Here is a 115343-nt window from a genome sequence, read left to right as displayed (position 1 = left end):
TCGGCCGCCTTCGCAGCCGGCTGCTCGGCCGGCTTCGGCGGCTCGACCGCCTTGACCTGCGCGCGGCGCGGCGTGTTCATCATTTCGCGGATCGCGCGCGCTTCGGCCTCGGCAGCTTCGCGGCGCTTGCGAATCTCTTCCTGCTCGGCGCGCGCCTTGTCGGCCGCTTCGCGCGCAGCGTCCTCGGCCTTCTTCGCCGCTTCGCGCTGTGCAGCGCGCTCGGCAGCCGCGCGCGCTTCGTCCTGAGCGGTCTGCTCGCTCTGCTCGCTCTGCGCGCGCTGCGCTTCCTCGCGAGCCGCCGCGGCCTGCTGCGCGGCTTCCGCCTGCGCTGCCGCCGCGCGCTTCGCCGCAGCCTCTTCTTCCGCGCGGCGGCGCTCAGCCTCGGCCGCTTCCTCGCGCGCGCGGCGCTCGGCTTCCTCGCGCTCGAGACGCTCCTGGCGCTCGCGCAGTTCCTGCGCCTGCTTCGTGAGCAGTTCGGCCTCGCGGCGCGCTTCTTCCTCGCGGCGCTTCAGCTCGGCTTCCGCCTGCTCGTCGGTCTGCGCCTGAGCCTGGTCGGCGCCCGTCTCGCTCACGTCGTCGCGCTTGACGAACGTGCGCTTCTTGCGCACCTCGACCTGAATGGTGCGAGCCTTACCCGTTGCGTCGGCCTGCTTGATCTCCGACGTGTGCCGGCGAGTCAGCGTGATCTTGCGCTTGTCGCCATCGGACGCACCGTGCGACTTGCGCAAATGATCGAGCAGACGCGCCTTGTCCGTCTCCGACAGCGCATCGTCCTCGCTCGCTTTCTGGACGCCCGCTGCCTGCAGTTGTTCGAGCAGCACACCAGCAGGCATTTTCAGTTCCGCGGCAAATTGGGCTACGTTGTTACTCGCCATTCATTCCTCTTAGTGCAAGGACCGATTCCTTGCGGTTAGCATCGGGTCAGGCCTTCCGGCCGCCAGCAAATCAGTGCGCCATGGTCATTTCTCACTGGAACCAGTGTTCACGCGCCTTCATGATCAGCGCCTTCGCGGCTTCCTCTTCCATGCCGGTCATGTCGACCAGCTCGTCCACGGCGAGCTCCGCGAGATCGTCGCGCGTCTGCACGCCCTGCTCGGCCAGCTTCGTGAGCAGTTCGGCCGTGACGCCGTCGAGGCTCTTCAGATCGAGGGCGGCCGTCTCGACCTTCTCCTCGTTCGCGATCGCCATCGTGAGCAGCGCGTCGCGCGAGCGGTTGCGCAGCTCGTGGACGGTATCCTCGTCGAATGCCTCGATTTCGAGCATTTCGTTGAGCGGCACGTAGGCGATCTCTTCGAGGCTCGTGAAGCCTTCGTCGATCAGGATGTCCGCGACTTCCTCGTCGACGTCGAGGCGCGCCATGAACAGGCCGCGCAGCGCGTCGCGCTCTTCATTCTGCTTCTGGGCGGATTCGTCCGGCGTCATGATGTTGATCTGCCAGCCGGTCAGTTCGCTGGCAAGACGCACGTTCTGGCCGCTGCGGCCGATCGCGACAGCCAGTTCGTTCTCGTCGACGACGACGTCCATCGAATGCTTTTCTTCATCGACGACGATCGACTGGACGGCCGCCGGCGCGAGCGCGCCGATCACGAACTGGGCAGGATCCTCCGACCATAGCACGATGTCGATGTTTTCGCCACCGAGCTCGTTGCGCACGGCCTGCACGCGCGAGCCGCGGATGCCGACGCACGTGCCGATCGGATCGATCCGCTTGTCGTACGCGACGACGCCGATCTTCGCGCGCACGCCCGGATCGCGGGCCGCCGCCTTGATCTCGAGAAGCCCCTGCTCGATTTCCGGCACTTCCATCTCGAAGAGCTTCATCAGGAATTCGGGCGCGGTGCGCGACAGCTCGATCTGCGGGCCGCGGGCGGTGCGGTCGACCTTCGCGATGTACGCGCGCACGCGGTCACCCACGCGCAGGTTTTCCTTCGGAATGAGCTGGTCGCGGCGCAACAGCGCCTCGACGCGGCCCGACTCGACGATGAAGTTGCCCTTGTCGAGGCGCTTCACCGTGCCCGTCATGATCTTCTCGCCGCGCTCGAGGTAGTCGTTCAGGATCTGCTCGCGCTCCGCGTCGCGCACCTTCTGCAGGATCACCTGCTTCGCGGCCTGCGCGCCGATCCGGCCGAACTCGATCGACGGCACCGGCTCCTCGATGTAGTCGCCCACCTCGACTTCGGGCTTCTGCTCGCGCGCCTCGAACAGCAGGATCTCGCGATCCGGCTCCTGCAGGCCCGCCTCGTCTGGCACGACGAGCCAGCGACGGAACGTCTCGTGTTCACCGCTCTCGCGATCGATATGCACGCGGATCTCGGCGCCTTCGTCGAACAGTTTCTTGGAAGCCGACGCGAGGGCCGCTTCGAGCGCGCCCAGCACGACGTCCTTGTCGACGTTCTTCTCGCGCGCCAGCGCATCCACCAACATCAACACTTCGCGACTCATTGTTTGCGGCTCCTAAAGTCAACGTGCGGAATCAGGCGGGCTTTGTCGATGTCCGCCAGCGTGAAATCCAGCATGGCCGCCTCGCCCTTCTTCCTCTCAAATTCCAAACCGATCGTCTCGCCGTTCGGCGCGTGCAGAATGCCCCGGTACGTCTTGCGCCCGTCCAACGGCTTTTTCAAGGTGATGACGGCCTCGCTGCCCGCGAAACGCGTGAAGTCAGCCAGCTTCTTCAACGGCCGGTCGAGCCCCGGTGACGAGACCTCGAGCCGTTCGTAATCGATGTTTTCGACCGTCAGTACGTGCTGGAGCTGACGCGTGACCTTTTCGCAATCGTCGATCGTAATGCCGGCGGGCTGATCGATGTAGACGCAGACCATGCCGCGCCCGGTGCGCTCGAGATCGACGAGCTCGTAGCCGAGCCCCGTGACCGTAGTTTCTATCAGTTCCGTCAGTTGCACAGTGTCCTCTCAGGTGTCCGCGCCCGCCCCTCGCGATTCACCCGCTGAACGCGCGCCTTAGCCGGCGCAGGAAGCGCTACCCGAGATGCCCAACCGTTTCGGCAAAAAAAAATGGGCGCAACGCCCATCTTGTTACCGGTGGTCGCACCTGAGCTACACATCGAATCCGTACGCCCAGCGACTCCGCGATTATAGCGATTTTTGGCCCGAACGCAAAGCTCGGCCCCGCAAAATCAGCCGAAAACGGCGATTTTGCGGGGCACTCGCAACGCGCGCCGCGGTTGCGAATGCCGTTCTCACCCGCTCAGCGGCTGCGCGAACGATTGCGCTGCTGCGGCGTACGCTGGCCGCCGCGTGCGCCGCCTTCGGCGCGATTGCCGTTCGGGTTGCGGCCGCCCTTGCCGGCGCCGCGCTTGTTGGCGCCCGCGCCGCCGTAGGACGCGCGGTTGCCGTCGACGTCGCGGCCGCCCTGGCGCGGCGCGCCGCCGCCGTAGCCCGGCAGGCCCGCGTAGCCGCCCAGCCCCGCGCCGAAGCCGCCGCCCGCCGGGCCGCGGCGGCCGCGCCGCGGCTGGTCGAGCTGGCCGTGAGTCGTCAGCACGGGTTCGCGATTGATGAAGCCCATCGACGTCTGCATCGGATCGGGCTGGCGGCGCTCGGTCGCGCCGCCGCGCTTGCCCTTCTCCTCGGTCGGCGCTTTCAGGCCGACCGTCGACATCAGGCGCCGCACCTGCGCCTCGTCGAGCTCCTCCCAGCGGCCGCGCTTCAGCCCGCGCGGCAGCGGAATCGGGCCGTGGCGCGTGCGGATCAGGCGGCTCACCATCAAGCCGACCGCCTCGAACATCCGCCGCACCTCGCGGTTGCGGCCTTCGGCGAGCGCGACGTGATACCAGTGATTCGTGCCTTCGCCGCCGCCGTCGCGGATGCGCAGGAAGTTCGCCGGGCCGTCGTCGAGCTCGACGCCGTGCAGCAGCTTCTGGCGCGACGCCTCGGACAGCTCGCCGACGACGCGCACCGCATACTCGCGCTCGACGCTGTAGCGCGGGTGCATGAAGCGGTTCGCGAGGTCGCCCGACGTCGTCAGCATCAGCAGGCCCTCGGTATTGAAGTCGAGGCGGCCGACCGCGAGCCATTTCGCGGTCTTCATCGGCGGCAGCCGGTCGAACACCGACGGGCGGCCCTCCGGATCCGCGTGGCTCACGATCTCGCCCGTCGGCTTGTGGTACAGCAGCACGCGCGGCGGCTTGTTCGGCAGCTTGCGCTTGACCGGCTTGCCGTTGATCCGGACCTGATCGGTCGGCATGATCCGCTGGCCGATGTGCGCCGGCTCGCCATTCACCGACACGCGGCCGGCGACGATGAGCTCTTCCATCTCGCGGCGCGAGCCCATGCCGGCTTCCGCGAGCACCTTGTGCAGCTTCGGCGCGTCGTCTTCCGGCGACAGCACGCGCTTCGGCTGATTCTGGCGGCCCCGGCGCAGCATCGGCGCGCGCACGCCACCGCCCGACGCGTTGTTGTCGGCGTCGAACGCGGGTGAAATCACGTAGGCAAATACATCGTCCTGGGCCGCCTCGGCGGACGACGGGGCCGGCGCAGCCGGCGCGCCCCGCTTCGCCTGGCCGCCTTGCCGCGCCGCGCCTTCGCGCTTGCCTGCCGCCTTGCGCGGCGCCTTCGCCGCGGCGTCCTTGCTGCGCGGCGCGCGAGCCGGTGCTTTCGCTGCGTCGGCGCCCGCGCCCGCACCGGCGTCGGCCGCCGGTGCCGCTTCAGCGCTTTCCGCCGCGTCGGTATTCTTCGACTTCGCGGCCGCGCGGCGGCGCGCGATCAAGCTGCGCGGCCCGCGCCGCAAGCCGCGGCGCGGGCGGTCTTCGCCGCCCCCGTCCGCAGCGGACTGCTCGGGTGCGCCGTCGGCGCGCGCCGTCGCAACGGCATGCGCAGATTCGGACGAATCGATGTCGTGGGTATCAGTCAAAACAACCTCAAAATGTCAGGTCTCGCGCCCGTCGCGGGCACGGCTGGGGTTCGGCCGCCCGTCTCAGGCGCGACGCTTCGCAGGCTCTTCTTCTTCGTCCTGCTGCGCGCGCTCGGGGACCGCCTCGCTTGCACTGCGCACGGCGTCGGCGAGACTGTTGGACGTGTCGTCCAACGCCTCCTCCGCGTGCGCCCGGACCGGCTCGGCATCGTGCGGGATGCCGCCGATCGCGCCGTGGTCTTCCTTCGTCGCTCGGCCCGCCGCCGGGTCGGCGGCCGCCTCGCGGGTTGCTGCGTGTGCCGCGTCGGCAGGCTCCGCGCCCGGCCGCGCGACGGGGTTTGCGCTTTCGTTCGCCCGTGCGGGCGATTCGGCGCGCTCGCCGCCGCCGGCGGCAACGCCGGCCGCTTCTTCGGCATGCGGCGCCATGACGGCGTCCGCTGCATCCTGTGCGACCGCGTGCTCGTGCGACGCAGTCGTGTCGGCTTCTTCACTGCCCGCCGACGCCGGCTCGGTCATTCCGCCCGATTCGATCTCGCGAGCGGCGTGGCCGGCCGCCTGCCCGGATGCGCTGTCGCCGCACGGCGCATCGACGTCCGCATCGGCGCCGGCTCGGTCGTCATTATCGGCCGGATCGACGATCCGTGCTGCCGAACCGCCCATCCCTCCGGATCGCGCAGCGCCCGCGCTCGTCGATGCGGCATCCGCTTGCGCCGGCTCATCGCCGGCCCGCGTCGCGCCTTCGCGCGGCGAAACCGTCGGATCGGCTGCCAGCCCAGCGAGCTCGCCCGCTTCCGCGCCGGGCACGTCGGCAAGCACCTCGCCGACGCCGCGCACATCATCGGGAAAGTCGATCGCCTGCTGCGCGAGGAGGCTCGCCTCCAGATGCGCGGCCGGCTCCTCGAGCGCCGGCAGATCGTCGAGCGCCTTCAGGCCGAGGTCGTCGAGAAACTGCTTCGTCGTTGCATAGAGCGCCGGACGGCCCGGCACGTCGCGATGACCGATCACCTCGATCCAGCCGCGGTCCTCGAGCTGCTTGACGACCTGCGTGTTCACCGTGACGCCGCGAATTTCCTCGATGTCGCCGCGCGTGACCGGCTGCCGGTACGCAATGATCGCAAGCGTCTCCAGCACGGCCCGCGAATATTTCGGCGGCTTCTCCGGATGCAGCCGGTCGAGATACGCGCGCATCGCCGGCTTGCTCTGGAAGCGCCAGCCCGAAGCGAGCGCGACGAGTTCGACCCCACGTCCGGTCCATTCCCGTTTCAGATCTTCGAGCAGTGTTCGGACTGTGTCCGCCGACACGCCGTCGGCAAAGAGCTTGCGCAAATCGCCGAGTTTCAGCGGCTCCTGCGCGCAGATCAAAGCAGTCTCGAGGACGATTTTCGCCTCTTGGGTATTCATGCAGCTAGGTCAGACCCTGTGGTCAAACGAACCGGATCAATCGAACAGACGAAAGGAACGGAAGACGCGCTCGCCCGATTCTGATCGGTCATATTGATGGGAGCACGAACCGGGGGCGGCGAACCAACTCTCAAGCCCAACCCGAACCGGACGGAACAGCGCGGAACCATGCCGGAACCGCGTGACTGAGCGCCATCTTACGCAAAATTAACCGGTGCGTAAAGACAAAGAACGTACGGCAAAAGACATATCCCCGGCGCGCAGCCGGCCACGAAAACGGCCTCCGGCGCCGCCTTTGCCGCGCCCGCGAATCGCCGCTCCACGCCGGCAAACGGCGATCCGCCCCGAAACCGGGCGCCCCGCGCGAACGACGCGTCGAGACGCCGGAAAGTCTGTGTACGACACATCGTCAGCCCAGATCCTCGACACGCGCCGGCATTTCCTTCACGAGCCCCCAGACCGCGTCCGCCGCCGGCGACAGCGAGCGGTCGCGCCGCCGAACGAGCTCGACGGTGCGCTCGGCGCGAGGCGTCAGCGGCCGCGCGACGAGCGACGAGCCGGCCGGCAGCGGCAGCGACAGCCACGGCAGCACGCTCACGCCGACGCCCGCCTCGATGAGGCCGAACACCGTCGCCGAATGGCCGAGCTCCTGCACGACGCTCGCTGCGACCCGATGCGCCGCGAGCGCCGCGTCGATCAGTGGCCGGCTGCCCGATGCGTAGTCGAGCAATACGAGCCGCTCGCCCGCGAGAGCCGTCCACGGCACGCGATCGCGCGCGGCGAGCGGATGATCGGCGCGCGCGACGAGGCAAAACGAATCGGTCATCAACGGCTCGCTGATCAAATCGTTCGTCGCGAGCGGCCCGATCACGACGCCGAAATCGACCTCGCCCGATTTCACCTTGCGCAGCACGTCGCTCTGCACGTCGTCGCGCAGACCGAGCGTGACGAACGGAAAGCGTCGCTCGCACGCGGCGACGATGCGCGGCATCAGCCGGCACGCTATCGTCGGGCTTGCCGCGACGATCACGCGCCCGCGACGCTGCTCGCCGATCTCGCGGATCTCGCGCAGCGTATCGTCGAGATCGCCAAGCAGACGCGACACGCTCGCGATCAGATTGGCGCCGACGTCGGTCAGTTGCACGTCGCGCGTGGTTCGGTCGATCAGCTTGAGTCCGATCTCGCCTTCCAGCTCGCGCACCGAGCGGCTCACGGCCGACTGCGTGAGACCGATCTCGTCGCCCGCCCGGCTGAAGCTCTTGAGCCGCGCGACCTCGATGAACACGCGCAACTGCCTGAGCGTGATATTCATGGGATTCCCTCATCAATCGGACGCATCGATGCGCGATTGTATTGCGTCCTGACTATCTCGTGCCGTGTGTCGGTGCGGTGCAGCACTCGGCTGAAACGCACGTCTCACGGGCCGGACTGCACAAGATTGGTGATTGTCCTTATTTGCTCGACGGTCATTTTGGCGTCTTATACGCCCCTAGCTGACGCGGCTGTCAGCTAGCTGCCAGGCGGCTTTGGGACGGTCGTCGCCAACATGGCACGCTTCCTGCGTTAGCAGGCGCACAGGGCTGCGGGCGTTCGGACTTCTCGCGGCGGATCGCGCAACATCCGCCGCCTCATGGAGCCGATGCCCTCACCCGGCACTCGCTGGACGAGTGCTCGACGAGTGCGCGGCGCAGGGCGGCGCACCGGAGTTAGCTTCGCTGAGGTGAGGACATGATGCTGTTCGACGATTTGAGAGACAACGAATGGGCGCTGCTCGAGGGACTGTTCTGCTCCGAGCCCGCACGCAGTGAGCGCCGCGGTCGTCCCCGCGTGGAAGCCCGCTCGGTGGTGAACGCCGTTCTCTGGGTGCTGTCGACGGGCGAAGGCTGGTCGAAGCTGCCCGGCCGCTATCCGTCGCCGCCGACTTGCCGTCGACGCTTCGACGAATGGCAGGCCGACGGCACGCTCGCCGAAGTGGTGAAGCGCCTCGGGACGAGCGGCCGCCAGATCTCGCTGCGCGGACGCATCGGCGCAAGCGCGGTCAAGCCGCCCGCGCCGCCGAGCCGCGATCGACTGCGCGGCGCCTTCTGGACCAATCCGGAATCCTGGCGCGCTCCCGTCAAGATGGCATGAATTCTATTTCTGGGCGGCACTGGCCGCCCAGAATCGTTTTCGGCGCCCCTTCGGCACACGGCCGCCTGTTCGCTCGGACTCCTGACGACGCGATCCTGCGAAACATCTATTTACTAATATTTACAGCGCGCCTTCGCTCCCCCGCTTAACTTAGCGATATATGAACGAGCCGTTCGACGGCTTGAAAGGGAGCTTCCAACGATGAAACCCATGTCACTGCTCACGGCATGCGGCGTTGTCGTTTCGCTGGCGCTCGCCGCTCCTTCACGCGCCGACTCATTTCCACCCAGACAACACGGTCAGCAGGAGCAAGTCACCCGCTCGCAGGCCCGTGCGGCCGTGCCAAGTGCGCGACCCAATGCGCCGCGCGGCGATCTGCGCGGTGACATCGCGAGCAACGCACGCGCGCACAACGACGCGCAACGCCCGCCCAACGATTCGAACCATCACTGACGCCGCGCCAGGAAAAATCCGCGCGCCCGGGAACTGCGCGACGCACGCCGAGTCAGATGGTTGCCATGAGCACAGCGTGGCAGCAGCAATGTACCCGGTACCGCCCGTATCCTCGCGATACGGGCTTTTTTTCGCGCGAAAGAGGCGGTGCGCGGCAGTGCTATAAGCGGCTTTCGAGAATCGACACGGCGCTCGCTTCGCTGAGCGCGTAGTCTTCGATTCGGCGAGCCTCCCAATCGGGCTGCCTCTCGTCTCGTTCGAGCCGAGCAAATTCGACTCGCCCGTTATCCGTCAAAACGGCAATATCGACGGGCGCGTGGAAACCGGGCGCGGGCGCGACAGTCTTCTGCCGAACCGTATCCATCAAGCCGAGCGCACGCAGGTATTCGAATACACCCGGACGCCTCGCCCACGGAACCTGACGGTACTGGACGCGCCTGAGCGCGTCGAGCACTGCTTCGTTGGAATACGTGGCCATCTCGATTCTTTCTTAAAGTGCGGCGACATTGCAAAGCAGCCCCGCCGAGCGAGGTCTCCGCCCACCGGCGCCGCCACGCAGCTCAAGAGGGGTCCTTATAATCCCTCCACCCCATCCGACCCGATCCCTGGCGCTTCGTTCGCGCCTTACGGGGACAGATCAACAATCGCTCCCGCAAAAAGCTACCTTACCCCAATCAAATTGATTCTGTTTAACTCATTTGGACTTCTCTTCGTCGTTTTCCTGCTCTGCCGCAAACGGCGCGCCGCGTTCGCGATACTCGCGGCCGGCGCCGCACTCTTGTGGCTGATCGCTTCCGGCTGGCTCGCCGCGCCGCTCGTCGCGCTCGCGGAAGCCGGCGTGCGGCCGGTCGCGCATCCGGTGATGACGGGCGACACGACGATCGTGATGCTCGGCGCGGGCATCAGGCGCCGCGACGGCGCCGCAGTGCCGCCGCGCGACGCACTCGCCCGCATCGACAAGACCGCCGAACTCTATTCGGCATGCCAACGAACGGCGAAGCGCTGCACGGTCGTCGTGTCGGGCGGCGATCCGCAGATGCGCGGCATCACCGAAGCGGACACGTATGCGCCCTATCTACTCGCGCGCGGCGTTGCGCACGCCGACCTGATCCGCGAGAGAAGCAGCCACACGACCTATGAAAACGCGCGCTTCACCGTTCCCATATTACGCGCCCAACATTACGATGATCTGATTCTCGTCACTTCGTCATATCAGATGAAACGCGCGCTCCTCGATTTCGAGCGGTTCGGGATCGTGCCGCAACCCGTCTACGCAAACCGCAGGGACGCGCGGCTCGGCTGGCTGCCGCGCGCGGCCAACCTCGTCAACGCCGAGTTGGCGCTGCACGAGATCGTCGGTGTCGCGCAATTTCATGTGTACCGCCGCCTCGGCTGGTTTTAGCGGCGCACGCCACTTTGTCCGCGCCGGATCGTCGCGGCCTCGGTGCCGCCGATGCTCGCCGCAACCGCGCGAATGGCGCAGCGATGACGGATTGCGCCACTGTTGCGCTCGATCCACGCGACGCAGCGCCAAGACGCAATCGAATGCACTGATCCGTCACTTTTGATAAACTCGGCTCACTCGATTGCAGACGCCAGACAAATCGGCAACACTCGGGTCCATCACCACTTAGCGGAGGTAAGCAATGAAGAAGATGACCATGGCTATCCTGGTTTCGATGTCGGCTCTGGCTGGCGCGGCCCATGCGCAAGAGAGCACGGAAATCAAGACGATCATCGATCCGGCGAAGATCGCTGAAATCGAGCAACGCGCGCAAGCGCTGCAACAACAGCAGGCAGCCGAACCGGCCGCCGAGGCGAAGCCGATGCACGAGCACAAGCATCACGCGAAGAAGGCTCACAAGGGCGCGAAGAAAGCAGCCAAGGCGGCTCCGGCAGACGCCGCCAGCCAATAAAGCACGGCACGTCCCGCTTGCGCGAATGCCGAATCCGGCCTGCCGGGTTCGGCTTTTTCATTGGCGCGCCCGAATGAGCACGCAGCGCATTGTGCTAAAGTCGCGCACCGACTTTTCCAACCGTGCGCACTCCGGTGCGGAGGACTGAATGAGCAACATCCAACTGGACATCGAATGGACCGAAGCCGCGACGCGCAAGATCAAGCAATTGATGCCGCGCGGCTCCGATGACGCGTTCCTCGCGCTGCCGCCGATCGAATGCCTGCCGATGGAAGGCGACGTGCTTTTCCTCGGCCCGCAAGGCAAACAGCAGCCGTTCATCGTCGCGGAGCGGCAATACCACCACGATGGCGACGCCGACTGGACGATCATCCTGATCCTCGACGTTCCGAACGCATCGCACTGACCGTCGTTGCACTTACTGGGCTGGGCCGGGCCGCGCACGGCCCCTCGCTTCGCTACGCGATCTTCGACGCGACGCGAATTTCCGAATGCTCGATCCAATCCGCTGCGGCGCGCTTGTACGCGTCGATATGCGCGGAGCGCGCATGGGCGGCAAGCGCGGCTTCGCTGGCCCACCGCTCGATGAAAATGAAACGGCGCGGCTCCTGTAAGTCGCGATGCAGATCGTATTGCAGCGCGCCCTCTTCGTTGCGCGTCGGCCCGACAATCCCCTCGAGTTGTTCCAACAGTTCCGCTTCTGCGCCAGGCTTGGCGACGATGAGCGCGACCACGGCGACTTCGGACATGCAGATCTCCTTTGCTTCGTGACAAAGGGGTCAGCATACGCGAATCGAAGCAAGCAGGCTTTCGCGTTTCGACGCTCACCCGCCTCAAAAAAATAGCCCGCGCTTCACGGGAAGCGCGGGCAAAACCGTCGCCCTACGAGGATAGGCGACGGGGCCACCGAGACCCGCGCGAACGCGCGGGTCATCGTCCAGTACGGCAGCTTCGCCGGCAACGGCGACTGCCCGAAACGTCGATATCCACACTAGGCGGGAGGCACGCGTAATCGAACCTGGCTGTTTTTGGGCGTCCTCCCTGATTGCTTGTTGACGATAGAAGGAGCAGCTTCCGTGCCAGCCAGAAGTGAATTATCAAGCGATTGATTTTTAACGATTAATTCTCAAATGGCGGGCAGAAATGCGCATTCATTCCAGTCGTTACGAGGTGACGTTACGTAACACGACGGGCGTGTGACGGGCGCACGCGCGTGCGCCCGGGCCGGCATTGACGTCCGACGCAGATAAAAAAAGCCCGCCGAAAGGCGGGCTTCGCTGGTTCGGCGGCGAAGTGCCGCGCGCAGCAACCTCAGCGCAACTGATTGACGAGAAGCGACATGATCTGCCGCGCGGGCGCCGACGCATCGACGTTGCCCTTGTCGTCGACGACCGCGATGCGCGTCTCGCCTTCCGTCACCGCCTTCACGTTGACGACGTATTGCTTCGCCTTCTTTTCCTTCTTGCCGTGGAAAAGCTGGCTCCAGAAGCCCTGCTCCTCGACGCTCAGGTCCTTCGGATCGACGTAGCGGACGTAGTACAGCCCCTTCGTGCGATCGCGATCGTCGACCGTGAAGTTCGCGCGATCGAGCGCCAGGCCGACATGCAGCCACGAACGATCGTACGGCTCGGCAAGCGTCACTTCAGGCGGCACGTCCGGCACGGCCGCTTCGCTCGGAGTGCTCGACGTCGACGCGCTCGCGACGTTCTTCGCAGCGATCGCCGCGGCCGCCTCCTTGCTCTTGCTGCTCGACGCCTTCGCGCGCGACGGCGCCGCATCGTCGACGATCGGCACGCCGCCCGCCTTCACGCGCGCGTCGTTCTGTGCGATCACGGCCATCAGGCGCTTCAGGTATTCGGTTTCGAGACCGGGATCGTTCGGCTTCGGCTCCCACTTGCTCGAATCGTTGTTCGCGCCCGTCAGCGCCTCGCGCATCCCCTTCTGACTGATGAACACGTACGTGCCGCCGTTCGGCGCGGTGTCGAGGCGCGTGCGGTACTTGTTGCGCTCCGCCGTCACGTACGAGTTGCCCATCGCCTTCGAGATCACCCCGCGAATCAGGCCATCGTTGATCTGCGGATGGGTTTCGTTCCAGTCGGTTTCCATCACGCCCTTGTCACGCTGCTCGACGACGAGCAGGAAGCCCTGCTCCTGCCAGAAGCGGCGCACCTGGGGCCAGATTTGCGCAGGCGCCTTGTCGTCGATCACGAGCCAGCTCTCGGTGCCGTCGCGCTGAATGCGCATGCCCGGCACGGCGGGCGCGACCGCATCGGTGGGCGGCGCGGCCTGCTGCACCTGCTGCAGGCTGGAAAGCGACGTCGCACCGCCCTGCGGCGGCAGCGAACGTTGATCCGGCGTCTCGTCGAGCATGTTGGGCGGCACCGCGAGCGACACCCCCTTCGATTTCGAATCGCTCTTGTAGTCGATTTTCGTAGGCGACGGCGAACTGCAGCCGGCCACGAACGCGCCGGTTGCAAGCAGTGCTGCGAACCGCTTGGTAAGACGAAGATCAGTCATGTTCTGGGAATCCTTCCACTAGACTAGGTCACGGCGACTTTTCCGTGAGTCAACTTTCTATTTTACCGGTCCGGCGGCAGACCGTGCAAAAAGCGCACAGTCTCATTCGCGCTCATTTGCCCGCCCGCATTCCCGTTTGTTCGCGCGCGGGCCGCGCTCGCCCGAAACGTCAGCGCGATGCCCCGCGCCCCCGCGCCGCCGACTAGGGATAACGAGCATCCGCTTCCCTCGATTTCGGGCGCGGCACGCACCGGGACTCACTATCATTGATTGAACAGTGACCCCACCCGTATCCACCTGCGGAGGGCAGTCGCATGAACGACAAGAAATCATTCCCCCTGACACGGCGCCGCCCGGCGCACGCCCTTCTCGTTGCCGCCGCCGTCACCCTCGCCCCCGTTACCGCACACTCGCAGCTCGGCGGCACCGTCACGAATTCGCCGGCACGCGCGCTCGCGCAAACGTCGGCCACGCTGCTCGACGGCGCCGTCACGATGCGAAGCTATATCGATGCGGGCGGCACGACGATTCGCGAATACGCGACACGCGCCGGACTCGTCTTCGCTTACACGTGGGACGGCCCGACATCGCCCAACCTGCGGCAGTTGCTCGGCGAACGCTTCTCGACCTACCAGAGCCACGCTGTCTCGACGGACGCGCGCACCCGCGCGGGACTCCATGCCGGACGCGTCGCGCAATCCGACTTCGTCGTCGAGGCCGGCGGTCGCATGCGCGCGTATGTCGGCCGCGCATGGCTGCCCGGCGCGGTGCCGTCCGGCGTGTCGATCGACGACTTGCGGTAAGGAGGCGGCCATGACCCTCAAGATCGCGTGGTGTGTCGCCGCGCTCGCCGCGACGCTCGCCGCATGCGGCGGCGGCTCGACGACATCGAACTCGAACGGCACTGGCGTCACACCGTCCAATGCGGCGAACGTGCAGTCCGTTACGGTATCCGAGGGCATCACCGGCGCCGCGAACATGCTCATGACGACCGTCACTGTCTGCGCCCCGAATACGAGCCAATGCCAGACGATCGACAACGTGCAGGTCGATACCGGCTCGGACGGCTTGCGCATCCTCGCGGCCGCGCTGCCGTCGAGCGTCGCGCTGCCCGTCGTGCCGGCCGCGAATGCGCCGATCACGGGCGCCTGCGCGATATTCGGCACGGGCTTCACATGGGGCGCGGTGCGTCGCGCCGACGTGAAGATCGCAGGCGAAGTGGCGGCGAACATCCCGATCCAGGTGATCGCCGATCCCAGCACGCCGAGCGCGCCCGCCGGCTGCACGCAGAGCGCCGGGCCGATGCAAACGCAAGGGGCGCTGCGCGCGAACGGCATTCTCGGCATCGGCCTCTTCGTCACCGACTGCGGCGCCGCGTGCGCGAACAACGCGCTGCCCGGCTGGTATTACGGATGCACGGCGGGCGGGGCGTGCGCGAGCACGTCGCAGCCGATCGCGCAACAGATCGCGAATCCGGTCGGCGCATTCTCGAGCGACAACAACGGCGCGGCAATCATGCTGCCCGCGATTCCGGCAACGGGTTCTGCGACGGTCAACGGCTCGCTGGTCTTCGGCATCGGCACACAGGCGAACAACGGGCTCGGCGCCGCGACGCCGCTCGCAACGATCGCATCGGGCGCCTACGTGACGAGCGTGCTCAACGGCAACACCAACGCGCGCACGTTCTTCGACAGCGGCTCGAACGGAATCTTCTTCGCGGATGCGTCGCTGCCGCAGTGCGGCTCGTGGTTCTGCCCGGCGAGCACACAGACGTTCGGCCTCTCGCTGAGCAGCGGCGACGGCGCATCGACAAAAGCGACGACGTTCCAGGTCGCGAGTTCGCAAGTGCTGTTCTCGACGTTCAACTTCGCATTCAACGACCTTGCCGGCCCGATCGGCAACGTCGTCGATCTCGGACTGCCGTTCTTCTATGGACGCAGCGTCTATACCGCGATCGAAGGAAGAGCGACGCCGCTGGGGCCGGGACCATACTATGCGTACTAAACGAACGAGCGGAATGTGTGATGACCCGGTGAAGGCGGCAGCGCAAAGCTCGGCGGCACGCGAAGTGTTGACTCGTGTTGATCTGCGTTGACTGATTCGCGTTGATCCGCGTTTCGACGGTGTCGATCCGCGGCGGACAGCGTCCCGCCGAAACGAGCGGCGCATGAGCGCCGAACAGAATTTGCATCGGGGCAGTTCTATTTACGAAAAGTGTCTGTTATAATTTCACGCTTTCGGGGCGTAGCGCAGCCTGGTAGCGTACCTGCATGGGGTGCAGGTGGTCGGAGGTTCAAATCCTCTCGCCCCGACCAGATCAAAACCCGCATGGCGTGAGGCTGTGCGGGTTTTTTAACTGGCGCTCATTTTTTGGGCAAATTGGACACCATATTAGACACTGTCCAATATTTGACTCCGGACGCACGCGGAATTCGGCGTAACGTCAGCATATGCATTCTTCCCCGCATGCTGAAAAAGAAAAGCCCCGCGAGTGCGAAAACTCGTGGGGCCTATTCGGCGATCCCATCCAAAAATTGACCTTCGCGCGCCCTGCACGCCTTCCACCTATTTCTGTCGGCCGCCGCCGTCGCCGCGCTCCTTCAGGCGCTTCTTCAACTTCCCGTTCTGCATGGCGAGTAACGCGGGGCGCGATCAGCGCCGCAACAGGGAAGAACCACTCTCCCGAATAATGCAGAAGCGCCCATGCAACGGCCACCACCCCAACGGCGAAGGCGACCAGGGCCAACCCGTCCGCGATCCGACATGCCGCCGTCCTCCCCGCGACTTTCGCGCAGAAAGCGTACGCACGCTGCCGGCCCGGACTGAAAGACTTCAGGGCATCGCTGAATCGTGAGGCAAACACTCGAGAGCAACGAAATTCGGTTGGCATCGCCCACTGGCGAACCGGCTTCGCTAAGGCAACGGGTAGCTGCAACTGGTCGAAGCGTCGAGCACGACCGTCAGGCTCCGAATGACTGCACCGGCGTAGAACGCGGCATCGCATGCGGAAACGACGGCGTGCATCTCAATCCCGGTCGTCGCGCCGGTCAACTAGACGACGGTCGCGTTCGTGCCCCGTGACCTCGGCGTGCCGAGGCAGAAGGACAGAGAACTGGCATACGACGCGATCTTTCAGCCACGACGTGGCCCTCCGGCGGCCGCCCCATGCAGCACACGGCGTCCACATGAATCGCCTCCGATATCGACGAGCACCGCGCCAGGACGAAACCATCCGCCAATTTTCCGCCTCCCGGCTCGCCGCGCCCCGTCATACAGGCGTTTGATTCGTATCATCGACATCGCGACATCCGCACTGCGATATGCGTTCTCGCACCGCAGCACGATGTGCCGACGTTTGGTGCCGTCCCTCTAGCGCGGCTATGCCACACTGCCCCCAAACATCGGCGCCAGCCGACGCGCGCGCTCGCGCGCCAGTCACGACAAAGATAGGGAGACATCAACGATGTGGACACCGGTCCAGCGCGTCCATTGCACGCCATCTCATCGCGCGCCCGGCGCATGGCGCGCCATGCGCACGGCCGTTTCGGCTTCGCGCTGGTTCTTGCGCTCGTGCGCGGGAATGGCGGTCACGCTCGCCGTTCTGAGCGCGGGATGCGCGGAATCGACACCCAAATCCGACACCGGCGGCGGCGCATCGACGACGATCGAGCGCACGAAAGCCGAGCGCCTCGCGCGCGAACAGCAGATCGCGCGGACCGTGCCGACGCTCGCGTCGATCAAGGTCGACCAGCCGCGCCCGCTCACGCTGCGCGATTCCGGCCAGAGCGGCACGCTCGCGTTCCTGCGTGAAGTCGATTTCCGCATCGTCGGCGATCTCGGTTTCCTCGTCCACGAGCTGTCGGCGACGCTCGTGCCGACGCATCCCGGCGCCCCCGCCGTGTTCGACGACCCGACGAGCTTCGACATCGCCGTGCACCACGGCACCGTGACGCTCGACAACACGAAGCTCAACGCGCTGTTCGGCGGCTATATCTTCGGCTATCGCAACGCGCCACTGCGCAACGTGCGCGTGACGGCGGGCGACGGCGTCCTCGACATCCGCGGCGAGATGCAGCGCGACGGCTGGGTGCCGTTCTCGCTGAGGGGCAAGCTGGAGATCCGCGGCGGCTCGACGCTCGTGTTCCGCCCGACCGACGTGCACGTATCGGGCATCGACGCGGGCCCCGTGATGCGGGCTGCGAAGGTGCAGGTGTCGGATCTGCTGAAGATCGACACGCCGATCGTGCGGCTGAACGGCAACGATCTCGTGCTCAACGTCGACAAGCTGCTGCCGCCGCCCCATCTGAAGATCAGCATCGTCTCGCTGAAGCTGACGCCCGTCGGGCTCGATCTCGTGCTCGACGACGGCACGAAGGCGGGCTTCACGATGCCGGAGAGCGCGCCGAAGCATGCGATGTATCTGCGCGGCGGCGACGTGAAATTCATGCGGACGATGCCGATGAACGCGGACATCGTGATCTATCCGCCGCGCGAGGCGTCCCCGGACGACGCGTTCATATTCGACATGTATCACTATCGCGATCAGCTCGTCGCCGGCTATTTCAACTTCGAGCCGAGCGGCGCGCTGTCGATCCTGATGCCGTCGTATCGGCAGGTCGCCCGCCCCGTCGCGGCGAGCGTCGGCAGCGCATCCGCGCGCTTGAACGACAGCCTGATCGACGCGCAGCAGTCGAGCCTCAACGAAGCGCGCCGCCAGTGGGAGGCGTTCGCGATCGTGCCGAACAGCGGCACGCCGCAGTCGAACTTCCGCAAGGTGGCCGCCAAGCGTGGCGGCGACGTATCGGCGTTCGGCCCGCGCCATATTTCGAACGGCACGACGACGATCCACCTGCACAACGCGGACTTCTACATCGCGGGCAACATCGGCTTTCGCGTCGACGATCTCGTCGTCCAGCTCGTCTCGAAGCGCGCGGGCGAGCCCGTCGATCTCGACGATCCGAACCAGTACGACATCCGCATCCTGAGCGGCTCGGTGCTCGCGCCCTGGAGCGCGATGTCCGACCTCTTCAATCGCCATCTGCTCGACTATTCGCCGCGCTCGCTGAACGATCTGAAGCTGAGCCCCGACGGCAACGCGCTGCGCGTGCAGGGCGGCATCAAGCTGTGGAACCAGGTGCCGCCCGGCGTCTGGCTGCCGGCCGACATGAAGGGTTCGCTCACGCTGCTGGACGACCGCCATCTCGCGTTCACGCCGACGCAGGTATCGGTGCTCGGCATACCGCAGGCGAAGCTGCTGCGCGCGCTCGGCATCGAGCTGTCGTCGCTCGCGCCGCTCAAGCGCCGCGGCGCCGAGCTGCGCGGCGATTCGCTCGTGCTCGACCAGCACACAGTGTTCCCGCCGCCTGTGCTGATCGGCCGCATGTCGCAGGCGACGGTCGAACCGGACGGTCTGCGCCTGACGTTCCGTCCCGCGCCGAATTCGCCCGCGCCGCGGCCGCCCGCGAACCTCCCGGACAGCTACCTGTGGCTCGAAGGCGGCGACACGAAGATGTTCAACGTACTCGTGCTGAACATGCGCATTCTCGTTCTGGACACGGCGAAGCAACGGGTGCGCTTCGACCTCTACGACTACCGCGACGTGGTCTCGCGCGGCTCGGTGCGGATGGTGCATGACGGCACGCTGTACGTCGACGTCGGCAAGAAGGACCCGCTCGTGCCGTGATCCTCGCCGCGCGCGCACGGCCGCGCCGCGGCGAAGGGCGGAGCAGTCCGAAAAAGCCCGGGCGAACCAAGGGTTCGCCCGGCTTTGTCCACGCTTTTCAGCCTGCCTGCCAGTCGAACAGCACTCGGCCCGGCCCGGCGCTCAGCCGCGCTTGAGTCCGTCGATCACGTCGATCAGCGCCTGGCGCAATTGCGCGACATCGACCGTCTCGCGTGCGGCGGGCTCGGCCGCTTGCTGCTCGAGCTCGTGGGGCTCGGGAGGCGCGCTCCGCTCGCTGCCGACTGCGTCGAGCCGGTTGCGGGCGCCGTTGATCGTGAACCCCTGCTCGTACAGCAGCTCGCGGATCCGCCGGATCAGCAGCACCTCGTGGTGCTGATAGTAGCGGCGGTTCCCCCGCCGCTTCACCGGGCGCAACTGCGTGAACTCCTGCTCCCAATACCGCAGCACGTGAGGTTTCACGCCACACAGTTCGCTCACTTCCCCGATCGTGAAATAGCGCTTCGCGGGAATCGGGGGCAACACGACTTTCTCAACCGTCGACGCCATCGTCAGTTAACCGTCGGTAAGGGGCGCGGGCGCTGCGCGCAGAAGCGAAGCGCCGGCTTAACGCACGAGATCCTGCTCGGCGCCGTTTTCGACGAGCGCCTTCAGCTTCTGGCTCGCATGGAACGTCACGACACGGCGCGCGGCGATCGGAATCGCCTCGCCCGTCTTCGGATTGCGCCCCGGCCGCTGCGGCTTGTCGCGTAGCTGGAAATTGCCGAAGCCCGAGAGCTTCACGCTCTCGCCGTTTTCGAGCGCGTCCCGGATCACCTCGAAAAACGCCTCGACCATGTCCTTCGCCTCGCGCTTGTTGAGGCCGACACTGTCGAACAGCAGTTCGGCCAATTCGGCCTTCGTGAGCGTCGGCGTATCGCCGGCGGGCGACGACGCCGGAACGTCGCGGGACATGGCGCTGCGCTGCGCCGTCAGAAGGGCTTCAAATTCACTCGAGTTCATGTCGTTCATATCTGCAAAACCAGCGCGTCAAACTTGGACAAAAACACTGACAAAAGCGGCGGCTTCCACCGCTTTTGCGCCCTATCCGCGCAAACGCGCGCCATAGACTCGAGCCATGCGGTCCACGAGGGTCTGAATCGCCTGATCGACCGTCTCGTCCTGCAAGGTTCCGGCCGCATCCTGCAGCGTGACGCGGAACGCAAGGCTTTTCTCGTGGGCTGACAACCCACTGGAAGTATTTGATTTTGCACGAAATTCGTCGAAGAGCGCAACTTTCTGGACGAATTTGCACGCGTCCTCGGCGAGCGCCTTCTTCATTTCGTCGAAAAGCGCCTGCACTTCGACCTTCTGATCGACGACAACCGCGATGTCGCGACGCACCGGCGGGAACTTCGACACCTCCGACGGCGCAGGCAGCGCGCGCGCGACGAGCGCATCCGCGTCGATCTCGAACATCACGGGCGCGTGCGGCAGTTCGTACTGCTGCATCAGGCGCGGATGCAGCTCGCCGATCCAGCCGACCGCGCGGCCGTCGACCTCGATCTGCGCACTGCGGCCCGGGTGCAGCGCCGGATGCTCGGCCTTCACGAAGCGCGCGACGACGGGCGCGAGCAGCGCCTCGAGGTCGCCCTTCACGTCGAAATAATCGACCTGGCGCGTCGCCGCCGCCCATTGCTCGTCGACGGCGGGCCCGTACGCGAGCGCGCCGACGCGCTTCGGCTGCGCATAGCCCTCGACCGCGAGCTCGCCCGCCTTCACCGCCGGGTCGGCGATGAACACGCGCCCCGTCTCGAATACGCGCACGCGATCGGCGCGGCGGTTCAGGTTATGGCGCAGCACGCCGACGAGGCTGCCGAACAGCGTCGTGCGCATCACCGACAACTGGCTCGCGATCGGGTTCAGCAGGCGCACCGGGTTGTCGTTGCCGGCGAAATCGCGCTCCCACTCGGCATCGACGAAGCTGAAGTTGACCGTTTCCGCGTAGTCGCGCGCGGCGAGCGCGTGACGAATCGCGTGAATCGAGCGGCGCGTCTCGTCGGTCGCGCGCATCTCGCTTTTCGCAACGGGCGGACGCGCGGGAATCTTCTCGAAGCCGTGAATCCGCGCGACTTCCTCGATCAGATCCTCTTCGATCTCGATGTCGAAGCGATGCGGCGGCGGCGTCACGCGGAACACGTCGCCGTCGCGCTCGAACGCGAGGCCGAGCCGCGTGAAGATCTGCGCGACTTCGTCCTCGCCGATCTCGACACCGATGATCCGGTTCGCGCGCGACACGCGCATCGTGACCGCCGCGCGCTGCGGCAGGTTCACGACCTGATCGTCGACGGGGCCCGCCTCGCCGCCGCAGATGTCGAGGATCAACTGCGTGATCCGCTCGACGTGCTCGACCGTCGTCGAATAATCGACGCCGCGCTCGAAGCGATGCGCCGCGTCGGTCGAGAAGTTGTACTGGCGCGCGCGGCCGCGGATGCTGTCCGGCCACCAGAACGCCGCTTCGAGATAGATGTTGGTCGTGTCGAGGGTCACGGCCGTGCTGTCGCCGCCCATGATGCCCGCGAGACTCTCGACCTGGGCATCGTCGGAAATCACGCCCACCGTCTCGTCGAGCTCGACCGTGTTGCCGTTCAGGAGCTTGAGCGACTCGCCGCGCTTGCCCCAGCGCACGTCGATGCCGCCGTGGATCTTGTCGAGATCGAACACGTGCGACGGGCGGCCCAGCTCGAACATCACGTAGTTCGAGATGTCGACGAGCGCCGATACGCTGCGCTGGCCCGCGCGCTCGAGGCGCTCGACCATCCATCGCGGCGTCTTCGCGCGCGCGTTCACGCCGCGAATCACGCGGCCGGAAAAGCGCCCGCACAGATCGGGCTCGGAAATCCTCACGGGCAGCGTCTCCGTCAGCTCGGCAAGGACCGGCCGGATGTCGGGCGCGACAAGCGGCGCGCCCGTGATCGCGGCCGTCTCGCGCGCGATGCCGAACACGGACAGGCAATCGGCCTTGTTCGGCGTCAGCTTGATTTCGAAGACCGTGTCGTCGAGATTCAGCGCGTCACGGATGTCCTGGCCGACGGGCGTGTCTTCCGGCAGGATCATGAGGCCGCTGTGATCTTCGGAAAGCTTCAGCTCGCGCGCCGAGCAGAGCATCCCCTGGCTCTCGACGCCACGCAGCTTCGACAGCTTGATCGCGAACGGCGCGCCGCCTTCTTCGGCGGGCGGCAGCTTCGCGCCGACGAGCGCGACCGGCACCTTGATGCCCGGCGCGACATTCGGCGCGCCACAGACGATCTGCAGCGTCGCGCCGGTGCCGGCGTCGACCTGGCAGACGTTGAGCTTGTCGGCATCCGGATGCTTGACCACCTCGAGCACGCGGCCGACGACGATCTTCTCGGTCGGCGGCGCGGCCGGGCGCAGCGACTCGACCTCGAGCCCCGCCATCGTCAGCGCGTGCGACAGCTCGTCCGTCGTCAGTTGCGGATCGACAAAGGTTCTCAACCAGGATTCAGGGAATTGCATGGATATCCACGTTCGAAACAGGTTAGATCGAGGCCCGGCGCGCCGCCTCGACAGGCCGGCCGGGCGCGGAGCGAGACGGTCGCGCCGTTACGCGAACTGCCGCAGGAAGCGCAGGTCGTTCTCGAAGAACAGACGCAGGTCCTGCACGCCGTAGCGCAGCATCGTCAGCCGCTCGAGGCCGCTGCCGAACGCGAAGCCGATATAGCGCTCGGGATCGAGCCCCATGTTGCGGACCACGGTCGGGTGCACCTGGCCGGAGCCGGAAATCTCGAGCCACTTGCCGGCGTTCTTGCCGTGCTCGAACATCATGTCGATTTCCGCCGACGGCTCGGTGAACGGGAAATACGACGGACGGAAGCGCACGAGGATGTCGTCGCGCTCGAAGAATTTCTTCAGGAAATCGGTATAGACGCCCTTCAGATCCGCGAAGCTCACGTTCTCGTCGATCCACAGGCCTTCGACCTGGTTGAACATCGGCGAGTGCGTCGCGTCGCTGTCGACGCGGTACGTGCGGCCGGGGGCGATCACCTTGATGGGCGGCCGGTTCATCCGCGCGTAGCGGACCTGCATCGGGCTCGTATGCGTGCGCAGCAACAGCGGACGGCCGTCCGCGTCCTTGCCGTCGACGTAGAACGTGTCCTGCATCGAGCGCGCCGGATGGTTCTCCGGGCTGTTCAATGCGGTGAAGTTGTACCAGTCGGTTTCGATCTCCGGGCCGTCGGCCACGTCGAAGCCGATCGAGCGGAAAATCTGTTCGACGCGCTCCCACGTGCGCATCACGGGATGGAGGCTGCCCGTCCCCGCTCCGCGGCCGGGCAGCGTGACGTCGATCGCCTCGGCGGCGAGACGCTGGTTCAGGAGCGCGTCGGCGAGCGCCTGACGGCGCGCGTTGAGCGCGGCTTCGACCTGCTGCTTCGCGACATTGATGCGCGCGCCTTCCATCTTGCGCGCTTCGGGATCGAGCTTGCCGAGGCCCTTCAGCAGCTCGGTCAGTGCGCCCGACTTGCCGAGAAACCGCGCCTTCTCGTTCTCGAGCGTGGTGATATCCGCAGCCCCTTCGAACGACTGCTGCGCGTCGGCGACAATCTGGTCCAGATCCATTGATCCCATCACTTCCAACGTCAGTTGTGCATGTCGAGCGAAACGCCCGACCCAACAAAAAAGGGGCTCGGAAGAGCCCCGTTTTCGCTGCAGCGGCCGCGACTACCGGAACATCGCTGCAGCTCACCACGCAGTGCTAATTTCGCAATTAGGCTGCAACGGCGGCCTTCACCTGCTTCACGATCGCGGCAAAGGCTGCCTTGTCGAACACCGCCATGTCGGCCAGCACCTTGCGGTCGAGTTCGATCGACGCCTTCTTCAGGCCGTTGATGAACACGCTGTAGGTCATGTCGTGCTGACGCACGGCCGCGTTGATACGCGTGATCCACAATGCGCGGAACACACGCTTCTTGTTGCGGCGGTCGCGGTACGCATACTGACCGGCGCGCATCACCGCCTGCTTGGCGATGCGGTAGACGTTATTGCGACGGCCGCGATAACCCTTGGCCAGGTTGATGATCTTCTTGTGACGGGCCCGTGCGGTTACCCCACGTTTGACTCGAGGCATGTTTCTCTCCTGTGAGTATCGGTTGAGGGGTTACGCGAACGGGAGCATCGCGCGGACGGAGTTCAGATCGGAATCATGAACTGCCGTGGCGCCGCGCAGGTGACGCTTGTTCTTCGTGGTTTTCTTGGTCAGGATGTGGCGCTTGAAGGCTTGACCGCGCTTGACGGTGCCGCCCGGACGCACCACGAAGCGCTTCGCAGCGCTCTTCTTGGTCTTCATCTTAGGCATGACGAACAACTCCAGTTTATTTGATGGAGGTGGGTGTGCGGTTGGCTTGCGCCCTCAACCCGCCCTTCGGAACCCAGTCCACTTGTGTACGGCGCGTGCGCTCGCGCGACCGCCGCTGTTTCGGGCGCGCCGCCCTGACCGGGCGACGCGCCGAACCACTTCATCGAACCGCCGCGCTCGCGCGGCACGCTCGTTACTTCTTTTTCTTCGGCGAGAGCACCATGATCATCTGGCGCCCTTCCATCTTCGGCATCTGCTCGACCTGACCGACTTCGTCGAGATCGCCGCGCAGACGCTCGAGCATCCGCATGCCGATTTCCTGGTGAGCCATTTCACGGCCGCGGAAACGCAACGTGATCTTCGTCTTGTCGCCTTCCTCGAGGAAGCGCATCAGATTGCGAAGCTTGACGTTGTAATCGCCGTCATCGGTCCCCGGGCGGAATTTCACTTCCTTGACCTGGATGACCTTTTGCTTGAGCTTCGCCTCGTGCTGCTTCTTGGCTTCCTGGTATTTGAACTTGCCGTAATCCATCAGACGGCAAACCGGCGGAGACGCCTGCGGCGCGATTTCCACCAGGTCAACATCCAGTTCTTCCGATTTACGGAAAGCCTCGGCGAGTTTCACGATGCCGATGGGCTCACCATCGACCCCGACCAGACGCACTTCCGGCGCAGTGATTTCACCGTTGATGCGATGCGACGACTTATCAGTAGCGATGTTACGTTTCCTCTAAAAATTAAAAAAACGAGCCGCGCTGCCAGGGCGGTTACTTGAACGCCTGGATGTCCTCACGCAGACGCTCAACGAAGGCTTCGACGGGCATGACACCCAGATCGACGCCGCCACGGGCACGCACGGCTACCGTTTGTGCTTCACGCTCCTTGTCGCCTACGACGAGCAGGTAGGGAACTTTTTCGAGCGTGTGCTCGCGTATTTTATAGCTAATTTTCTCGTTGCGCAAATCGGCCGATACTCTAAGCCCTTGTTTTTGCAACGATTGAGCAACAGTCTGAGCATATTCAGCCTGACTTTCGGCGATATTCAGCACAACCGCGTGCGCCGGCGCGAGCCAGACCGGCATTGCACCAGCGTGGTGCTCGATCAGAATCCCGAGGAAACGCTCCATCGAACCGACGATCGCCCGGTGAAGCATCACCGGCCGGCGGCGGCTGTTGTCCTCGGCGACGTACTCGGCGCCGAGCCGCTCCGGCAGCATCATGTCGAGCTGCAGCGTGCCGCACTGCCACGAGCGGCCGAGCGCATCCTTGATGTGGTACTCGATCTTCGGACCGTAGAACGCACCCTCACCCGGCAACTCCTCCCACTCGAGGCCGCATGCCTTCAACGCGTTGCGCAGCCCTTCCTCCGCGTGATCCCACGTCTCGTCCGAACCCATCCGCTGCTCGGGACGCAGCGACAGCTTGATGTCGATGCGATCGAAGCCGAAATCCGCGTAGACGCTCATCGCGAGCTTGTTGAACGCGATCGCCTCGGAGTTGATCTGGTCTTCCGTGCAGAAGATGTGCGCGTCGTCCTGCACGAAGCCGCGCACGCGCATCAGCCCGTGCAGCGCACCCGACGCCTCGTTGCGGTGGCACGAGCCGAATTCGGCGTACCGCAGCGGCAGGTCGCGATACGAGCGCAGCCCGTGCTTGAACACCTGCACATGGCCCGGACAGTTCATCGGCTTGATCGCGTAATCGCGCTTCTCCGATTCCGTCGTGAACATGTTCTCGCGATAGTTCTGCCAGTGACCGGACGCTTCCCACAGCGAACGATCCATGATCATCGGCGTCTTGATCTCGAGATAGCCGGCCGCATCGAGACGTCGGCGCATGTACTGCTCGACCTGCTGCCAGAGCGTCCAGCCCTTCGGATGCCAGAACACCATGCCGGGCGACTCTTCCTGAAGGTGGAACAGGTCGAGCTGCTTGCCGAGCTTGCGGTGATCGCGCTTCTCCGCCTCTTCGAGCATGTGCAGATACGCGTCCTGGTCTTCCTTCTTCGTCCAGGCGGTGCCATAGATCCGCTGCAGTTGCTCGTTCTTCGAGTCGCCGCGCCAGTACGCACCCGCGACCTTCATCAGCTTGAAGACCTTCAGCTTGCCCGTCGACGGCACGTGCGGGCCGCGGCACAGATCGGTGAAGCCGCCGTGCGAATACAGCTTGATCTCGTCGCTCACGGGAATCGATTCGATGATCTCCGCCTTGTACTTCTCGCCGATGCTGCGGAAGTACGACACAGCCTCGTCGCGCGACACGACGCGGCGCGTGACGGGCTCGTCCCGCTTCGCGAGCTCCTGCATGCGCTTTTCGATCTGCTCCAGATCCTCGGGCGTAAACGGGCGATGGTAGGAGAAATCGTAATAGAAGCCGTTGTCGATCACAGGCCCGATCGTCACCTGCGCGTCCGGATGCAGTTCCTTCACGGCGTAGGCGAGCAGGTGGGCGGTCGAGTGGCGAATGATGTCGAGACCGTCGGCGTCCTTGTCGGTGACGATCGCAAGCGACGCATCGCGATCGATCAGCGCGGACGTATCGACGAGTTCGCCGTCGAGCTTGCCGCCGAGCGCAGCCTTCGCAAGACCAGGGCCGATCGACGCCGCCACTTCGGCGACCGTCACCGGATGCTCGTATTGGCGAACCGAGCCGTCGGGCAAGCGTATCGAAACCATATAGCAATCTCCGTGATGCCGTCAGTGACCGGCAGACTATCAACGCGCGAACGCGGCAATGAAAACGCGCGACAAAAAAAATGCGGCCCCGCTTTCGAGGGGCCGCATTCCGATACTCCAAAACCACAAGGCGAAAACGTTCCTCGACTAGCGTCGCTCCGAATAGGTTTCGGTCAACGTTCGCGGTGTCATAACCGTATTCGCCTTTTGCGTAGAAATTTTCTACTGCCGCCGATGCCCGGCGAACCAGGCATTCAGCCGAATGTCGTTGGTAGGCTCGATTGGATTCGAACCAACGACCCCCACCATGTCAAGGTGGTGCTCTAACCAACTGAGCTACGAGCCTGAAGAAGCTGAAATTATATGGAGCTCTTTTCGTCTTGGCAAGTGTTTTCGTGCATATTGTTCGGGGAAGTTCGCAAGCCGTTGCCGCATCGCCGCCCGCGGGCGGCGCTCACGCCTTGCGGGCCGCCCGGACGACGCCCTGAACCTCGCCGAGCAGCGTGCACGCGCGCTGCACCTGCGACGCGCTCGACACCTCGACCGTGAATTGCATGAAGGCCGCGTTGCGGCGACTTTGCGTCTTCACGCCGATCACATTCATCTTCTCGCGCGCGAATACTTCGGAGATGTCGCGCAACAGCCCCTGCCTGTCGGACGCCTCGATCATCAGATCGACCGGATAGACGGACGCGCCCCGCCCGCCCAGCACGTCGGCGGACCAGGTGGTTTGCAGCACGCGCTCGGGCGCGCGCTCGGCCATCCGGCGGAATGTCGCGCAATCGCTGCGGTGGATCGACATCCCCTTGCCGCGCGTGACGAAGCCGCTGATCGGATCGGGCGGCGCCGGGCGGCAGCAGCGGGCGAGTTGCGTGAGGAGCGCGTCGACGCCGACGACGAGCACACCCGTCGACGCGCCGCGCGCGACGTTCGCGCCGCTCGCGCGCTTCTCGAAGTTCGCGGGCGCCTCCGGTTCGGGCTCGGGCGCCGGCGCGTCGGATAACGCCTGCTCGACGTTGCGCAGGCTGAACTCTTCCTTGCCGACGACCGAAAACAGATCGTCCGGCGACTTGAAGCCGAGCTTCGCCGCGAGGTGCTCGAGATTCACCGACGTCTTGCCTTCGCGCTGCAGCGTCTTTTCGACGAGCGCGCGGCCGTGCGCGACGTTCTCCTGCTGATCGATCGCGTTGAACCACGCGCGCACCTTCTGGCGCGCGCGCGAGCTGCGCAGATAGCCGAGCTGCGGATTGAGCCAGTCGCGCGACGGGCCGCCCTCCTTCACCGCGACGATCTCGACCGTCTGACCGTTCGCGAGCGGCGTGTTGAGCGGCACCATCGCGCCGTCGACGCGCGCCCCCCGGCAGCGATGGCCGAGTTCGCTGTGCAGGTGGTACGCGAAATCGACTGGCGTCGCGCCCTGCGGCAGCGCGATCACGCGCGCCTGCGGCGTCAGCACGTAGATGTGATCGTCGTCGAGCGTCGTCTCGCGCAATTGCGCCCACGCTTCATGGCCGCTCACGTCCGAGCCGCCGCTGTCCGCGATCTCGTCCTTCCACGCGAGCAACTGACGCAGCCACGCGATCTTCTCGTCGTATTTCTCGCTCGCGGCGAACTGGCCGCCGTAGCCGCGCGCGCCCGCCTCCTTGTACCGCCAGTGCGCGGCGACGCCGTATTCGGCGAAGCGGTGCATTTCCTGCGTGCGGATCTGCACTTCGAACGCGCGGCCGTCGTCGCCGATCACGACCGTATGCAGCGACTTGTAGCCGTTCGGCTTCGGCCGCGAGATGTAATCGTCGAATTCCTTCGGTACCGGCTGCCATAGGTGGTGAACGATGCCGAGCACCGTGTAGCAATCCCTGATGTCCGGCACGATCACGCGAAACGCGCGCACGTCGTAGAGCTCGGAAAAGTCGAGCTCCTTGCCGCGCATCTTGCGCCAGATGCTGTAGATGTGCTTCGGCCGGCCGCTCACTTCGGCCGGGATGTGCACGGCCGCCAGCTCGCGTTGCAGCCGCTCGATCGCGCCGGCGACGTAAGCCTCGCGCTCGACGCGCTTCTCGTCGAGCAGCTTCGCGATGCGCTTGTAGGTGACGGGATCCTCGAAGCGGAACGCGAGATCCTCGAGTTCCCACTTCAATTGCCAGATGCCGAGCCGGTTCGCGAGCGGCGCGTAGATTTCGAGCGTCTCGCGCGCGACGTCGGGCGGCGGCTCGATTTTCGCGGCCGCATAGTAGCGCAACGATTGCAGCCGCGACGCAAGCCTGATCAGCACGACGCGGATGTCCTGCGCGAACGCGAGCAGCATCTTGCGCAGCGCCTCGATCTGCGCGCGCCGCTCCGCCTGCGCGTCGCGGCTCGCATCGGCGGGCGCGCTCTGCGCGGCGCGCAGGCTCACGGTGCCGAGACGCAGCAGCTTGCGCACGTCGGTGACGAGGCGCGCGACCTCGTCGCCGAAGCGCCCGGCGATCTGCTTTTCGGGGTCGCTCAGATACGGCGCGAGTGCGAACAGCGCCGCCGCCTGCGTCGCGGGCGGATCGACGTTCAGCCGCTGCATGATCGCCGACGTGCCCGTCGCATGATCGGCGAGCAATTCTCCCGACGACAAGCGCGCGTCGCCCGCGTGCTCGCGCACGAACGCGAGAACGTCGTCGAGCGACGGCGCCGCGGCGGTAGCGGAGGATGCGGAACCGGCTGTCATCGTCGAGTATTGCAAGCTGCCTGAAAAAACGTGTCGTGCGTCGGCTCAGTTGCGTTGCGCGGCGACCACCACCACTTCGACGAGGCAAGCGGGATTCGCGAGCTTCGCCTCAACAGTCGCGCGCGGCGGCGTAGCGCCCTGTGCGACCCATGCGTCCCACACTTCGTTCATGCCCGGGAAGTTCGCCATGTCGGAGATGAATATCTGCACCGACAGCAGATGCGACTTGTCGCTGCCCGCCTCGCCGAGCAGGCGGTCGATGTGGGCGAGCACTTCGCGCGTCTGGCCCTTGATGTCCTGCGCCGTGTCCTCGGCGATCTGGCCCGCGAGGTAGACGGTGCCGTTGTGAATCGCGATTTCGGAAAGGCGGGGACCGACGTGGTGACGAGTAACTGCCATGAGAATTCCCGGTTGAATGGTTGATCGATGGGCGGCGCCGCACGCGGCGAACGCACGGTGCCGAACCGCGTATTATGACGCGAGCGGCGCATCCCTGACGAAAAATTGGCGAGCGATCGCGATCTGCTCGACGCTCACGAACGCGGGCGCGTGGCCGGCTTCGGGGATCTCGACGCTCGACACCGCCCGCCCGCGCGCCTTCATCGCATCGAGCGTTTCGCGCGACAGCAGGTCCGACTGCGCGCCGCGCACGACAAGCAACGGCCCCGCGAACGCCTCGAGCGCATGCCAAAGCCACGCCTCGCCCTGCGCGTTCGTCTCCGGCGTGGCCGCCTTGAACGGCTCCGCGATCCGCGGGTCGTAGCGTGCGCGCCACGAGCCGTCCGCATCCTGCACGAGGAGCGGCCGGTTCAACGCGCGCCACTCGTCCGGCGTGAGCGGGCCGAACGACAGCGACAGCGACGTCAGGTAATCGACGCCCTCCTGCTCGGTCGCGAAGCGCTTGTCGAGCCCGACGTACTCGCTGATGCGCTCGAGCGCGGCGGGCTCGATGCGCGGCCCGACGTCGTTGACGAGCATCCTGCCGATCGGCGTGCCCGGCAGCCCGCCGAACGCGAGGCCGATCAGGCCGCCCATCGACGTGCCGAACCAGTCGACGCGCTCGACGTCAAGACGCGCAATCAGCGTGACGACGTCGGAAACGTATTGCGGCACCCCGTAGAACTTCGGATCCGGCAGCCAGTCCGACCGGCCGCGCCCGGCCACGTCGGGGCAGACGACGCGATAGACGTCGGACAGCGCGGCCGCGAGACGGTCGAAATCGCGGCCCGAGCGCGTCAAGCCATGCACGCAGACGAGCACGCGCGGATTCGCGGGATCGCCCCATTCGGTGTACGCGACGTGATGCAGGCCCAGCGGACTCGCGCATTGCACGCGACGCTCGCGCGGGGAGACGGAAGTGGCAAGGTTCGATGACATCGGCGCTCCTGACGAACGATCGATCGGCACGGTCGAGCGCTCGGCGCTCCGGTTGCGACGAAGCGCCGAACAGATGAAGCGATTGTAAACCGCTTCGTTGCAGGCGGCCGGTCGGCCAAACGGACGGTCGAGCGACGCAAGACGGCCCGTGCGACCTATGTCAAGACAGAAACGGTCGATCGATCCGTTCCGGCAATCGCACGCCAGGAAAGCCTGATTCGCACCAGATCGATCGGCGTTGCGTGCGTTCGACGAATCGCCGCCCTTTCCGCTCGCGCGACGCATCTCACCCCGATGCCCGACGCAACCAATCAAAACGCCCCGCGTCTTCGCAAACGCGGGGCATTCTCTTTCACTGCCGCATGCGCATCGCGCGCGGAACCCACATCGGATTCCCCCAGCCGACGAAGCGCGGCAGCCGTGCGCCCCGCCGCCCGCGCGCCTTCGCGCCGCGTTACACGACCGCGCTCACGTCGAGCGGCGCGCCCGTCTTCGCCTTGATCTCGTCGACGGTGACGCCATCGGCAAGCTCGAGCACCTTCAGGCCTTCCGGCGTCACTTCGATCACGCCGAGATCGGTGATGATCAGGTCGACGACGCCGACGCCCGTCAGCGGCAGCGCGCATTCTTCGAGGATCTTGTGCTGATCGCCCTTCGCGACGTGCTCCATCAGCACGACGACGCGCTTCACGCCCGCGACGAGATCCATCGCGCCGCCCATCCCCTTGATCATCTTGCCGGGGATCATCCAGTTCGCGAGGTCGCCGTTCTTGCTAACCTGCATCGCGCCGAGGATCGCGAGGTTGATGTGCCCGCCGCGGATCATCGCGAACGAATCGGCCGACGAGAAGATCGACGAGCCCGGCAGCGTCGTCACAGTTTGCTTGCCGGCGTTGATGAGATCCGCGTCGACTTCGTCCTCGGTCGGCGACGGGCCAATCCCGAGCAGGCCGTTCTCCGATTGCAGCCACACTTCGATGCCCTCCGGCACGTGATTCGCGACGAGCGTCGGCAGCCCGATGCCGAGGTTCACATAGAAGCCATCCTGCAATTCCTTCGCCGCGCGCGCGGCCATCTGGTCACGATTCCAAGCCATCTCAGTCTCCTTTCGCGCGCACGACGCGTTGTTCGATGCGTTTCTCCGGCGTCGCATTGAGCACGAGCCGCTGCACGAAGATGCCGGGCGTGTGGATCGCATCCGGATCGAGCTCGCCGTTCTCGACGATCTCCTCGACCTCGGCGACCGTGATCCGGCCCGCCATCGCGCACATCGGATTGAAGTTGCGCGCGGTGCGGCGGTAGATCAGGTTGCCGGACTTGTCGGCCTTCCACGCCTTCACGAGCGCGACGTCGGCCGTGAGCGACGGCTCGAGCACGTAATGCTTGCCGTCGAACTCGCGCGTCTCCTTGCCTTCGGCGATCACGGTGCCGTAGCCCGTCTGCGTGAAGAACGCCGGAATGCCCGCGCCGCCCGCGCGCAGCTTTTCGGCGAGCGTGCCTTGCGGCGTGAACTCGAGCTCAAGCTCGCCCGACAGATACTGGCGCTCGAACTCCTTGTTCTCGCCGACGTACGACGAAATCATCTTCTTGATCTGCCGGGATTCGAGCAGAAGGCCGAGGCCGAAGCCGTCGACGCCCGCGTTGTTGCTGATGCAGGTGATGTCCTTCACGCCCGAGTCGCGCAGCGCCGCGATGAGCGCTTCCGGAATGCCGCACAGGCCGAAGCCGCCGACCGCGAAGGTCTGTCCGTCATGGACGACGCCCTCGAGCGCGGCAGCCGCGCTTGGGTAGACTTTGTTCATCTGAATGTCCCTTCCTCAATGGAAACCGGCTCGACGGTCCGCGCGGCTCGCGCGCGCGACGAACCCGTCGCACCATTCTAAGCACGCGCCGCGAATGCTGCCGCGACGCCGCACTTTTTTCTATTGTCCGTTCGCGGCATGAGCCGCGACACGTGTGAAAGGGTACGATGCGCGCCGGATGCGGCACAATACGCAAAACTACATAAGCATTCGCCGCCGCTTGCGCGGCGCCCGATCACCGCCCGCCAGCATCCATGCCCGCCATCGACTACAAGACCGCCTTCCATCTCGCGCCGATCGGCCTCGTGCTGTCGCGCGACCGCGTCATCGAGGATTGCAACGACGAACTCGCCGCGATCTTCCGCTGCGCGCGCATCGATCTGATCGGCCGGTCTTTCGAGGTGCTCTATCCGTCGTCGGACGAATTCGAGAGGATCGGCGAGCGGATCTCGCCCGTGATGATCGCGCACGGCAGCTATGCGGACGACCGCATCATGAAGCGCGCGGGCGGCGAGCTGTTCTGGTGCCACGTGACGGGCCGCGCGCTCGACCGCACGGCACCGCTCGCGGCGGGCGTGTGGACGTTCGAGGACCTGAGCGCGACGCGGCGCGTCGCGGTCGAGCTGACGCCGCGCGAGCGCGAAATCGCCGCGCAGCTCGTGACGGGCAAGACGAGCAAGCAGATCGGCCGCGTGCTCGACATCAGCTCGCGCACGGTCGATATCTACCGCGCGCGACTGATGCGCAAATACGGGACGGGCAACACGGCCGAACTGCTGCAGCGCCTGCTCGGGCAGTGAAAACGCACATCGCGGCGGCAGCAGGGAAACCGGGCACGACAATGAACCGGGCGCTTGCCGCCCAAGCCGAATCATTGCCGCCCAAAACTCAACAAATTCCATTTCCCGATATCGATTAGATCGAATTTCAGCCCTACACTTTTTCGGGAAAATTATTTACCCTTGAGCAACACCATCCAACTCAATTCAGGAAATCGGCAATATCGCGCAAAAAGCAGTACATTCGCATTTTACCAAGCAATAAAACTCACCTCCGCAACGAGAATATCGGCATCTCGTCCGGACGCCCCCATGTCGCCCTGATCGAATCGGGATGATCGTGCGATTTCGCGCCGCGCCTCGATCGATCGACGCCGTATCGCGACAGCTTCATGAAACCGACTACGAGAACGCAGCCGTTTCCGGCACATGCATCAGGAATCCGAAAGATCTGACGGCGGGCCGTCGCGCAGCCCGCCCCGCGCCGGCAGCGCCGTCAGCCTGTCAAATCGCCCATTCAATCCATCAGGCCAAGTTGAATCATGATTAACGCAAGAGCAGGATTTTTATTTTTCATTTTCATGATCGGCCTGACCGGATGCCGGCCGACATTCGCTCAAACCAATACGCCGGTTACCGGCATCGATCTGGGCGGAGAAATCATCGAAATCATCAAGCAGAATCCGCAAAATCCGACACAAGCGATCAACAACTACATGTCGGGCGTCGCCGCGATGAACGTGCGCTGGGTGCGCATTCATCTCGACTGGTCGGCCATCCAGCCGGCGTCGACGTGGATCTTCACGAGCGACCCCAATCCCGGCCAGAGCAGCGGCCTCACCTGGGGCGCGACGGACATCGTCGTTCGGGCGGCCAGAAATTATGGAATACGAATTCTCGGCGTGATCACGTCGACGCCGCGCTGGGCGGTCAATTCGCAATGCCCGAGCAACTACCGGCAATCGAATGGCGACGCCTACACGCTGTGCGCGCCGAATCTCACGTCATACACGAACTTCGCGCGAGCCGCCGCCAAGCATTACGGCAACGACAGCTACGGCGGGAAAATCGACGCGTGGGAAATCTGGAACGAGCCGAATTGCGGCCCGAACTTCATGCCTCACGATCCGGTCCTTTATACGCGGCTCCTGAAGAGCGCCTATCCGGCGATCAAGCAGGCCAATCCGTCGGCGCTCGTCTATGCGGGCGGCAGTTCGGGGTGCTTCACGTCCCCGAACAATGGAACCGGCGCGCTCCCGACGACCGGCGTGGCCGGCCTCGTGAATTCGACGGACGCCCGATACCCCGCGCCCACGCAATGGGAGCCGCGCGACTGGCTGGCCGTGATGTACGCGAACGGCGCACGGGGGTATTTCGACGGCCTCGCGCACCACCCCCACTGCCACAGCGACGACTGGCAACTGCCAGGCGACCAATGCCCGAGCACGACAGTCAACACCGCATACCCGGATTACTCGAATCCGTTCAACATCATGTGGCACACGTTTGCGTCGCCTTCGTACGGCTGGCCGTCCCCGACCGGCAAGACATTCGCCAGCTACACGGGAACGAGCCTGCGCGACCAGATGAACGCGAACGGCGACGGAGGAAAGCCGATCGTGATCACCGAGTTCGGCGTCGCGACGACCACGTCGGACGGCGCAACCGATTTCACTGGCCAGTTGGGCGGCAGCGCGCAGCAGTACGCGAACGCCAATTTTCAGACGATCGCGCCAGCGTACCTGACGCAGGCGAATCAGGAACGTGAGTACAAGGCGCTGATCGCATGGATCGCCAACCAGCCCTATGGCCAATACGGACCGGTTTACGCGTACTGTTACTCGGACATGGCGCTGGCGTCGCCGTATAGCGCGAACATCTACGAGCCGTACTTCGGCCTGGTGACGATCACCGCGTCGACGGGATCCTCCGGCACGGTGGGCGCGCCCAAGATCGCCGGCACGTATCAGGCCCCGTCGGGGCAGTACTACCCGGCCTGGCCCAACTTCGGCGTGGCCGCCGCCGCGGCGGCCAATCAGACGCCAGGCTATGCGCCCGTCGGCCCCGGCTGGTGACGCATCGGGCAAGCAGCCGGGAAGCACCGCAGCCGTTGCGTCGAACAACGCGGGGACTTTCTTGACGGAAACAGCCCGACTGTGGCGGCTCAGTCGCAAGAGGAGCCGATTCGGCGCGGGATGCCCGCGGCGAATCCAGAGCTTGCCCTGAGCCACACCCCTGCAAATTCAAAATCCGGCAACGGTTTCGCTCAGCGAATCAAAACTTGCGTCGCAAGCAGCGATGAAGTCACTTGTCGTGAACAAAACACTGACTACCCGACATCGCGATGCCCGGCGAGCGCATCAAAAATAATTCATCGAGTTTTCAGCCAATTTCCAACCTGTTTACCTACTATGCTGCTTGTATAAATGGAATCAAACGAGACATACCAAGGCTGCCCTAAAGCAACAAACCTCGATCGAGAAACCGATTCCAGTCAGGCGGAATAAACATCACGCGCATCTCCGCCGTCACTGGAAGAGTGGAAGATGGCCACGCACGCACCGCACATGCAACGCGCACGCGCGCATTCGATCGCCCTGCGGAACGGGTTCATGCGGCTGCCGGGTTGCCGGACATAACCACATTGTCATGGCGGCGCCCGCCGTGACTGAACGACTTTCAGCACCCTTTGAAAGCAGGAACATGTTCTCGACCCGCGAATTCCGCCACATCAAGATTACAGGCCGTTGATATTCGGCTCCTTGTTCATCGGACATTACAAAGGAGGCCAAATCGCCAATCATTTAATAAGAACCATGCTTCCGGTTTCAAGAAAATCCTTTCCATCCATTGAAAAGGTGAAACAAAATGGCAAAATTAGCAACTTCAAATCAATTCGGCATTCCCAATCAGACTGACGTATTTTCCGTCGACGGCGGCGGCTCGCTGCGCGTTTCCTGGGTAGTCAGCGCCGGAGCCTGGAACGGCCCCGCTCAGATCAGCCCGGCCGCGCTCTTTCCTCCCCGCGCGGCCGTTGCGGCGTCGAACCAATTCGGCATCCCGAATCAGACCGACGTGTTTGCCGTCGGCAGCAACGGCGCGTTGAACGTTGCTTGGGTCGTCAGCGCCGATCGCTGGAACGGACCGACCCCGATCAGCGCGGCGGGCCTGTTCCCTGCGGGTGCGGCGGTCGCGACGTCGAACCAGTTCGGCATCCCGAACCAGACCGACGTGTTTGCCGTCAGCAACAGCGGCGCCTTGAATGTTGCGTGGGTCGTCAGCGCCGATCGTTGGAACGGACCGATTCCGATCAGCGCGACGGGCCTTTTCCCTGCGGGCGCGCCGATTGCCACATCGAACCAGTTCGGCATCCCGAATCAGACCGACGTGTTTGTCGTCGGCAACGACGGCGCGTTGAACGTCGCGTGGGTCGTCAGCGCCGGCAGTTGGAACGGCCCGACTCCGATCAGCGCGGCCGGCCTGTTCCCTCCAGGTGCGGCGATTGCCACGTCGAACCAGTTCGGCATCCCGAATCAGACCGACGTGTTTGTCGTTGGCAACGATGGCGCGTTGAACGTCGCGTGGGTCGTCAGCGCGGATCGCTGGAACGGACCGGTTCCGATCAGCCCCCCTGGGCTCTTCCCTCCCGGCGCAGCAATCGCCACGTCGAACCAGTTCGGCATTCCGAATCAGACCGACGTGTTTGCCGTCGGCCGCGACGGCGCCCTGCGCGTAGCGTGGGTGGTCAGCGCCGGCAATTGGAATGGACCCGCGTCGATCAGCTCGACCAACCTTTTCCCTCCCGGCGCGGCGGTCGCAGCGTCGAACCAATTCGGCATTCCGAATCAGACCGATGTGTTTGTCGTCGACAGCGACGGCATTCTGCACGTTGCCTGGGTGGTCGGCGCCGGCAACTGGAACGGGCCGATTTCAATTGGATGATGACCGCATCCGGGCCGGGTTCTCGCAAGATGAGACGCGTCCAGGAACGGCCGACCGATGCGACTTCGGTCGGCCATACGAAGGCGCAGAGAAAAACGGCCTGAATACTTGATCAATTTCTCAAGACGAAATCCGGCAATGCAGTGTCCGTCAAGCACTGCATTGCCTACTTCCGCAAAAAACCATCAGTCTGCGCAAAAAGGGATGGAATCAGGGACGTCCGTGACGCGTGTCGCCACTTAATCGATCTTCGCTTGCAGCGCGCTTTCGATCGTGCTCCGAAGCAGGTCCGGCAGCGGCGCCGACTTGCCGAGCGCGTAGTCGACCCACACGCAGCGCGCGGCGCCGCGCGCGTACACGTGCTCGGGGTCGTCCGAGCGGGTCAGCTCGAACGCCGTGTCGAAGCTGCTGCGGCCCGGCTTCGCGGCCGACAGACGCGCGATCACGTCGCCCGGATAGTGCAACTGGCGCAGGAATTCCATCGACGCGTTGACGACGACGGGCCCCTGCCCCTCGCCGTTGCCGCCCGCGATGCCGAGCTTGCCGAACCACGTGACGCGCGCTTCCTCCATGTAGCGGAAGTAGACGGTGTTGTTCACGTGGCCGAACGCATCCATGTCGCCCCAGCGGATCGGCATCGACATTTCGAAAACAGGGGTGTAATCGTTCATCGCACTCATCTTTTCTGCAAGGTGAAACCGTTCGGCGCGGCCGCTCACGCGAGGCCGAGGCCGTCGTCGGCCGACACGATCGAGCCGTTGATGAACTGCGACTCGTCGGCGGCAAGGAGCAGCAGCAGCCCGTCGAGATCCTGCGGCTTGCCGACGCGCCGGCGCGGCAACATCGCCTGCAGCTTCTGGCCCTGCTCGGTTTCCCATAGATAGTGATTGATCTCGGTATCGATGTAGCCGGGGCAGATCGCATTGACATTGATGCCGTGGCGGCCCCATTCGAGCGCCATCGCCCGCGTCATGTGGACGACGGCCGCCTTGCTCATCGCGTAGAGGCCGATCTGCGAGAACGGCCGCAGCCCGGCGACCGACGCGATGTTGATGATCCGGCAGGCCGGCTTCGCGTTGCCGTTGCCCGCGCGCATCATCATCCGCTTCGCGACTTCCTGCGCGACGAAGAACGCGCCGCGCGTGTTCGTATCGAATACGTATTCGAAATCGGCGGGCGTCACGTCGACGAGCTTCTGCATCGTCGACACGCCCGAATTGTTGACCAGGATGTCGATCGTGCCCGCTTCCGTTTCCGCGTGCGCGACGGCCGCCTTGATGCTCTGATAATCGGTGACGTCGAGCGACACCACGTGCGCGGCGCCGCCCGCCGCCTCGATTTCCGCGCGCAGCTCCTTCAGGCGCTCGACGCGCCGGCTCGCGAGCACGACCTTCGCGCCCGCCTGCGACAGCACCTGCGCGAAGCGCTGCCCGAGACCGCTCGACGCGCCCGTGACGAACGCGACCTTGCCCTCCAGATTGATCGAACGGCCCATGCCGACTCCTCTTTATTCCGATGGCAACATGCCGCACCAGTATGAACCGTTCCCGCGTGCGACCCAATCCCAAAAATAGAACGATCGTGCTAATCTAGGGTCCCGCAGTTGCGGCAAGCGTTTTATTTCGCCGACAATACGGTCCCGAATATAAGCATTCTAATGGTTAGAGGAGCGTCCATGACCCCCGCAAGCCTCATCGAGCAATACGGCCCGCGCGAATCGATGGAATACGATGTCGTGATCGTCGGCGGCGGCCCTGCAGGCCTGTCGGCGGCCATCCGGCTCAAGCAGCTCGCCGCCGAGAAAGGCACGGAAATCGGCGTCTGCGTGCTCGAGAAGGGCTCGGAGATCGGCGCGCACATCCTGTCGGGCGCCGTGATGGACCCGCGCGCGATCACCGAACTGTTCCCCGACTGGAAGGAAAAGGGAGCGCCGCTTACCGTCGGCGTCACCGAAGACCGCTTCCTGTTCCTGACCGAGAAGAGCGCGTTCCAGGTGCCGAACTGGGCGCTGCCGGACAACTTCAAGAACCACGGCAACTACGTGATCAGCCTCGGCAACGTCACGCGCTGGCTCGGCCAGCAGGCGGAAGCCCTGGGCGTCGAGATCTTCCCCGGCTTCCCGGCCGCCGAAATCCTCTACAACGACGACGGCTCGGTCAAGGGCGTCGCGACGGGCAACATGGGCATCGGCCGCGACGGCGAGCCGACCGAGAACTTTCAGCTCGGCATGGAGTTGCACGCGAAGTACACGCTCTTCTGCGAAGGCGCGCGCGGCCACCTCGGCCGCCAGTTGATGGACAAGTTCAAGCTCGCTGCGAACAGCGATCCGCAGACGTACGGGATCGGCATCAAGGAGCTGTGGGAGATCGATCCCGTCAAGCACAAGCCGGGCCTCGTGATCCACACGGCCGGCTGGCCGCTGTCGTCGGACACGTACGGCGGCTCGTTCCTGTATCACATGGACAACAACCAGGTCGTCGTCGGCTTCGTCGTCGGCCTCGCGTACTCGAACCCGTACCTGTCGCCGTTCGAGGAGTTCCAGCGCTACAAGACGCATCCGGCGATCCGGCCGTTCCTCGAAGGCGGCAAGCGCGTGTCGTACGGCGCGCGCGCGATCGCGGCGGGCGGCCTGCTGTCGCTGCCGAAGACCGTGTTCCCGGGCGGCGCGCTCGTCGGCGACGACGCGGGCTTCCTGAATGCGTCGCGGATCAAAGGCAGCCATGCGGCGATCAAGACCGGCATGCTCGCCGCCGAAGCCGCGTTCGACGCGGTGCAGGCGGGCCGCCAGGCCGACGAGCTGACCGCGTACCCGGACGCGTTCAAGACGTCGTGGCTGCACACCGAGCTCTACCGCGCGCGCAACTTCAAGCAGTGGATGAGCAAGGGGCTGTATCTCGGCACGCTGATGGTCGGCGTCGAGCAGAAGCTGATGAACGGCAACGTGCCGTGGACGCTGCATCATCAGCACGGCGACCACGAGATGCTGAAGCCCGCGTCACAGTGCCAGCCCATCGACTATCCGAAGCCGGACGGCAAGCTGACGTTCGACCGTCTGTCGTCGGTGTTCATCTCGAACACGAACCACGAGGAGAACCAGCCCGCGCACCTGACGCTGAAGGACGCGAGCGTGCCGGTGAACGTCAATCTGCGCACGTATGCGGGGCCGGAAGCGCGCTTCTGCCCAGCCGCCGTCTACGAGTTCGTGAAGAACGACGACGGCAGCGACCGCCTCGTGATCAACGCGCAGAACTGCGTGCACTGCAAGACCTGCGACATCAAGGACCCGACCCAGAACATCGTGTGGGTCACGCCGGAAGGCGGCGGCGGGCCGAACTATCCGAACATGTGACCGGGCATCCGCGCATCGCGCGGACCGGTCGCGCCGCGCGACGCACTGCCGCGCGACAAAGCGAAACGGGCGCCTCGGCGCCCGTTTCCGTTTCGATCCCGTTTCGATTTCGGCGCGTCGCGCCCGCCTGAGTATCGGCCGCGCGACGCCCTCAGGCAGGGCTCATTCCGCTCCCGGCGCGCGCGCGGCGATCTTCGGCGTCGCGGTCGACACGTCGCCGCACTGCGCGCGATGCCGCAACGCGTGATCGATCAGGACGAGCGCGAGCATCGATTCGGCGATCGGCGTCGCGCGAATCCCGACGCATGGGTCGTGACGGCCGAACGTTTCGACGACGGCGGGCGCGCCCGCCGTCGTGATCGAGCGGCGCGGAGTGCGGATGCTCGACGTCGGCTTGATCGCGATCGACACCATGATGTCCTGCCCCGTCGAGATGCCGCCGAGCACGCCGCCCGCGTGGTTGCCGACGAAGCCGTCCGGCGTCAGCTCGTCGCCGTGCACCGAACCGCGCTGCGCGACGCTGGCGAAGCCCGCGCCGATCTCGACGCCCTTCACCGCGTTGATCCCCATCATCGCGTGCGCGATGTCCGCATCGAGACGGTCGAAGAGCGGCTCGCCCCAGCCGACCGGCACGCCCGACGCGACGACGTCGATCCGCGCGCCGATCGAATCGCCGTCCTTGCGCAGCGCGTCCATGTAGCCCTCGAGCTGCGGCACGATGTCGGCGTTCGGCGCGAAGAACGGGTTCTCGCGCACGTGCGACCAGTCGACGAACGGAATTTCGATTTCGCCGAGCGCGCTCATGTAGCCGCGCACCTCGACGCCGAAGCGCTCGCGCAGCCACTTCTTCGCGATCGCGCCGGCGCCCACGACGGGCGCCGTCAGCCGCGCCGACGACCGGCCGCCGCCGCGATAGTCGCGCACGCCGTACTTCTGCCAGTACGTGTAGTCGGCGTGGCCCGGACGGAAGGTTTCGGCAATGTTGCCGTAGTCCTTGCTGCGCTGATCGGTGTTGCGGATCAGGAGCGCGATCGGCGCGCCCGTCGTCACGCCCTCGAACACGCCGGACAGGATCTCGACCTGGTCGGGCTCCTGACGCTGCGTGACGTGGCGCGACGTGCCGGGCTTGCGGCGGTCGAGCTCGAGCTGGACGTCCGCCTCCGTGAGCGCCATGCCCGGCGGGCAGCCGTCGATCACGCAGCCGATCGCGGGGCCGTGCGATTCGCCGAAGGTCGTGACAGTGAAAAGCGTGCCGAGGGTGTTGCCGGACATAGGGCCGTCCAAAAGAGAAGTCAGTCGGGGGAAACCGATATTATGCCAGCCCGTTTCGGGCGATGCGGCGATGCGGCGCGCGAGACGATCGGCGCAGATCCAGCTCGCCGGCAAGCGGGCCGCCCCATGCTCCGTCCGATGCCGCAGGGTCGGAGCGCGCCACTCTGCCCGAGCCGCCTACTTGCGCGCGCCGCGCAGCTCGGTGACGACGGCCTGCAGCGCCTCCGGCGTCGCCGCCACGGCCGGGATCGGCTCGCCGACCGCGAGCGTCAGGCGGCTCATCACGCCGCGCTTCACGGGGCGCGGCCAGCGCGCATCCTCGTGCCGTGAGAACACGCTGCCCCACAGTCCGCGCAGCGCCATCGGCACGACGGGCACGCTTGCGCGCGTGAGGATCTCGGTGACGCCGTGATGGAACGTGTTGACGTCGCCCGTCTTCGTCAGCTTGCCTTCCGGGAAGATGCAGACGAGCTCGCCTTCGCGCAGCGCGGCCTCGCACGCGTCGTACGCGCGCGCGAGCATCTCGGGATCTTCGTGGCGCGGCGCGATCGGGATCGCCTTCGCGTGGCGGAACGCCCAGCTCGCGAAGCGCGTGTTGAAGATCCGATGATCCATCACGAAGCGGATCGGCCGCGGGCTCGCCGCCGCGAGCACGAGCGCATCGACATAGCTCACGTGGTTGCAGACGAGGAGCGCCGCGCCCTCGTCCGGAATCCGCTCCGCGTGCACGAGGCGGACCCGGTAGAGCGTGTGCACGAGCGCCCATGCGATGAAGCGCAGCAGGAACTCGGGCACGAGCGAGTAGATGTACGTCGCGACGACGGCGTTCAGCAGCGCCGTCACGAGGAAGATCCCCGGAATGCTGACGCCCGTCTTCGTGAGCAGCATCGCCATCAGCGCCGACACGATCATGAAGAGCGCGTTCAGGATGTTGTTCGCGGCGATGATCCGCGCGCGGTGCGTGGGCGCGCTGCGGCTCTGGATCAGGGCGTAGAGCGGCACGCTGTAGAAGCCGCCGAACATCGCGAGCAGGAACAGGTCGGCAAGGATCCGCCAGTGCGCCGCATGGCCGAGGAATTCGCCGACCGTCAGCAGATGCGTCTGCGCGGGCAGCGCGTGGCTCGCGAAGTACAGCTCGATCGCGAATGCGCTGATGCCGAGCGAGCCGAGCGGCACGAGCCCGATCTCGACGCGCCGCCGCGACAGCCGCTCGCACAGCAGCGACCCGAGGCCGATGCCGAACGAGAACGTCGCGAGCAGCACGGTAACGACGTCCGGATTCGCCGACAGCACGTCCTTCGCGAAACCGAAGAACGACGTGAGGAACGTCGCGCCGACGAACCACAGCCACGAAATGCCGAGGAGGCTCAGGAACACCGTCCGGTTCTCGCGCGCGAGCTTCAGGTTGCGCCGCGTCTCGGAAAACGGATTCCAGTTGATCGCGAGATTCGGCTGCGGCGCGGGCGTCGCCGGCACGCCCGCCGCGGCGACGCGCCCGACGAGCGCGATGCCGACGCAGCAGACGGCGAGCAGCAGCTCGCCGCGCCCCGAGATGCCCGCCGCCGCGCCACCGACGATCGTGCCGATCAGGATCGCGACGAACGTGCCCATCTCGACGAGCCCGTTGCCGCCGACGAGCTCATGGTCGTTCAGATGCTGCGGCAGGTACGAATACTTGACGGGCCCGAAGAGGGTCGAGTGCATGCCCATCATGAACGTGCACAGATAGAGCAGCGGCGCGCCGTGCGTGACGAAGCCCGCCGCGCCGACCGCCATCAGCGCGATCTCGAAGCTCTTCACGAAGCGCGTGAGGCGCGCCTTGTCGTACTTGTCGGCGATCTGTCCGGCCGTCGCCGAGAACAGCACGAATGGCAGGATGAAGATCGCCGAGATCAGGAACGCCGCCGTCTTCGGATCGACGCCGCTGAATTTCGCCGTCTGGTAGGTGACGAGAGACGTGAAGCCGATCTTGAAGACGTTGTCGTTCAGCGCGCCCATGAACTGCGTCGCGAAGAACGGCGCGAAGCGGCGCTCGCGCAGCAGATCGAACTGCGACGGATGGGCGTGGCGCTTCTCGCGCCGCGAGGTCGACGTAATGGATGGGTCGCTCATGCGTGAGTGCGCCCGCGTGTCGCGTCGGCACGATCGCGCACGCAGGCGAAGGAAGAGTTGACGGAGAGCGCCGGGGCGGACGCGGCACGCCCGGCGGCGTGCGCGCAGCCGCGCGCGGGCTCAGCTTGCGAGCGGCTTGCGTTCTTCGCTGTCGGGTTCCGGCCAGTCTCGGATGTACGCCTTCAGCATCCGGTTCTCGAAGCTTTGCGCCTCGACGACCGTCTTCGCGACGTCGTAGAACGAAATGACGCCCATCAGCACCTTCTTGTCGAGCACCGGCATGTAGCGCGCGTGCCGCTCGAGCATCATCCGGCGCACTTCGTCGATGTCGGTCTCCGGCGTGCACGTGAGCGGCTCATCCATCACGGTGCGCACGAGCACATCGCCGATGCTGCCGCCGTTCGCCGTCAGGCGCAGGATGATCTCGCGGAACGTCAGGATCCCGACGAGATCGCCGTACTCCATCACGACGAGCGAGCCGATGTCGTGTTCCGCCATCGTGTCGACCGCACTGCGCAGTGGCGTATCGGGCGTCACGGTGAACAGCGTATTGCCTTTGACTTTCAGAATATCGCTGACGCGCATCGTTGTCCCCTATTGCAACCTGTGCATAATCGGCTTTCGATCCTAACGGAAAGCCCCGCAAAAGGAAAGCGCGCGGCGGCCTGCGGTGACGGCGGCTGCCGCGGTTGCGGCGGGCGGCGGCCCGCCGCACAATGAAGGGCGTGACGCGCCGCGCGGCCGCCGCCGGCGCCAAGGAGACTGTCATGGCACATTCCGCGCACACCGAGCATTTCGCGAGCTTCGCCGAGTTCTACCCATTCTATCTGGAAGAGCACCGCAACCTCGTGTCGCGGCGGCTGCATTTCGTCGGCTCGCTCGGCGTGATCGGCTGCATCGCGATGGCGCTCGCCACCGGCCTCTGGTGGTGGCTGCCCGCCGCCGTCGCCTGCGGCTACGGCTTCGCGTGGACCGGGCACTTCTTCTTCGAGAAGAACCGGCCCGCAACGTTCCGGCACCCGATCTACAGCCTGATGGGCGACTGGGTGATGTTCAAGGACATCTGCACCGGCAAGATTTCGATCTGACCCGCTCGGGCGGGGCGCAGAATGAGCGCCGCAGGCAAGGCCCGCGCCCCTCTCGCGCGTAACGCCGTGACGGCACGGCCCTCGTCCGCCTCGGCCTCGCGTCACGCGGTGCGCGGCGGCAGCGCGGACGTCGAACGCGCCGCGTCCTGCGCGCCGCGCGACGTGCGCTTCCTGCCGCGCGCGATCAGCTCCGCGAGCGACAGATCGAGCTTCTCGCTCACGAACGCGTCGAGGAGCGCCGCGCAGTCGACCTCGGTCTTGCCGCGCTGCGCCTGGTAGACGAGCTCCGAGCGGTCGATCACGAGCACGTCGAACAGATTCGCGACCGTCAGGCGCTCCGGGTTCGCTAGCATCACGTAGCGCGGCGCGGCGTCGCTGCCGCTTTGCAGCCGCGCGACCCATTCGCGCTCCTCGAGCGTCGACAGGAGCCGCTGCGCGGTCTCCATGTCGCAGCGCGCCATCAGCGCGAGCCGCGCGGCCGTATGGCCCGGCTTGCCCGCCTGCTGCGCGTCGGCGAGCCGCGCGAGCAGTTCGAGCGAATCGAGCAGGTCGCTGCCCGGATAGTGGATCCTGTGGAACTGCCCGACCCGGATCGCCGGCAGCGCCGACGCGATCATCGCGCCCGCGAGCGTGACGAACCAGCTCAAATACAGCCACAGCAGGAACATCGGCACGGTCGCGAACGCGCCGTACACCGCCGTATAGGTCGGAATGCGCCGCACGTAATAGCCAAAGCCGCGCTTTGCGAGCTCGAACGCGACCGCCGCGCACACGCCGCCCACCACCGCGTCGCGCCACGCAACCGTGCAGTTCGGCAGATACACGTAGAGCAGCGTGAACGCGAGCACTGTGAGCGGCAGCGATGCGGCCGCGAGCAGCCATTCGAAGATCGGCGGCATGCTCGTCGACCCGGTGAACGCGAGCGATTTCGTGAACAGATATGACGAAATCGACAGGCTCACGCCGAACAGCAGCGGCCCGAGCGTGATGAGCGCCCAGTACGCGAGCACGCGCTGCGCGAACGGGCGCGGCTTGCGCACGCGCCAGATCAGGTTGAACGCGGATTCGATCGTCATCATCATCATCACCGCGGTGACGACGAGCACGATGAGGCCCGCCGTGGTCAGTCCCTTCGCCTTCGACGCGAACTGGTTCAGGTACTTGAAGATCTGGCTGTTGAACTGCGCGGGCATCAGGTGATCGGCGAGAAAACCCTGCAGCGAGTTCTGGAACGAAGCGAACATCGGGAACGCGGTGAAAAGCGCGAAGGCGACCGTCACGAGCGGCACGAGCGCGAGCATCGTCGTGAACGTGAGGCTGCCCGCGACCTGCGGGATGCGGTCTTCCGCGCTGCGCTTCGCGGCGAAGCGCGCGAGGCGCTTGATGGTGTCGAGATCGACGCTCAACTTCGGCAACGGCTTTCTCCTTTTGCTGCGCGCGCCGCGCGCGCGTCGCGGCGCGACGGGCCGAGCCGCGACGCTTCGCGGCGGCTTCAGCCCCTATAATAGCCGCTCACTCAAGAAGCCTATGAAAGACATCCTCGTGCTCTACTACAGCCGCCACGGCGCGACGCGCGAACTCGCGCTCGCGATCGCGGCGGGCGTCGACAGCGTGCCCGGCATGCAGGCGCGCATCCGCACGGTGCCGCCCGTGTCCACCGTCTGCGAGGCGACGCAGCCCGACATCCCCGACGACGGCCCGCCGTACGCGGAGCCGCGCGACCTCGACGAATGCGCGGGGCTCGCGCTCGGCTCGCCCACCCGCTTCGGCAACATGGCCGCGCCGCTCAAGTACTTCCTCGACGGCACGACGCCGCAATGGCTGTCGGGTGCGCTCGCCGGCAAGCCCGCGTGCGTGTTCACGTCGACGGGCAGCCTGCACGGCGGCCAGGAGTCGACGTTGCTGTCGATGATGCTGCCGCTGCTGCACCACGGCATGCTGATCGTCGGCATTCCTTATACCGAGACCGCGCTGTCCGTCACGCAGACGGGCGGCACGCCATACGGCGCGTCGCACTTCGCGCGCACGGCCGACGCCGCGCACGAGCGCATTTCCGCCGACGAGAAGATGCTCGCGCACGCGCTCGGCGCGCGGCTCGCGCACACCGCGTCGCTGCTCGGCGCCGCATCCGCATGAGCGCACCCGTTGCCGCGAAGCCGCTCGCCGCGCGCGCGGCCGCGCTTTGCCTCGTCGCGCTGATCGCGCTGTGCGCCGCTTGGGAGACCTGGCTCGCGCCGCTGCGGCCGGGCGGCTCCGCGCTGATCCTGAAGGCCGTGCCGCTCGCGCTCGCGCTGCCCGGCGTATGGCGGCGCAGCGTGTACACGCTGCAGTGGGCGTCGATGCTGATTTTGATTTATCTTGCAGAAGGCATCGTGCGCGGCATGACGGACGGCGGGCCGTCCGCGCGGCTCGGCTGGATCGAGGCCGCGCTCGCGCTCGGCTTCTTCTGCGCCGCGCTCGCCTATGTCGCGCCGTACAAGCGCGCCGCGAAACAAGCGGCGAAACAAGCGGCGAAGCAGGCGACAAAGCACCCGCAAGACCGCGCGAGCGCATCCGAGCGCTCCCGCTCCTGATTATTTCGATTGCCTGACCTCCGAACGAACGCCATGACCTCCTCTTCCGCTTTCGTCGACGCGTGCCGCCAAGCGATCGGCGCCGACCACGTGCTGACCGATCCCCACGATACCGCCCCGTTCCTGACCGACTGGCGCCGCCGCTACCAGGGCGCCGCGTGCGCCGTGCTCAGGCCCGCGAACACCGAAGAGGTCGCGGTGCTCGTGAAGCTCGCGCTCGAGCATCGCGTCGCGCTCGTGCCGCAAGGCGGCAACACGGGCCTCGCGGGCGGCGCGACGCCCGACGCGAGCGGCGCGCAGGCGGTGCTGAGCCTCGCGCGCCTGAACCGCGTGCGCGCGCTCGATCCGCACAACAACACGATCACCGTCGAGGCGGGCGTGATCCTCGCCGATGTGCAGGCGCGCGCGCTGGAAGCCGACCGGCTCTTCCCGCTCAGCCTCGCCGCCGAAGGCAGTTGCACGATCGGCGGCAATCTCGCGACGAACGCTGGCGGCACCGCGGTGCTGCGCTACGGCAATGCGCGCGAGCTGTGTCTCGGGCTCGAGGTCGTCACGCCGCAAGGCGAGATCTGGGACGGCCTGCGCGGGCTGCGCAAGGACAACACCGGCTACGACCTGCGCGACCTCTTCATCGGCGCCGAAGGCACGCTCGGCATCATCACGGCCGCGGTCATGAAGCTGCATCCGCGTCCCGCCGCGAAGGTCACGGCGCTCGCCGCGCTCGAATCGCCGCACGCGGCGCTCGATTTCCTCGCGCTCGCGCAGCGCGCGGCCGGCCCGCTGCTGACCGGCTTCGAGCTGATGTCGGATTTCTGCATGAAGCTCGTCGGCAAGCACTATCCGCAATTGCGCTACCCGTTCGACGCCGCGCACGCGCAGACCGTGCTGCTCGAATTGTCGGACAACGAAAGCGAGGCGCACGCGCGCGCGCTCTTCGAAAAGATGATGGAGGAAGCGTTCGAGGCGGGGCTCGTCGTCGATGCGGTCGTCGCCGGGAACCTCGCGCAGTCGCGCGCGTTCTGGGAGCTGCGCGAGCACATCCCGCTCGCGCAGGCGGACGAAGGGCTCAACATCAAGCACGACATCGCGGTGCCGATCTCGTCGATCGCGCACTTCATCGACGAGACCGACGCGGCGATCCAGGCGGCCGCGCCCGGCGCGCGGATGGTGACGTTCGGGCATCTCGGCGACGGCAACCTGCACTACAACGTGCAGATGCCCGAAGGCGGCGATCCGAAGGCGTTCCTCGCCGCGCACCAGGCGCCCATCAACCGGATCGTCTACGACAGCGTCCACAAGCATCGCGGCACGATCAGCGCCGAGCACGGCATCGGCCAGTTGAAAATCGACGATGCGCAGCGCTACAAGGCCGCCGTCGAAATCGGGCTGATGCGCGCGCTGAAGACGGCGCTCGATCCGCTCAACCTGATGAACCCCGGCAAGGTGCTGCACTGACGCCGATGACCGAGACATGAAGGAGGAGGAGCCGCCCGTGAGGATTCGCGTGCTGTCCGACCTGCATCTCGAATGCAACGAGCCCGATGCGATCCCGCACGCGCAGGCGGATCTCGTCGTGCTCGCGGGCGACATCCACAATCATGCGGAGGGCTTGCGCTGGGCGGCGCAGACGTTCGATCCGGCCGTGCCCGTCGTCTACGTGCCCGGCAATCACGAGTACTACGACGGCGAGTTCGGCGCGCTCGAAGCCGCGATGCGCGACGCCGCCGCCGCGCTCGACCACGTCCATTACCTGAACAACGACGTCTACGTCGATCCGGCCGGGCGTTTTCGCGTGCTCGGCACGACGCTCTGGAGCGACTTCGAGCTGTTCGGCAGCGACGCGGCGGCGCTCTCGCATTCGATCGCCGCGTGCGAGCGCGTGATGCTCGATTTCAAGGGCTTGATCCAGGTGGACTGGCCGGGCGACGCCGGCGGCGAATCGACGGAAGAACCGGCGGCCGACGCGAACGCGCCCGCCGCCACGGCGTCCGGCCCGGGTCCGCGCAACTTCGCGCCGCGCGACGCGCTCGCGCTGCATCGCACCGCCCGCGCCTGGCTCGAGCGCGAGCTCGCGAAACCGTGGCCGGGCGCGACGATCGTCGTCACGCACCACGCGCCGCTTCGCGCGAGCCTCGCCGCGCGCTACGCCGACGATCTCGCGTCGGCCGGCTTCATCAGCGACCTGAGCGCGCTCGTGCGGCCGCCCGTCTCGCTCTGGATTCACGGGCACACGCACACGTCGTTCGACTACGCGACGGCGGAAGGCACGCGCGTCGTCTGCAATCCGCACGGCTACATTCGGCGGCGCACCGGCGAGCGGGAAAATCCGTCGTTCGAATGGGGCAAGGTCGTCACGCTCGCGTGACGCGAGCGCGCGACGAAGCGAGTGGAGCGGAGTACCGCGTCCGCAGCGTTCAGAGCACGGTGCGGCGGCCGTCCCGATGCGGCCGGTGCGTGCGCACGCGCACCGGCACCGGCGCGCGGCGCTGTTGCGCGTCGATCGCGCGCAGCAGCTCGCGCGACGCGGCGATTCCGATTGCGCCGAACAGCGCGAGCGCGCCGAAACCCAGCAGCAGAGGCGTATTCATCGATTGCTCCCCGATCCGTCGATTGCATCAAGCGATTGCATGGGAAGACAGTAGCAAACCCGGCACGGCCTGAGCGTAAGAAAGTGTTGCGATAGCGTCAAAATGCGTCAATTCCGTCGCTCGCCGCGCGCGCATCAGGTCTGCACGGTGAAGCGCTCGAGCGCCGCTTCGTCGGCTTCGAGGATCGACGGCAGCTCGTCGCGCAGGAAATCCACCCATGTGCGGATCTTCGCGTCGAGATACTGGCGCGACGCATAGAGCGCGTAGATGTTCATCACGTGCGACCGGTATTCGGGCATCACGCGCACGAAGTCGCCGTTGCGCAGCCCGGCGATCGCCGAATAGAGCGGCAGCACGCCGATCCCCATTCCCTCGCGGATGCCGGCCGCGAGCGCTTCCGCGACGTTCACGCGAAACGGCGGCGGCGCGAGCGTCACGCTCTCCTCGCCGTGCGGCCCCATCAGCTTCCATTCGTCCCAGTACAGGCCCGGCGCGACCATCCCGAGGCACACGTGGCTCGCGAGATCCTGCGGCCGCTGCGGCGCGCCGTGCGCCTCGATGTAGCCGCGCGACGCGCAGACGACGCTGAACGTCTCGCCGAGCCGCTGCGACACGAGCCCCGAATCGGGCAGCTCGCGGCCGACGACGAGCGACACGTCGAAGCCTTCGTCGAGCAGGTCCGGCAGCCGCTGCGCGAGCGTCAGGTCGACCTGGACTTCCGGATAGCGTTTCCGGTAGCGCGACACTGCGGGCACCGTGTAGTGCTGGCCGAGGCTCGTCATGCAGTGCACCTTCAGCTTGCCGGACGGGCGCGCGTGCGCGTCGCTCGCCTCGGCCTCCGCCTGCTCGACGTACGCGAGGATCTGCTCGCAGCGCTGCAGATAGCGCTCGCCCGCCTCCGTGAGCGCGATGCGCCGCGTCGTCCGGTTCAAAAGGCGCGTGCGCAGATGCGCCTCGAGATCGGACACCGCGCGCGACGCATACGCGGTCGTCGAATTGAGCTGCTGCGCCGCCGCCGTGAAGCTGCCCGCATCGACCACGCGGGCGAACACACGCATGTTTTGGAGCGTATCCATGCTGTTTCCCTATTGAATCCGGGAGGATTGTTGCACAAATATCCAACAATATTATCTCAATTCCCGTAAGAATGCGTTGCACCATTGTCGGTTTATTTGGCAATTCGCAAAAAAATATAATCGCATTCGACTCATCTTTATCCGAAAGGGAGAAAATCGTGCAGTCTCCGGCAACAAGAGGGACGTTTGCACTCGCGGTTCTTGCAATCTCATCAATAATGGCCGGATGCGCAAGCATGGGCGATGTTGCACCGCAAGCCAAGCAGATCGATCCGGCGTCGCTCGACGCGGGCGCGGCGATCGCGGCGGCCGACCGCGACGCGGGCTGGCCCGCGGCCGACTGGTGGCGCGCGTATCGCGATCCGCAGCTCGATGCGTGGATCGCCGCGTCGCTCGCCGGCAACCCGTCGCTTGCCGCCGCGCAGGCCCGCGTGCGCGAGGCGCAATCGCTCGCGCGCATCGCGCACGCCGAGGAGCTGCCGCAGGTGAACGGCAACCTGTCGCTGATGCGCCAGCACTGGCCGGACAACGTCTACTACGGCCCGGGCCCGCTCGCCAACGCCGACACCTGGAACAACACGGGCACGCTGAGCCTGTCGTACCACCTCGACCTGTGGGGCAAGGACAAGAACAACGCCGAGCGCGCGCTCGACGCGGCGCGCGCCCGCGCGGCCGACGCGCGCGCCGCGCAGCTCGAGCTCGAGGCGAACGTCGTGCGCGCATACATCGATTTCGCGAAGAATTACGCGCTCCTCGACATCGCGCACGCGACCTACGACCGCCAGAACGAGCTCGCCGAACTCGCGCGCAAGCGCTTGCGCGCGGGCATCGGCACGCAGCTCGAAGTCAGCCAGGCCGAGGCGCCTCTGCCCGATTATTCGCGGCAGATCGATTCGTACGAAGAGGCGATCCAGCTCGGCCGGCATCAGCTCGCCGCGCTCGCCGGCAAGGGGCCGGGCGCGGGCGCGTCGCTCGCGCGGCCGAAGCTCGCGCTCGACGCGAACGCCGGCCTGCCGTCCGCGCTGCCCGCCGAGCTGATCGGCCGCCGGCCGGACATCGTCGCCGCGCGCTGGACGGTCGACGCGCAGACGCGCGGCATCGACGTCGCGAAGGCCGCGTTCTATCCGAACGTCGACCTGATCGCGTCGCTCGGCGGCTTCGCGGTCAGCGCGCCGTTCGCGACGTTCCTGCGCGCGATGAACGGCGGCTGGTCGGCGGGCCCCGCGCTCACGCTGCCGATCTTCGAGGGCGGCCGGCTGCGCGCGCAACTGGGCGTCGCGTCGGCGGGCTACGACGAGGCGGTCGAGCACTACAACCAGACGATCGTCGGCGCGCTCAAGGACATCGCCGACAACGTCGTGCGCCTGCACTCGCTCGACTCGCAGCAGAAGGACGCGGCGCGCGCGGTCTCGCTCACGCGGCGCTCGTATGATCTGTCGCACACGGGCTTCAGCCGCGGGCTCACCGACTACGTGAACGTGCTCATCGCGCAGAGCCAGTTGCTGAGCGCGCAGGAGAGCCAGACGCGCGTCGAGGCCGCGCGTCTCGCCGCGCATGCGTCGCTGATGGTCGCGCTCGGCGGCGGGCTCGAAACCGCGGGCGACGCGCCGCATGACGCGCCTGCGGGCGATGCGCGGCGTGCGGGCGCTTCGGGTGCTTCGGGTGCTCCGTCCGCATCGGCGAGCGCCGTCCGCTAACCGAGGAGCCGATCATGTCCGCCGCCTCCCCCGCTTCCGCGCCGCCGCCGCAGTCGGCCGGCGCCGCATTCGTCGCGTCGATGAGCGACTGGGCGCGCACCGACGGCGCCGCGTGGCTCTATCTCGCGAAGGCGCTCGCCGCCGCGTTCCTCGCGCTCGGCGTATCGATGGTGCTCGACCTGCCCGCGCCGAAGACCGCGATGACGACCGTCTTCATCGTGATGCAGCCGCAAAGCGGCGCGGTGTTCGCGAAGAGCTTCTACCGGCTCATCGGCACGTTCGTCGGCCTGACCGCGACGCTCGCGCTCGTCGGCCTGTTCCCGCAGCAGCCGGTGCTGTTCCTGCTCGCAGTCGCGCTGTGGGTGGCCGCATGCACGGCGGGCGCCGCGCGCAACCGCAACTTCCGCAGCTACGGCTTCCTGCTCGCCGGCTACACGGCTGCGCTGATCGGACTGCCCGCGTCGCAGGCGCCGAACGACGCGTTCATGACCGCGATGACGCGCGTCTCCGAGATCTCGGTCGGCATCCTGTCGGCGGGCGTCGTGAGCGCGTTGATCTTCCCGCAATACACGGGCGAGCAGATGCGCACGACCGTGCGCCGGCGCTTCGGCGCGTTCGTCGATTACGTCGCGGACGCGCTCGCGGGCGCGCTCGACCGCTCGAAGATCGAGAGCGTGCACACGCGCTTCGTCGCGGACGTCGTCGGCTTCGAGGCCGCGCGCAGCATGGCCGTGTTCGAGAACCCGGACACGCGGATGCGCAGCGGCCGGCTGTCGCGGCTGAACAGCGAGTTCATGACCGCGTCGAGCCGCTTTCACGCGCTGCACCAGTTGATGAACCGGCTGCACGCGACAAGCGCGCAGGCCGTGGACGCGCTCGAACCGTATTTCCGCGAGATCGCGCCGCTGTTGTCGAACGACGGCGAGCACGTGCGCACGTCCGCCGACGCGGCGCGCGCGGCCGAGCAGTTGCTCGCGTATCGCGACGCGCTGCCGCGCCGGATCCGCGCGACGCGCGCCGGGCACGAGACGCAGCCGGACTTCCCGCTCCTCGACTTCGACACCGCCTCCGAGCTGCTGTACCGCTTCATCACCGATCTGCATGCGTACGCGGCGACCTACGCGTCGCTCGCCGCGAGCACGCACGAGCGCGAACACTGGATCGAGCGCTACGAGCCGCGCACGAACGCGACGGCCGCGCTGATCGCGGGCATCCGCACCGCGAGCGTGATGCTGCTGCTGAGCGTGTTCTGGATCTACAGCGCATGGCCGAGCGGCGTGATGCTCGTGCTGAACGCGGCGGCCGTGTGCGCGCTCGCGTCGTCGTCGCCGCAGCCGACCAGGATGGCCGCGCAGATGGCGCTCGGCACCGCGTTCGCGGTCGTCACGGGCTTCGTGCTGATGTTCGGCGTCTATCCGCATATCGACGGCTTCGCGCTGCTGTGCGCGGCGCTCGCGCCGTTCCTCGCGCCCGGCGTGTTGATGTCGCTGAAGCCGAAGTACGCGGGCTGCGGCGCGGGCTACCTGATCTTCTTCTGCACGCTCGCCGGCCCGGAGAACCTCACGCATTACGACCCGATCGGCTTCATGAACGACGCGCTCGCGCTCGTGCTGTCGATGATCGTGTCGACGATCGCGTTCGCCGTGCTGTTCCCGCCGAGCGCGCCTTGGCTCAAGAAGCGCCTGTTCGCCGACCTGCGCCATCAGGCGGTCGCCGCGTGCCACGCGAGGCTGCCGGGGCTGCGCACGCGCTTCGAGAGCGGCGCGCGCGATCTGATGTTCCAGGCGCATGGCCTGTCCGCCGACCAGCCCGACGCGCAACGCGACGCGCTGCGCTGGATGTTTGCCGTGCTCGAGACCGGCAACGCGGTGATCGATCTGCGCGACGAGCTCGCGGCGCTGCCGCGCGATCCGCGCTATGCGGCGACGATGCCGTGGCGGCGCAAGATCGAAGCGGCGCGCGACGCGCTCGCCGCGCTGTTCGGCAAGCCGGCGCCCGCGCGCTTTCACGCGGCGCTCGCCGCCGCGGTCGACGCGATCGCGGCGACGCAGCAGGCGCTCGTCACGTTCGCGCCGCCGCGCGAGGAGCGCCACCAGATGCAGCGGATCCTGTCGCACCTGCATTTCGTGCGCACCGCGCTGCTCGATCCGGAATCTCCGCTCGCCGCGCTGAACGGCGCGCGCGTGCCGCCCGACCGACAAGGAGTTTCATCATGATGCCGCGCGACCTCGCGATTCTCGACGCATACGTGCCGACCGTCGTGCTGATGTTCGTCATCGGCGCGTTCGCGACCTGGCTGATCGACCGCCTGCTCGCGTACACGGGCCTCTATCGCGTCGTCTGGCACCCGTCGCTGTTCCGGGCAAGCCTTCTCGTGTGCATTTGCGGCGGGCTGAGCCTCGCCGTCTACCGTTGATATGAATCGAACCATGCTCTTGCGAAAACTTTTCGGCTTCGTCGCGACAGCCGCCATCCTGATCGTCGCGATCCTGATCGGGCGCACGCTGTGGGTCCACTACATGGACGAGCCCTGGACCCGCGACGGCCGCGTGCGCGCGGAGATCGTCAACGTCGCGCCGGACGTATCGGGCGCGGTGGTCGACTTGCCGGTGCGCGACAACCAGTTGGTGAAGAAAGGCGATCTCGTGCTGCAGATCGATCCGTCGCATTACCAGATCGCGGTCGAGCAAGCGCAGGCGGCCGTCGCCGCCCGCCGCGCGGAGCTGCAGATGCGCCGCGCCGACGCCGCGCGCCGCGCGGATCTCGACGCGCTCGTCGTGTCGAAGGAAAGCCGCGAGAATTCGGCGCAGACCGCGTCGAGCGCCGAGGCGCAGTACCAGCAGGCGCTCGCCGCGCTCGACGCCGCGCGGCTCAATCTCGAGCGCACGCGCGTGGTCGCGCCCGTCGACGGCTACGTGACGAACCTGCAGGTCTTCAAGGGCGACTACGCGAGTGCCGGCCAGGCGAAGCTCGCGATCGTCGACAGCCATTCGTTCTGGGTCTACGGCTATTTCGAGGAAACGAAGCTGCCGCGCGTGAAGATCGGCGCGAAGGCCGAGATGCGGCTGATGAGCGGCGGCGTGCTGAAAGGCCATGTCGAGAGCATCTCGCGCGGCATCTACGACCGCGACAATCCGCAGAGCCGCGACCTCGTCGCCGACGTGAACCCGACGTTCAACTGGGTGCGGCTCGCGCAGCGCGTGCCGGTGCGCATCCATATCGACGAGGTGCCGAAGGAACTCGTGCTGTCGGCGGGCACGACCTGCACGGTGATCGTCGAGCCCGACGGCGGCAAGCGCAAATCGTAGCTCGCGACGCGGATGCGGGCGCGGGCGCGCCGAACCGCGGGCGGCGCAATCCGGATCGCGTGCGCTCAATCCACCGCGCCCACCGCGCGCGCGGGCAAGTGGAAGCGCCCGACCATCGCCTTGAGCATCTGCGCCTGCTCGTCGAGCGAGCGCGCGGCGGCGGCCGCCTCCTCGACGAGCGCCGCGTTCTGCTGCGTGCCGGCGTCCATCTGCGTGACCGCGCGCCCGATCGCGTCGATGCCCGAGCTCTGCTCGTTCGACGCAGCCGAGATCTCGCCCATGATGTCGGTCACGCGCTTCACCGCGCGCACGACGTCGTCCATCGTGCGCCCGGCGTCCTGCGCAAGCACCGCGCCGTTCGCGACCCGCTCGACCGATGCGCCGATCAGCCCCTTGATCTCCCTGGCGGCTGTCGCCGAGCGTTGCGCGAGCGAGCGCACCTCGCTCGCGACGACCGAGAATCCGCGCCCTTCCTCGCCCGCGCGAGCCGCCTCGACGGCCGCGTTCAGCGCGAGGATGTTGGTCTGGAACGCGATGCTCTCGATCACGCCGATGATGTCGCGGATGCTCTTCGCGCTCTCGTCGATCTCGTTCATCGTCGCAACCACGCGGCCGACCACCGTGCCGCCCGCCTCGGCGACCGACGACGCGTTCGCCGCGAGCGCGCTCGCCTGCCGCGCGTTCTCCGCGTTCTGGTGGACAGTCGACGTCAGTTGCCCCATGCTCGACGCGGTGCGCTCGAGCGCGACCGCCTGCTGCTCGGTGCGTTGCGACAGATCGAGATTGCCCATCGCGATCTCGCCCGCCGCGGACGCGATCGCCTCGGCGCTCGCGGAAATCTCGCGCACGGTGCCGGCCAGGCCCTCCTGCATGTCGCGCAGCGCATGCAGCATGCTGTCGTGGTCGCGCGCGTCGAGCCGGATCGCGTTCGACAGATCGCCGCGCGCGATGCTGACCGCGATGTCCTTCGCATACGCGGGCTCGCCGCCCAGTTGCGCGCCGAGCCGCCGCACGACCCACGCGGCGATCGCGAACGCGAGCACGACGAGCGCCGCCGTCATCGCGGCGAGCATCGCGAACGATTCGCGGAATATCGCGCCGGACGCATCGAGCGTCGCCTTCGACGCATCGCCGCGCGCGTCGACGAGCCCGTCGACGAGCTTCTCGAGCTTGCCCGTCTCGACGAGCAGCGACACGTCCTGCGAGCCGACCTGCCAGCTCATCTGCGACAGGTCGAGCGGCTGCTCGCGCACGAGCTTCACGAAGTCGCGCAGATGCGCGCTCCACGCGGCCACGGCCGCGCCGAACGCCTTCAGGCGCGCAGCGCCGTCGGCCGCGCCGTCCGCGTGGCGCTGCAGCGTCGCGAGCTCGGCGCCGATCACCGCGAGCCCCGTGTCGATGTCCGCGCCGAGATCGTCGCGCTCCTTCGCCGTCGTCGCGGTGATCAGCATCTTCTGCGCGCGGCTCGCGCGCAGCACCGACGCGCGCACCTCCTCGGCCGCGCGGCTCGCAACGTGCCCCTGCTCGTACACGGACTTGATCGAGCTGTTGAGCCGGCTGATCTGCGCAAGCGAAAACAGGCCGACGGCCAGCGTGCCGACGAGCAGCATCGCGAACGCGGCGCGCAGCGTCGTCTTCACCGACCATGCGCGGCGCGGGCGGTGGGGCTTGCCGGGCTCGGGCGGGCGCCCGGGGTTCCCCGTCGCGTCGTCGGCCAGGAAGTGCTTGCCGGGCAGCGATACTCCTTTCATCGATGGATTCCCGTTCTGATGCTGCGGCCGAAAAGGCGGTTTCGGCTTGACCGTCGGCGCTCGCGCGATACGTCTCGACAGCATCTACGGCAGGCGCTTTTTTTTCTTGAGTGGGGTATTACCCGTCGTTCCGGACGCAACGCCCGGCCGCCGGCCGCGCAAACGCTAAACACGCGGCCGGCGTGCGAACGCGCGCAACGGTCGCGCGCGGGGTTGTCCGATTTGCAACAAAAGTTGGCCGGACATTGCCGAAGTGACACATTACACTTCGTTGACCCATCAAAGAAAAACACGTGCCGCGCCCTTACGGGCACGCCGCGCCCCTTCCGAGACACTCGCATCCGTATGGAAACCAGCCTCGACAACCGCCCGCCCGTTGCCCGTCCCGCCGCATCGCCCGCGCCGGCCGCCGCCGTCTCGCGCACCGTCTACCCGGTGCTCGGCGCGATCAGCTTCTCGCATCTGCTCAACGACATGATCCAGTCGCTGATCCTCGCGATCTACCCGATGCTGAAAGCGGAATTCGTGCTGTCGTTCGCGCAGATCGGCCTCATCACGCTCACGTACCAGATCACCGCGTCGCTGCTGCAGCCCGTGATCGGCCTGTATACGGACAAGCGTCCGCAGCCGTTCTCGCTGCCCGTCGGCATGGGCTTCACGCTCGCGGGCCTGCTGCTGATGTCGTTCGCGCCGACGTTCCCGTTCCTGCTCGCCGCGGCGGCCCTCGTCGGCTGCGGCTCGTCGGTGTTTCACCCCGAATCGTCGCGCGTCGCGCGAATGGCGTCGGGCGGCCAGCACGGGCTCGCGCAGTCGCTGTTCCAGGTCGGCGGCAACGCCGGCTCGTCGCTCGGGCCGCTGCTCGCCGCGCTGATCGTGATCCCGCACGGCCAGCGCAGCATCGCGTGGTTCTCGGTCGCGGCGCTCGTCGCGATCTTCGTGCTCGTGCAGATCGGCCGCTGGTATCAGCGTCATCCGGCCGCGAAGAAGAAGACCGCGCACGCCGCGCATCCGACGCTGTCGCGCCGCCAGGTCGGGCTCGCGCTCGGCGTGCTCGTGCTGCTCGTGTTCTCGAAGTACTTCTATCTCGCCAGCATCAACAGCTATTTCACGTTTTATCTGATCGACAAGTTCCACCTGTCGGTGCAGGCCGCGCAGATCCATCTGTTCGTGTTCCTCGCGGCCGTCGCGGCGGGCACGATCATCGGCGGGCCGGTCGGCGACCGGATCGGGCGCAAGTACGTGATCTGGGCGTCGATCCTCGGCGTCGCGCCGTTCACGCTGCTGCTGCCGTATGCGAACCTGTTCTGGACCACGGTGCTGACCATCGTGATCGGCGTCGTGCTCGCGTCCGCGTTCGCGGCGATCATCGTCTACGGGCAGGAGCTGATTCCGGGCAAGGTCGGCACGGTCGCCGGGCTCTTTTTCGGGCTGTCGTTCGGCCTCGGCGGCGTCGGCGCGGCTGTGCTCGGCCAGCTCGCCGACGCGACGAGCATCGCGTTCGTCTACAAGGTCTGCTCGTTCCTGCCGCTGATCGGCGTGCTGACGGTGTTCCTGCCGAACGTCGAGGGCAGGAAGAAGCTCGGCAGGCAAGGCGCCTGAGGGATCGACAAGACCGAAGCAGCCGACGCGCGACGCGCGAACGCGCGCCGGCCGCGCCGAACGCCATGCTTCGGATCAGGCCGCGTTCGCCTTCGCGTGCGCGGCCAGAAACCGCTTCAGGATGCCCGACGAATAGGCGCCGGCGATGTCGGTGAGGAACGTCGTGAACGACGTGCTCGCGTGGTCGTCGGCGGTGTCGGAGATCGTGCGGACGATCGCGCACGGCACGCCGTACTCGTGGCACACCTGCGCGAGCGCGGCGCCTTCCATCTCGACCGCGAGCGCGTCCGGCAGCGTGTCGCGCAGCGCGATCACCTCGCGCTCGCTCGACACGAAGCGGTCGCCGCTGACGATGAGACCTTCGTGCACGCGCGCGCCGTGCAACCGGAAGCGCGCGTTCAGCGTCGCGCCCTCGTCGTCGACGAAGCGCACGCAGGCCGCCTTCAACTGCGCGGCGAGCGCCGTGTCGGCGGCGAAGCGTGTGAGCCCGAGCAGCGGCACCTCGAAGCGCGGAAAGAGCGGCGACGCATCGAGATCGTGTTGCAGCAGCGCATCGGCGACGACCACGTCGCCGATGCTCACCTCGCTCGCGACGCCGCCCGCGACGCCCGTGAACACGATCGCGCGCACGTCGAAGCGATGAATGAGCGCGCTCGCCGTCGCGGCCGCCGCGACCTTGCCGACCCGCGCGAGCGTGACGACGCACGGCACGCCGTGCGCAACGCCGACGTGGTAGTCGCGCTGGCCGAGCGTGATCGTGTCGACGGGCCCGCCGTCGCGCATCGCGGCGACAAGGTCGCCCAACTCCTCCGGCAGCGCGGCGAGGATGCCGAGCGGCCGGTCGAAAAACGTCTGCTGATTCATTCGACCGCCTGCAGTTTCGCGACCGCGAGCGCGAGCCATTTCTCGCCGTGCCGCTTGAATTTGACTTGCGCCTTCGCGTCGGTGCCACTGCCTTCGAGCGCCGTCACCGTGCCTTCGCCGAACTTCGTGTGGAATACCTGCTGGCCGATCCGAAAGCCGTTTTCGGCCTCGCGCTGCTGGTTCGCGAACGCGGGCAGCGGCGCGGACACCGCCGCGTCGACGACGCCCGCGCGCGCGCCGCCGCCACCGCCGCCCGGCCGCGCGAACCAGTCGCGGCCCCACCCGGCATTGTCCGAGCGGCCGCCCCAGCGCGCGCCCGCCTCGACCTTCGGCGTGAGCCACTTGAGCACGTGCTGCGGCAGCTCGTCGAAGAAGCGCGAGCGGATGTTGTAGCGGGTCTGGCCGTGCAGCATCCGGCTCTGCGCGAACGACAGGTAGAGCCGCTCCTTCGCGCGCGTGATCGCGACGTACATCAGCCGGCGCTCTTCCTCGAGGCCGTCGGATTCGAGCGCGCTGTTCTCGTGCGGAAAGAGCCCTTCCTCGAGCCCGGTGATGAACACCGCGGCGAACTCGAGCCCCTTCGCCGCGTGGACCGTCATCAGTTGCACCGCGTCCTGGCCCGCCTGCGCCTGGTTGTCGCCCGCCTCGAGCGACGCGTGCGACAGGAAGCCGGCAAGCGGCGTCATTGCATCCGGGTTCTGCGCGGGATCGGCGAGGTTCGCGGGCGCGAGCACCGCATCGGCCGGATCGGCGCCGCCCGCCGCGAGCTCCGGCGCCGCGCTCGCGCGCGCATGCAGCGGAATCGAGCGGGCGGGCGTATCGAGCCCGTAGCCTTCCTCGGAGACGAACGCGGTGGCCGCGTTCACCAGTTCCTGCAAGTTCTCGAGGCGATCCTGGCCCTCGCGCTCGCCTTGATAGAAATCGGCGAGGCCGCTCGCGCGCACGACGTGCTCGACCGTCTCGGGCAGGCTCATCTGCGCGGTTTCCGCGCGCATCTTCGCGATCAGGTTCGCGAACGACGAAAGGCTCGAGCCCGCCTTGCCCGTCACGTACGGAATCGCGGCCGCCATCGAGCAGTCGTACAGCCGCGCGGCGTCGGCGAGCTGCTCGATCGAGCGCGCGCCGATGCCGCGCGTCGGGAAGTTGACGACGCGCGCGAACGCGGTGTCGTCGTTCGGATTGTCGATGAGGCGCAGATACGCGAGCGCGTGCTTCACTTCCTGGCGCTCGAAGAAGCGCAGGCCGCCGTACACGCGGTACGGAATGCCCGCCGTCATCAGCGTGTGCTCGATCGAGCGCGACTGCGCGTTGCTCCGGTACAGCACCGCGACCTCGCTGCGCGCGAGGCCCGTATTCACGAGCGAGCGGATCTCCTCGACGATCCACGCCGCCTCCTGCGCGTCGGTGGCCGCTTCGTAGACGCGCACGGGCTCGCCGTGGCCCGCGTCGGTGCGCAGGTTCTTGCCGAGCCGGTGCGCGTTGTTCGCGATCAGGTGGTTCGCCGCATCGAGGATGTTGCCGTGCGAGCGGTAGTTCTGCTCGAGCTTGATCAGGTTGCGCACGCGGAATTCGTTCTCGAAGTCGCGCATGTTGCCGACGTTCGCGCCGCGAAACGCATAGATCGACTGGTCGTCGTCGCCGACCGCGAAGATCGCGTTGTGGCCGCCCGCGAGGAGCTTGAGCCACGCGTACTGCAGCTTGTTCGTGTCCTGGAACTCGTCGACGAGGATGTGCCTGAAGCGCGCCTGGTAGTGCGCGCGCAGCGGCGGGTTGTGCGCGAGCAGCTCGTGGCAGCGCAGCAGCAGCTCGGGGAAATCGACGACGCCCTCGCGCTGGCACTGCTGCTCGTACGCCTGGTACAGCTCGACGAACTTGCGGTTGAAGCTGTCGGTCGCGTCGACCTTGTCGGGGCGCAGCCCCTGCTCCTTCGCGTTGTTGATGAAGTACTGGACGTTCTTCGGCGGGTACTTCTCGTCGTCGACGTTCGCCGCCTTCATCAGCCGCTTGATCGCGGAGAGCTGGTCGGCCGTGTCGAGGATCTGGAACGTCTGCGGCAGCCCCGCGTCGCGGTAGTGCGCGCGCAGCATCCGGTTGCAGAGGCCGTGGAACGTGCCGATCCACATGCCGCGCGTGTCGATCGGCATCATCGCGGACAGGCGCGCCATCATCTCGCGCGCGGCCTTATTCGTGAACGTGACGGCGAGCACCGTCGCGGGCGACGCATAGCCCTGCCGGATCAGCCACGCGATCCGCGTGATGAGCACGCGGGTCTTGCCGCTGCCCGCCCCGGCGAGGATCAGCGCCGGCTCGTTCGGCAACGTGACGGCGGCGAGTTGTTCGGGGTTCAGGTTCGCGAGCAGATCGGGCATGGAGAGAAAGCGGTCGAGCGGGTGGACGCGGACCCGACATTATAAATCGCGCGCGGCCGGCGCCGCCCGGGCGGATGCGCATCCATTTATAATTGACGGTTTCCGCATCAATCACCCCATCTTTCGGCGAATTTCCTACCATGAGCGACACCACGCTTGCGAAGAGTTTCGAGCCCCAGACCATCGAATCCCAATGGGGGCCGGAATGGGAAAAGCGCGGCTACGCGACCCCCGCGCTCGACCCGAGCCGGCCCGACTTCTCGATCCAGTTGCCGCCCCCGAACGTGACGGGCACGCTGCACATGGGCCACGCGTTCAATCAGACGATCATGGACGGCCTCGTGCGCTATCACCGGATGCTCGGCCACAACACGCTGTGGGTGCCCGGCACCGACCACGCGGGCATCGCGACGCAGATCGTCGTCGAGCGCCAGCTCGATGCGCAGGGCGTGTCGCGCCACGATCTCGGCCGCGAGAAATTCGTCGAGCGCGTATGGGAATGGAAGGAGCAATCCGGCTCGACGATCACGGGCCAGGTTCGCCGCATCGGCGCGTCGCCCGACTGGTCGCGCGAATACTTCACGATGAACGACAGGATGTCGGAAGTCGTGCGCGAAGTGTTCGTCCGCCTCTATGAACAGGGGCTCATCTATCGCGGCAAGCGCCTCGTGAACTGGGACCCCGTGCTGCTCACCGCGGTGTCCGATCTCGAAGTCGCGAGCGAAGAGGAAAACGGCCACCTGTGGCACATCCGGTACCCGCTCGCGGACGGCCCGGGCCACCTGAGCGTCGCGACGACGCGCCCCGAGACGATGCTCGGCGACGTCGCGGTGATGGTGCATCCGGAAGACGAGCGCTACAGGCACCTCGTCGGCCGGCACGTGAAGCTGCCGCTTTGCGACCGCGAGATTCCGATCATCGCGGACGACTACGTCGATCGCGAATTCGGCACGGGCGTCGTGAAGGTCACGCCCGCGCACGACTTCAACGACTATCAGGTCGGCCTGCGCCACCAGCTCGCGCCGATCGAGATCCTCACGCTCGACGCGAAGATCAACGACAACGCGCCCGCGGCGTACCGCGGCCTCGACCGCTTCGACGCGCGCAAGGCCATCGTCGACGAGCTCGACGCGCAGGGCTTCCTCGAATCGGTGAAGCCGCACAAGCTGATGGTGCCGCGCGGCGACCGCACGGGCGTCGTGATCGAGCCGATGCTGACCGACCAGTGGTTCGTCGCGATGACGAAGCCCGCGCCGGAAGGCACGTTCCATCCGGGCAAGTCGATCACCGAGGTGTCGCTCGACGTCGTGCGCCGCGGCCAGATCAGGTTCGTGCCGGAGAACTGGACGACCACCTACTACCAATGGCTCGAGAACATCCAGGACTGGTGCATCTCGCGCCAGCTATGGTGGGGCCATCAGATTCCCGCGTGGTACGGCGAGAACGGCGAGATCTTCGTCGCGCGCAGCGAGGAAGACGCGCGCGCGCAGGCCGCCGCGAAGGGCTACGCAGGCGCATTGAAGCGCGACGACGACGTGCTCGACACGTGGTTCTCGTCCGCGCTCGTGCCGTTCTCGTCGCTCGGCTGGCCGGACGACACGCCTGAGCTGAAGCACTTCCTGCCGTCGTCGGTGCTCGTCACCGGCTTCGACATCATCTTCTTCTGGGTCGCCCGGATGGTGATGATGACAACGCACTTCACGGGCAAGGTGCCGTTCGAGACGGTCTACGTGCACGGCCTCGTGCGCGACGCCGAAGGCCAGAAGATGTCGAAGAGCAAGGGCAACACGCTCGACCCGATCGACATCGTCGACGGCATCGGCCTCGACGCGCTCGTCGCGAAGCGCACGACGGGCCTGATGAATCCGAAGCAGGCGGCGACGATCGAGAAGAAGACGCGCAAGGAATTCCCGGACGGCATCCCCGCGTTCGGCACCGACGCGCTGCGCTTCACGATGGCGTCGATGGCGACGCTCGGCCGCAACGTGAACTTCGATCTCGCGCGCTGCGAAGGCTACCGCAACTTCTGCAACAAGCTGTGGAACGCGACGCGCTTCGTGCTGATGAACTGCGAAGGCCACGACTGCGGCTTCGACAAGCCGGAAGTCTGCGGCGCGGGCGATTGCGGCCCGGGCGGCCATCTCGATTTCTCGCAGGCGGACCGCTGGATCGTGTCGCTCATGCAGCGCGTCGAAGCGGACATCGCGAAGGGCTTCGCCGACTATCGCTTCGACAACATCGCGAACGCGATCTACAAGTTCGTCTGGGACGAATACTGCGACTGGTATCTGGAGCTCGCGAAGGTGCAGATCCAGAACGGCGCGCCCGAGCAGCAGCGCGCGACGCGCCGCACGCTGCTGCGCGTGCTGGAAACGGTGCTGCGCCTCGCGCACCCGATCATTCCGTTCATCACCGAGGCGCTGTGGCAGAAGGTCGCGCCGCTCGCCGGCCGCTATCCGGCGGGCCACGCGGACGGCGAAGCATCGCTGATGGTGCAGGCCTATCCGGTCGCCGAGCCGAAGAAGCTCGACGAGGCGGCCGAACAGTGGGCGGCCGAACTGAAGGCGGTGGTCGACGCATGCCGTAATCTGCGTGGCGAGATGAACCTGTCTCCGGCGACCAAGGTGCCGCTCCTCGCGGCCGGCGACGCGGCGAAGCTGCAGGCGTTCGCGCCTTACGTGCAGGCGCTCGCGCGCCTGTCCGAAGTGCGCGTGCTGCCGGACGAGGCGGCGCTCGACGCCGACGCGCACGGCGCGCCGATCGCGATCGTCGGAGGCAACAAGCTGGTGCTGAAGGTCGAGATCGACGTCGCGGCGGAACGCGAGCGCCTGTCGAAGGAGATCGCGCGCCTCGAAGGCGAAATCGTCAAGTGCAACGCGAAGCTCGGCAACGAGGCGTTCGTCGCGAAGGCGCCGCCCGCGGTGGTCGAACAGGAGCAAAAGCGGCTCGCGGAGTTTCAGAGCACGTTGGCGAAACTCCACGCGCAACTCGCGCGGCTGCCGGCGTAACAGTCCGTAAGGAATCTTGCGTTCACTATAATGCTGCAATCACCATTTGTTTCGATCGAATCGATACGAGGAGCAAGGGTTCAATCATGTTGAAAGTCACCAAGGCGGTTTTCCCGGTCGCGGGCCTGGGCACGCGGTTCCTGCCCGCCACCAAGGCGAGCCCGAAGGAAATGCTGCCCGTCGTCGACAAACCGTTGATCCAGTACGCGGTGGAAGAAGCGATTGCAGCGGGCATCACCGAGATGATCTTCGTGACGGGCCGCAGCAAGCGCGCGATCGAGGATCACTTCGACAAATCGTATGAAGTCGAGGCGGAACTGGAAGCGCGCGGCAAGGAAAAGCTGCTCGATCTCGTGCGCAACATCAAGCCGAGCCACGTCGACTGCTTCTACGTGCGCCAGCCGGAAGCGCTCGGCCTCGGCCACGCGGTGCTGTGCGCGGAGAAGCTCGTCGCGGACAACCCGTTCGCGGTGATCCTCGCCGACGACCTGCTCGACGGCAATCCGCCCGTAATGAAGCAGATGGTCGACGTGTTCGACCACTATCACAGCTCGGTGATCGGCGTCGAGGAGATCCCGCCCACGGACACGAAGTCGTACGGGATCGTCGACGGCAAGGAATGGGAAGACTCGATCATCAAGATGTCGGCGATCGTCGAGAAGCCCGAGCCCGACGTCGCGCCGTCGAACCTCGGCGTCGTCGGCCGCTACGTGCTCAAGCCGCGGATCTTCGATCATCTGCGCGCGCTCAAGCCGGGCGCGGGCGGCGAGCTGCAGTTGACGGACGCGATCCAGGCGCTCCTCGCGGACGAACAGGTGCTCGCGTACAAGTATCGCGGCACCCGCTTCGACTGCGGCAGCAAGCTCGGCTATCTGAAGGCGACGGTCGAGTTCGCGCTGCGCCACCCGGAAGTGAGGACCGAGTTCGAAGCGTATCTGCGCGCACGCGACGGCAGCGCGGCACAGTCCTGAACCGGCGGGCACGGCGAACGGTTTCGCCCGCTGCGCCGGCTACCGACGGCCGGCCTCTTCACCGCTTCATCGACAGCTTGCCTCAAGCCTCGGCGGCATGCGTCACTGCGTGCGGCTGCGCCGGCTGGCTGCTCGTGCTCATCGCGAATTGCACACATCCCGCGCCGACCAGCAGCGCGCCGAGCACGTTCTCGAGATGGTTCTTCGCCGTATCGTCGAGCGACGTCTGCGACAGCAGATGCGTGGCGACCGCGCTCAATCCATAGACGTTGAGAAACAGACTGGCGCGCGCGATGCCGGCGCCCGCTGCCTTGTCCGCCAGTTGCGAAGTGAAGCTCTGTTCCGACGTGTCGATCTTCGACCAGCGAATGCGCAGATCGCGGATCTGGTGGAACGCGTGCTGCGTGAGGCCATGCGTCGTCAGTTCGTTGACGAGCCGCGAACCGATCGCATCGGTAGCTTCGCCGGCAACGTTGGAGCCGACATATCCGGTCAACTCGCGCATCCCCTCTGGGAGGGTCAGCTTCCCGTCACGCAGCGCATCGACGAAGCCCGCGCCGGACGTCCCGAAAAAACCCTGACCGTCGTTGACGAGATACTGGTTCGGCACGTAGGGGATGTTATTGAGCGCCTGCGCCCGAACGGGGTGTTCGTAGTCGTCGTCATGGTTGCTTTCGAGCGGCAGCTCCAGATTGAACAGGTCGCGCGCGGTGTAGACGAACGACTTCACCGCGTTCGGCAACTGCGTCGCCAGCAGGCCGAACTGGCCGTTGCCGTTCTGGCCGCGGCCCAATGCGCCGGCGGCGACCACCGTGCCGAGCAGCGTCAGCATCTGCATCGCATGGCCCTTGTAGGTGTCGCTCGTCGCGACGCCCTTGTGGTGCTTGTGAATCATCGCCATCAGGTTGCCCGCGCCCGCAGCCGTGTACAGCACCGCGACGCCGAGCGCGCGGCTCTCCGGCGATACCTCGTAGTGCTGCAACAACGCCTCGGTGCAGGCGCCCGCGAGTTCGCGCAGGATGGTCGCGCCGCCCGTTCCGGCGAGCTCGTGGCTGGCCGCGTTGATGAAATTGGCCACCCATCCCATCACGGCCTGATTGTCGCCGTAGGCGTTGGTGACGATTCGTCCGCCCTCTTCGAGCGCCGCGTCCTTCGCACGACCGAGTCCGGCGCTCGCCTGCCCGTATGCATGGCTCAATCCGGCGCTCGTCCGGTCGTACACGGTGCTCAATCCCGTGCTTGCCTGCGCGTACGTCGTCCGCGCGAATCGGGAGCCAGCGCTCAACGCGTCCTGCGCGCCGCTCGCAACCGAGTTGCCGAACGCACTGGCCTGCCTGGACGCTGCCGTTCCCCAACCGCCGATCGCATTGACCAGGCTGTTCGCGACCTCCGCGGCCGTTATCCGTCCCTGGCTCGCCTGCTGTAACGTATTCACCACCGCCGCCATTTGCTGCGGGGTCGGCGCGGGCGCGTCGCGATCCGGTCTTGTTTCAAGCGGATCGATTTGTATCGCGATATACGGCACCGATTCGGTCGCCTGCGGCTGAACCGGCGTGATCGCATCCTGCTGGGAGACGGTCTCGCTCTGCGTTTCGCGCTCCCGCAGTTCGATCTCTTCAGCCACCGACGACGACTCGACGCCCGCCCGTCTGCCCTGCCGCAGGAACGTCCGCAACGCGCCGGGGTTCGTCGTCTGCGAGCTACTGCGCAGTGCGGGCGGCTGGTGCAACGATGGCGAGCCAGGCATGCGCGCCAGGATCGATGGCGTGCGACGCGTATCGCGCGCATGCGGCGCTGTCCGTGTCGACGGGCCGGCAACCGGCTCCTCCGCCTCCATGCGCTGCGCGCCCAAGCCGTGCGTATTCGATGAAATCGATCCCGGACCGTCCATGGCGTTTCCTTTCAAGGGTTAGGAAATCGTGACCGCCGCATGAAAACGATCCATGTCGGCACTGTGTCGGCAGTATGGGAAGACCGGTCGTGCGCGCCGCCCGCGGACGCGAAGCGGGCGCACGAAACGCGAATGAAGAGGCGCGAAGGAAACGGAGGGGCGATGCCTGATGCGTGACGGTCGCGCGTTACGGCTTGGCGCTGGCGGGTTTCACGGACACGACGCCCGGCGTCGCCCCCGCTTCGCCCTGCTTCGTCTTCACGAGCCAGCCGCCGCCGTCCGAAAACGGCACGCGCGCAAGCGCGCTTTTCACGAGCACGGGCGTCGCCCGCAGCGCGTCGGGATGGCGGTCCTGCACGGCCGCCGACACGCGATACGCGTCGTTGCCGCTGCTGCGCTCGACGAAGCGCAGCGTCAGCACGTGCCGGTAGACCGTGCCCGCGAACGGCAGCGCGAACGGCGCCGGCCCGTCGACCGCGACGCACGCCGGCTGCTGCGCGCCGCCGCAGCCCGGCATCGTCAGCGCGACGGACGCCGGCTGCGTCGCATAGGCGATCGTCACGCGGTAGCGGGCCTGCGCGCCGTCCGCTTCGTCGAAGCCGCGCTGCGCGAGCTCGCGGCGCACGAGCGTCTCCATCTGCCGGTAATCCGCGTTGTCGGCCTGCGTGGCCGTGCGCGCGAAATCGTAGGTTCGCGCGCCCGCCAGCGCCCCCGGCGCCGCCGATGCGCTGACGCCCGTCGTCACCGACGCGCACCCGGACAACAGTGCGGCCGCCAGCGCCGCCCCCGTCCACAAGACTTTCATAGCTTCTCCCATATCGCTGTTCGCCCCCGTCCTAGCCATCCGCCCGCGCGCGAGCCCCACTCGCGCCGGGCGGTCGAATGCCTGCGTCGTCACGCCGACGGCTCGTCGAGCGTCGGCAGCGACACGGTGATCGCGGTGCCGACGCCCGGCGTGCTGTCCACGCCGATGCCGCCGCCATGCCGCACGACCACGGTCTTGACGAACGCCATGCCGAGCCCGGAGCCGGCGACCTCCGGCCGCTCGTTCGTGTGAAACCGCTTGAAGCGCTCGAACAGATGCCGCTGATCGTCGAGCGAAATGCCGTAGCCCTGGTCGCGGATCGTGCAACGCATGCGCTTCGTGCCCGGTTCGACCGATAGCGTACACGCGATCACCGTGTCCGTCGGACTGTATTTGACCGCATTGTTCAACAGATTCACGAGCGCGCGGGTCATCAGCGAGCGGTCGGCGCCGACCCAGCACGGCTCGTCGCCGAACAACGTGTCGATGCGGATGCGCTTCGCCTGCGCCTGCGGCCAGACTTCGTCGCTCGCGTCGATCAGCAGGTCGGCGAAGCTCACCGCTTCGAGCTGATACGTCTGCGATTCCGCGCGCGCGAGCTGAACGAACTCGTCGGCGAGCATCAGCGCGCGCTGCGCGTAGCGCTCGATGCGCGCGAGCAGCCCGCGCGTGTGCTCGGATTCGGCCCGCTGCCGCTCGATCTCGACGAGCGCGAGAATCGACGACTGCGGCGAGCGCATGTCGTGCGACAGCAGATGCAGCGCCTCCTCGCGCTGCCGCTCGGCCGCGTGCAGCGCGGTCACGTCGACGAGGCCGGCGATCCAGCCCGTCACGTTGCCCTGCGCGTTCGTGCACGGCGCGTAGCGTAGCAGATGGTCGAGGCCGCTGCGGTCGCGGACCTCGATGCCGCGCTCCATCACGTCGTTGCCGTAGTCGCGCGTCGGGTCGAGCGCGGCCGGCCAGTGCGTGCGGATCTCGACGTCCTGCTCGGCGTTGCCGTCGACCGTTTTCGTGAACGCCAGCTCGCCGAACGCGACGCGCAGCGGCCGCCCTTCCGGCGCGGGCGCGTTCAGCCGCGCGCAGTAGCGCTTCGCCGCGTGATTGGCGATCAGCACGGTGCCAGCGAGATCGGTCACGACGACGGGCTCCGGCATGCTGTCGAGGCTGTCCCAGACGAAGCGCTTCATGTCCTGCACGCGCTGCGCGGCCTGCGCCATCAGCGCCATCTGCCGCTCGAGCACGTCGCCGCCGAATTCGTTGCGCTCGCGCGGCGCCTCGGGCAGCAGGTGCGGCTCGTCGGCAAGGCGCTGCAGCTCGTAGCGCAGGTACGACATCGTCATCTCGAGACGCCGCCAGTTCCAGATCGGATACGCGGCGATCAGCCCGAAAATCGCCGGCGCGGGCGACAGCCACAGCCGCGCCTCGTAGAGGAGCGCCGCGCTCGACGCCACCGCGAGCCCGGCGAGGCTCAGCGTGAGGAGCAGCGAGCGCCACGGCGACAGCATCAGGAAGCCCGCGAGCAGCACGACGAGCGGCAGCAGCGACGCGCTGAACACGAGCCAGCCGGACACGGGCGAGATCGCGCGGCCCGTCATCAGCGTGTCGAGCACGCTCGCATGGATGTAGACGCCCGGCAGCGGGCCGAACTCGCCCGAGATCGGCGTCGCGAAACGGTCGTAGAGCCCCGACGCGGTCGCGCCGACGATCACGATCTTGCCGCGCAGCTCGTCGGGGTTCACGCGGCCCGCGAGCACGTCGACGAACGAGATCGCCGGATAGTTCTGCGACGCGCGGCTGAACGGGATGAAATAGCGGGACTCGCCGTTGTCGTCCTGTGCGATGTCGTGCGCGCGTCGCGCGATCGGCGCCGGCTGCGCGAGCTTCAACTGGCCGTTCTCGAGCGCGTGAAACACGGGCACCATCAACTGCGGCCAGCGGTGCCGGCCGTCGCTCTCGAAGAGCGCGACGCTGCGCACGATGCCGTCCGGATCGACTTCGAGATTGATGTGGCCCGCGCCCGCGACATGCCGCGCGAGCACCGGCACGGGCGGATTGACGGTGCGCGTGCCGTCGCGCTCCTCCGGGCTCAGCAGCACGGGAAGGAACGTCGGCGCGAGGTCGAGCGCCTTCGCGAGCGCCCGGTCGTCGGCGGACGGCTCGGTGAACAGCACGTCGTAGACGACGGCCGCCGGATGCGTCTTCGCGAGCGCGTCGAGGAATTCCGCGTGGATGCTGCGCTGCCACGGCCAGCGGCCGAGCGTGTCGAGGCTGCGATTGTCGATCTCGACGATCACGATGTTCGACTCGATCGGCAGCTTGCGCAGCGTGAGCAGACGGTCGTAGATGATCCGGTCGACGCTCGCCGTCATCTGCCCCGCGACGCCCGAGAGGATCACCGCGACCCCGAGACAACCGATCGCGATCCACTCGACGAGAAAGCGGCGGCCGAGCAGCCGCCGCCGTTGCGTGCGGTCGAATCTCATCCGCCGCCCATCAGCGCGCGATCGTGAACGTGTTGACCGCGCCGGCCTTTTCGTAGAAACGGCCGCCTTCGTAGCGCTCCGCGATCACGGTCCAGTAGTAGTCGCCCGGCTTCAGGTTCGCCACGGCGATCCGCCCGCCCTGCGCGTCGACCTGGTCGACGATCGGGTTGCCCAGGTCCTTCGAGCGCGACAGCACGAAGCGAAAGCGCGTCTTGCCGGCCGACGGGCCGCCTTCCGTCGTCGACCAACGGAACGCATAGCCGCCGTCGGCGGGCGCCGCCGACGCGTCGATGCCGAAGCGGCGCCGCTCGAACGCGTAGATGCGCGGCTGGCCTTCGAGGCCATGCGAATCGGTCGCCGAGATCCGCACGAAATAGGTGCCGTCCGGCACGTCGGCGAACGTCGCGTGCGGCGCCGTCACTTGCACTTCCTTGAAGAGGTCGTACAGGCCCGCGTCGCGCGCGATCTGCACGTGGTAGTGCTGCGCGCCGCCGAGCGGCACGAGATCGAACGCGACCTGCGGATCGTCCTGGACCTTCGCCGGGTTGACGAGCCGTGGCGCGTCGAGCAGCGCGATCGGGTTGCCGACGACGCCGCTCGCACTCGTCACGTTGCCGAAGTTCGCGTGGACGAGCGTGTCGGCCGCGCGCTTCGCGCTCGGCGCGACGCCCACGGTGCCGTCGAGCACTTCGACCGTCGTCGACGCATGGCCGTCCTTGTCGTAATTCACGCGAAAGCGCGTGCCGCGCACGCCGGCGACGACCGACGGCGAGCGGATCTGGAAGCGGTCGTCCTTCTTCTTCAGATGGGTGACTTCACTATCGACCGAGCCGCGGCGCAGATCGATCACGCGCTCGAGCGTGCCCGTGAGCACCGTGCGGCGCAGCGTCGCGAGATCGATCTGGCTGTCGGGCGGCAGGCTCAGGTGCGTGCCGTCCGAGAGCTCGAGCGTGACGAACGCGTTCGCGCCCGTGCGCAGGCGGTCGCCTTCCGTCAGCGTCGCATCGACGGCCACGGGCGCGAATTGCACGGCACCGCGCCCCGCGCTCTCGACCGCGCCGTGCGCGGCGATCACGCGCGCCGACAGCGGCTCCTTGCGCAGCCGCGCGGCGGGCAGCTTCAGCACGATGCCCGGCCGCAGGTGCTTCGGCACCGGCACGTCGTTCAGTTGCGCGACGAGCGGCCAGTCGTCCGACCCTTGCAGATAGCGGGCCGCGACGTCGTACAGCGTGTCGCCGCCGCGCGTCGTGTAATCGACGGTCTGCGCGGACGGATTCTTCGGCGACTGCGCGGCGGCGTGCTGCGCCGCGAGAGCCGCGGCTGCGGCGCAGCACGCCGTCAGCACGGACTGCGTCACGATCCCGCGTGCGCTCACTCGGCGTCCCCCTGCATCACGCGCTCGAGGCGGTAGCCGTAGCCGTAGATCGGCGCGAGCCGGTAGCCGTTCTCCGGGCGCAGGCCGAGCTTCGTGCGCAGCATCGAGATGTGCGTGTCCATCGTGCGCGACGGGATGTCGGTCGCCTGCTTCCAGACGAGATCGAGGATGTGCGCGCGCGACAGCGGCCGGTCGAGATGCTGGAACAGCAGCAGCGCGAGCTCGAACTCCTTCTGCGTGAGGCTCACCGGCTTGTCGCCGACGTATGCCTGCTTCAGGTTCGCGTCGAACTTGTAGTTGTCGAACTCGCGGATCGACGACTCCGCGTTGACAGGATACGCGCGGCGCAGCAGCGAGCCGATCCGCGCGCGCAGGATCGGACCGGACACGGGCTTCACGACGTAGTCGTCGGCGCCCGCGTTCAGGATCTGCGTGATGCCCGCCTCGTCGTCGCGGCTCGTCATGAAGATGATCGGCAGGCGATGTTCGACCTGGTTCGCCCGCACCCACTTGAGCACTTCCTCGCCGGACATGTCCGGCACGTTCCAGTCGAGCACGAGCAGGTCGAAGGTCTCGCGCTGCAGCCGCTTCTTCAGCGCCTTGCCTTCCTTGAAGGCATAGCATGTATGGCCCGCGGCCGTCAGCGTCTGACTGACAAAGTCCGTCTGAGCCTGATCGTCATCCAGTACAGCAATTCTCATAGCACCCCGCAAAACGAAATCCATTCAGGCTCCCGCAACCGCCGAGCGGCAATGGGCAGGCCCGCACGAGCCCCCGATTCGTTGTAACTTGCCATTATCGGCTGAATGGTGAAGGTTGTCCGGCGCGCCACGCGCGAACCGGTATTCTATGTGATCGATCACCCCATATCTCAAAAACGGGGCACGCCTGATCGGCGTTTTCATGATGGTAGTATGAAAACGCCCGGAGAAATGTGCGTATCGCCGCGTAATTATGTCAACGCGATGACCGCGCTGCCGGCCGCACGCGCGGCCGGCAGCGCGGCGAAACGAAACAATCGTCAGACAGGATCGGTTTCGAGCGCATCGGGTGCGATCGCACGCGGCGCGTGCTGCAATGCTTCATGCAGACGGCCGCGCACGTGCTCCCATGCGGCGCCCGCGTAATCCGGCTGCCCGGCCGCCCACGCGTGCGCGAGGTCGAACACGCGCTCGATGGTGGCGGCGCACCGCGTCAGATCCGGCTGCGGGCTGCCGAGCGCTTCGCGCATCCATTCGGCGAGCCACGGCATCTCGTTCGCGCTCGAATCCGCATACGCTTCCAGCGCGGCGCGCGCATGGCGGTCATGCTCGGGATCGAGCTCGACGCGCTGGATCGGCCGCGCCCGCTCGCGCGCCCTGCCGTTCGGCTCGAACGGTATCCGAATCGTTCCCGACCTGAACAGCATGACCTCCCCCAGTTAGCCGCGGCGACACGCACGAGCCTGTTCTTTGCGATACGTCCCGCTCGCAGCCGCCGTGCGACACGGCGCGATTCCGCAGACGAGACTCGACAGCGCAGTATAGGCAACGCGCGCAGGAAGGTGGTTTAAGGATTGTCAGACACGACGCGGCGCGCCCAGGGCAATTGCATGAAGGTCCTTACCAGCCAAGGAGTTGAGCCCGGTAGTTGTCGCTGGTGGCGGCCTTGAGTCGACGGATTTTGAGGCCGGCCTTGGTCTGAGTATCTTTGCGCAGCAGGTTCATCGTGATGCGCCGCAGGATGGCAAAGTTCTGCGCCGCATTCTCGACCCGCACCCGGCACAGGTCTTCACCGAATGCCACGTCGAGCGCCCAATGCATCGAATTCTCGATGCCCCAGTGGGAACGCACGGCGTGCGCCACGCGCACCGCATCGGGCGGTAGGCTCGTCACGTAATACCGGCGTTCAACCGACACCGTGCCGCCGATCTCGCGTGTGGCCTCGACCATTGCGATCGAGCGCATGCCCGGCCACAGCGCCGCCGCGCGCCATGTGCTCATCACGTTGCCGACGAGGCAGCGACGCGTTTCGATCCGGCCGTGGTCCTTTTCGACGGCTCGATGCTCATTCGAACCGTCCCAGCGCTCGCCGGGCGGAAGACGGTCGAGCGCGTCGAGCGTTGTGCGAATCTCCACGAGCAGCGTCGGCTGGTTCTCCTTGACCGCCAACAATCGTGGGCCGGCGTCCGGCTACGCGGATCGCGCAACTCGCCGAACGCGTCTTCGATGCTCAAGGCTTGCGTTTCCGTCATCTGATGCCTCCGCAAAAGATGGTAGTAAACGCTTGATTCGCCTCGGTTTACAACCCCGCTCGTCACTCCTTGATTGTTAACGCCCATTCATGCGATTGCCCTGCGCGGCGCGAGCCGGCGGACCGCCGCTTCCGGCGCCCGCGCGCGTCAGCGGCGGCGCATCAGGAAGACGAACGTCCTGTCCTGCGTCGTCGACGATTCGACGATTTCATTGCCCGTCTGCTTCGCGAACGCGGCGAAATCGCGCTGCGAGCCGGGATCGGTGGCGAGCACCTTCAGAATCTGGCCGCTTTCCATGTCGGCGAGCGCTTTCTTCGCGCGCAGGATCGGCAGCGGGCAATTGAGCCCGCGCGCGTCCACTTCCTTGTGAATGAGCATCGGCTTTCGACCTTCGAATGGCGCGCCGTCGCGGCGCTATCGGAACGACAGATTCTACCGCATGCGCTCCCGTCCGCCCCCGCGCGAGCGCACGCGCGCCGCCCGCCGTGCGGCGCGCGTGCGTCGGGCTACAGCTCGATCGCCCGCCCGGTTCGCAGCGATTCGCGCAGCGCATGGCCGATTCTCGTCGCCTCGAGCGCGTCCGCGAGCGTCGCGCCGCCCGTGCCGCCCTCGCCGCGCACCGCCGCGACGAACGCCTGCGCCTCGATCAGGAACGCCTCCTCGAAGCGGTCGAAGAACGTCGGCGTGCAGGTGTTGCGAATGCCCGCCGCATCGTAAATCTCGACGCGGTTCGCGCGCGGGTTGCGGCCGATCGCGAGCCCGCCCGCCGTGCCGATCACTTCCGAGTGCGTGTCGTTGCCGTGCGCCATCGTGCGCGATGCGTAGAACATCGCAAGCCGGCCGCCTTCGAACTCGCAGATCGCGACGCCGTTGTCGACGTCGCCGCACGCGCGCAGGCCCTCGTGCAGCGCGACCGCGCCCGCCGCGTACACGCGCGTCGCGCGCGGCGCGCCGAGGAGCCAGCGCGCGACGTCGATGTCGTGCACCGTGCAGTCGAGGAAGATGCCGCCCGAGGTCGGCGCGAAGCGCACGAAGAAGCCTTCCGGATCGTTCCGGTCGCAAGTCTGCGAGCGCACGAGGAACGGCCGGCCGATCTCGCCCGCCGCGACGCGCGCGTATGCGTCGCGATAGCTCGGATCGAAGCGGCGCATGAAGCCGATCGTCGCGACGAGATGCGGCCGCGCGCGCGCCTCGGCGAGCACCCGCTCGCATTCGCCGAGATCGAGCGACAGCGGCTTCTCGCAGAACACGTGCTTGCCCGCGGCGAGCGCCGCGACGATCTGGTCCGCATGTAGCGCCGACGGCGTGACGAGCCAGAGCGCGTCGAGCTCGGGGTCGGCCGCGAGCGCATCGAAATCCTCGTAGACGCGCGGCACGCCGAGCGCATCGCGCGCCCACGCGCATTCGTCGGCGACGGGACTGCACGCGGCCGCGAGCCGCGCGCCCGCGACACGCCGCGCGAGGTTCTCCGCATGGCGCCGGCCGAGCCGCCCGAGCCCCGCGATGCCGATCCGCACGGGTGCGGAGCGGTGGCTGATTGTCATCGCATCGCTCCTTCAGGCCGCCGTTTCATCGAGCTTCACCGCGCGCCCTTCCCGCCACGACAGCGTCGCCGCCTCGGCGAGCTCGAGCGCCTTCACGCCGTCGGCGATCGTCGTGCGCACCGGCTCGCCGCTCGTCACCGCCGCGAAGAAGTGCTCGATCTCACGCGCGTACGCCGCGCGATAGCGTTCGAGGAAGAACGCCTCGGGCAGGTCCGTCGACACCGCCTGCGCCGAGTAGCCCGTCACCTCGGTCGGCCGCACGTTGCCCGCCTGCAGCATCCCGGCGCTGCCGAGCACTTCGAAGCGCTGGTCGTAGCCGTACGCGGCGCGGCGCGACGTGTTGATCTGGCAGAGCCGGCCGCGCTTCGTGCGGATCGTGACCGCGGTCGAATCGACGTCGCCCGCGTCCGCGATCGCCGGGTCGGTGAGGCAACTGCCCTTCGCGTGCAGCGTGTCGGCGTCGTCGCCGAGGACCCAGCGGAAGATGTCGAAATCGTGGATCAGCATGTCCTTGAAGATCCCGCCTGAATGCCTGATGTAGTCGAGAGGCGGCGCGCCCGGATCGCGGCTCGTCACGACGAGCATCTCCGGCGTGCCGATCTCGCCCGCGTCGACGCGGCGCTTGAGTGCCTCGAACGTCGGATCGAAACGGCGCTGGAAGCCGATCATGCAGACGACGCCCGCCCGCGCGACGGCCGCCTCGCATGCGCGCGCCCGCGCGAGCGTCAGGTCGACGGGCTTCTCGCAGAACACGTGCTTGCCCGCGCGCGCGGAGCCGACGATCAGATCGGCGTGCGTGTCGGTGCTCGAGCAGATCACCGATGCGCCGATCGACGCGTCGCCGAGCGCGCCCTCGACGTCGGCAACCTGCGCGCCGTGCTGCGCGGCGAGCGCGGCCGCCGCGTCGCGGTTCACGTCGACCACGTACTTCAGCCGCACGCCGGGCCGGCGCGCGAGATTGCCCGCATGAATGCGGCCGATGCGCCCGGCGCCGAACACGGCGACGTCGATCGTCGGTACTGCATTAGTCATCGTATCCTCCAGTGTCCTTGACTTCTTCCACGTTCAACTCCAGCCGGTACGCGAGCGCGATGAAGAGCGCCTGGCACAGGCAGATCGTGCTCGTGAGCGAGCGGAACGCGAACGCGCTCCCCTCCTTCACGAGCAAATGGGCGCTCGCGTCGCGCGCGAGCGGCGACAGACGGCTGTCGGTGATGACGAGCGTCTGCGCATGGTTGTGGCGCGCGGCGCGCAGGCAGTACTGCGTTTCCTTGCCGTACGGCGCGAAGCTGATCGCGATCACGACGTCGCCCTTCTTCACGCTGCGGATCTGCTCGCGGTACATCCCGCCGAGGCCGGACACGAGATGCACGCGCTTGGCCGTATGCTGGAGCGCGTAGACGATGTAGCTCGCGACCGGAAACGAGCGGCGCACGCCGACCACGTAGATGTTCTCCGCGCGCTCGAGCATCGTGACGGCCGCGTCGAACTGGTCGTCGTCGAGGCCTGCCGCGAGTTCGTCGAGCCCCGCGCGCGACGCGTCGATGAACTGCCGCGCGACCGCGCCGCCCGTCATCTGGCCCGACTTGCCGTCGATCAGGTTGCGAATGCGCTGCTGGTAGCTCTGCACGGTCGGGTTCTGGCCCGTATAGGCATCCTTGAACACCGCCTGCAAATCGGAAAAACCCGAAAAGCCGAAGCGCTGCGCGAAGCGCACGACGGCGGACGGATGCACGCCGCAGCGCTCGGCGATGTCGCTCGTGCGGTCCATCATCACGCTCGAGCGGTGCTCGTCGATATACGACGCGATGCGCTTCAACTGGCGCGGCAGCGTGTCGAAGGCGTCGGCGATCCGTTGCAGCAGATCGTCGACGGCGGGCGTCTCCGGTTGTGTCGTGTCGTCCATGTGCGTTCCGTCCGGCGCGCCCGGCCACGCGCACCGTGCGCGTGGCGGCCAGGCGCCGGACGCCTTGTCCGTTGTCTTGTCGTCGTGCACCGAGTATAGGCACTGCGCCCACAAAATGGAACAAATTTTCCAACACACCAATAAATAAAATTTTCTTTGCAATTCACGGCGAGTTGACCTAACCTTGCTCGTGAACGCGGCCCGATCTGCGTTCGCCCGAAAACGACAGATAGAGAAAGGTGGAGACATGAGACTTTGCACCGGCAAGGCCGTCCTGCGCGCATGCGTCGCCGCGATCGCCGTCGCGGCGGGCGTGGGCGGCGCGGCCCCGGCCGCCCAGGCGGCAGGCGCGCGCTTCGCGCTGATCAGCCACGCGCCCGATTCCGATTCGTGGTGGAACACGATCAAGAACGCGATCAAGCAGGCGGACGAGGACTTCGACGTCACGACCGACTACCGCAATCCGCCGAACGGCGACATCGCCGACATGGCGCGCCTGATCGAGCAATCGGCCGCGCGCGACTACGACGGCGTGATCACGACGATCGCCGATTACGACGTGCTGAAGAATTCGCTGAAGAAAGTCACCGCGAAGAAGATTCCGCTCGTGACGATCAACTCCGGCACCGAGGAACAGAGCGCGCAACTGGGCGCGATCATGCACGTCGGCCAGCCCGAGTACGTCGCGGGCCGCGCGGCGGGCGAGAAGGCGAAGGCGGCCGGCGTGAAGAACTTCGTCTGCGTGAACCACATCGCGACCAACAGCGTGTCGTTCGACCGCTGCCGCGGCTTCGCCGACGCGATCGGCGCCGACTACAAGAGCTCGACGATCGACTCCGGCCAGGACCCGACCGAGATCCAGTCGAAGGTGAGCGCGTATCTGCGCAACCACCCGAACACGCAGGCGATCCTCACGCTCGGCCCGGTGCCCGCCGCGGCGTCGCTGAAGGCGGTCCAGCAGATGGGCCTCGCGAACAAGCTGTTCTTCGCGACGTTCGACTTCTCCGACGACATCGCGAAGGCGATCCAGAGCGGCGCGATCAAGTTCGCGATCGACCAGCAGCCGTACCTGCAGGGCTACATCCCGGTGGCCGTGCTCGCGATCGCGAAGCAGAACAAGACCACCGATCCCGCGAAGATCCGCCAGATCCTCGAGGCGAACCCGAAATTCCAGGCGCGGCTCTCGACCTACGGGCTGCAGCCGTCGTACGGGCCGAAGAACATCCGCTCGGGCCCGGGCTTCATCACGAAGGAGAACCTCGACAAGGTGATCAAGTACGCGGGCCAGTACCGCTAACGTCCATCGCATCGATTCGCACGACGCGCGGGCGCACGCCCGCGCGCTTTACCGGCGAAGCGGAGCCGAACGCGCCGCGCGCCGGGCATCAAGGAGACATCATGGGTGTAGTCGGCAAGCACATGTCAGCGCACGCACACGAAAAGCCGCAGCCGGGCGCGGCGTCCGACGAGCGGCTGCGCGGCGAAGCGTGGTTCCAGCGCTTTCTCAACCGTCCCGAGTTCGCCGCGATTTCCGGCGCCGTGCTCGTGTTCGCGGTGTTCGCGTTCGGCGCGGGCGGCTCCGGGATGTTCAACCTCGACGGGATCATGAACTGGTCGCAGGTCGCGGCCTACCTCGGCATTCTCGCCGTCGGCGCGTGCCTGCTGATGGTCGCGGGCGAGTTCGACCTGTCGATCGGCTCGATGATCGGCTTCGCCGGGATGATGGTCGCGATCCCGACCGTCTACTTCCACTGGCCGATCTGGCTCGCGGTGCTGTTCGCGTTCGCGGGCTCGATGGCGCTCGGCGCGCTGAACGGCTATCTCGTGATGCGCACGAAGCTGCCGTCGTTCATCGTCACGCTCGCGTTCCTGTTCATCCTGCGCGGCCTGACGCTCGCGCTGTCCATCATGTTCGCCGACCGCACGATCGTCTCGGGCCTCGGCGACTACGCGCACGCCGACGCCGTCGTGCACTTCCTGTTTCAGGGCGTCGCGTTCCACGAGCTGTTCCGCTGGCTCGCGCACGCAGGCGTCGGCCAGTTGCTCGACAACGGCGAGCCGCTCGTGCCCGGCGTGCCGAAGGTGATCCTGTGGTGGTTCGCCGTCACCGCGATCGGCGCGTTCGTGCTCGCGAAGACGCGCTACGGCAACTGGATCCTCGCGGCAGGCGGCGACGCGCACGCGGCGAAGAACGTCGGCGTGCCGGTGCGCCGCGTGAAGATCTCGCTGTTCGTGCTGACCGCGTTCTGCGCGTGCCTGTTCGCCGTGCTGCAGGTGGCCGACATCGGCTCGGCCGCGGCCGACCGCGGGCTGCAGAAGGAATTCGAGGCGATCATCGCCGCGGTGATCGGCGGCACGCTGCTCACGGGCGGCTACGGCTCGGTGATCGGCGCCGCGTTCGGCGCGCTGATCTTCGGCGTCGTGCAGATCGGCATCACCTACACGAACATCAGCTCGGACTGGTTCCGCGTGTTCCTCGGCGTGATGCTGCTCGTCGCCGTGCTGTTCAATCACTACGTGCGCCGCCGCGTGTCGCAGTCGTAACGGAGTTCAAGCATGTCCACGCCAGCATCCAACGATACGATTCTCTCGCTCGAGAACGTCAGCAAGTATTTCGGCAAGGTGATCGCGCTGTCGGGCGTCACGCTGCGCGTCAAGCGCGGCGAGGTGCATTGCCTGCTCGGCGACAACGGCGCCGGCAAGTCGACGCTCATCAAGACGCTCGCGGGCGTGCACCAGCCGTCCGACGGGCAGTATCTCGTCGACGGCAAGCCGGTGCTGTTCGATTCGCCGAAGGACGCGCTCGACCTCGGTATCGCGACCGTCTACCAGGACCTCGCGCTCGTGCCGCTTTTGTCCGTCGCGCGCAACTTCTTCATGGGCCGCGAGCCGCAGAAGAAGCTGTTCGGCCTCGTGAACGTGATGGATCTCGATTCGAGCGCGCAGATCGCCCGCACGAAGCTCGCCGAGATGGGCATCAACGTGCGCGACGCGCACCAGCCGATCGGCACGATGTCGGGCGGCGAGCGCCAGTGCCTCGCGATCGCGCGTGCGATCCACTTCGGCGCGCGCGTGCTGATCCTCGACGAGCCGACCGCCGCGCTCGGCGTCAAGCAGAGCTTCAACGTGCTGAAGCTGATCCACACCGCGCGCGCGAAGGGAATCTCGGTGATCTTCATCACGCACAACGTGCATCACGCGTACCCGATCGGCGATTCGTTCACGCTGCTCAACCGCGGCCGCTCGCTCGGCACGTTCACGAAGGACACGATCAGCAAGAACGAGGTGCTCGACATGATGGCGGGCGGCGCCGAGATGCAGAAGATGATCGCCGAACTCGACGGCGCGACCATTTGATCCAGGACTCGCGATGACTTTCCCTACTCCCCCCTTTGCGCAGAACCGCCCGCTCGACGTGATCTGCATCGGCCGCGTCGCCGTCGATCTCTACGCGCAGCAGATCGGCGCGCGGCTCGAGGATGCGTCGAGCTTCGCGAAATATCTCGGCGGCTCCTCGGGCAACATCGCGTTCGGCTGCGCGCGGCTCGGCCTGAAATCGGCGATGCTCTCGCGCGTCGGCCACGACCACATGGGCCGCTTCGTGCGCGAGACGCTCGCGCGCGAAGGCTGCGACACGAGCCGCCTGCGCACCGATCCCGAGCGCCTGACCGCACTCGTGCTGCTCGGCCTGAAGGACCGCGACACGTTCCCGCTCGTCTTCCATCGCGAGAACTGCGCGGACATGGCGCTCGACGAAGACGATTTCGACGAGGCGTTCATCGCGTCGTCGAAGGCGCTCCTCATCACCGGCACGCACTTCTCGACCGAGCAGGTGATGCGGGCGAGCCGCCGAGCGCTCGACTACGCGCGCCGCAACCAGGTGCGCACGGTGCTCGACATCGACTATCGCCCCGTGCTGTGGGGCCTGACCGGCAAGGCCGACGGCGAGACGCGCTTCATCGCGAACGAAGGCGTGACCGCGCACCTGCAGCGGATCCTGCCGCTCTTCGACCTGGTGATCGGCACCGAGGAGGAATTCCGCATCGCAGGCGGCAAGGACGCGCTCCCCGATGCGCTCGCGATGGTGCGCGCGGTGACGAGCGCGACGCTCATCGTCAAGCGCGGGCCGCTCGGCTGCTCGATCGTCGACGGCGACGTGCCCGCGGCGCTCGGCGCGCTGCCGATCATCGGCGGCGTCGAGGTCGACGTGATGAACGTGCTCGGCGCGGGCGATGCTTTCGCGTCGGGATTCCTGTCGCAATGGCTGCGCGGCCGGCCGTTCGCCGACGCCGCGCGCGCGGCGAACGCGTGCGGCGCGCTCGTCGTGTCGCGGCACGGCTGCTCGCCCGCGATGCCAACGCCCGCCGAGCTCGCGTATTTCCTCGCCGAGGCGAGGCGCGATCCCGCGCGGATGCGCCGCCCCGATCTCGACCCGACGCTCGCGCGGCTGCATCGGGTGACGCCCGCGCGCACGCCGCGCGACGAGGTGCTCGGCTTCGCGTTCGATCACCGCAACCAGTTCTTCGAGCTCGCGCGGCAAACGGGCGCGAGCGTCGCGCGCATCGATGCGCTCAAGCGCCTGTTCGTCGAGGCGGTCGCGCAGACGGAGGCGCAGCTCGGACTCGCAGGCCGGATCGGCGTGCTGATCGACGACCGCTACGGCCAGGACGCGCTCAACGACGCGACGGGCCGCGGCTGGTGGATCGGCCGCCCGGTCGAACTGCCGGGGTCGCTCCCGCTCGAATTCGATCACGGCCGCTCGATCGGCACGACGCTCGTGTCGTGGCCGCAGGAGCACGTCGCGAAGTGCCTCGTCCAATACCATCCGGACGAGGCCGCCGAGCCGCGGATCGAGCAGGAAACGCAGTTGCGCGCGCTGTACGACGCGGTGCAGGCGAGCGGTCACGAGCTGCTGCTCGAAGTGATTCCACCGCACCGCGCGGATCTGCCGCAGGCGGCCGACACCGTGTACCGCGCGCTCAAGCGCCTGTACAACCTCGGCATCCATCCGGAATGGTGGAAGCTCGCGCCGCTCGACGCCGCCCAATGGCAGGCGATCGACGCGCTGATCGCCGAGCGCGATCCGTACTGCCGCGGCGTCGTGCTGCTCGGGCTGTCGGCGCCCGTCGGCGAGCTCGCCGACGGCTTCAGGGCGGCGGCCGCGTCCGCGACGTGCCGCGGCTTCACGGTCGGCCGCACGATCTTTCACGAGCCGAGCCGCGCGTGGCTCGCGGGCGAGATCGACGACGCCGGGCTGATCGCGCGCGTGCGGCAGACGTTCGAGACGCTGATCGACGCGTGGCGCGCGGCCAGCGCGGACGCCCGCGCGCACGGCCGGCACGCGGCCGCGCCGCGCGTGGCCGCCTAGGAGCGCGCGCATGAACCGCAGAGCAATGGATGACGAAATCCTACGGAACCCGAGCGTGAACGACCTCATCGACGATCCGGCCGCGAACATCCGCGGCACCTTCCGCCTGACCGCCGCGCAGGCGCTCGTGCGCTATCTGGCCGCGCAGCGCGTCGCGGCGGGCGGCGGCGGCAGCGACACAGCCGACAGCAGCGCGCCCCTGTTCGGCGGCGTGTTCGCGATATTCGGGCACGGCAATGTCGCGGGCCTGGGCGAAGCGCTGCATCAGTACCGCGACGCGCTGCCGACCTACCGCGCGCACAACGAGCAGGCGATGGCGCACAGCGCGATCGCGTACGCGAAGGCGCACATGCGCCGCCGGATGATGGCCGTGACGACGTCGATCGGCCCCGGCGCGACGAACCTCGTCACCGCGGCCGCGCTCGCGCACGTGAACCGGCTGCCGGTGCTGCTGCTGCCGGGCGACGTGTTCGTGTCGCGCGCGCCGGACCCGGTGCTGCAGCAGATCGAGGATTTCCACGACGGCGGGATCTCGGCGAACGATGCGTTCAAGGCCGTATCGCGCTACTTCGACCGGATCGTGCATCCGGCGCAGTTGCTCACCGCGCTGCCGCGCGCGCTGCGCGTGCTCACCGACGCGGCGCTCTGCGGCCCCGTCACGCTCGCGCTGCCGCAGGACGTGCAGGCGATGGCGCACGACTACCCGGCCGAGTTCTTCGCGCCGCGCGTCGTCACGTTTCATGCGCCCGCGCCCGTCGAGGCGGAGCTCGACGCGGCGCTCGCGCGGTTGCGCGCGGCCAGGCGGCCGTTCATCGTCGCGGGCGGCGGCGCGCTGTACAGCGAAGGCGGCGCGGCCGCGCTCGCCGCGTTCGCCGCGCGCCACGGCATTCCGGTCGGCGAGACGCAGGCCGGCAAGAGCGCGCTGCCGTGGGATCATCCGCTGAACGCGGGCGCGATCGGCGTGACGGGCTCGCCCGCCGCGAACGCGCTCGCGCACGACGCCGACTGCGTGATCGCGGTCGGCACGCGGTTGCAGGATTTCACGACGGGCTCGAACACGCTGTTCGCGCACGCGCGCGTCGTCGGCATCAATGCGAATGCGTTCGATGCGCTGAAACACCGCGCGTCGGTCGTGCAGGCCGACGCGCGGCTCGCGCTCGACGCGCTGGGCGCACGCCTCGAAGGCTGGCGCGCCGACGCCGCGTGGACCGCACGCGCGCAGGCGCTCGCCGGCAACTGGCGCGACGCCGTGACGGCCGTCACGCACGCGCCGCCGCGCGCGGGCGCGCTGCCGTACGACGCCGACGTGATCGGCGCCGTCCAGCGCTCGGCGCCCGATTCGGCCGCGCGCGACATCGCCGTGTGCGCGGCGGGCACGCTGCCCGCCGAGTTGCACAAGCTCTGGCGCGCGGCGGTGCCGGGCGGCTACCACGTCGAATACGGCTATTCGTGCATGGGCTACGAGATCGCGGGCGGGCTCGGCGCGAAGCTCGCGAAGCCCGAACGCGACGTGATCGTGATGGTCGGCGACGGCAGCTATCTGATGATGAACAGCGAGATCGCGACGTCGGTGATGCTCGGCGCGAAGCTGATCGTCGTCGTGCTCGACAACCGCGGCTACGGCTGCATCAACCGGCTGCAGCAGGCGTGCGGCGGCGCGCCGTTCAACAACCTGTTCGACGATTGCGCGCAAGGCCCGCTCGGCGCGCCGCGCATCGATTTCGCCGCGCACGCGCGCGCGCTCGGCGCGCACGCGGAGCACGTCGCCGACGTCGCCGCGCTCGAGGCGGCGATGGCGCGCGCCCGCGCGTCCGATCGCACGTACGTGATCTGCATCGACACCGATCCCGCCCGCACGACGCCCGACGGCGGCTGGTGGTGGGAAGTCGCGGTGCCCGAAGTCTCGCCGCGCGACGCGGTGCGCGGCGCGCGCGCGGACTACGAGCGGCACGTCGCCGCGCGCGCGGGCGCCGCTTGCGCTTCGTCTTCAACCTCTACCCCGGAATCATCGACATGAGCGCACCCGAGATCCGTATCGGCATCAATCCGCTGTCGTGGATGAACGACGACCTGCCGTCGCTCGGCGGCGAAACGCCGCTCGCCGTCGCGCTGACCGAGGGCCGCGAGATCGGCTACGAAGGCTTCGAGCTCGGCAACAAATTCCCGCGCGAGCCTCAGGCGCTGAAGGCGCTCCTCGCGCAATACGATCTGTCGCTCGTGTCCGGCTGGTACTCGGGCCGGCTCGCCGAGCGCGGCGTGCAGGAAGAGATCGATGCGGTCGGCCCGCATCTCGAGCTGCTCGCGAAGAACGGCGCGACGGTGATGGTCTACGGCGAGGTGGCCGGCTCGATCCAGGGCTCGCCCGCGCCGCTCTACCAGCGCCCGCGCTTCGTCGACGGCGCGCAATGGGACGCATACGCCGAGCGCGTCGATGCGTTCGCGCGCCATACGCTCGCGCGGGGCGTGCGGCTCGCCTATCACCATCACATGGGCGCGTACGTCGAATCCCCCGCCGACGTCGACCGCCTGATGGCGAGCACGAGCGACGCGGTGGGCCTGCTGTTCGACGCCGGCCACATGACGTTCGGCGGCGGCGATCCGGTGGCCGAGCTCGCGAAGCACATCGGCCGCGTATGCCACGTCCACTGCAAGGATGTGCGCCCGGCCGTGATCCGGCTCGCGCGCAACCGCAACTGGAGCTTTCTCGACGCGGTGATCGCGGGTGCGTTCACGGTGCCGGGCGACGGCTCGATCGATTTCCCGACGATCGTCGACATGCTCAAGCGCCACGGCTATCGCGGCTGGCTCGTCGTCGAGGCCGAGCAGGACCCGGCCGTCGCGCCGAGCTACGCGTATGCGCAAAAGGGCTACCGGACGCTGCGCACGCTCGTCGACGCGCCGCTTTCGCCCGTCGGTCATCAGGAGGCGGCTTAAATGAGTCTGCTCGTCAAGGGCGCGGGCGACGGCACGTCGATCGCGCGCGTCACGCCGGAATCGGCGCACTGGAAACACGTCGGCTTCGCCGCGTATCGGCTGAAGGCGGGCGAGGCGCTCGAGCTCGCCGAGGCCGCGCGCGAAATGTGCATCGTCGTGCTGACGGGCACCGTCGATATCGAAGCGGGCGACGGCACGCGCTGGACCGAGCTCGGCTCGCGCGACAGCGTGTTCGACGGCGTCGCTCCGTACGCGCTGTACCTGCCGCCGAAGCTCGCCGTTACCGTGCGCGCGTCGCGCGACGCGGAGCTCGGCGTCGCGAGCGCGCCCGCGACCGGCCGCTACCCGGCGCGGCTCATCAAGCCGTCGCAGATGCAGCGCTCGGTGCGCGGCAGCGGCGCGAACACGCGCTACGTCTGCGATATCCTGCCGCAGACCGAGCCCGCGGAGTCGCTGCTCGTCGTCGAGGTGCGCACGCCGTCCGGACACTCGTCGAGCTATCCGCCGCACAAGCACGACACCGACAACGTGCCCGCCGAAAGCTCGCTCGAGGAGACGTACTACCATCGCGTGCATCCGCCGCAGGGCTTCGTGTTCCAGCGCGTGTACACCGATTCGCGCGACCTCGACGAATCGATGGCCGCCTGCGACCACGACGTCGTGCTCGTGCCGCGCGGCTATCACCCGGTCGTCGTGCCTTACGGGTATGAGTCGTACTATCTGAACGTGATGGCCGGGCCGACCCGCGTGTGGCACTTCAAGAACGATCCGGCGCACGAGTGGATGCTGAGCGGCGGGCGGTAATGGCAGTCATGGCGGCGACGGCGGAGGCCGGCTCGCCCGTCAGCCGACGCTGAGCCAACGCTCGACGACGCCCGCATCGAGCGCGTTCGCCGCGCCGTCGTAGACGATCCTCCCCCGCCCCATTACCGCGACCCGCGACGCGAGCGCCGGCGCGAGCCGCATCCGCTGCTCGATCAGCAGCAGCGCGACGCCTTGCGCCTTCGCGCCGGCGAGACACGCGCGGATCTGCTCGACGGCGAGCGGCGCGAGCCCTTCGGCCGGCTCGTCGACGATCAGCACGCGCGGCGCGCCGATCAACGCGCGCGCGAGCGCGAGCATCTGCTGCTCGCCGCCCGACAGCACGCCCGCCTTCGTGCGCCAGCGCTCGGCGAGCATCGGATGGCGCTCGCGCGCGGCGGCGAGCGCCGCGCGCGCGGCCGCGCCCGACACGCCGCGCAGGCCGAGCCGCAGATTGTCCTCGACGCTCAGGAGCGCGAACACGTCGCGGCTCTCGGCCACATAGCCGACGCGACGCCGCGCGATCGCGAACGTCGGCGCGCCCGCGACGTCGATGCCGTCGATGCACACCGTCCCCGCCACCGGCACCATTCCCATGATCGCCTTCGCGAGCGTCGAGCGGCCCGAGCCGTTGCGGCCGACGAGCGCGACGGCCTCGCCCGCCGCGATCCGCAAGTCCACGCCGTCGAGCACCGGCAGCGCGCCGTATCCGGCGCGCACGCCGCGCAATTCGAGGAGCGCGCTCATCGCTCGAACGCCTCGCCGAGATACGCGGCGCGCACGGCCGCGTTCGAGCGGATCGCCGCGGGCGAGCCGGTCGCGACCAGCTCGCCGCGCACGAGCACCGATACGCGATCGGCGAAGCCGAACACCGCGTCCATGTCGTGCTCGATCATCAGCACCGTCTTGCCCGCCGTCGCGCGGCGGATCAGCTCGATCGTCTCGCGCGCCTGCTCGCGGCTCATTCCCGCCGTCGGCTCGTCGAACAGGAACACCGACGCGCCGCTCGCGAGCGCGAGCCCGACGTCGAGCGCGCGCTGCTCCGCGTAGCTCAGACTGCCCGCGAGCGCGTCGCGGCGCGCGGCGAGGCCGATCGACGCGAGCGCCGCGTCGGCCGCGCGATCGAGCGCGGCGGCGCCGGCAAGCCGGCTGCGCCAGCGGCGGCGCTCGCGCGGCGCGTGCAGCGCCGCGCATCGCAGGTTGTCGAGGACGGTCATCCGCGCGAACACGCTCGTCTGCTGGAAGCTGCGCGCAAGCCCGAGGCGTGCGACCGCGTGCGGCGGCCGCCGCCCGAGCTCGACGCCGTTCAGCGCGATGCGGCCGTGCGTCGGCGCAAGCGCGCCCGCGATCAGATTGAAGAGCGTCGACTTGCCGGCGCCGTTCGGGCCGATCAGCGCATGGCGCTCGCCGTGGCGGATCGTCAGATCGATGCCGGCGAGCACCCGCGTCGCGCCGAACGACTTGCCGACGTTCGTCACGCGCAACGCGGGCGGCGCGCTCGCCGCGTGCACGCCGTCGCGGCCGGGAACGGCTGCGGCGGCTCCCGCGGCGGCGATCGTCGCGAACGATGGCGATGACGCGTCGTCGCGCACGCCCGCCGCACGACGCGCGCTCGTCACGTCGGCCGCACTTGCCGCATCGGCCGTGTTGCATGCGCCCGGCGCAACCGATCCGCCTGGCACGCCGCTCGTGTCCGTCCCATCGGCGGCCGACGGATTCGCGCGATGCGCGCCGCGCCGCCGCGCCGCATACGCGAGGCCTGCGGCGAGCGCCGCCGCGACCGCCGCGATCCCCCAGCCGAGCGGCGCGAGCGCATCGAATCGCCAAGGTCCGATCACGGCGCGCCGCCCGTCGTCCTGCGCGAACTGCAACGCATACGCGAGCTCGACGACGAACACGATCGCGACGCCGCCGGCGAGCGCCGCGCCCGCGCCGAAGAGCGCGCCGACAGGCTCGCATCGCCCGCCGAGGCGCGCCGCGCGCCGCCGTCGCGCGCGCCACCAGCCGCTCGCGCCGCCCGGCGCGGCGAGCACGACGGCGACGAACAGCAGCCCGAGATACAGCAGCCACGCGCGCGACACGCTCGCGACGAACACGCTGAAGAAGGTCAGCAGCACCGCGCCGACGACGGGCCCGAAGAACGCCGTCGCGCCGCCGATCACCGTTGCGAACAGCACCGCGCCCGAGCGCAGCATCCCGACGCTCTCCGACGTCGCGACCTCGACGTCGATCAGCGTCAGCGCGCCCGACACGCCGGCGAAGAACGCGGCCGCGATCGCCATCGCGTAGCGCACGCGGCGCGGATCGGTGCCGAGCGCGGCGACGCGCGCCGGATTGTCGCGCACCGCGTTCGCGAGCCGCGCGAATGGCGTGCGCACGAGCATGCGCATCGCGACCGCCGCCGCGACGCACCAGGCGGCGATCAACGCATACGCATGCATCGGCTTGCCGAAATCCCACGCGGCAAGCGCGGGGCCGGCCGCGCGGTCGATCGACACGCCGCCCGCGCCGCCGAACCAGTCGGGCACGCTCCACGCGGCGGCCGCGACGAGCTCGCCGAGCCCGAGCGTGATCATCGCGAACGCGGTGCCCGCGCGGCGCGTCGCGACGAAGCCGAGCAGCGCGCCGAACGCCGCGCCCGCGACGCCGCCCGCGAGCGGCACGAACGGCAGCGGCAGGCCGTAGCGATTGAAGCCGTGCGCGGCGGCGAACGCGCCGAGCCCCGCAAACGCCGCGTGCCCGAACGACAGCAGCCCCGTCGTGCCGAGCAGCAGGTTGTACGACAGCGCGAGCACGATCATCGCGGCCGTCTGCGCGAGATAGCCGAGCATCCAGCCGCGCGGCCACGCGAGCGCGGGCACGACGAGCAGCGCGACGAGCGCGAGCCACGACAGCGCTTCCGGCAAGCGGCTTCTCACGGCGAGCGCGCCGCTAGACATCGGCGCGCTCGCCGAGCAGGCCGCGCGCGCGGCACGCGAGCACCGCGACGAGCAGCAGATACGGAATCAGCGGCGCGAGCTGTGCGAGCGTCAGCGCGCGCCACGCGCCGGGCAGCGCGATGCCCGCCCACTGCGCCACGTCGCTGAGCGATGCGCGGCTCGCCGTCGCGAACGTCTGCGCGCAGCCGACCGCGAGCGACGCGACGAGCGCGCCCGCGAGCGAGCCGAGCCCGCCGATCACGACCACCGCGAACACGACCGAGCCGAGCGTCTGCGCCATCGCGGGCTCGATCACCGCGAGCGGCGCGCCGATCACGCCGGCGAGCGCGGCGAGCGCGGTGCCCACGGCGAACACGAGCGTCATCACGCGCGGCACGTCATGGCCGAGCGCCTCGACGGCCGCGCGATGCGTGAGCGCCGCGCGCACGACGAGCCCCGTCTGCGACACGCGCAGCACCGCCCACAGCGCGCCGAGCATCGCGATCGACACGATCATCATGAACGCGCGATAACGCGGGAAAACGGCGCCGTAGACGGTGAACGCCGCGCCGTCGAGCACGGCGGGCACGGGCGCGGCGAGCGGCGCGAGCCCCCAGACGAGCTTCACGCCTTCGGCGATCAGATACGCGAGCCCGAACGTGAGCAGCAATTCGTCGAGATGGCCGCTCGCCCTCACCCGCCTGAGCAGCGTGCGCTCGCACAGCGCGCCGAACGCGCCGACGACGAGCGGCGCGGCGACGAGCGCGACCCAGAAGCTCGTGCGCGCGGCGATCGCGTAGCCTGCGTATGCGCCGAGCATGTAGAAGCTCGCATGCGCGAAATTGAGCACGCCGAGCATGCTGAAGATGAGCGTGAGCCCCGCGCACAGCATGAACAGCAACAGCCCGTAGCTCAGGCCGTTCAGCAAATCGAGAACGATCGACTGCACCGCGTCAGGCCGCCTGCCCGGCGAGCGGCGCGAGCGCGGCCCGCAACGGCTCGGGCAGCGGCACCGGACGGCGCGTCGCGCGATCGACGTACACGTGCACGAAGTGCCCTTGCGCGGCAGCCGACGCTTCGCCGTGGGCAAAGAGGCCGACCTCGTAGCGCACGCTCGACGAGCCGAGCCGCGCGACCCGCAGCCCCGCCTCGACGCGCTGCGGAAACACGAGCGGCGCGAAGTAGCTGCACTGCGTCTCGACGACGAGGCCGATCGTCTCGCCGCGCTCGACGTCGAGCACGCCGCGGCGGATCAGGTATTCGTTGACGACCGTATCGAAGTAGCTGTAGTAGACGACGTTGTTCACGTGCCCGTAGACGTCGTTGTCCATCCAGCGCGTCGTGATCGGCAGGAAGTGGCGATAGGCGCTGCGCGGCAGCGGAACGGGTTTGGTCGAGGACATGTCGGCGCGATGCGAAGAAACGGTTGCTTGACGATGGGTTGAGAATGGCCGGTCGGTCGCGCGGCGACGGCAATGGCGGCGGCAATGGCGACGGCGGTGATAGCGGCGATGGCGGCGGCGCGCCCGCCGCCGTCACAGCGATTCGACGAGCATGCGCCGGTAATCGTCGGCCGACGCGATGCGCGGATTCGTCTTGTGGCAATGATCGGCGAGCGCGCCTTCGATCACGTGGTCGAACACGCGCGCGTCGACGCCCATTTGCGCGAGGCCCGTCGGCAGGCCGAGGCGCGCGGTCATGTCGTGCAGCGCCTGCGGCAGGTCCGCATTCTCCGGCAGGTTCATCACGCGTCGCATCCGCGCATAGCGGCGCTCGGCGACGACGGTCGGCGCGCTTTCGTTGAAGCGCAGCACCGCGGGCAGCACGACCGCGTTCAGCGTGCCGTGATGCAGCGACGTCCTGCCGTTCACCTTCACGCCGCCCAGCGGATGCGACAGCGAATGCACGCAGCCGAGCCCTTTCTGGAACGCCATCGCGCCCTGCATCGATGCGCTCATCATCGCGAGGCGCGCGGCGCGGTCGCCCCCGTCGCGCGTCGCGCGCTCGATGTGCGCCCACGCGCGCTCGAGACCGTCGAGCGCGATGCCGTCGGCGGGCGGATTGAACGCCGGCGCGAGGAAGGTCTCGATGCAGTGCGCAATCGCGTCCATGCCGGTCGCGGCCGTGAGCCCCGGCGGCAGGCCGAGCGTGAGCGACGGATCGCAGATCGCCGCCTTCGGCAGCAGATGCCACGAATGGAAGCCGAGCTTGCGGCCGTCGGTAAGGATCAGGATCGCGCCGCGCGCGACCTCGCTACCCGTGCCCGACGTCGTCGGCACCGCGATGAGCGGCGCGACGCCTGCGCCGATCCGGTCGCTGCCGCCCTCGATCGTCGCGTATTGCGTGAGCGGCGCCGGATGCGTCGCCGCGATCGCGACGCCCTTCGCAAGATCGATCGCCGAGCCGCCGCCGACCGCGACGAGCCCGTCGCAGCCTTCGTCGCGATAGCGCGCCGCGGCGGCGAGCACGGCCGCCTCCGTCGGGTTCGACGGCGTGTCGTCGAACACCGGCAGCGCGCCCGCCCCGAGCGCCTCGAGCGCGCGATCGACGAGCCCCGCCTCCGCGACGCCCTTGTCCGTCACGACGAGCGGCCGCGCGATGCCGCTGCGCGCGCACTCGGCGCCGAGCATCGCGAGCGCGTCGTCGCCGAGATGGATGTGCGTCAGGTAATGGATGTAGGCCACGGGAAGTCTCCTTCGATCGCGCTCGTTCGAATCGCCCCGCCGCCGCGCAAGCGCGGCCGGCGCGCGGCCCGGCGCTGGACAAGCGGCCGCCGTCCGGGCGAACATGCGACGCCGGGCGCGGCGCACGCGGGGCGTGCCGCACAGAAAAGCATAGATTGCGGCAAATTCCAAGAGGCGCGGCGCAAGGACATTTTCACATCGACGAGGACACATCATGGCAGATCCGCAGCTCATCACGACCGCTTTCGACCTCCCGGGCTACCGGATCGAACGCTCGCTCGGCGTCGCGCGCGGCATCGTCGTGCGTTCGCGCTCGATCGTCGGCACGTTCGGCGCATCGATTCAAACGCTGTTCGGCGGCCACATCTCGCTCTACACGTCGCTGTGCGAGCGCGCGCGGCAGGACGCTTACGAGCGGATGGTCGACGAGGCGCGGCGGCTGGGCGGCAACGCGATCGTCGGGATGCGCTACGACGCGACCGAGATCGCGTCGGGCGTGACCGAGGTGCTGTGCTACGGCACCGCGGTGCAGGCGGCGCGCGCCGGCTGACGCGGGCATCGCGGGCAGCGGGCGGCGCGACGCGCCCCGCCGGCTCGTCACGTTGCTACGTCGTCATGGCGGGTTCCCGCCGTCATCCGTTATCGTTCGTTATCCGTTGTTCGCGGCGGCCCCAGGGAAATCGACGAATTCGAACTCGAGGCCGCGCGCGCGCATCCAGTCGGCGACCGCCTGGCCGGTGCCCGCCCGCCACGGGCGCAGCTTCGGCGGGTCGATGAGCCGATACTCGAGCAGCTCGGGCGACAGGCGAATCGTCCCGTTCGCACGCACGTGATATGCGATGATCAGTTCGTTCTTGCGGATGAATTCGTAGACGCCGACGAGCGTCACCGATTCGGCCTCGAGCGACGTCTCCTCGCGCACTTCGCGCGCGATGCCCGCCTCGGGCGTCTCGCTGTGCTCGAGGAAGCCGGTGATGAGCGCGAACATTCCCTCGGGCCATGCGGCGTTGCGCGCGAGCAGAATCCTGCCTTCGTACTCGACGATCGCCGCGACGACGGGCACCGGGTTGTTCCAGTGGACGTAGCCGCAGGTTGCGTCGGGACACGCGCGGCGCACGCGGCCGCCCTCCTCGACGGGATCGGCGCGCTCGGCGAGCGCTCGCGCGCAGCGAGGACAGAAACGGTAGTCTGCGGTGGTCATTGTCGGGGGCGAGTCGATTCGTTCTTCCGAACGCGTCGGGCGAATCCGGCCGGCTGTTCGGGTCGTGAAGACCTCATTCTAGCGAGTTCGAACGGCACGGACGCGGGCGGCGAACCGCGTTCCGGCCTTGACGACGCCCCCCGGCCACAACCCGGCAACCCGGCACCGACCATCGCGCGATCGCTCCCCGCCGGCGCCCACTCGCGCCTCCTCTTCAGCGCGCCTTCACCGATACGAACTTCCGCTCGCTCCCCCGCTGAATCAACACCGCGACTGTCTTCCCCGCCTTCGCCTCCAACGCCGGCACCATGTCCGGCGTCTCGATCAGCGTATCGTCGAATTCCAGCACGACGTCGCCCGGCCGAATGCCCGCGCTCGCCGCCGGCCCGCGCACCGCGTCGACCACCATGCCGACAGGCAATCCCGTCGAGCGGCGCTCGTCGTCCGTCAGCGGATGCATCGTCAGGCCGAGGCGGTCCGCGCCACCCGCCTCGCTGCGGCCCGCGCGCGCGTTCCCCGCCGCCGACGACACGCCCGCCGCCGCACTCGCACCGAGCATCACTGTCATCGGCATCCGGTTGCGGATCAGCGTGATCGGCGTGCTCGCCGCGGGCGGCAGCGCCGCCACGTCGCCGGTGAGCTCGGACGAGCCGCCGACGGGCCTGTCGCCGATCTGCACGATCACGTCGCCCGGCTTCAGGCCGGCCACGGCCGCGGGCGACCCCGGCTCGACCGCGTTGACGAGCGCGCCCGCCGGCCGCGGCAAGCCGAACGCCGCCGCGAGCCCGGGGCCGACGTCCTGCACGTCGACGCCGAGCCCGTTCTGCGCCGCCGCGCGCTGCGCCGGCTGCGTCCGCGTCGCCGGCGGAACCGGCGGCTGCGCCTGCTGCCGCGCTTGTTGCTGTGCTTGCTGCTGCGCTTGCAGCACCTGCGCGCGCACCTTGGCCGCCATGTCGATCGGAATCGCAAACGTCACGGCCGGATTGCGATCGCCGCTTCCGTAGATTTGCACGTCGATGCCGATCACCTCGCCCGCGCGATTGAACACCGGCCCCCCCGAGTTGTCGAGGTTGCCGGTCACGTCGGTCTGGAAGAACGGGAAGCTGCCGCCGTCGGGCAGCGTGCGCGACGTCGCGCTGACGATGCCCATCGTCACCGTGTTCGCCGAGCCGTCTGGCGTGCCGATCGTCAGCACCGGCTCGCCTGCGCGCACCCGGGACGAATTGCCGAGCCGCACGGTCGGCAGCCTCGTCGCGTCGATCTGCAGGATGGCCACGTCGCTCTGGTCGTCAACCGCGAGCACCCGCGCCTTGAATTCGCGCCGGTCGATCAGCCGGACCGTCGCTTCGCTCGCCTGGCCGACCACGTAGGCGGTCGTCAGGATGATCCCGTCGGCGCTGACGATGAAACCGGACCCGGCGCCCGCCATCGCGCGCGGCCCGTTGTCCAGCGACACGGGCGGCTGCGCGGCGGACTTGAAGTACGCGAAGAACGGATCGTCGGGATCGAGCGCCTCGAGACCGGACGCCGACATCTGCGGCTCCTGCGCGGGCACGCTCACGCTGACGACCGCGGGTCCGTATCGTTCGACGAGCGTGGGAAAATCGATCGGCCCCGCGGGACCGGTCTGCGCGATTCGCTTCGCCTTCGCGGACGGCGACAGCGTGCCCGCTGCGATCTGCGTCGGCTGCAGGCAGGCGAAGCCGGCAAGCACTGCCCCGAGCGCTGCAGCGTGAATCAGGGCGCGGCCAAGCGTTTGACGAAACACAGTGCACCTCCAAGGCAGTCGTTATGCCAGGGGCCCGTCGCGCGACGCGCGAAGGACTAGCACGCACTGATGAATCAATTATTGCATAGCGGCCGACGACCGGAAGTCCGTGCTTTCACGAAATACGCCGCATCGCTTCGATGCGCGCGGCGCGCGTCGACCGACACGGCGCGCGCCCGGCGACGACCTGGCGGTCCGCGCCGGAGGTCGGCCGGCATCGTCATCGTGGAGGATCGCGAAACGCCGCCGTGTCGTGTCGGCGATCCGCGCATTCGAAACGAAAGCGCGGCGGCGCGTGCGGCGTGTCGGCTCGCCCGACGCAAAGTTCGACACGTCGACGTGCAGTCGGCATCGACTCGGCCGGCACGCTCACAGCCCGCGGCCGCTCCGCGATCCGGCCGTCCGTCGAGCGCTCATCCGATCCCGCGGTCGCGCGTCGCCGTACGCGAGGCGCTCGACGCAACGGCTGCGAACCCCGCCGCCCCCGCCGCCAGCACCGCCGATGCAAGCCAGAGCGCCGGCGTGAACGATCCCGCGTGCGCGGCGAGCGGTACGGCCGCGAGCGGCCCGACGATCTGTCCGACGCCGTATGACGCCGTCGCATAGCCCATCAGGCCCGCTGCGCGCTCGCCGCGCAGGCGGCGCGCTTCGCGCATCGCGAACAGCGTGATCGCGTTGAACGGCAAGCCGACGAGCGCGCTGCCGAGCGCGAATCCGGGCGCCGTCGGCCAGACGATGCCGAGCGCGACGCCAACCGCCTGCACGACGCAACATGCGGCGAGCAGCAGACGGTTGTCCCAGCGGCTCGGCAGCCGCGCGCCGGCCAGCGCGCCGACGATCAGCGCCGCGCCGAACATCGGCCAGAACAGATCGGGCCACGGCGAATGCGCGGGCAGCGCCGCGCGGGCGATCACCGGCAGGAAGGTCGCGGTGATGATGTAGCCGAAGCCCGGCAGGCCGTAGAGGAGCACGAGCCAGAACGCATCGCGGCGGCTGGCGGCCGGCGATGCGTCCGGCACGGCGACCGCTCCGCGCTGGCCGCCGATGCCCGCCGGCGTGGAATGTCTTGGGGTTGCCGCTGTCGCTTCGTCGACTGCGTTGGCCGAGTCCGCCGCACGCCCCGCATTTGCTGCGCCGCGCCCACCGGCTGCGGCACCCGCATCGCCGCCGGCATGCGTGCCGCCCGCATCGCGCCTCCACTCGCGCGCCGCCGGCGCGAATGCGCGCCACACGAGCGCCGACAGCACCGCCGACGCCGCCGCGAACCCGATCCACCCGAGCGCCGCATGCCGCCCCGCCAATGCGAAGCCGATCAGCCCGGTCGCGACGATCCCGATCCCCGGCCCCGTATAGATCACGCCGCCCCACGCGGGCGCGCCGTGCTCGACGACGCGCCGCAGCCCCCACTGCGACGCGAATACGAACGTGCACGCGCTGACCGCGCCGCCGACGAAGCGCACGAGCGCCCACAGCCAGAACGGGCTTGCGATTCCCATCGCGAGCGTCAGCGCGACCGTCGCCGCGAGCCCGATGCGCACCATCCGCGCCGGATCGACGGCGATGCGCGCGCATGCCATCGCGCCGACGAAATAGCCGGCGTAATTCGCGGACGCGAGCCAGCCGCCGTGCCGGATGTCGAGCTCGCCGCCCGCGAGCATCAGCGGCAGCAGCGGCGTGAATGCAAAACGCCCGACGCCGAGCGCGACCGCGAGCGCCGCCGCGCCCGCAAGCGCCGCGTCGCGCGCCGCGCGTTCGCCGGACAACAGATGGTTCGGCGCACCGGCCACGCCGCGGGAAGAAGGAGGGGAGCTCATCGTTTCGAGGGCGATGCGGCCGCCCCCATAGGGCCGGAAGCGTCGCGGCAAGGTCAAGGTCATGGCCAAAGTCGACTCGATGCTAACTTGACCAACCGTTCTCGAAAAATGAATAATTCAGATTCGATCCATCCCACGGAGAGAATCATGGATCTGGCGGCCCTGGCGATCTTCCGCGCGGTCGTGCGCGAGAACGGCGTGACGCGCGCGGCGGCGAAGCTCAATCGCGTGCAATCGAACGTCACGACCCGCATCAAGCAACTGGAGGAACAGCTCGGCGCGCCGCTTTTCGTGCGCGACGGCCGCCGGCTCGTGCTCACGCCCGCCGGCGAGACGCTGCTGCCGTACGCGGAGCGGCTGCTCGCGCTCGCCGACGAGGCGCGCCACGCGGTCACCGAAAACAGGCCGCGCGGCCGGCTGCGGCTCGGCGCGATGGAAAGCACCGCGGCAAGCCGCCTGCCCGCTTTTCTCGCCCGCTACCACCAGGCATGGCCCGACGTCACGCTCGAGCTCGTCACCGGCACGACCGGCAAGCTGATCAGTCTCGTGCGCGATTTCGAGCTCGATGCCGCGCTCGTCGCGACGCCGGCCGGCTCCGAAGCGTTCGGCGAGCCGTTCGAGACCGCTGCCGCGTTCACCGAGGAACTCGTGCTGCTGACGCCGCGCGGCCACCCGCGCGTGCGCACGCCGCGCGACGTGCTGCTGCCGACGCTCGTCGCGTTCGAGCGCGGCTGCGCGTACCGCGGCTGCGTCGAGCGCTGGTACGCGGCATACGGCTTGAAGCCCGAGCGCGTGCTCGAACTCGGCTCGTACCACGCGATCGTCGCGTGCGTCGCGGCGGGCGCTGGCGTCGCGGTCGCGCCGCGCTCGGTGCTCGCCGTCCAGCGCGAGCCGGACAGCCTCGGCGTGCATCCGATCGTCGGCATGCCGCCGATCGATACGATGCTCGTCTGGCGTCAAGGGCATTTCTCGGCGGCGCTCGCCGCGCTGCGCGACGCACTGCGCGACGCCGCCGCGGCGGCGAACGCGACCGACGTCGCGGCGAACGAAGCGGCGAAGGTCGCGCGCCGGCGCGCGCGGCGCGGCACGGCGCGCGAGGCGCTGCCCGCCTGACGCGCGGCCGACGAAGCGCGCCGCGGGCTACGCGATCCGTGCCCCCGCCGCGAACGGCACGAAAACGGCACGCCGATTCCCGGCGCGCCGCCCGGCCGCGTTACAGCCGCGCCTCGACCCAGCCCTTGACGCCCGCGAGCGCCGCCGGCAGGTTCGCCGGCTCCGTGCCGCCCGCCTGCGCCATGTCCGGCCGGCCGCCGCCCTTGCCGCCCACCTGCTGCGCGACGAAGTTGACGAGTTCGCCCGCCTTCACCTTCTTGCTTGCGTCCGCGGTGACGCCGGCGATCAGGCTCACCTTGCCGCCGTCGACCGCCGCGAGCACGATCGCCGCGCTCTTGAGCTTGTCCTTCAGCTTGTCGACGGTTTCGCGCAGCGTCTTCGCATCGGCGCCGTCGAGCGTCGCGGCGAGCACATGCACGCCGCCCACCTCGACCGCCTGCTGCGCGAGCTCGTCGCCCTGGCTCGACGCGAGCTTCGATTTCAGCGCGGCAAGCTCCTTCTCTAGCGACTTGACCTGATCCTGCACCTGGCCGATCCGCTGCAGCAGCTCGGACGGCTGCGCCTTCAGCGCGGCCGCCGCCGCGTTCACGCGCGCGTCGAGCGCCTGCACGTAGCGCACCGCGTTGTCGCCCGTGATCGCCTCGACGCGGCGAATGCCCGCCGCCACGCCGCCTTCGGCGACGATCTTGAAGAGGCCGATATCGCCCGTGCGGTGCACGTGCGTGCCGCCGCACAGCTCGCGCGAGAAGCCGAGATCGAGCACGCGCACCTCGTCGCCGTACTTCTCGCCGAAGAGCGCCATCGCGCCGCCCTTCACCGCGTCGTCGTACGGCATCACGCGCACGATGCCCGGCGCGTTCGCGAGCACCTGCTCGTTGACGATGTCCTCGACGCGGCGGATTTCATCGTCGGTCAACGGCGCGTTGTGCGCGAAGTCGAAGCGGGTCTTGTCCGCGTCGACGAGCGAACCCTTCTGCTGCACGTGCGAGCCGAGCACGTCGCGCAGCGCCTTGTGCATCAGGTGCGTCGCCGAATGGTTGCGCGCGGTGCGCGCGCGGCGCCCGGCGTCGATCTCCCCGCGAACCACGTCGCCGACCTTCAGCACGCCCTGCTCGAGCTCGCCGTGGTGGCCGATCACGTCGGCCTGGACCTTCAGCGTATCGGCGACCGCGAAACGCGTGGCCGCGTTCGCGAGCACGCCCTGATCGCCGACCTGGCCGCCCGATTCCGCGTAGAACGGCGTGTGGTCGAGCACGACGACCGCGCTCTCGCCCGCCTTCACCTCGCCGACCGACGCGCCTTCGACGTACAGCGCGACGACCTTCGCGTCGTCGAACGCGATTTCCTCGTAGCCGTGGAACGTCGTCTTCGCGCCCGTGTATTCGAGGCCCTGCGTCGCCCTGAACTTGCCCGCCGCGCGCGCCTGCTCGCGCTGGCGCGCCATCGCGTCGTCGAACGCGGGCTCGTCGACCGTCACGCCGCGCTCGCGGCACACGTCAGCCGTCAGATCGAGCGGGAAGCCGTACGTGTCGTGCAGCTTGAACGCGAGTTCGCCGTCGAGCGTCTTGCCGCCCGCGGCCTCGAGATCGGCCAGCGCCGCCTCGAGGATCGACATCCCGTGCTCGATCGTCTCGAAGAAGCGCTCTTCCTCCTGGCGCAGCACGTCGGTCACGCGCGGCTCGGCTTCCTTCAGCTCCGGATAGGCGGCGCCCATCTCGGCGACGAGGTCCGCCACGAGCCGGTGGAAGAACGGCCCCTTGCGGCCGAGCTTGTAGCCGTGGCGGATCGCGCGGCGCACGATCCGGCGCAGCACGTAGCCGCGGCCCTCGTTGCCGGGAATCACGCCGTCGACGATCAGGAACGAGCACGCGCGGATGTGATCGGCGATCACCTTCAGCGAGTTGTTCGCGAGGTCGGCGACGCCCGTTTCGCGCGCCGACGCCTTGATCAGGTTCTGGAACAGGTCGATCTCGTAGTTGCTGTGCACGTGCTGCAGCACGGCCGCGATCCGCTCGAGGCCCATGCCGGTGTCGACGCACGGCTTCGGCAGGCGCGTCATGTTGCCCTGCGCGTCGCGGTTGAACTGCATGAACACGAGGTTCCAGATCTCGATGTAGCGGTCGCCGTCTTCCTGCGGCGACCCCGGCGGGCCGCCCCACACGTCCGGGCCGTGATCGTAGAAGATTTCCGAGCACGGGCCGCAGGGGCCCGTGTCGCCCATCTGCCAGAAGTTGTCCGACGCGTAGCGCGCGCCCTTGTTGTCGCCGATCCGGATGATCCGCTCGGCGGGCACGCCGACTTCCTTCGCCCAGATGTCGTAGGCCTCGTCGTCGTCGTGGTAGACGGTGACCCAGAGCTTGTCGGCGGGCAGCTTGTAGACGGCCGTCAGCAGCTCCCAGGCGTAGTGGATCGCGTCGCGCTTGAAGTAATCGCCGAACGAGAAGTTGCCGAGCATCTCGAAGAACGTGTGGTGGCGCGCGGTGTAGCCGACGTTCTCGAGATCGTTGTGCTTGCCGCCCGCGCGCACGCTGCGCTGCGCGGTGGTGGCGCGGGAGTACGGGCGCGTCTCCGCGCCGAGGAACACGTCCTTGAACTGCACCATCCCCGAATTGGTGAAGAGCAGCGTGGGGTCGTTGCCGGGCACGAGGCTCGACGAGCGGACGATCGTGTGGCCCTTCGATTCGAAGAACTTGAGGAATTTCTCGCGGATTTCGGCGGCTTTCATAGCGTGCGGGGACGGTCGGGCCAAAACTGGGTTGAGCGCCGGCCGCTCCGGCTCAAGCGGGCGGCGGCGGGTTTCTGAAACGGTCGATTATACGGGATAGATCCGCCGTCGCGGCCGGCGGGCGTCCCGGGCGGACGGCGGCCCGCCCGGGGCGACGGGCCGGGCGGCGGTTCAGCGAGACTTCCGCGAAACGTCTCGCCGGCATTTCGTCGGAGCACGTCGCGCTCACGTCGTCGCGCCGCGCAGGTTCCGCCCGATCCGATCAATTCGCGCGGATCGCGCCGCGATCCGCGCGCCTGCGTCGAACCGCCGCCGCGCCTGCGCCGCCCCGCTCGCGCGACAGCCGCGCACGAATCGCTTTAAGATGCGGCGGGAGACACAACCGGGCCTCGCCCCGCGCGATCGCGCCATGCCCGGCGCGACGCCCGCGGGCGCAGGCCGGCCGACAGCGCAGCCAACAGAGGAGACTGATCGAAGATGGGAGCCCTCAGCCATATCCGCGTCCTGGACCTGAGCCGCGTGCTCGCGGGCCCGTGGTGCGCGCAGACGCTTGCCGATCTCGGCGCCGACGTGATCAAGGTCGAGCGCCCGGAGCTCGGCGACGACACCCGGCACTGGGGCCCGCCCTACCTGAAGACGCCGGACGGCGCCGACACCCGCGAGGCCGCGTACTACCTCGCCGCGAACCGCAACAAGCGCTCGGTGACGGTCGACATCGCGACGCCCGAGGGCCAGCGGATCGTTCGCGAGCTCGCCGCGCAATGCGACGTCGTGCTCGAGAACTACAAGGTCGGCCAGCTCGCGAAATACGGGCTCGACTATGCGTCGCTCGCGGCCGCGAAGCCCGGCCTCGTCTACTGCTCGGTGACGGGCTTCGGCCAGACGGGCCCGTATGCGCACCGCGCCGGCTACGACTTCATCATCCAGGGGATGGGCGGCTTCATGAGCATCACGGGCGAGCGCGACGGCCTGCCGGGCGGCGGCCCGCAGAAGGCGGGCGTCGCGATCGCCGATCTCGCGACGGGCCTCTACTCGACGATCGCGATCCTCGCCGCGCTCGCGCACCGCGACCGCACGGGCGAAGGCCAGCACATCGACATGGCGCTCCTCGACGTGCAGGTCGCGCTCCTCGCGAACATGAACACGAACTTCCTCGCGAGCGGCAAGCCGCCCGTGCGCTGGGGCAACGCGCATCCGAACATCGTGCCGTACCAGACGTTCGAGACGAGCGACGGCTGGATCATCGTCGCGGTCGGCAACGACGGCCAGTTCCGCAAGTTCGTCGAGGCGGGCGGGCGGGCGGCGCTCGCCGACGATGCGCGCTTCGCGACGAATCCGGCGCGCGTGCGCCACCGCGACACGCTCGTGCCGATCATCGCCGAGATGACGAAGACACGCACGAAGCGCGAGTGGCTCGACGCGCTCGAGGCGCTCGGCGTGCCGTGCGGGCCGATCAACGATCTCGCCGAAGTGTTCGACGACGAGCAGGTGCGCGCGCGCGGCATGCAGGTCGAGCTGCCGCATCCGAGCGGGGCGACCGTGAAGCTCGTGCGCAACCCGATCCGGATGAGCGAGACGCCGCCCGATGCGCGCAGCGCGCCGCCGCTGCTCGGCGAGCATACGGAAGCGGTGCTGCGCGACATGCTCGGCTACGGCGACGCGGCGATCGCGGCGCTCAGGGACAAGCGCGTCGTCTGAACGCGACAAGCGGGCGCGCGGCTGCGTTCGGCCGCACGTCCGCTTGCCGTGCCGAGGTTGTCGCGGCGCCCCGCGGCGCCCTCTTCGCCGATCCGGCGATCCGCTGCCTGTCGCGCGAACGCGCGACGACATCGCGCTGTCATCACCAAACGGTACAAAGTGGGCTTTCCCGCTTTTTCCGCCGAGGTTGTGCATGCCGTCACGTCGCAAGTTCCTGCTGTCCACATCCGCCGCCGCGACGCTGCCGCTCGTCAGCGCAGTCCTCACCGCGTGCAACGACAGCATCGCCGAGCCCGCGATCGGCGATGCCGAGCTCGCGCGCCAGATGGTCGGCAAGCTGACGGCCGAGCTGAACGACGCGTCGACCGCCGCCGCCGTCGAGCCGTACCTGATGGACGTCGGCTTCACGTGGGATCTGCCAACGATCGCCGCCGCGCAGATCGACCGCATCGTCGCATACAGCTTCGGCAACCGCGCGAACGCGGCGAGCGGCAACACGCCGACGAACGGCACGAACCAGACCGCGCTGCCCGACCCCGGCCCCGTCAACGAGGCGCTCGCGGATGCGGTCTACCGGATTCGCCAGTTGAAGCCCGTCAAGGTCTACGCGCAGTGGGAAATCGCGCGCTTTCTCGCGTCGAAGTATCAGATGGCCGACGTCCGCTCGATCGAGCCCGTCGTCGCCGCGAACGGCTCGATCACGTACCTGAGCACCGACGGCGTCGCCGCCGCGATCGTCGCGCTGGAAGGAAGCGGCGCGGCGATGGGCAACGTCGCGGTCGTCGGCCACCGCGATCATGCGAAGCGCTGCATCCAGACCTCGCGGGCGCGCGGCATGAAGGCGGCCGCGGCCGCGGAAGTCCCGCTGCCGACGCTGTACGATCCGCAGTCCGGCCAGGCCTGGACGCGCCGCCGCGACCTCTACCTCGTCCACGACATGTATGCGCAGCTCGCGACACTGCGCGCGAACCTGATCGCGGCGGCCTACCCGAACGGCTGATTCTTCAGCGCTCGCCCGAACGCGCGGGGGACACCAAGGGAGTCAAGGCATCAAGACGCTCGAACGCACTCAGGACCGTCATGCGCCCAAAACGCAACGTCCTGAAACCCGGCTCGCGAGGACGCCGACGCGACGGCGAGCGCCCCGCCGCGAAGCAGGCGGCCAGACGAACACGCCCTGCCGTAAAACGAAACGGGGCGCGCCTGTGGCGCGCCCCGCTGCCCGGCCGTAGCGGACGGAATGACGAGTCAGGTTCGCAAAGGACGCAGCGAACGGCGAAGCAGTGAAGCGGCGGAGTGGCGAAAACGCAACCGACGCGCCGCTTCAGCGCACGCCGGCGCCGACGAGGCCGCCTGCCGCCGCACCCGCGACCGTGCCGATCGGCCCGCCCGTGATCAGGTAGCCGAGCGCGCCGCCCGCCGCCGCGCCGATGCCGGCGTTGCGCTGCGTATGGGTCATCGCGCACGCGCTGAGGCTGGCGAGCGCGACGGCGATGACGGTGGTGCGAACGAGAAAGCGGGTCTTCTTCATCATCATGATGCAGTCTTCGAGAGCGTTGCCGCGCATGGCACGGCGCGGCGGCATGAAATCCGGGCAAGAATCCGGGTGAGCGCATCTTAAAAAAGCGCAATCGGGCCGGCAAGGCGATTTACCTCCCGTTACAGCGGCAACACATGCCGCACAAATGCCGGAAAAACGCGCCGCACCGCCCGCCGCAAGGGGCGGCGCTCCTCAGGACGGTCGTCCGTCAGGTAGAATTGACGAATTCGGGCGGCGCGGCACGCGCCCCCTCCCCTTTTCTTTCCTGTTCCGCATGAGCACCGATCGCAACGACGCCACCGCGCCATCCAATTTCATCCGCAACATCATCGACGACGACAACCGCACGGGCAAATGGAGCGGCCGTGTCGAAACGCGCTTTCCGCCCGAGCCGAACGGCTATCTGCACATCGGCCATGCGAAGAGCATCTGCCTGAACTTCGGCGTCGCGCGCGCCTACGGCGGCGTGTGCCACCTGCGCTTCGACGACACGAACCCGGAAAAGGAAAGCGTCGAGTACGCGAACTCGATCGTCGACGCGGTGCGCTGGCTCGGCTTCGACTGGCAGAAGGACGGCGTCGCCCATCAGTATTTCGCGAGCGACTACTACGACAAGCTCTATGAATTCGCCGAGCTGCTGATCGAGCGCGGCAACGCATACGTCGACAGCCAGAGCGCCGACGAGATGCGCACGAACCGCGGCTCGCTGACCGAGCCGGGCACGCCGTCGCCGTTCCGCGACCGCGCGCCCGACGAAAGCCTCGACCTGTTCCGCCGGATGAAGGCGGGCGAGTTCGGCGAAGGCGAGCACGTGCTGCGTGCGAAGATCGACATGAGCTCGCCGAACATGAACATGCGCGACCCGGTGATCTACCGGATCCGCTACGCGCATCACTACCGGACGGGCGACAAGTGGTGCGTGTACCCGATGTACGACTACACGCACTGCATCTCGGACGCGCTCGAGGGCATCACGCATTCGCTGTGCACGCTCGAATTCGAGGATCACCGCCCGCTCTACGACTGGGTGCTCAACGAGCTCGCCGACGCCGGCGTGTTCGCGCGGCCGCTGCCGCAGCAAATCGAATTCTCGCGCCTGAACCTCACCTATGCGATCACGAGCAAGCGCAAATTGCTGCAGCTCGTGACGGAAGGCCACGTCGACGGCTGGGACGATCCGCGGATGCCGACGATCGTCGGCGTGCGCCGCCGCGGCTTCACGCCGGAGAGCATCCAGCTCTTCTGCGAGCGGATCGGCGTGACGAAGGTCGATTCGTGGATCGACATGAGCGTGTTCGAAGGCGCGCTGCGCGACGACCTCGACGACAAGGCGCCGCGCACGGTCGCCGTGCTCGATCCGCTCAAGCTCGTCATCGACAACTATCCGGAAGGCCAGACCGAGGAATGCACGGCGCCCGTGCACCCGCACCATCCGGAGCGCGGCCAGCGCACGTTCCCGATCTCGCGCGAGCTGTGGATCGAGCGCGAGGATTTCAACGAGAACCCGCCGAAGGGCTATTTCCGGCTGTTCCCGGGCAACAAGGTGCGGCTGCGCTACGGCTACGTGATCGAATGCACGGGCGCCGACAAGGACGAGCACGGCAACGTGATCGCCGTCCACTGCAACTACTACCCGGACAGCAAGTCGGGCACCGACGGCGCGAACAACTACAAGGTGAAGGGCAACATCCACTGGGTGAGCGCGGCCCACGCGTGCCCGGCCGAAGTGCGGATCTACGATCGCCTGTTCAAGGAGCCGCATCCGGACGCGGGCGGCCGCGACTTCCTCGACGCGCTGAATCCGGATTCGAAGAAGATCGTCCACGCCTATCTCGAGCCGGGCGCGCGCGACGCGCTGCCGGAAGCGCGCTATCAGTTCGAGCGGCACGGCTACTTCGTCGCCGATCGCGTCGACTCGAAGCCCGGCCAGCCGGTGTTCAACCGGATCGTCGGCCTGCGCGATAGCTGGGGCAAGCCGGCCTGACCGCCGCGGGCGCGCCATCGCGCATCGCCGCATTCAGCCCGGCAGCGTCCGGTGCAGTTCCGCGAGCGACAGCGTCGTGCCGAAGAGCCGCGCGAGGCTGCGGCTCGCATACGCGTCGACGTCGGCGGGCTCCGTCCAGCGGAACGCGTCCATTTCGGGAATCATCGTGCCGTCCCGCCGGCTCGGGAACATCGACGTGCACGTGCAGCGCGACAGATCCGTCTCGCCGGCGGCGGCGCGCGCGGCGAACAGGTGCAGGTCCTTGTCGTGCCGATAGGCGAAGAGGCCCAGATCGACGAGCCGGGCGGGATCGAGCACGATGCCCGTCTCCTCGACGAGCTCGCGCAGCGCCGCCTGCCGCGCGGTCTCGCCCGGCTCGCCCTGCCCTTTCGGGATGTCCCAGTGCGTCGTGTCGGTCGCGTGCGCGAGCAGCACGCGGCCAGCGGAATCGAGCAGCACGACGCCGCACGACACCGTGCGCGCGCGAGTGCGGCCGTGCGGCTTCATCGCGCTCATCCGCGCGTCACGCCCGCGTCAGCGCTTCTGCAGTTGCCATTTGCCGGCCGCGGTCTTGCAATAGAGCGGCCGCAGCGTCATCGACTGCCCCTTCGCCTCGACCTCGGTCCTGACCTCGCGGCACGTGCGGCCTTCCTGCTCGGTCGTGGTCGGCGTGAGCTTCGCCGCGAGCTTCGTGCCGCGGCCGTCGTTGACCCAGTCGACGGTCTCGCCATCCTTGCCCTCGTCGCGAACCTTCTGCACGGCCTTCGCGAGCGACGCGGTGTCCGCCTTGCTGAAATAGCTGATCGGCGTGTCGTTCAGGAAGCTCAGGTTGTTCTGCGCATGCGCGGCAAGCGCCGCGGCCGCACATGCGGCGCCCGCCAGCGCGCGCGACAGGATCGAGACACGAGCTCGCATCGTCATGTTGTCCTCCTTTGGAAGCGATCGAATGTCCCGGCGCACGGCTTCGATCACGCGCCGGGAGAGCACTCAAGGATAACTGCAACGAACGGTATTTGAAACCGATCGTGCAACGGTACGGCGTGTCTCGCGGACTTCGGCGACGAAATCGCGACGCGCCGGCAGACGAGGCGCGGCGATCGGTCGCGCCGGCGGCGCTCGGCGTCAGTATTGCAGCCCGAAGCCGCGCGGATAGCGCAGCGGCCCCGTCGATCCGTCCGCGTTCAGCGCGTGGATCGCGACCGGCAGCCTGCCGACCGGCCGCTCGACGCCCAGCATCGCGTCGACGGCCGCGGGCAGCGACGGGCCGCGCCATCCCCCTTCGTAGCCGTAGTACGCATACGTCGCGAGCGTCGCGTCCGCCACGTCGTCGTAGCTGATCGCGTCATACGGCGCGCGCATCGTCACGTGAATCACGGTCTTGCGCCGCGCCTTCGCGTAGTCCATCGCGTCGCGCATCTGCTGCGCCTCGCTCGGCGCCGCGGCCGCGGCGAGCGCGCTTCGGCGCGCGCGGACGTCCGTCGCCGCGTCCGCACGCTCGACGTGGTCGAAGATCACCGAGCCTTCCTCCTCGCCGTTCGCGGGCGCGGCCTGCCGCATCAGCGCGGCCGACGGCGCGGGCGGGCTCACGCGCGCGTTCGGGTCTCCGTTGTGCTCGACGGGCGTGACGCCCGTCGACAGCGTGCCGACGATCACGATGTCGGCCGCATCGATCGCCTGCTGCTGCTCGGGCCATGCGATCTCGCCCAGCTTCGCACCCGTGACGAGCGAATGGCCGAGCTCGACGAAGCGCCGCCGCATCGCCTCCGCCTGCTCGCCCCACGGCGTCAGGATGAAGATCCGCCGGCCGGCCGCCTTGAGCGGCAGCGTGCCGCGCTCGTTGCGCAGCACCGTGATCGACTTGCGCGCGATGTCGCGCTCGACCGCGCGGTGCGCGGGCCCGCCGATCGACGCCAGTTCGTCGGCCGGCCGGCCGTGGTCGGCCGCAACGATGCCGTGGCGCAGCTTCGTCAGCACGATCCGGCGCACCGAGCGGTCGAATTCGGCGCGGTCGATGCGGCCCGAATCGACGGCCGCCGCGACGCGATCGACGAGCGCCGTCAGCCGGCCGGCGTCGGCCGCCGTGCGGAATTCGACGGGCATCAGCGCAATGTCCACGTCCGCCTGGAACACCTTGACGACCGCGTCGTCCTCGTCGAAGAAATCGGCGATGCCCTTCATGTCTAGCGCGTCGGTGATCGTCACGCCCCGGTAGCCGAACTCGCCGCGCAGGATGTCGTGCTGGATGCGCCGCGACATCGTCGCGGGCGCGATCATCTGCTCGCCCGTGCGCGTCGCGACGCGCGTGTCGTCGAGCGACGGATACTGGATGTGCGCGGTCATGATCACGTCCGGCGCCTCGCCCGATTCGATCGCCTGCCGGTACGGCGCGAGATCGATCGCGTAGGCGTCGGCGCGCGACTTGATCACGACGGGCAATCCGTAGTGCGAATCGGTGTCCGTATCGCCGTGCCCCGGAAAATGCTTGAACGTGCCGATCACGCGCTCGCTCTTCATCCCCTGCGCCATGCGCCGGCCGAGCAGGCCGATCGTCGCCGGGTCGTCGCCGAACGCGCGCACGTTGATGACCGGATTGAGCGGATTGCTGTTGACGTCGACGTCCGGCGCGAAATTCACGTTGAAGCCGACCGCCGCGATCTCCGCCGCGAGCACGCGGCCCATGTCGTATGCGAGCCGGTCGTCCTTCGTCGCCTCGTACGCCGCGCCGAGCGCCATGTTGCCGGCGAACGCGGTCGCCTCGGCGCGCGGCAGGCGGAACACGTTGCCGCCCTCCTCATCGATGCCGATCAGGAGGCCGAGCGGACTATCGGCCGCGGGCGCGGCCCGGATGCCGTCGATCAGCCGGCGCGTCTGCTCGATGCCCGTCAGGTTGTTCGAGAACAGGATCACGCCACCGATGCCGTTCTCGCGCAGCGCGTCGCGCGCGGCGTCGGGAAATTCGGTCATGCCGGCCGTGCAGGCCGGCTGTCCGTCCGGGCACCAGTAGCGGAACGCCATCATCAGCTTCTGGCCGACCTTCTGCCGGGTCGTCATCCGCTCGACGATCGCGTCCGCGCGTGACTCGATCGTCGCGTCGTCGTCGCCCGAGCACGCGCCGAGCACCGCCGTCACCGCCAGCGCGACGGGGAAATGAACCAAGCTTCTCTTGCGCATCTTCACCGAATCCTTGCCGCGCGCATTCCCGCGGCATTCACGTCGTTTCATTCGTCATCCGGCGTCCCGATCGGCTTTCGGTTCATCGGCACTCCGGAACTTCACGCGCATTCATTCACTCAGAATGCCAATTCATCGAATTCGCCAAACGAGTGACCGATATGCGACTTCTGCCGCGAACATTCGCGCCGATTCGGCAGTGCGCGCAGCATAGCACGGGGCTTTTCATGCTGCTCTCGATTTTCGGCGCATCGAATGCGCAGGCGGAAATCAATCGAATCACGGCCGAGCAATGCGCGAATATGCATGCCGAATCCGTCATCCACGACGATTCGCCGGTTCAATGCGAGCGATTGAGAAACGTGTCGTTCGATTACGTGAATTTCGACGGCCGGATTCAAAAAGGTGAAATCGTCGTGCTCGATGCGCTCGCCGAGCGCGTGCAGACGATTTTCGGCACGCTATGCCGAATGCGTTTTCCGTTGAGCAAGGCGGTGCCGATCGAGCGCTATCGCGGCGACGACGATGCGTCGATGCGCGACGACAACACATCGGCGTTCAATTCGCGGCGCAAGACGGGCAGCAGCGAATGGTCGATGCATGCGTACGGCGTCGCGATCGACATCAATCCCGTGCAGAACCCGTACGTATCGTTCGACAGCGACGGCACCGCGCGCGTGCTGCCCGCGACGGCCGCGAAGGCGTCGATGAACCGGCTCGACGAGCGGCCGGGCAAGCCGGCGCGCCCGGGCATGGCGGAGCGCGTCGTCGACGTGTTCGCGGACAACGGCTTCCTGCGCTGGGGCGGCTATTGGGACGATCCGATCGACTATCAGCACTTCGAAGTGGGCTCGCGCGCGCTCGTCGCGCGAATGGTCGACGCGTCGACCGACGATGCGCGCCGGATGTTCGAGCGATATGTCGCGTCGTATGCGGACTGCGTCGCGCGCACGCGGCGTGCGAGCCACGCGGCGGCACGCGCCGCGTGCGTTGCCGACGCGCTGCGCGAATGACGCGCGGCGGCCGCGCCGGGCCGTCCGTGCGCGCGGGCGTCTTCAGCGATTGCCGCTCGCCGGTTTCGCGCGCGGATCGTAGCCGTCGGTGAGCGTGCCGAGGAACGCGATCACGTCCTTGATCTCCGCATCGGTCATCGCGGGCGGATCGCCGCGCTTGCGGTCGAACGGCGGCTCGTCGTTCAGGTTCTTCCAGTAGCGCTTCGGCAAGTCGTCGAACTTCTGGACGACGCCGTGCTTCACCGGATAGAACTTCTCCGGATGCGTATCGCGCTCGGCGTAGAAGCGCAGCACGTCGTCGAGCGAGTGATAGATGCCGTTGTGGAAGAACGTCTTCTTCAGCGCGACGTTGCGCAGCGTCGGCGTGCGGAACAGCCCGCAGAACTCGTCGCGCCCCTTCAGGTCCTGACGCTCGGGCCCGCATGCGCCGAGGTCGTGGAAATTCGGATTCCGGTTCACCGCGAGCTCGCGGTTGCGCGGCACGCCGATCGCGATGAGGCCGAAATCGCTGAACTGCGGCGGCGTGCCGTCGAGCCCGCGCCGGCTCACGTGGCAGCTCGCGCAGTTGCCCTTCCTCTCGTCGTTGAAGACCTGCAGCCCGTGCAGCTCGGCGCTCGTCAGTTGCGCGCGGCCCGCCAGATACGCGTCGTACTTGCTCGTGTACGGATAGAACACGTCGGGCCTCTGCTCGAACGTGCCGAGCGCCTGCAACACCGCCTCGAACGTCGCGCGATCGTCGTCGAGCACGCGCGCGCCGAACGCCGCGCGAAACGCGCCGGCGTATGGCGCGGCCCGCACCGCGCGCGCAACCTTCGCGGGCGTGCCGTTCATCTCGAACGGCGACGTGAGCGGCGTGCGCGCCTGCTCCGCGCCGCCGTCGACGCGGCCGTCCCACGTGAGGCCGCCCGTCGGGCCGGCGTCGACGCTCTCGTCGCCCTCGTCGTCCGATTCGTGATAGTGCTCGCTGAACGCAGGCACCTTCTGCAGGTACTTGAGCGTCGGCACCGCGCGAAAGCCCTGCTGGCGCAGATCGTCGCCGCCGAATTGCGCGGGCAGCGCGTTCGGCGGCCCGAACGCGTGCTGCGGGCTGTGGCACGACGCGCACGCGAGCTTGCCGCTGCCCGACAGCGACGGATCGAAGAACAGTTGCCGGCCGAGCGCCGTCATCTGCTTCACCGCCTCGTATACCTGCGCGCGCGTCTGCGGCTGATTGTCGACGACGGCGGGCGCGCTCGACTGCGCGGCAGGCGCGGCGGCGGACGCGGACGTCGCGGCCGGCCCGTTCGCGTCGCAGGCGGCGACGCCCGCCGCGAGCGCGATCGCGGCAGCAGTTGCGCCAAGCGCGCGCGGCATGAAGAAAGTCGAACGATTCGGGAAAGCGTGTCGCAGCGGGCGGCGCATCATCGATCCGGCGGTGTCGAGTGAGAAAGGCGCGAGCGTATGTCACACGCATGACAGTTCGATGACGGATGACCGACAGCTTAACGAAAGCGTTACAACATGTTGCTGTCAAACGTTCCTTACACAATCCGCGCAACCGGCTGTCAATGGACATTCACACGACGCGTCACTTCGCGCGACGCAATCGGCCGGCCCCTCGATACCCACATACCTCGTGCGACAAGAGAGATAACGGATGAACAAGCATTGGATTCGCGTGACGCCGATCGCGCTCGCGGCCGCGATCGGCCTCACCGCGTGCGGCGGGGACGACGTCACGTCGCCCGGCCTGTCGGCAGTCAAGAACGTCGTCGTGATCTACGCGGAAAACCGCAGCTTCGACAACCTGTATGGCAACTTCCCGGGCGCGAACGGCCTGCAGAACGTGACGGCCGCGAGCGCGAAGCAGGTCGACCGCGACGGCACGCCGCTTGCGACGCTGCCGAAGATCTGGTCCGGCCTGACCGCGGCTGGCGTGACGCCCGCGGTGACGGAGGCGATGACGGCGAACCTGCCGAACGCGCCCTTCGCGATCGACGATCCGAACGGCTTCAACACGCCGATGAGCGTGACGACGCGCGACCTCGTTCACCGTTTCTACGAAAACCAGATGCAGATCGACGGCGGCAAGAACGACCGGTACGCCGCCTGGTCGGATGCGGGCGGCCTCGTGATGGGCCACTACACCGCCGATCCGTCGAAGCTGCCGCTCTGGAAGCTCGCACAGCAATACACGCTCGCCGACAACTTCTTCATGGGCGCGTTCGGCGGCTCGTTCCTGAACCACCAGTACCTGATCTGCGCGTGCGCGCCGATCTATCCGAACGCCGACAAGAGCCCGGCGGCAAGCCAGATCTCGGTCGTCAATCCGGACGGCGTGACGCTCACGACCGCGTCGAACTCGCCTGCATCCGCGCTGTCGGGCCCGCCGAAGTTCGTGAAGTCGGGCGGCCTCACGCCGGATTTCTACGCGGTCAACACGATGCAGCCGCCGTACCAGCCGAGCGGCAACGCGGCGGCGGCGGGCGGCGATCCGAACCTCGCCGATCCGTCGAACCCGTCGACGCTGCCGCCGCAGACGCAGCAGAACGTCGGCGATCTGCTGACGAGCGCGGGCGTCTCGTGGGCATGGTACGGCGGCGCGTGGGGCGCGGCGCTGCAGGCCGCGCAAAGCGGCACGTCGGGCGTGATCTACGGCCCGAACATGACATCGCCGAACTTCCAGCCGCACCACCAGCCGTTCAACTACTACGCGAACCAGGCGCCCGGCAGCGCGAACCGCGCGCAGCACCTGCTCGACGCCGGCACGAACGGCGCCGCCCTCATCCAGGCGATCGACGCGGGCAAGCTGCCGCAGGTCACGTTCTACAAGCCGCAGGGCAACCTGAACGAGCACCCGGGCTACACGGACGTCGCCTCGGGCGACCAGCACATCGCGGACGTGATCGCGCACCTGCAGAAGAGCCCGCAGTGGAACAACATGGTCGTGATCGTCACGTATGACGAGAACGGCGGCTTCTGGGATCACGTCGCGCCGCCGAAGGGCGACCGCTGGGGCCCGGGCACACGCATTCCGGCGTTCGTCATCTCGCCGTTCGCGAAGCAGGGCTTCGTCGACCACACGCAGTACGACACCGCGTCGATCCTGCGCTTCATCACGCGCCGCTTCTCGCTGCCGAAGCTCGCGGGCCTCAAGCAGCGCGACGACGCGCTCGTCGCG

97 protein-coding genes, 2 tRNA genes and 2 pseudogenes (2 of these 101 only partly in view) are annotated in these 115343 nt (G+C 67.8%); 40 read left to right on the top strand and 61 right to left on the bottom strand.

The window, feature by feature from the left end:
- From infB to WS92_RS18540, 6 genes are all read right to left on the bottom strand, one after another.
- Positions 1-875, bottom strand: partial view of a translation initiation factor IF-2 gene (gene infB / locus WS92_RS18565; RefSeq protein WP_015601358.1) — the start only. Its footprint begins 2053 nt before the window's first position; only the first 875 of its 2928 coding nucleotides appear in the window; it begins with the start codon at positions 873-875; its stop codon lies beyond the left edge, outside the window.
- 91 nt (positions 876-966) lie between these two features.
- Positions 967-2442, bottom strand: coding sequence for a transcription termination factor NusA (gene nusA, locus WS92_RS18560; RefSeq protein ID WP_015601074.1), 1476 nt, complete (start codon positions 2440-2442; stop codon positions 967-969).
- On the bottom strand, positions 2439-2900 hold the full coding sequence (gene rimP / locus WS92_RS18555; RefSeq protein ID WP_004193908.1) for a ribosome maturation factor RimP: 462 nt from the start codon (positions 2898-2900) through the stop codon (positions 2439-2441). Before rimP ends, nusA begins: the two co-directional genes overlap by 4 nt.
- A 304-nt stretch (positions 2901-3204) precedes the next feature.
- The gene (rluB, locus tag WS92_RS18550; protein WP_059929684.1) at positions 3205-4866 is read right to left on the bottom strand and encodes a 23S rRNA pseudouridine(2605) synthase RluB; all 1662 of its coding nucleotides are present in this window, start codon (positions 4864-4866) and stop codon (positions 3205-3207) included.
- Positions 4867-4929: 63 nt separating this feature from the next.
- Complete coding sequence (scpB, locus tag WS92_RS18545) at positions 4930-6267, bottom strand: SMC-Scp complex subunit ScpB (protein WP_059929686.1); 1338 nt, start codon at positions 6265-6267, stop codon at positions 4930-4932.
- A gap of 409 nt (positions 6268-6676) precedes the next feature.
- Positions 6677-7579, bottom strand: coding sequence for a LysR family transcriptional regulator (locus WS92_RS18540; protein ID WP_006026529.1), 903 nt, complete (start codon positions 7577-7579; stop codon positions 6677-6679).
- A 419-nt stretch (positions 7580-7998) separates the two neighbouring features.
- Between WS92_RS18540 and WS92_RS18535 the strand changes: the two are divergent.
- Positions 7999-8385 (top strand): annotated as a pseudogene (locus WS92_RS18535) (transposase); the annotation flags it as partial.
- A 213-nt stretch (positions 8386-8598) separates the two neighbouring features.
- Complete coding sequence (locus WS92_RS18530) at positions 8599-8850, top strand: hypothetical protein (RefSeq protein ID WP_061083874.1); 252 nt, start codon at positions 8599-8601, stop codon at positions 8848-8850.
- A 160-nt stretch (positions 8851-9010) separates the two neighbouring features.
- Here the strand turns inward: WS92_RS18530 and WS92_RS18525 are convergent, their stop codons facing one another.
- Positions 9011-9328: a hypothetical protein gene (locus WS92_RS18525; protein ID WP_009912654.1), complete on the bottom strand. Its 318-nt coding sequence runs from the start codon at positions 9326-9328 to the stop codon at positions 9011-9013.
- Positions 9329-9529: 201 nt separating this feature from the next.
- Between WS92_RS18525 and WS92_RS18520 the strand changes: the two genes are divergently transcribed.
- From WS92_RS18520 to WS92_RS18510, 3 genes are all read left to right on the top strand, one after another.
- On the top strand, positions 9530-10252 hold the full coding sequence (locus WS92_RS18520; protein ID WP_059929688.1) for a YdcF family protein: 723 nt from the start codon (positions 9530-9532) through the stop codon (positions 10250-10252).
- A gap of 244 nt (positions 10253-10496) precedes the next feature.
- On the top strand, positions 10497-10766 hold the full coding sequence (locus WS92_RS18515) for a hypothetical protein (RefSeq protein ID WP_059929690.1): 270 nt from the start codon (positions 10497-10499) through the stop codon (positions 10764-10766).
- Between the two features lie 148 nt (positions 10767-10914).
- Complete coding sequence (locus WS92_RS18510; RefSeq protein WP_004191628.1) at positions 10915-11172, top strand: hypothetical protein; 258 nt, start codon at positions 10915-10917, stop codon at positions 11170-11172.
- Between the two features lie 52 nt (positions 11173-11224).
- Here the strand turns inward: WS92_RS18510 and WS92_RS18505 are convergent, their stop codons facing one another.
- Both WS92_RS18505 and bamC read right to left on the bottom strand, forming a co-directional pair.
- A complete protein-coding gene (locus WS92_RS18505; RefSeq protein WP_006026524.1) occupies positions 11225-11515 on the bottom strand; it encodes a putative quinol monooxygenase in 291 nt (96 codons plus the stop codon).
- Positions 11516-12077: 562 nt separating this feature from the next.
- Entirely contained in the window at positions 12078-13283 is a 1206-nt protein-coding gene (bamC, locus tag WS92_RS18500; protein WP_006026523.1) for an outer membrane protein assembly factor BamC, read from the bottom strand.
- A gap of 314 nt (positions 13284-13597) precedes the next feature.
- Between bamC and WS92_RS18495 the strand changes: the two genes are divergently transcribed.
- The 4 genes from WS92_RS18495 to WS92_RS18480 all read left to right on the top strand — a co-directional run bounded on the left by WS92_RS18495 (position 13598) and on the right by WS92_RS18480 (position 18966).
- Entirely contained in the window at positions 13598-14086 is a 489-nt protein-coding gene (locus WS92_RS18495; RefSeq protein WP_015602277.1) for a DUF2844 domain-containing protein, read from the top strand.
- A 10-nt stretch (positions 14087-14096) separates the two neighbouring features.
- On the top strand, positions 14097-15287 hold the full coding sequence (locus WS92_RS18490; RefSeq protein WP_059929692.1) for a DUF3443 domain-containing protein: 1191 nt from the start codon (positions 14097-14099) through the stop codon (positions 15285-15287).
- A 234-nt stretch (positions 15288-15521) separates the two neighbouring features.
- Positions 15522-15598 (top strand) — tRNA-Pro (locus WS92_RS18485).
- A gap of 1214 nt (positions 15599-16812) precedes the next feature.
- Positions 16813-18966, top strand: coding sequence for a hypothetical protein (locus tag WS92_RS18480; RefSeq protein ID WP_059929695.1), 2154 nt, complete (start codon positions 16813-16815; stop codon positions 18964-18966).
- 141 nt (positions 18967-19107) lie between these two features.
- Here the strand turns inward: WS92_RS18480 and WS92_RS18475 are convergent, their stop codons facing one another.
- From WS92_RS18475 to WS92_RS18410, 14 genes are all read right to left on the bottom strand, one after another.
- Positions 19108-19512: a MerR family transcriptional regulator gene (locus WS92_RS18475; protein ID WP_006026516.1), complete on the bottom strand. Its 405-nt coding sequence runs from the start codon at positions 19510-19512 to the stop codon at positions 19108-19110.
- Between the two features lie 57 nt (positions 19513-19569).
- On the bottom strand, positions 19570-19974 hold the full coding sequence (locus tag WS92_RS18470) for an integration host factor subunit alpha (RefSeq protein WP_006026515.1): 405 nt from the start codon (positions 19972-19974) through the stop codon (positions 19570-19572).
- Between the two features lie 72 nt (positions 19975-20046).
- The gene (pheT, locus tag WS92_RS18465) at positions 20047-22479 is read right to left on the bottom strand and encodes a phenylalanine--tRNA ligase subunit beta (RefSeq protein WP_059929697.1); all 2433 of its coding nucleotides are present in this window, start codon (positions 22477-22479) and stop codon (positions 20047-20049) included.
- 87 nt (positions 22480-22566) lie between these two features.
- Positions 22567-23580, bottom strand: coding sequence for a phenylalanine--tRNA ligase subunit alpha (gene pheS / locus WS92_RS18460; RefSeq protein ID WP_059929699.1), 1014 nt, complete (start codon positions 23578-23580; stop codon positions 22567-22569).
- Between the two features lie 148 nt (positions 23581-23728).
- Complete coding sequence (gene rplT / locus WS92_RS18455; RefSeq protein ID WP_004192938.1) at positions 23729-24088, bottom strand: 50S ribosomal protein L20; 360 nt, start codon at positions 24086-24088, stop codon at positions 23729-23731.
- Between the two features lie 30 nt (positions 24089-24118).
- Positions 24119-24316, bottom strand: a complete 198-nt coding sequence (rpmI, locus tag WS92_RS18450; RefSeq protein WP_004191477.1) for a 50S ribosomal protein L35 — start codon at positions 24314-24316, stop codon at positions 24119-24121.
- Positions 24317-24509: 193 nt separating this feature from the next.
- Positions 24510-25034 (bottom strand): translation initiation factor IF-3, encoded by a 525-nt coding sequence (gene infC / locus WS92_RS18445; protein ID WP_075644849.1) that lies wholly within the window; start codon positions 25032-25034, stop codon positions 24510-24512.
- Between the two features lie 49 nt (positions 25035-25083).
- A complete protein-coding gene (gene thrS / locus WS92_RS18440) occupies positions 25084-26991 on the bottom strand; it encodes a threonine--tRNA ligase (RefSeq protein ID WP_009912669.1) in 1908 nt (635 codons plus the stop codon).
- Between the two features lie 269 nt (positions 26992-27260).
- Positions 27261-27337: transfer RNA gene (locus tag WS92_RS18435), tRNA-Val, on the bottom strand.
- Between the two features lie 108 nt (positions 27338-27445).
- Positions 27446-29689 (bottom strand): RelA/SpoT family protein, encoded by a 2244-nt coding sequence (locus tag WS92_RS18430; RefSeq protein WP_059929701.1) that lies wholly within the window; start codon positions 29687-29689, stop codon positions 27446-27448.
- A 45-nt stretch (positions 29690-29734) separates the two neighbouring features.
- The gene (locus tag WS92_RS18425; protein ID WP_015601204.1) at positions 29735-30088 is read right to left on the bottom strand and encodes a RidA family protein; all 354 of its coding nucleotides are present in this window, start codon (positions 30086-30088) and stop codon (positions 29735-29737) included.
- A gap of 72 nt (positions 30089-30160) precedes the next feature.
- Positions 30161-31351: an alpha/beta fold hydrolase gene (locus WS92_RS18420; RefSeq protein WP_231755887.1), complete on the bottom strand. Its 1191-nt coding sequence runs from the start codon at positions 31349-31351 to the stop codon at positions 30161-30163.
- 169 nt (positions 31352-31520) lie between these two features.
- Positions 31521-32162 (bottom strand): CoA transferase subunit B, encoded by a 642-nt coding sequence (locus WS92_RS18415; protein ID WP_009912671.1) that lies wholly within the window; start codon positions 32160-32162, stop codon positions 31521-31523.
- Position 32163: 1 nt separating this feature from the next.
- Entirely contained in the window at positions 32164-32868 is a 705-nt protein-coding gene (locus WS92_RS18410) for a CoA transferase subunit A (RefSeq protein WP_006026505.1), read from the bottom strand.
- 254 nt (positions 32869-33122) lie between these two features.
- Here WS92_RS18410 and WS92_RS18405 point away from each other — a divergent pair, with 254 nt between their 5' ends.
- The 3 genes from WS92_RS18405 to WS92_RS18395 all read left to right on the top strand — a co-directional run bounded on the left by WS92_RS18405 (position 33123) and on the right by WS92_RS18395 (position 37589).
- On the top strand, positions 33123-33668 hold the full coding sequence (locus WS92_RS18405) for a LuxR C-terminal-related transcriptional regulator (protein WP_006026504.1): 546 nt from the start codon (positions 33123-33125) through the stop codon (positions 33666-33668).
- Positions 33669-34189: 521 nt separating this feature from the next.
- The gene (locus WS92_RS18400; protein ID WP_059929705.1) at positions 34190-35722 is read left to right on the top strand and encodes a cellulase family glycosylhydrolase; all 1533 of its coding nucleotides are present in this window, start codon (positions 34190-34192) and stop codon (positions 35720-35722) included.
- A 793-nt stretch (positions 35723-36515) separates the two neighbouring features.
- Positions 36516-37589: a BP39L family lectin gene (locus tag WS92_RS18395; RefSeq protein ID WP_006026502.1), complete on the top strand. Its 1074-nt coding sequence runs from the start codon at positions 36516-36518 to the stop codon at positions 37587-37589.
- A gap of 239 nt (positions 37590-37828) precedes the next feature.
- Here WS92_RS18395 and WS92_RS18390 read toward each other — a convergent pair whose 3' ends face one another.
- Both WS92_RS18390 and WS92_RS18385 read right to left on the bottom strand, forming a co-directional pair.
- Positions 37829-38260 carry an acyl-CoA thioesterase gene (locus tag WS92_RS18390; RefSeq protein ID WP_059929747.1) on the bottom strand — a complete coding sequence of 144 codons (432 nt, stop codon included), beginning with the start codon at positions 38258-38260 and terminating at the stop codon, positions 37829-37831.
- A gap of 44 nt (positions 38261-38304) precedes the next feature.
- Positions 38305-39084: an SDR family oxidoreductase gene (locus WS92_RS18385; RefSeq protein ID WP_015602148.1), complete on the bottom strand. Its 780-nt coding sequence runs from the start codon at positions 39082-39084 to the stop codon at positions 38305-38307.
- A gap of 180 nt (positions 39085-39264) precedes the next feature.
- Here WS92_RS18385 and WS92_RS18380 point away from each other — a divergent pair, with 180 nt between their 5' ends.
- Entirely contained in the window at positions 39265-40938 is a 1674-nt protein-coding gene (locus tag WS92_RS18380) for an electron transfer flavoprotein-ubiquinone oxidoreductase (protein ID WP_059929708.1), read from the top strand.
- A gap of 162 nt (positions 40939-41100) precedes the next feature.
- Here the strand turns inward: WS92_RS18380 and aroC are convergent, their stop codons facing one another.
- The 3 genes from aroC to WS92_RS18365 all read right to left on the bottom strand — a co-directional run bounded on the left by aroC (position 41101) and on the right by WS92_RS18365 (position 44907).
- On the bottom strand, positions 41101-42210 hold the full coding sequence (aroC, locus tag WS92_RS18375) for a chorismate synthase (RefSeq protein WP_059929710.1): 1110 nt from the start codon (positions 42208-42210) through the stop codon (positions 41101-41103).
- Between the two features lie 177 nt (positions 42211-42387).
- A complete protein-coding gene (locus tag WS92_RS18370; protein WP_006026497.1) occupies positions 42388-44322 on the bottom strand; it encodes an MFS transporter in 1935 nt (644 codons plus the stop codon).
- 120 nt (positions 44323-44442) lie between these two features.
- Positions 44443-44907, bottom strand: a complete 465-nt coding sequence (locus WS92_RS18365) for a CBS domain-containing protein (protein ID WP_015602134.1) — start codon at positions 44905-44907, stop codon at positions 44443-44445.
- 182 nt (positions 44908-45089) lie between these two features.
- Here WS92_RS18365 and WS92_RS18360 point away from each other — a divergent pair, with 182 nt between their 5' ends.
- On the top strand, positions 45090-45410 hold the full coding sequence (locus tag WS92_RS18360) for an Mpo1-like protein (protein WP_015601899.1): 321 nt from the start codon (positions 45090-45092) through the stop codon (positions 45408-45410).
- A 101-nt stretch (positions 45411-45511) separates the two neighbouring features.
- Here the strand turns inward: WS92_RS18360 and WS92_RS18355 are convergent, their stop codons facing one another.
- Positions 45512-46825 carry a YihY family inner membrane protein gene (locus WS92_RS18355; protein WP_006026494.1) on the bottom strand — a complete coding sequence of 438 codons (1314 nt, stop codon included), beginning with the start codon at positions 46823-46825 and terminating at the stop codon, positions 45512-45514.
- Positions 46826-46937: 112 nt separating this feature from the next.
- On the opposite strand from WS92_RS18355, the gene wrbA reads away from it, so the two are divergent.
- The 4 genes from wrbA to WS92_RS18335 are packed head-to-tail and all read left to right on the top strand — an operon-like array spanning position 46938 to position 50348.
- On the top strand, positions 46938-47546 hold the full coding sequence (gene wrbA, locus WS92_RS18350) for an NAD(P)H:quinone oxidoreductase (protein WP_006026493.1): 609 nt from the start codon (positions 46938-46940) through the stop codon (positions 47544-47546).
- Positions 47543-47983, top strand: coding sequence for a DUF2069 domain-containing protein (locus WS92_RS18345; RefSeq protein ID WP_006026492.1), 441 nt, complete (start codon positions 47543-47545; stop codon positions 47981-47983). Before wrbA ends, WS92_RS18345 begins: the two co-directional genes overlap by 4 nt.
- A gap of 33 nt (positions 47984-48016) precedes the next feature.
- A complete protein-coding gene (locus tag WS92_RS18340; RefSeq protein ID WP_059929712.1) occupies positions 48017-49438 on the top strand; it encodes an FAD-binding oxidoreductase in 1422 nt (473 codons plus the stop codon).
- A 37-nt stretch (positions 49439-49475) separates the two neighbouring features.
- Positions 49476-50348: a metallophosphoesterase gene (locus WS92_RS18335; protein ID WP_059929750.1), complete on the top strand. Its 873-nt coding sequence runs from the start codon at positions 49476-49478 to the stop codon at positions 50346-50348.
- Positions 50349-50397: 49 nt separating this feature from the next.
- Here WS92_RS18335 and WS92_RS35895 read toward each other — a convergent pair whose 3' ends face one another.
- Positions 50398-50571: a hypothetical protein gene (locus WS92_RS35895; RefSeq protein WP_009912679.1), complete on the bottom strand. Its 174-nt coding sequence runs from the start codon at positions 50569-50571 to the stop codon at positions 50398-50400.
- Between the two features lie 134 nt (positions 50572-50705).
- Entirely contained in the window at positions 50706-51647 is a 942-nt protein-coding gene (locus WS92_RS18325; RefSeq protein ID WP_009912680.1) for a LysR family transcriptional regulator, read from the bottom strand.
- 218 nt (positions 51648-51865) lie between these two features.
- On the opposite strand from WS92_RS18325, the gene WS92_RS18320 reads away from it, so the two are divergent.
- The 4 genes from WS92_RS18320 to WS92_RS18305 are packed head-to-tail and all read left to right on the top strand — an operon-like array spanning position 51866 to position 56652.
- Positions 51866-53344: an efflux transporter outer membrane subunit gene (locus tag WS92_RS18320; RefSeq protein ID WP_082761076.1), complete on the top strand. Its 1479-nt coding sequence runs from the start codon at positions 51866-51868 to the stop codon at positions 53342-53344.
- Positions 53345-53358: 14 nt separating this feature from the next.
- Positions 53359-55560 carry an FUSC family protein gene (locus WS92_RS18315; RefSeq protein ID WP_059929716.1) on the top strand — a complete coding sequence of 734 codons (2202 nt, stop codon included), beginning with the start codon at positions 53359-53361 and terminating at the stop codon, positions 55558-55560.
- Positions 55557-55760: a DUF1656 domain-containing protein gene (locus WS92_RS18310; protein WP_004191885.1), complete on the top strand. Its 204-nt coding sequence runs from the start codon at positions 55557-55559 to the stop codon at positions 55758-55760. Before WS92_RS18315 ends, WS92_RS18310 begins: the two co-directional genes overlap by 4 nt.
- A gap of 13 nt (positions 55761-55773) precedes the next feature.
- Positions 55774-56652 (top strand): efflux RND transporter periplasmic adaptor subunit, encoded by an 879-nt coding sequence (locus WS92_RS18305; protein ID WP_009912687.1) that lies wholly within the window; start codon positions 55774-55776, stop codon positions 56650-56652.
- A 65-nt stretch (positions 56653-56717) separates the two neighbouring features.
- On the opposite strand, the gene WS92_RS18300 is transcribed toward WS92_RS18305, so the two are convergent.
- Complete coding sequence (locus tag WS92_RS18300) at positions 56718-58403, bottom strand: methyl-accepting chemotaxis protein (RefSeq protein WP_059929718.1); 1686 nt, start codon at positions 58401-58403, stop codon at positions 56718-56720.
- Between the two features lie 345 nt (positions 58404-58748).
- Here WS92_RS18300 and WS92_RS18295 point away from each other — a divergent pair, with 345 nt between their 5' ends.
- Positions 58749-60002: an MFS transporter gene (locus WS92_RS18295; protein WP_059929720.1), complete on the top strand. Its 1254-nt coding sequence runs from the start codon at positions 58749-58751 to the stop codon at positions 60000-60002.
- A gap of 75 nt (positions 60003-60077) precedes the next feature.
- On the opposite strand, the gene WS92_RS18290 is transcribed toward WS92_RS18295, so the two are convergent.
- Both WS92_RS18290 and WS92_RS18285 read right to left on the bottom strand, forming a co-directional pair.
- Positions 60078-60866 (bottom strand): 5'-methylthioadenosine/adenosylhomocysteine nucleosidase, encoded by a 789-nt coding sequence (locus WS92_RS18290; protein ID WP_059929722.1) that lies wholly within the window; start codon positions 60864-60866, stop codon positions 60078-60080.
- A complete protein-coding gene (locus WS92_RS18285) occupies positions 60863-63235 on the bottom strand; it encodes a UvrD-helicase domain-containing protein (RefSeq protein WP_059929724.1) in 2373 nt (790 codons plus the stop codon). Before WS92_RS18285 ends, WS92_RS18290 begins: the two co-directional genes overlap by 4 nt.
- Positions 63236-63375: 140 nt before the next feature.
- Here WS92_RS18285 and WS92_RS18280 point away from each other — a divergent pair, with 140 nt between their 5' ends.
- Positions 63376-66243, top strand: coding sequence for a valine--tRNA ligase (locus tag WS92_RS18280; protein ID WP_059929727.1), 2868 nt, complete (start codon positions 63376-63378; stop codon positions 66241-66243).
- A gap of 86 nt (positions 66244-66329) precedes the next feature.
- Entirely contained in the window at positions 66330-67214 is an 885-nt protein-coding gene (gene galU, locus WS92_RS18275; protein ID WP_006026480.1) for a UTP--glucose-1-phosphate uridylyltransferase GalU, read from the top strand.
- 82 nt (positions 67215-67296) lie between these two features.
- Here galU and WS92_RS18270 read toward each other — a convergent pair whose 3' ends face one another.
- From WS92_RS18270 to WS92_RS18220, 11 genes are all read right to left on the bottom strand, one after another.
- A complete protein-coding gene (locus WS92_RS18270) occupies positions 67297-69066 on the bottom strand; it encodes a hypothetical protein (RefSeq protein ID WP_242425361.1) in 1770 nt (589 codons plus the stop codon).
- A gap of 226 nt (positions 69067-69292) precedes the next feature.
- The gene (locus WS92_RS18265) at positions 69293-69910 is read right to left on the bottom strand and encodes a DUF4136 domain-containing protein (protein ID WP_059929731.1); all 618 of its coding nucleotides are present in this window, start codon (positions 69908-69910) and stop codon (positions 69293-69295) included.
- A gap of 89 nt (positions 69911-69999) precedes the next feature.
- Positions 70000-72393: a CHASE2 domain-containing protein gene (locus WS92_RS18260; RefSeq protein ID WP_015601033.1), complete on the bottom strand. Its 2394-nt coding sequence runs from the start codon at positions 72391-72393 to the stop codon at positions 70000-70002.
- Between the two features lie 10 nt (positions 72394-72403).
- The gene (locus WS92_RS18255; protein ID WP_059929733.1) at positions 72404-73768 is read right to left on the bottom strand and encodes a FecR family protein; all 1365 of its coding nucleotides are present in this window, start codon (positions 73766-73768) and stop codon (positions 72404-72406) included.
- The gene (locus WS92_RS18250) at positions 73765-74469 is read right to left on the bottom strand and encodes a response regulator transcription factor (protein ID WP_004193573.1); all 705 of its coding nucleotides are present in this window, start codon (positions 74467-74469) and stop codon (positions 73765-73767) included. The genes WS92_RS18255 and WS92_RS18250 overlap by 4 nt, the downstream gene beginning before the upstream one ends.
- Before the next feature lie 320 nt (positions 74470-74789).
- Positions 74790-75176 (bottom strand): hypothetical protein, encoded by a 387-nt coding sequence (locus WS92_RS18245; protein ID WP_059929735.1) that lies wholly within the window; start codon positions 75174-75176, stop codon positions 74790-74792.
- A gap of 193 nt (positions 75177-75369) precedes the next feature.
- On the bottom strand, positions 75370-75918 hold the full coding sequence (locus WS92_RS18240) for an ISAs1 family transposase (RefSeq protein WP_059934220.1): 549 nt from the start codon (positions 75916-75918) through the stop codon (positions 75370-75372).
- 230 nt (positions 75919-76148) lie between these two features.
- Positions 76149-76379, bottom strand: coding sequence for a sulfurtransferase TusA family protein (locus WS92_RS18235; protein WP_006026473.1), 231 nt, complete (start codon positions 76377-76379; stop codon positions 76149-76151).
- 128 nt (positions 76380-76507) lie between these two features.
- Positions 76508-77545 (bottom strand): Gfo/Idh/MocA family oxidoreductase, encoded by a 1038-nt coding sequence (locus WS92_RS18230; RefSeq protein WP_059929328.1) that lies wholly within the window; start codon positions 77543-77545, stop codon positions 76508-76510.
- Positions 77546-77557: 12 nt separating this feature from the next.
- A complete protein-coding gene (iolG, locus tag WS92_RS18225; RefSeq protein WP_059929330.1) occupies positions 77558-78577 on the bottom strand; it encodes an inositol 2-dehydrogenase in 1020 nt (339 codons plus the stop codon).
- The gene (locus WS92_RS18220) at positions 78570-79451 is read right to left on the bottom strand and encodes a MurR/RpiR family transcriptional regulator (RefSeq protein ID WP_006026470.1); all 882 of its coding nucleotides are present in this window, start codon (positions 79449-79451) and stop codon (positions 78570-78572) included. Before WS92_RS18220 ends, iolG begins: the two co-directional genes overlap by 8 nt.
- A gap of 247 nt (positions 79452-79698) precedes the next feature.
- Between WS92_RS18220 and WS92_RS18215 the strand changes: the two genes are divergently transcribed.
- The 7 genes from WS92_RS18215 to iolB all read left to right on the top strand — a co-directional run bounded on the left by WS92_RS18215 (position 79699) and on the right by iolB (position 88557).
- Positions 79699-80748, top strand: coding sequence for a sugar ABC transporter substrate-binding protein (locus tag WS92_RS18215; RefSeq protein ID WP_059929331.1), 1050 nt, complete (start codon positions 79699-79701; stop codon positions 80746-80748).
- 101 nt (positions 80749-80849) lie between these two features.
- Entirely contained in the window at positions 80850-81995 is a 1146-nt protein-coding gene (locus tag WS92_RS18210) for an ABC transporter permease (RefSeq protein ID WP_006026468.1), read from the top strand.
- Between the two features lie 12 nt (positions 81996-82007).
- The gene (locus WS92_RS18205; protein ID WP_006026467.1) at positions 82008-82808 is read left to right on the top strand and encodes an ATP-binding cassette domain-containing protein; all 801 of its coding nucleotides are present in this window, start codon (positions 82008-82010) and stop codon (positions 82806-82808) included.
- A gap of 13 nt (positions 82809-82821) precedes the next feature.
- A complete protein-coding gene (gene iolC / locus WS92_RS18200) occupies positions 82822-84819 on the top strand; it encodes a bifunctional 5-dehydro-2-deoxygluconokinase/5-dehydro-2-deoxyphosphogluconate aldolase (RefSeq protein WP_059929333.1) in 1998 nt (665 codons plus the stop codon).
- A 10-nt stretch (positions 84820-84829) separates the two neighbouring features.
- On the top strand, positions 84830-86836 hold the full coding sequence (gene iolD, locus WS92_RS18195) for a 3D-(3,5/4)-trihydroxycyclohexane-1,2-dione acylhydrolase (decyclizing) (protein WP_059929335.1): 2007 nt from the start codon (positions 84830-84832) through the stop codon (positions 86834-86836).
- Positions 86833-87753, top strand: coding sequence for a myo-inosose-2 dehydratase (gene iolE, locus WS92_RS18190; RefSeq protein ID WP_059929337.1), 921 nt, complete (start codon positions 86833-86835; stop codon positions 87751-87753). The genes iolD and iolE overlap by 4 nt, the downstream gene beginning before the upstream one ends.
- Positions 87754-88557, top strand: a complete 804-nt coding sequence (gene iolB / locus WS92_RS18185) for a 5-deoxy-glucuronate isomerase (protein ID WP_015600920.1) — start codon at positions 87754-87756, stop codon at positions 88555-88557.
- A 39-nt stretch (positions 88558-88596) separates the two neighbouring features.
- Here the strand turns inward: iolB and WS92_RS18180 are convergent, their stop codons facing one another.
- The 6 genes and pseudogenes from WS92_RS18180 to WS92_RS18160 all read right to left on the bottom strand — a co-directional run bounded on the left by WS92_RS18180 (position 88597) and on the right by WS92_RS18160 (position 94156).
- Positions 88597-89301 carry an ABC transporter ATP-binding protein gene (locus WS92_RS18180; protein WP_059929339.1) on the bottom strand — a complete coding sequence of 235 codons (705 nt, stop codon included), beginning with the start codon at positions 89299-89301 and terminating at the stop codon, positions 88597-88599.
- A complete protein-coding gene (locus WS92_RS18175; RefSeq protein ID WP_059929341.1) occupies positions 89298-91493 on the bottom strand; it encodes a branched-chain amino acid ABC transporter ATP-binding protein/permease in 2196 nt (731 codons plus the stop codon). The genes WS92_RS18180 and WS92_RS18175 overlap by 4 nt, the downstream gene beginning before the upstream one ends.
- Entirely contained in the window at positions 91486-92421 is a 936-nt protein-coding gene (locus tag WS92_RS18170) for a branched-chain amino acid ABC transporter permease (RefSeq protein WP_059929343.1), read from the bottom strand. The genes WS92_RS18175 and WS92_RS18170 overlap by 8 nt, the downstream gene beginning before the upstream one ends.
- Positions 92422-92425: 4 nt before the next feature.
- Positions 92426-92875 carry an acyl-CoA thioesterase gene (locus tag WS92_RS18165; protein ID WP_006026459.1) on the bottom strand — a complete coding sequence of 150 codons (450 nt, stop codon included), beginning with the start codon at positions 92873-92875 and terminating at the stop codon, positions 92426-92428.
- Positions 92776-92991 (bottom strand): annotated as a pseudogene (locus WS92_RS37220) (hypothetical protein); the annotation flags it as partial. The pseudogene WS92_RS37220 and the gene WS92_RS18165, both read right to left, overlap by 100 nt.
- A gap of 16 nt (positions 92992-93007) precedes the next feature.
- Positions 93008-94156 (bottom strand): iron-containing alcohol dehydrogenase, encoded by a 1149-nt coding sequence (locus WS92_RS18160; protein ID WP_059929346.1) that lies wholly within the window; start codon positions 94154-94156, stop codon positions 93008-93010.
- 214 nt (positions 94157-94370) lie between these two features.
- Between WS92_RS18160 and WS92_RS18155 the strand changes: the two genes are divergently transcribed.
- Entirely contained in the window at positions 94371-94706 is a 336-nt protein-coding gene (locus tag WS92_RS18155; protein WP_015601939.1) for a YbjQ family protein, read from the top strand.
- A 99-nt stretch (positions 94707-94805) separates the two neighbouring features.
- On the opposite strand, the gene WS92_RS18150 is transcribed toward WS92_RS18155, so the two are convergent.
- From WS92_RS18150 to WS92_RS18140, 3 genes are all read right to left on the bottom strand, one after another.
- On the bottom strand, positions 94806-95357 hold the full coding sequence (locus tag WS92_RS18150) for an NUDIX domain-containing protein (protein WP_006026456.1): 552 nt from the start codon (positions 95355-95357) through the stop codon (positions 94806-94808).
- Between the two features lie 214 nt (positions 95358-95571).
- Positions 95572-97125, bottom strand: coding sequence for a trypsin-like peptidase domain-containing protein (locus WS92_RS18145; RefSeq protein ID WP_059929348.1), 1554 nt, complete (start codon positions 97123-97125; stop codon positions 95572-95574).
- A gap of 413 nt (positions 97126-97538) precedes the next feature.
- Positions 97539-98939 carry a YbfB/YjiJ family MFS transporter gene (locus WS92_RS18140; RefSeq protein ID WP_059929350.1) on the bottom strand — a complete coding sequence of 467 codons (1401 nt, stop codon included), beginning with the start codon at positions 98937-98939 and terminating at the stop codon, positions 97539-97541.
- Positions 98940-99086: 147 nt separating this feature from the next.
- Here WS92_RS18140 and WS92_RS18135 point away from each other — a divergent pair, with 147 nt between their 5' ends.
- Positions 99087-100052, top strand: coding sequence for a LysR substrate-binding domain-containing protein (locus WS92_RS18135; RefSeq protein WP_059929352.1), 966 nt, complete (start codon positions 99087-99089; stop codon positions 100050-100052).
- Between the two features lie 100 nt (positions 100053-100152).
- On the opposite strand, the gene alaS is transcribed toward WS92_RS18135, so the two are convergent.
- Positions 100153-102777: an alanine--tRNA ligase gene (gene alaS, locus WS92_RS18130; protein WP_006026452.1), complete on the bottom strand. Its 2625-nt coding sequence runs from the start codon at positions 102775-102777 to the stop codon at positions 100153-100155.
- A 477-nt stretch (positions 102778-103254) separates the two neighbouring features.
- Here alaS and WS92_RS18125 point away from each other — a divergent pair, with 477 nt between their 5' ends.
- Both WS92_RS18125 and WS92_RS18120 read left to right on the top strand, forming a co-directional pair.
- Positions 103255-104475, top strand: a complete 1221-nt coding sequence (locus WS92_RS18125; RefSeq protein ID WP_059929353.1) for a CaiB/BaiF CoA transferase family protein — start codon at positions 103255-103257, stop codon at positions 104473-104475.
- A gap of 193 nt (positions 104476-104668) precedes the next feature.
- Positions 104669-105475 carry a hypothetical protein gene (locus tag WS92_RS18120; protein ID WP_006026449.1) on the top strand — a complete coding sequence of 269 codons (807 nt, stop codon included), beginning with the start codon at positions 104669-104671 and terminating at the stop codon, positions 105473-105475.
- Positions 105476-105799: 324 nt separating this feature from the next.
- Here WS92_RS18120 and WS92_RS18115 read toward each other — a convergent pair whose 3' ends face one another.
- Positions 105800-106042 (bottom strand): hypothetical protein, encoded by a 243-nt coding sequence (locus tag WS92_RS18115; protein WP_006026448.1) that lies wholly within the window; start codon positions 106040-106042, stop codon positions 105800-105802.
- 247 nt (positions 106043-106289) lie between these two features.
- Between WS92_RS18115 and WS92_RS18110 the strand changes: the two genes are divergently transcribed.
- Positions 106290-107999: a glutamine--tRNA ligase/YqeY domain fusion protein gene (locus tag WS92_RS18110; protein ID WP_059929356.1), complete on the top strand. Its 1710-nt coding sequence runs from the start codon at positions 106290-106292 to the stop codon at positions 107997-107999.
- A gap of 33 nt (positions 108000-108032) precedes the next feature.
- On the opposite strand, the gene WS92_RS18105 is transcribed toward WS92_RS18110, so the two are convergent.
- The 3 genes from WS92_RS18105 to WS92_RS18095 form a co-directional block, all read right to left on the bottom strand.
- Positions 108033-108515: an NUDIX hydrolase gene (locus WS92_RS18105; RefSeq protein ID WP_059929359.1), complete on the bottom strand. Its 483-nt coding sequence runs from the start codon at positions 108513-108515 to the stop codon at positions 108033-108035.
- 18 nt (positions 108516-108533) lie between these two features.
- On the bottom strand, positions 108534-108920 hold the full coding sequence (locus tag WS92_RS18100; RefSeq protein WP_015601236.1) for an RT0821/Lpp0805 family surface protein: 387 nt from the start codon (positions 108918-108920) through the stop codon (positions 108534-108536).
- A 201-nt stretch (positions 108921-109121) separates the two neighbouring features.
- Entirely contained in the window at positions 109122-111221 is a 2100-nt protein-coding gene (locus tag WS92_RS18095; protein ID WP_059929361.1) for a glycoside hydrolase family 3 protein, read from the bottom strand.
- Here WS92_RS18095 and WS92_RS37215 point away from each other — a divergent pair.
- On the top strand, positions 111147-111326 hold the full coding sequence (locus tag WS92_RS37215; protein WP_009912748.1) for a hypothetical protein: 180 nt from the start codon (positions 111147-111149) through the stop codon (positions 111324-111326). The genes WS92_RS18095 and WS92_RS37215 overlap by 75 nt on opposite strands.
- Here the strand turns inward: WS92_RS37215 and WS92_RS36680 are convergent.
- Positions 111290-111496 carry a hypothetical protein gene (locus WS92_RS36680; protein ID WP_242425366.1) on the bottom strand — a complete coding sequence of 69 codons (207 nt, stop codon included), beginning with the start codon at positions 111494-111496 and terminating at the stop codon, positions 111290-111292. The two genes, WS92_RS37215 and WS92_RS36680, sit on opposite strands and share 37 nt — an antisense overlap.
- Between WS92_RS36680 and WS92_RS18090 the strand changes: the two genes are divergently transcribed.
- The gene (locus WS92_RS18090) at positions 111398-112183 is read left to right on the top strand and encodes a M15 family metallopeptidase (RefSeq protein WP_231755874.1); all 786 of its coding nucleotides are present in this window, start codon (positions 111398-111400) and stop codon (positions 112181-112183) included. The genes WS92_RS36680 and WS92_RS18090 overlap by 99 nt on opposite strands.
- 42 nt (positions 112184-112225) lie before the next feature.
- Here the strand turns inward: WS92_RS18090 and WS92_RS18085 are convergent, their stop codons facing one another.
- The gene (locus WS92_RS18085; RefSeq protein WP_061083872.1) at positions 112226-113587 is read right to left on the bottom strand and encodes a cytochrome-c peroxidase; all 1362 of its coding nucleotides are present in this window, start codon (positions 113585-113587) and stop codon (positions 112226-112228) included.
- A 232-nt stretch (positions 113588-113819) separates the two neighbouring features.
- On the opposite strand from WS92_RS18085, the gene WS92_RS18080 reads away from it, so the two are divergent.
- Positions 113820-115343: the 5' portion of an acid phosphatase gene (locus WS92_RS18080; RefSeq protein ID WP_059929368.1), read on the top strand. It continues 60 nt past the right edge of the window; the window shows 1524 of its 1584 coding nt (coding positions 1-1524); the start codon lies at positions 113820-113822; its stop codon lies off the right edge, out of view.

This window comes from Burkholderia sp. MSMB1588 (genome assembly GCF_001546925.1).
GTDB classification, from domain to species: Bacteria; Pseudomonadota; Gammaproteobacteria; order Burkholderiales; family Burkholderiaceae; genus Burkholderia; species Burkholderia humptydooensis.
The sequence above is the reverse complement of the archived record's forward strand: the minus strand, read 5'-3'. Positions and strand labels throughout refer to the sequence as shown.

What these genes read in the sequence shown, in the direction of transcription:
- nusA (WP_015601074.1), bottom strand. Translation starts at nt 2,442, where the DNA reads ATGAGTCGCGAAGTGTTGATGTTGGTGGATGCGCTGGCGCGCGAGAAG.
- scpB (WP_059929686.1), bottom strand. Translation starts at nt 6,267, where the DNA reads ATGAATACCCAAGAGGCGAAAATCGTCCTCGAGACTGCTTTGATCTGC.
- WS92_RS18540 (WP_006026529.1), bottom strand. Translation starts at nt 7,579, where the DNA reads ATGAATATCACGCTCAGGCAGTTGCGCGTGTTCATCGAGGTCGCGCGG.
- WS92_RS18530 (WP_061083874.1), top strand. Translation starts at nt 8,599, where the DNA reads ATGAAACCCATGTCACTGCTCACGGCATGCGGCGTTGTCGTTTCGCTG.
- WS92_RS18525 (WP_009912654.1), bottom strand. Translation starts at nt 9,328, where the DNA reads ATGGCCACGTATTCCAACGAAGCAGTGCTCGACGCGCTCAGGCGCGTC.
- WS92_RS18515 (WP_059929690.1), top strand. Translation starts at nt 10,497, where the DNA reads ATGAAGAAGATGACCATGGCTATCCTGGTTTCGATGTCGGCTCTGGCT.
- WS92_RS18510 (WP_004191628.1), top strand. Translation starts at nt 10,915, where the DNA reads ATGAGCAACATCCAACTGGACATCGAATGGACCGAAGCCGCGACGCGC.
- WS92_RS18505 (WP_006026524.1), bottom strand. Translation starts at nt 11,515, where the DNA reads ATGTCCGAAGTCGCCGTGGTCGCGCTCATCGTCGCCAAGCCTGGCGCA.
- bamC (WP_006026523.1), bottom strand. Translation starts at nt 13,283, where the DNA reads ATGACTGATCTTCGTCTTACCAAGCGGTTCGCAGCACTGCTTGCAACC.
- WS92_RS18495 (WP_015602277.1), top strand. Translation starts at nt 13,598, where the DNA reads ATGAACGACAAGAAATCATTCCCCCTGACACGGCGCCGCCCGGCGCAC.
- WS92_RS18490 (WP_059929692.1), top strand. Translation starts at nt 14,097, where the DNA reads ATGACCCTCAAGATCGCGTGGTGTGTCGCCGCGCTCGCCGCGACGCTC.
- WS92_RS18480 (WP_059929695.1), top strand. Translation starts at nt 16,813, where the DNA reads ATGCGCACGGCCGTTTCGGCTTCGCGCTGGTTCTTGCGCTCGTGCGCG.
- WS92_RS18475 (WP_006026516.1), bottom strand. Translation starts at nt 19,512, where the DNA reads ATGGCGTCGACGGTTGAGAAAGTCGTGTTGCCCCCGATTCCCGCGAAG.
- WS92_RS18470 (WP_006026515.1), bottom strand. Translation starts at nt 19,974, where the DNA reads ATGAACGACATGAACTCGAGTGAATTTGAAGCCCTTCTGACGGCGCAG.
- pheT (WP_059929697.1), bottom strand. Translation starts at nt 22,479, where the DNA reads ATGCAATTCCCTGAATCCTGGTTGAGAACCTTTGTCGATCCGCAACTG.
- pheS (WP_059929699.1), bottom strand. Translation starts at nt 23,580, where the DNA reads ATGGATCTGGACCAGATTGTCGCCGACGCGCAGCAGTCGTTCGAAGGG.
- rplT (WP_004192938.1), bottom strand. Translation starts at nt 24,088, where the DNA reads ATGCCTCGAGTCAAACGTGGGGTAACCGCACGGGCCCGTCACAAGAAG.
- rpmI (WP_004191477.1), bottom strand. Translation starts at nt 24,316, where the DNA reads ATGCCTAAGATGAAGACCAAGAAGAGCGCTGCGAAGCGCTTCGTGGTG.
- thrS (WP_009912669.1), bottom strand. Translation starts at nt 26,991, where the DNA reads ATGGTTTCGATACGCTTGCCCGACGGCTCGGTTCGCCAATACGAGCAT.
- WS92_RS18430 (WP_059929701.1), bottom strand. Translation starts at nt 29,689, where the DNA reads ATGACAGCCGGTTCCGCATCCTCCGCTACCGCCGCGGCGCCGTCGCTC.
- WS92_RS18425 (WP_015601204.1), bottom strand. Translation starts at nt 30,088, where the DNA reads ATGGCAGTTACTCGTCACCACGTCGGTCCCCGCCTTTCCGAAATCGCG.
- WS92_RS18420 (WP_231755887.1), bottom strand. Translation starts at nt 31,351, where the DNA reads ATGCGTCGCGCGAGCGGAAAGGGCGGCGATTCGTCGAACGCACGCAAC.
- WS92_RS18415 (WP_009912671.1), bottom strand. Translation starts at nt 32,162, where the DNA reads ATGGCTTGGAATCGTGACCAGATGGCCGCGCGCGCGGCGAAGGAATTG.
- WS92_RS18410 (WP_006026505.1), bottom strand. Translation starts at nt 32,868, where the DNA reads ATGAACAAAGTCTACCCAAGCGCGGCTGCCGCGCTCGAGGGCGTCGTC.
- WS92_RS18405 (WP_006026504.1), top strand. Translation starts at nt 33,123, where the DNA reads ATGCCCGCCATCGACTACAAGACCGCCTTCCATCTCGCGCCGATCGGC.
- WS92_RS18400 (WP_059929705.1), top strand. Translation starts at nt 34,190, where the DNA reads ATGATTAACGCAAGAGCAGGATTTTTATTTTTCATTTTCATGATCGGC.
- WS92_RS18395 (WP_006026502.1), top strand. Translation starts at nt 36,516, where the DNA reads ATGGCAAAATTAGCAACTTCAAATCAATTCGGCATTCCCAATCAGACT.
- WS92_RS18390 (WP_059929747.1), bottom strand. Translation starts at nt 38,260, where the DNA reads ATGAACGATTACACCCCTGTTTTCGAAATGTCGATGCCGATCCGCTGG.
- WS92_RS18385 (WP_015602148.1), bottom strand. Translation starts at nt 39,084, where the DNA reads ATGGGCCGTTCGATCAATCTGGAGGGCAAGGTCGCGTTCGTCACGGGC.
- WS92_RS18380 (WP_059929708.1), top strand. Translation starts at nt 39,265, where the DNA reads ATGACCCCCGCAAGCCTCATCGAGCAATACGGCCCGCGCGAATCGATG.
- aroC (WP_059929710.1), bottom strand. Translation starts at nt 42,210, where the DNA reads ATGTCCGGCAACACCCTCGGCACGCTTTTCACTGTCACGACCTTCGGC.
- WS92_RS18370 (WP_006026497.1), bottom strand. Translation starts at nt 44,322, where the DNA reads ATGAGCGACCCATCCATTACGTCGACCTCGCGGCGCGAGAAGCGCCAC.
- WS92_RS18365 (WP_015602134.1), bottom strand. Translation starts at nt 44,907, where the DNA reads ATGCGCGTCAGCGATATTCTGAAAGTCAAAGGCAATACGCTGTTCACC.
- WS92_RS18360 (WP_015601899.1), top strand. Translation starts at nt 45,090, where the DNA reads ATGGCACATTCCGCGCACACCGAGCATTTCGCGAGCTTCGCCGAGTTC.
- wrbA (WP_006026493.1), top strand. Translation starts at nt 46,938, where the DNA reads ATGAAAGACATCCTCGTGCTCTACTACAGCCGCCACGGCGCGACGCGC.
- WS92_RS18345 (WP_006026492.1), top strand. Translation starts at nt 47,543, where the DNA reads ATGAGCGCACCCGTTGCCGCGAAGCCGCTCGCCGCGCGCGCGGCCGCG.
- WS92_RS18340 (WP_059929712.1), top strand. Translation starts at nt 48,017, where the DNA reads ATGACCTCCTCTTCCGCTTTCGTCGACGCGTGCCGCCAAGCGATCGGC.
- WS92_RS35895 (WP_009912679.1), bottom strand. Translation starts at nt 50,571, where the DNA reads ATGAATACGCCTCTGCTGCTGGGTTTCGGCGCGCTCGCGCTGTTCGGC.
- WS92_RS18325 (WP_009912680.1), bottom strand. Translation starts at nt 51,647, where the DNA reads ATGGATACGCTCCAAAACATGCGTGTGTTCGCCCGCGTGGTCGATGCG.
- WS92_RS18320 (WP_082761076.1), top strand. Translation starts at nt 51,866, where the DNA reads ATGGCCGGATGCGCAAGCATGGGCGATGTTGCACCGCAAGCCAAGCAG.
- WS92_RS18315 (WP_059929716.1), top strand. Translation starts at nt 53,359, where the DNA reads ATGTCCGCCGCCTCCCCCGCTTCCGCGCCGCCGCCGCAGTCGGCCGGC.
- WS92_RS18310 (WP_004191885.1), top strand. Translation starts at nt 55,557, where the DNA reads ATGATGCCGCGCGACCTCGCGATTCTCGACGCATACGTGCCGACCGTC.
- WS92_RS18305 (WP_009912687.1), top strand. Translation starts at nt 55,774, where the DNA reads ATGCTCTTGCGAAAACTTTTCGGCTTCGTCGCGACAGCCGCCATCCTG.
- WS92_RS18300 (WP_059929718.1), bottom strand. Translation starts at nt 58,403, where the DNA reads ATGAAAGGAGTATCGCTGCCCGGCAAGCACTTCCTGGCCGACGACGCG.
- WS92_RS18295 (WP_059929720.1), top strand. Translation starts at nt 58,749, where the DNA reads ATGGAAACCAGCCTCGACAACCGCCCGCCCGTTGCCCGTCCCGCCGCA.
- WS92_RS18290 (WP_059929722.1), bottom strand. Translation starts at nt 60,866, where the DNA reads ATGAATCAGCAGACGTTTTTCGACCGGCCGCTCGGCATCCTCGCCGCG.
- WS92_RS18285 (WP_059929724.1), bottom strand. Translation starts at nt 63,235, where the DNA reads ATGCCCGATCTGCTCGCGAACCTGAACCCCGAACAACTCGCCGCCGTC.
- WS92_RS18280 (WP_059929727.1), top strand. Translation starts at nt 63,376, where the DNA reads ATGAGCGACACCACGCTTGCGAAGAGTTTCGAGCCCCAGACCATCGAA.
- galU (WP_006026480.1), top strand. Translation starts at nt 66,330, where the DNA reads ATGTTGAAAGTCACCAAGGCGGTTTTCCCGGTCGCGGGCCTGGGCACG.
- WS92_RS18265 (WP_059929731.1), bottom strand. Translation starts at nt 69,910, where the DNA reads ATGAAAGTCTTGTGGACGGGGGCGGCGCTGGCGGCCGCACTGTTGTCC.
- WS92_RS18260 (WP_015601033.1), bottom strand. Translation starts at nt 72,393, where the DNA reads ATGAGATTCGACCGCACGCAACGGCGGCGGCTGCTCGGCCGCCGCTTT.
- WS92_RS18250 (WP_004193573.1), bottom strand. Translation starts at nt 74,469, where the DNA reads ATGAGAATTGCTGTACTGGATGACGATCAGGCTCAGACGGACTTTGTC.
- WS92_RS18245 (WP_059929735.1), bottom strand. Translation starts at nt 75,176, where the DNA reads ATGCTGTTCAGGTCGGGAACGATTCGGATACCGTTCGAGCCGAACGGC.
- WS92_RS18235 (WP_006026473.1), bottom strand. Translation starts at nt 76,379, where the DNA reads ATGCTCATTCACAAGGAAGTGGACGCGCGCGGGCTCAATTGCCCGCTG.
- WS92_RS18230 (WP_059929328.1), bottom strand. Translation starts at nt 77,545, where the DNA reads ATGACAATCAGCCACCGCTCCGCACCCGTGCGGATCGGCATCGCGGGG.
- iolG (WP_059929330.1), bottom strand. Translation starts at nt 78,577, where the DNA reads ATGACTAATGCAGTACCGACGATCGACGTCGCCGTGTTCGGCGCCGGG.
- WS92_RS18220 (WP_006026470.1), bottom strand. Translation starts at nt 79,451, where the DNA reads ATGGACGACACGACACAACCGGAGACGCCCGCCGTCGACGATCTGCTG.
- WS92_RS18215 (WP_059929331.1), top strand. Translation starts at nt 79,699, where the DNA reads ATGAGACTTTGCACCGGCAAGGCCGTCCTGCGCGCATGCGTCGCCGCG.
- WS92_RS18210 (WP_006026468.1), top strand. Translation starts at nt 80,850, where the DNA reads ATGGGTGTAGTCGGCAAGCACATGTCAGCGCACGCACACGAAAAGCCG.
- WS92_RS18205 (WP_006026467.1), top strand. Translation starts at nt 82,008, where the DNA reads ATGTCCACGCCAGCATCCAACGATACGATTCTCTCGCTCGAGAACGTC.
- iolC (WP_059929333.1), top strand. Translation starts at nt 82,822, where the DNA reads ATGACTTTCCCTACTCCCCCCTTTGCGCAGAACCGCCCGCTCGACGTG.
- iolD (WP_059929335.1), top strand. Translation starts at nt 84,830, where the DNA reads ATGAACCGCAGAGCAATGGATGACGAAATCCTACGGAACCCGAGCGTG.
- iolE (WP_059929337.1), top strand. Translation starts at nt 86,833, where the DNA reads ATGAGCGCACCCGAGATCCGTATCGGCATCAATCCGCTGTCGTGGATG.
- iolB (WP_015600920.1), top strand. Translation starts at nt 87,754, where the DNA reads ATGAGTCTGCTCGTCAAGGGCGCGGGCGACGGCACGTCGATCGCGCGC.
- WS92_RS18180 (WP_059929339.1), bottom strand. Translation starts at nt 89,301, where the DNA reads ATGAGCGCGCTCCTCGAATTGCGCGGCGTGCGCGCCGGATACGGCGCG.
- WS92_RS18175 (WP_059929341.1), bottom strand. Translation starts at nt 91,493, where the DNA reads ATGTCTAGCGGCGCGCTCGCCGTGAGAAGCCGCTTGCCGGAAGCGCTG.
- WS92_RS18165 (WP_006026459.1), bottom strand. Translation starts at nt 92,875, where the DNA reads ATGTCCTCGACCAAACCCGTTCCGCTGCCGCGCAGCGCCTATCGCCAC.
- WS92_RS18155 (WP_015601939.1), top strand. Translation starts at nt 94,371, where the DNA reads ATGGCAGATCCGCAGCTCATCACGACCGCTTTCGACCTCCCGGGCTAC.
- WS92_RS18150 (WP_006026456.1), bottom strand. Translation starts at nt 95,357, where the DNA reads ATGACCACCGCAGACTACCGTTTCTGTCCTCGCTGCGCGCGAGCGCTC.
- WS92_RS18140 (WP_059929350.1), bottom strand. Translation starts at nt 98,939, where the DNA reads ATGAGCTCCCCTCCTTCTTCCCGCGGCGTGGCCGGTGCGCCGAACCAT.
- WS92_RS18135 (WP_059929352.1), top strand. Translation starts at nt 99,087, where the DNA reads ATGGATCTGGCGGCCCTGGCGATCTTCCGCGCGGTCGTGCGCGAGAAC.
- alaS (WP_006026452.1), bottom strand. Translation starts at nt 102,777, where the DNA reads ATGAAAGCCGCCGAAATCCGCGAGAAATTCCTCAAGTTCTTCGAATCG.
- WS92_RS18125 (WP_059929353.1), top strand. Translation starts at nt 103,255, where the DNA reads ATGGGAGCCCTCAGCCATATCCGCGTCCTGGACCTGAGCCGCGTGCTC.
- WS92_RS18120 (WP_006026449.1), top strand. Translation starts at nt 104,669, where the DNA reads ATGCCGTCACGTCGCAAGTTCCTGCTGTCCACATCCGCCGCCGCGACG.
- WS92_RS18115 (WP_006026448.1), bottom strand. Translation starts at nt 106,042, where the DNA reads ATGCGCGGCAACGCTCTCGAAGACTGCATCATGATGATGAAGAAGACC.
- WS92_RS18110 (WP_059929356.1), top strand. Translation starts at nt 106,290, where the DNA reads ATGAGCACCGATCGCAACGACGCCACCGCGCCATCCAATTTCATCCGC.
- WS92_RS18105 (WP_059929359.1), bottom strand. Translation starts at nt 108,515, where the DNA reads ATGAGCGCGATGAAGCCGCACGGCCGCACTCGCGCGCGCACGGTGTCG.
- WS92_RS18100 (WP_015601236.1), bottom strand. Translation starts at nt 108,920, where the DNA reads ATGACGATGCGAGCTCGTGTCTCGATCCTGTCGCGCGCGCTGGCGGGC.
- WS92_RS37215 (WP_009912748.1), top strand. Translation starts at nt 111,147, where the DNA reads ATGAACCAAGCTTCTCTTGCGCATCTTCACCGAATCCTTGCCGCGCGC.
- WS92_RS18095 (WP_059929361.1), bottom strand. Translation starts at nt 111,221, where the DNA reads ATGAAACGACGTGAATGCCGCGGGAATGCGCGCGGCAAGGATTCGGTG.
- WS92_RS18090 (WP_231755874.1), top strand. Translation starts at nt 111,398, where the DNA reads ATGCTGCTCTCGATTTTCGGCGCATCGAATGCGCAGGCGGAAATCAAT.
- WS92_RS18085 (WP_061083872.1), bottom strand. Translation starts at nt 113,587, where the DNA reads ATGATGCGCCGCCCGCTGCGACACGCTTTCCCGAATCGTTCGACTTTC.